This window comes from Nocardioides marmorisolisilvae (assembly GCF_003725775.1).
GTDB lineage: Bacteria > Actinomycetota > Actinomycetes > Propionibacteriales > Nocardioidaceae > Marmoricola > Marmoricola marmorisolisilvae.
The window spans coordinates 343,993-430,120 of record NZ_RJSG01000003.1 but is presented as its reverse complement, the minus strand read 5'-3'; the positions used below and the strand labels follow the sequence as shown (position 1 = coordinate 430,120).

Here is an 86,128-nt window from a genome sequence, read left to right as displayed (position 1 = left end):
TCGTCGGAGCTGGTACCGGCTGACGATGAAGCTCGTCGTCGCTCGCGAGAACCAACCGGGGGAGACCCGTGTCGCGATCGTGCCCGCCCTGGTCGGCAGATTGGCGGCGCTCGGCTGGGAGGTCCTCGTCGAGCCCGGCGCCGGTGACCGGGCCGGGTTCACGGATGCTGCCTACGAGGAGGCCGGGGCGCTGGTCGACCCGGCAGCCGTGAGCCAGGCAGACCTCGTCGTCGGCGTGCGGCCGCTGGACCTCGACGGCATCCGCGCGCTGCGCCGCGGCGCTGCCCAGATCTCGTTCCTGGACCCCAGCGCCGACCGCGGAGTCGTGGAGGCGCTCGCCGCGTCCGGCATCACCGCCTTCTCGATGGAGCAGGTGCCGCGGATCTCCCGGGCCCAGTCGATGGACGCGCTCACCTCGCAGGCGCTCGTCGCCGGGTACCGGGGCGCCGTGGTCGCCGCCGGACTGCTGCGTCGGTTCTTCCCGCTCAGCATGACCGCGGCAGGCACCGTGCAGCCGGCGCAGGTCCTCGTGCTCGGTGCCGGTGTCGCCGGTCTCCAGGCGATCGCGACCGTCCGTCGGCTCGGCGCGGTGGTGCGGGCCTACGACGTCCGTGCGTCGTCGGCCGAGGAGATCAGCTCGCTGGGCGCGACCTTCCTCGACCTCGGCCTGGAGCCGCTCGACGGTGCGGCCGGGTACGCCCGGACCATGACGCCGGAACGCGCGGAGCAGCAGCGCGAGCGTCTGGCCCCGTACGTCGCCGAGGCGGACGCACTGATCACCACCGCAGCAGTGCCGGGGCGGCAGGCGCCGATCTTGGTCAGCACCGAGATGGTCGCCGCGATGCGACCGGGGTCGGTGGTGGTGGACCTGGTCGCCGACGTGGGCGGCAACGTGGAGGGGTCGGTGCCCGGGAAGCTCGTCAGCGTCGCGGGAGTCCAGCTCTGGGGTGGCGAGAACGTGCCCGCGCAGATGCCTGGTCCGGCCTCCGAGCTGTACGCCCAGAACGTGCTCAGCCTGGTCGGCCTGATGACCCGGCACGGGCAGCTCGCACCCGACCTGGACGACGAGATCGTGGCCGGGGCGCTGGTCACCCACGGTGGCGCGGTCATCGCCAGATAAACACTGTTTACTTTTCCCCGGATCCGGGCGTACCGTGGAACTCGGAGGTACAGCCATGGCACGCATCGACGAGTTCAAGATGTCGCCCGACGACGGCATGCGGTACTCGATGCCCGAACGCGACCGCGACCGTCAGGACCGCGAGAGTGGCTACGTGATCCTCGCGCTGATCGTGGTGCTGGTGATGGTCGCGACCGCGACCGGTCACATCGAGATCTTCAACACCTACTGATCCGCTAGCGCGCGATCGACCAGCGCACCTTCACAGTGACGCTGACCTGCTGCTTGCCGGGCCGGATCGGGGTCGAGTAGGAGCCCCGGAACAGCGCATCGGCATTCAGCAGCTTGGCTGCCTGGGGATAGGCGTAGACGTCCTGGGGTGTCACCTCCTCGACGTACTCGAGCTCGCCCACGTCGCGGCCCGCCGCCTTGGCCAGGGCCTCCGCTGCCGCCTTCGACTTCTTCACCGCGTTGGTGCGGGCCTGGGCAACGAGGTCGTCGCGGTTGCTGATCGAGAACGAGATGCTGCCGACGCTGACCGCGTTGCCAGCGGCAGTGGTGACGGCGCCGATCACCGTGCCCGCCTTCCCGAGCTTGCGGACCTTGATGCTCACCCGCTCGGTCGCGGTGTAGCCAGTGATGCGCTGGGATCCGGCGGAGTAGTCGTAGTCCGGCTGCACGGACACGCTGCGCGTCTGGATGTCCCGGGTGGCGACCCCGTGCTTCTGGGCGGCGTCGATGATCGCGCGGACATCCTTGTTGGTCATCGTCAGTGCGGCTCCGTTGGAACCGGCCTTGTTGTGCACCGTGGCGCTGAAGGTCAGCTGGTCCGGCGTACCGCTGATGGTGGCCTCACCGCCCGTCACCACCCCGAAGGTCTCGGTGGTCGAGGCAGCGGGTGTGGCCTCGCTGTCGTCGGAGCCGTTGTCCTCGCCCAGGCTCCTGCCGACGAAGAAGACCGCCGCCAGCGCGATCACCAGGACGGCGATCGTGATCAGCTGGTTCGATCGGAGGGCGTTGTTCTCGGGCATGCCGGAGCTCCTTGCGTCTGGGAGTTGCTGCGAGGTCAGACGCGAGGACGTGCCCGGGGGTTCCCGCTTATGCGTTAGTGGGCGAGCCCGTACAGCCGGTCGCCGGCGTCGCCCAGGCCCGGGACGATGTAGCCCTTCTCGTTGAGCTTCTCGTCGAGCGCCGCGGTCACCACGGTGATCGGGATGTCCAGGTGCGCGACCCCGGCCTCGAGGTTGGCGATGCCTTCGGGGGCGGCCAGCAGGCAGATCGCGGTGATGTGGTCGGCGCCCCGGTCGACCAGGAAGTCCAGCGCCGCGGCCAGGGTTCCTCCGGTGGCCAGCATCGGGTCGAGCACGTAGCACTGGCGCCCGGACAGGTCGGCCGGCAGGCGCTCGGCGTACGTGGAGGCCTCCAGGGTCTCCTCGTTGCGGACCATCCCGAGGAAGCCGACCTCGGCGGTGGGCATCAGCCGCATCAGGCCCTCGAGCATGCCGAGGCCGGCGCGCAGGATCGGCACCACCAGCGGCTTGGGCCGCAGGGCGACGCCGTGCGCCTCCGCGACCGGGGTCTGCACGGTGACCGGGTCGACCCGGACCTCGCGGGTGGCCTCGTAGGCCAGCAGGGTGACCAGCTCCTCGGTCAGCCGGCGGAACTCGGGCGACGGCGTCCGCTCGTCGCGCAGGGTCGTCAGCTTGTGGGAGACCAGCGGGTGATCGACAACGAGCAGGCGCATGAAGGGAAGGTTACGCAGTCGTCGCCGTCCTCGCGTCCCGGGCGGTGTTCTGCCACCATCAGAAGGGAATTCGCACCGGTGAGCGGAGGTGAGCGGCATGTCGGACCTGTCCGACGCGGAGATCGACGCGATCGACGTCGCTGTCGCCGCCTACCGTGACGAGGGCACCTGGAACCTCGCCGAGCTGCCGACCCACGCCCTCGACGACGTCGACGCGATCGCGCACGAGCTGCGCCGCTACCCCGGCGACAACGGGGCGCTGGCGCTGATCGCCATCGACGAGGACTTCGTGATCCTGGTCCGCGCGCAGGGCACCCTGGTGCGGGTGCTGCTCTCCGACGCGACCGCCGCTCCCGAGTGGACGCTCGCACGCTCGGTCGTCGACCACCTCGGTGTGCACGTCGAGATCGACGAGGACGAGGAGGCCCCGGCCGGCGCGCTCGACATCCTCGCGGACCTGGGGCTGAGCGCCACCGACATGTCCGAGCTGCTCGACGACCTGGACCTCGACCCGGAAGAGGTGCTGGCCGAGATCGCCGACGCCGTCGGGTTCGGGGACGAGTTCGACGAGTACCTCGACGACTGACGTGGGTACCTGGGACGCCGCCATGCGGCAGGCGCTGGAGCACGCCGCGGGTGCCGCCGCGAGCGGGGACGTCCCGATCGGTGCGGTGGTGCTGGATGCCACGGGTGCGGTGATCGGCACCGGGGTCAACGTCCGCGAGCGCGACGCCGACCCGACCGGCCACGCCGAGGTCGTGGCCCTGCGGGAAGCGGCCCGGAACCGGGGCGAGTGGCGGCTCGAGGGCTGCACGCTGGTGGTCACCCTGGAGCCCTGCACGATGTGCGCGGGCGCAGCCGTGCTGGCCCGCGTCGGGCGGGTCGTCTTCGGCGCGTACGACGAGAAGGCCGGCGCCGTCGGCAGCCTCTGGGACGTCGTCCGCGACCGCCGGCTCAACCACCGGCCCGAGGTGGTCGGCGGGGTGCTCGCCACGGAGTCGACCGCCCTGCTGGACGCCTTCTTCGCCGAGCACCGCGGCTGACGGATTCCCTAGGCAGGACGTGAAACCGGCAGAACGACCCGATGCTTCGGGTCGGAACTGCGTGTTTCGGGTCGGCCGGTCGCGGGGGCGGACCGATTTCAGCCGCACGCCCTCGCTCCGGTAGCCTCTTCGGCGGTGACGTGTCCGAGCGGCCTAAGGAGAACGCCTCGAAAGCGTTTGTGGGTGCAAGCCCACCGAGGGTTCAAATCCCTCCGTCACCGCCGCAGTGAAACCCCGTCCGGGCCTCCCGGGCGGGGTTTTCTGCCGTGTTGTGCGCCACGTCCCCCGCGCGGTGCGGGATCGCTCACCCCTCGATACGCGACTGAACGGCTCCTGGCAGGCAATAGTCTTCGCAGCACCTGACCGCCGCTCACCTCTCGGCGTCGGGAACCAGCACCTAAGGAGACCTCCGTGCGAATCGGAATCCCCCGCGAGTCGAAGAGCGGCGAGACCCTCGTCGCCGCGACGGCCGCGACCGCAGGACAGCTGCAGAAGCTCGGGTACGACGTCGTCGTCGAGTCCGGCGCCGGCGAGGCGGCCGACCAGCCCGACTCCGCGTTCACCGACGCCGAGGTCACCGTCGGCACCGCCGAGGACGTGTGGTCCAGCGACATCGTCGTGAAGGTCAACGCGCCCACGGACGAGGAGCTCGCCCGCGTGCGGCCGGGCACCACCCTCATCTCGCTGATGGCGCCCATGCGCTCGCCCGAGCTCGTCGAGGCGCTCGTCGCGTCCGGCGTGACCGCGCTGGCGATGGACGCGGTGCCGCGCATCTCCCGGGCCCAGTCGATGGACGTGCTGTCCTCGATGGCCAACGTCGCCGGCTACCGGGCTGTGATCGAGGGCGCGCACGCCTTCGGCCGCCAGTTCACCGGTCAGGTCACCGCTGCGGGCAAGGTCCCGCCGGCCAAGGTCTTCGTGGTCGGTGCGGGTGTCGCCGGTCTGGCCGCCCTGGGCGCTGCGGGCTCGATGGGTGCGGTCGTCCGCGCCTTCGACGTGCGGCCCGAGGTCGCCGAGCAGGTCGAGTCGATGGGCGCGCAGTTCGTCACCGTGGACATGGAGTCCGAGGTGTCGTCCGACGGGTACGCCAAGGAGATGACCGCCGAGCAGGAGGCCGCCACCGCGGTGATGTACGACGAGGAGGCGCGCAACGCCGACATCGTCATCACCACCGCGCTGATCCCCGGACGCCCGGCACCCAAGCTGATCACCGCCGAGACGATCGCCGGGATGCGCACCGGTTCGGTGATCATCGACATGGCCGCGGCCAACGGCGGCAACACCGAGCTGACCCGCACCGACCAGGTGATCACCACGCAGAACGGCGTGACGATCATCGGTTACACCGACCTGGCCGGTCGCCTGCCCGCGCAGACCTCGCAGCTCTACGGCACCAACATCGTCAACCTGCTCAAGCTGATGACGCCGGAGAAGGACGGCCAGCTCGTCCTCGACCTGGACGACGTGATCGTCCGCGGCATCACCGTCGCCACGGGTGGTGAGTCGATGTGGCCGCCACCGGCGGTCCAGGTCTCGGCCGCTCCGAAGGTGGAGGCCGCTGCTGCGGTCGAGCCGAAGGAGCCGAAGCCGCAGCTGACCGCGCGGGCCAAGACCGCCCTCGTGCTGGGTGCGATCGCGCTGTTCGGGCTGATCAACGCGGCCGCCCCGACCGACGAGCTGCGGACGCACTTCACGGTGCTGATGCTCTCGATCGTGATCGGCTACTACGTGATCGGCAAGGTGGCGCACGCGCTGCACACGCCGCTGATGTCGGTGACCAACGCGATCTCCGGGGTCGTGGTCGTCGGCGCCCTGCTCCAGGTGAACAGCGACGAGACCAAGATCCAGGTCCTGGCGACCATCGCGATCCTGCTCGCGTCGATCAACATCTTCGGTGGCTTCGCGGTCACCCGTCGCATGCTCGGCATGTTCAACAAGGGGGCCTGAGCCATGACCGTCCTGAGCATCGACATCGCCTCGATCAGCACCGCGGCGTACATCGTCGCGTCGCTGCTGTTCATCCTCGCCCTGGCCGGCCTCTCCAAGCACGAGTCGGCCAAGAACGGCCTGACCTACGGCATGGTCGGCATGGGCGCGTCCCTGGTCGCGACCGTCGCGCTGATCATCGACCACGGCAAGACCTCCTCGGTCGTGCTGATGCTGATCGCCATCGCGATCGGTGCGGTGATCGGGCTGTGGCGGGCGAAGATCGTCGAGATGACCGGCATGCCCGAGCTCATCGCGGCCCTGCACTCGTTCGTCGGTCTGGCCGCGGTGCTGATCGGCTGGAACGGGAACCTGGAGGGCTCGCAGTACAGCCTCGCCAGCCTGAACAACATCCACGAGGCCGAGGTCGCGATCGGCATCTTCATCGGTGCGGTCACCTTCACCGGCTCGATCGTGGCGAACCTCAAGCTCTCGGCCCGGATGAAGTCCGACCCGCTGATGCTGCCGGGCAAGAACGTCATCAACCTCGGCTCGCTGGCGCTGTTCGCGATCCTCACCGTCGTCTACGTCTCCGGCGACGGCGGCACCGGCCAGGACGTCGTGCTGATGGTGCTGACCGTGCTTGCGCTGGCGCTCGGCTGGCACCTGGTCGCCTCCATCGGCGGCGGCGACATGCCGGTCGTGGTCTCGATGCTCAACAGCTACTCCGGCTGGGCCGCAGCGGCGTCGGGCTTCCTGCTGAACAACGACCTGCTCATCGTGACCGGCGCCCTCGTCGGCTCCTCCGGTGCGTACCTGTCCTACATCATGTGCAAGGCCATGAACCGCTCGTTCATCTCCGTGATCGCCGGTGGTTTCGGCATCGAGGCGCCCGCCGGCGATGCGAAGGACTACGGCGAGCACCGCGAGATCCAGGCCGATGCGGCCGCAGACCTGCTGGCCAACGCCAGCTCGGTGGTGATCACCCCCGGCTACGGCATGGCGACGGCCCAGGCCCAGCACGCGGTCGCCGACATGACCTCGAAGCTGCGCGCCAAGGGCGTCGACGTCCGCTTCGGCATCCACCCGGTCGCGGGTCGCCTGCCCGGCCACATGAACGTGCTGCTCGCCGAGGCGCGGGTGCCGTACGACATCGTCCTGGAGATGGACGAGATCAACGACGACTTCCCGGAGACCGACGTGGTCCTGGTGATCGGTGCCAACGACACCGTGAACCCGGCTGCGCTGGAGGAGCCGGGCAGCCCGATCGCGGGCATGCCGGTCCTCGAGGTCTGGAACGCCAAGGACGTCATCGTCTTCAAGCGCTCGATGGCCACCGGGTATGCCGGGGTGCAGAACCCGCTGTTCTTCAAGGAGAACAGCCAGATGCTGTTCGGCGACGCGAAGGACAAGGTCGAGGAGATCGTGCGGCACCTGCCGCAGTGACCTGGCCCTAACCTGGGGCGGTGTACGTACCCAGGTTCAACGCGGTCGAGGACGAGACCGAGCTCCGCGCGATGGTCGCGGAGCTCGGGGCCGGTGAGCTGATCACCACCGGCCCGGACGGTTACCCGTCGGCCACTCTGCTGCCCGTGGTCTGGGAGGGCGACCGGGTGATCGCGCACTTCGCGCGCGCCAACCCGCAGTGGACGACGATCGAGCCGGACGCGCCTGCCCTGCTGGTCTGCAGCGGCGCCCAGGCCTACGTCTCGCCCGCCTGGTACGCGACGAAGGCCGAGCACGGCCGGGTCGTGCCGACCTGGAACTACTCCTCGGTGCACCTGACCGGACGGCTCCGAATCCACGACGACGTCGCGTGGTTGCGCGGCGCCGTGACCACGCTGACCGACCACCACGAGACCGGACGCGACGAGCGCTGGCACGTCACCGACGCCCCCGCGGCGTACATCGACGGTCAGCTGCGGGGCATCGTGGGGGTGGAGCTGGTCGTCGAGAAGGTCGAGGGCAAGGCGAAGCTGAGCCAGAACCGCTCGGAGGAGGACCGCCGCGGCGTCGTCGCCGGGCTCGGCTCGACCGGGAGCCCCGAGGACGGCGTCGTGGCGGGGCAGATGCGGAGCGGGCTCACCTGATCGGCCTCCCTCTCCTGTGATAAAGTCTAGTGACTTACTACAGAATGAGAGGAGGTTGAGTCAGATGCCCCAGGAAGCACCCCAGGAGACCGCGCCGAAGCACGCAGCGATCGACATCCACCAGCACCTCTGGACGCCGGAGTTCGTCGACCGCCTGCGCGCACGCACGCAGTTCCCCTACCTCCGCGGCTGGACGCTGCACACCGCAGCCGAAGCGCCGTACGAGGTCGACCCGCAGGCACACGACGTCCAGCGGCGCATCGCCGCTGACCACGAAGCAGAGGTCGGGGCGTCCTGCCTCAGCCTCTCCGCCCCGCTGGGCATCGAGGACCTGCCGCGACCCCAGGCGAGCCTGCTGATCGACGCCTGGCACCGCGGCGTCGCCGAGCTCCCGGAGCACTTCCGGGCCTGGGCCTCGGTCCCGACCCAGGAGCCGGACCTCCCGGCCGTGCACGCGCTGCTCGCCCAGGACCGGTTCGTCGGCCTCCAGCTGCCGGCGACGAGCGTGCTGTCGCCGGCGTCGTGGGAGCGGGTCTCGGCCCTGCTGGTCGCCGCCGAGGTCGCCGGCAAGCCGGTCCTGGTCCACCCCGGGGCCGAGCGGGCGCGGCCGCTTCGCGGCGCGGTCCCGGGCTGGTGGCACCCGGTCGTCGGGTACGTCGCCCAGATGAGCGCGGCCTGGTGGGGCTGGCAGGCCTTCGGCGGCCGGGACCTCTTCCCGGACCTGCGCCTGGTCTTCGCAGCCGGTGCGGGCCTGGCCCCGGTGCACCAGGAACGGCACGTGCTCCGCGGCGGGACCGACCGTCCGGTCGATCCGAACGTCTACGTCGACACCTCCTGCTACGGACCGCGGGCCCTGGACGCCCTGGTCCGCGTGCTCGGGATCGACGCGCTGGTGCTCGGGAGCGACCGCCCGTACGGGGAGCCGATCGCGGACTTCCTGGGACTGGCGGCCACGCACGCCGTGCGGGTGCGCAATCCGAGGGCGCTGCTGGCCCCGACGCCGGCGTACGACCAGACCTGGGCAGTGGCGTCGTGACCGCCGTGCTGGAGCCGACCGGGCTGCAGCTGCCCGGTCGGGACCTCAACCTGGGCGAGCTCGCCGACCTGGTGCGCACGATCGCGGCGGACCCCGAGTCGTGGCAGCACCTGGTCGCGTTCGACTCCGAGGACCGGGTCTACGTCTCGCTGCACCGCGACTCGCACGTGGACATCTGGCTGCTGTGCTGGACGCCGGAGAACGACACCGGCTGGCACGACCACGACGTCTCCGCCGGCGCGGTCGTGGTCGTCGAGGGTGCCCTGGTCGAGAGCAACCTGACCCTGCAGGACGGTGCTCGCGAGGTCCGGTACGGCGCGGGTGAGGTGTTCTCGTTCGGTCCCGACCACATCCACCGTCTGAACGGAGCCGTGCAGGGGTCGGTCTCCGTGCACGCCTACTCGCCGCCCCTGTGGCGGATGGGTCAGTACGCCGTCAACGACGCCGGCGTCCTGCGTCGGGTCTCGCTCTCGTACGCCGACGAGCTGAGACCGCTCGACGCAGACTGACCGCACCCGTGGACCCCCGGACTCCCCCCACTCGTCCGGGGGTCCACGCACGTCCGGGCGCTGTTCGGGTGATTGACGTCCGAGGTCGTCTCGGCAACGCTGCCCTGCGTGACTGCCAAGGACGAGCTCACGAAAGCGCTGGGGGCCGCTCCGCCGGAGGCGGTCGCCACGCTGCCCGCCGCGACCCTGACCCGGCTGGCCGAGCAGATCGATGCGGCGAAGGCCCGCCAGGACGCGGACCTGGAGAAGTCGGTCAAGGTCGCGATCGACGGGGTCCCGTTCGCTGTCCGCGGCATCGTCCGCAAGGCGCTGCTCGGGTGAGCCCGACCCCGAAAGCGCCGGTCCCGAGCCACGCGGTCAGTCCGCAGATCGGCCGGATCGCGCGACTGCTGCACCTGGACCCTTCCGAGGTGACGGGACTCGACGGCGTCCCGGACGCAGACCTGCGGACCCTGCACGACCAGATCAGCAAACGGCTGTTCGGGGACGCGCAGCGGCAGTTCGCCCGGGTCGCCGCCCTGTCGAAGACCATCCCCGGACCGCTCGCAGGAGTTCTCGCCGAGAAGTTCCTCCCGCCGGTGATGGCGGCGCGTGTCTCGGAGATGCTCGATCCGGCCAAGGCGCGCGACCTGATCGGCCGCGTCTCGGTGACGTACCTCGCCGAGATCGCGCTCGCCCTGGACCCGGTGCGTTCGAAGCCGGTCGTGCAGAAGCTCCCGCCGGAACCGATCGGCAAGGTGGCCAAGGAGCTCTTCGGGCGCCAGGAGTACGCCGCCATGGCCGAGTTCGTGGGCACGGTCACCACCGATGCGCTGATGGCAGCGTTCGAGGTGGCCACCCCGCACGACCTGCTCGCGGTGGTGCCGCTGCTGGAGTGGAACGACAACCTCGACGTGGTGGTGGCGGACCTGCCGCACCACAAGGTCACCCAGATCGCGACGTCCCTGACCCCTGTCGAGCTCGCCGACCTCGCGATGGCGCTCGACCCCAGCCGGATGGGCCCGATCGTCGCAGCGGTCCCCGCCGAGGTGGTCGCCGGGATCGCGAAGGCGCTCTTCGAGCGCGGCGAGTACGCCGGGATGGCGCGGTTCGTCGGGGTGGTGACCCCCGAGATGCTGCACGCCGCGTTCGAGGTGGCAACCCCGCACGACCTGCTCGCGGTGGTGCCGTTGCTGGAGTGGAACGACAACCTCGACCACGTGATCGAGGAGCTGCCCGAGGGCCAGGTCGAGGCGATAGCCGCCGAGCTCGATCCCGGGGAGATGGCTGACCTCGCCGTCGGCCTGGACCCGTCGCGGATGGGCCCGATCCTGCGCGTGGTGCCGCCGGCCACGGTCGCCGAGGTCGCCCGGGTGCTCTTCGCCCGCAAGCAGGTCGCGGAGATGGTGAAGTTCGTCGACGTCATCGACGACATCCCGGACGAGGTCGTCGACGCGCTGCTCGGCGAGATCGCCGAGGGCGAGGACTGGGACTCCGCCCAGCAGGCCTTCGAGGAGGTCGGCCCCGAGGCCCAAGCGCGGCTCTTCAGCCGGTTCGACGGTCTGGCACCCGCGCACCAGGCCAGGATCCGAGCGGCTGCGGACGCCGGGGAGCTCGGCCCGGCGGCGACGGCACTGCTGACCGGCAAGCCGTAAGTATCCGTGACACGAAGTCACAAGAAACGCCGTCGAAACCATTGACCAATGGCACAGTCGGTGCTGTCATCGACCTGTGCAGACAACGATGTTCGTACCGCAGGCCCCGTCCGTGCAGGCCCGGATCGCCCACGCCGGTGCCCGGCTGTTCGTCAGCCCACTCGAGCACGTGATCCCGTCGGGGCCCCTCGGCGTCAGGATCACCCGCCGGGTCATCGCAGGCTTCATGGCCCTGGTCAGCGAGCGAGCCGCGGGGGTCGAGGTCCAGCCCGTCGACGTGCAGACGCGAGCACACGGCCGCATCAAGGGTGAGTGGGCGCTGCCGGAGGGATCCGCCGGAGACGGGGTCGTGCTCTACATCCACGGCAGCGGCTACAACCTGTGCTCGGTGGGCACCCACCGGGCGCTGGTCACCCAGATCGCGAAGAGGTCCGGGCTCACCGTCTTCTCGACCGAGTACCGCCTCGCCCCCGAGCACCCGTTCCCGGCCGCCCCGGACGACGTCGCTCGCGCCTACGACTGGCTGCTCGCCCAGGGATGGAGCCCGGACCAGGTCGTGATCGCCGGGGACTCCGCCGGCGGGCACATGACCCTCGGCCTGGGCGTCGAGCTGCTCCGCGACGGCCGCGAGCTCCCGGCCGGCCTGGTGATGCTCTCGCCGCTCGCCGATCCGTCCTGCGACCTGATGGAGCAACGCGAGCAGCTGGTCCGCGACCCGTTGATCTCGGCCGACGGGGTGCGCCGGCTCTTCGCGCACTACCTGCGCGACACCGACCCCAAGCACCCGCGGCTGACCCACGTGCTCGTCGAGGGCGAGGTGCTCCCGCCGACCCTGATCCAGGCCGGCGGTGCCGAGTTCCTGGCCGCCGATGCCCACCACATCCACGACATGCTCGCCGCGGTCGGCACCGACGTGACCCTGGAGGTCTGGCCCGGTCAGCTGCACGTCTTCCAGGCCCAGCCACGGATCGTTCCCGAGGCGCACCGGGCGCTGGACCGGGCCACCACGTTCATGACCGGAGCACTCGCCCGTCGACGGGCCGAGCGCAGCAGCGCGGAGGTGACCGCATGAAGCGCAGTCGGGACTCACGAGCCGTCGTCACCGGAGCCGGCAGCGGCATCGGCCAGGCCTTCGCGGTCGAGCTCGGTCGCCGCGGCGGCAGCGTCGTGGTCAGCGACGTCGACATGGTCGGCGCCCAGCGGACCGTCGACGCGATCACCGACCAGGGCGGCAAGGCCGTGGCGCTGCGCTGCGACGTCTCGGTGCTCGAGGAGGTCCGCCAGCTCGCCGACGACGCCCAGGACTTCTTCGGTGCCGAACCGACCCTGGTGGTCAACAACGCCGGCGTCGGTGCAGGCGGTCAGCTGGTCGGGGACGTGCCGATCGACGACTGGCGCTGGACGCTCGGCATCAACCTGTGGGGGCCGATCCACGGCTGCCACGTCTTCGCGCCGATCCTGCGCGAGCACGACTACGGAGGCATCATCAACGTCGCGTCGGCCGCCAGCTTCGGGGCGGCACCGCGGATGGCGGCGTACAACGTCAGCAAGGCCGGCGTCCTCTCGCTCTCGGAGACGCTGGCGGCCGAGATGGCCGGGACCGGGGTGCACGTCAGCGTGCTCTGCCCGACCTTCGTGAAGACCAACATCGTCAGCAACGGCCGGATCAACCCGAGCTCGACCGCCGCCGCCAACCGGCTGATGCGCCTGACCGGGATGTCACCGGCGAAGGTCGCCCGGGTCTGCCTGGACGCCAACGACCGCGGCACCCTGCACGTCCTCCCGCAGCTCGACGCCAAGGTCGGCTGGCAGATCAAGCGCACCGTGCCGGGCCTCTACACCCGCGCCGCCGGGCTCCTGGAGCGCTTCGGCCCGCTGCGCGACGAGGACGTCGACAATCCCGAGCTCACCGATCTCGACCTCACCCGAGTAGAAGGGCGTTGACCATGGCCGGCATGGACATGGAGCTGATACTCCAGAAGATCAAGGACAAGCAGTGGGCGCTCGCCGACATCGACTGGGACGCCCCGGGTGCTGAGACGATCACGGAAGAGTTCCGCCCCAAGCTGAAGGCCTTCATGGCCGACCTGTGCTGGATCGAGAACGTCGGTGCCCGCGGGTTCGCGGCGCTGGCGACCAAGGCGCCGAATCCGACCATCGCCGAGATCTACCGCTACTTCCACGCCGAGGAGCAGCGCCACGCGAACGCCGAGCTGGCGCTGATGCGGCGCTGGGGGATGCTCGAGGAGGACGAGATCCCCGAGCCCAGCGTGAACATCCGGATGGCCATCGAGTGGCTCGACACCTACGGCGACGAGATGCCGCTCTCGGTGCTCGGCACGGTGATCCCGATGCTCGAGGTGGCCCTCGACGGCGCCCTGCTGAAGTTCCTGCTCGAGGAGGTGCACGACCCGGTCTGCCACCAGGTCTTCGAGCGGATCAACAACGACGAGTCCCGGCACATCGCGGTCGACTTCGAGGTGCTCGACATGATCGGGCACGCCAAGGCCCGCAAGCTCGCGGTGGACTTCGTCGGCAACGTCGCCTCGCCCGGGCTGATCATCGGCGCTCTGATGTACGTGCCGCTGCTGAACCGCACCCGCAACAACCTGGTCGGCATGGGCATGGACCCGGAGCGGCTGTACACCGCGATGGCACGCTTCGAGAAGCTCGGGTCGCGTGGCGAGTTCACCCACCGCGTCCCGCTCTACCAGGTGATCCGGCAGCACGCCTCGATGGTGATCAATCCGAAACACCCGTACCACCTGCTCGCCAACGCGATGGTGACGATCTCCGAGCACTACCCGAAGGCGCTCTTCCGTCCGATCCCGACCTGGTTCAAGGAGCTCACCTACGAGCCCGTCACCAAGGGCGTGAAGAAGGGGATGAACGCGGCGTGACCATCACGGCGAACAAGCCCCGGAAGCGGGCAGCGAAGAAACCGCCGCACGTGCACACGACGGTCGTGATCGGCGCCGGCTTCACCGGGCTGGGCACCGCGATCAAGCTGCGCGAGGCCGGGATCGAGGATCTCGTGATCCTGGAGCGGGCCGACCGCGTCGGCGGGACCTGGCGCGACGCGACCTACCCGGGCGCTGCGTGCGACATCCCCTCGCTGCTCTACTCGTTCTCGTTCGCGAAGAACCCGAACTGGTCGCGCACCTACTCCCCGAGCGCGGAGATCTGCGCGCACATCGAGGAGCTCGCCGAGCGGTTCGACCTGACCAAGGACATCCGCTTCGGGGCCGAGGTGACCTCGATGGCCTTCGACAAGGCCGAGGGGCGCTGGACCGTCGAGACCGCCGGCGGGACGGCGTACCTGGCGCGCACCGTGGTCGTCGCCTCCGGTCCGCTCTCGGAGTCCAGCCTCCCGAAGATGCGCGGCATCGAGGACTACCAGGGCGCGAAGATCCACAGCGCGCGGTGGGACCACGACTTCGACTTCGCCGGCAAGGACGTCGCCGTCATCGGCACCGGTGCCAGCGCCATCCAGATCATCCCCGAGCTGGTGAAGACGGCCGGTTCGGTGAAGGTCTTCCAGCGCACTGCCGGCTGGGTGCTGCCGCGCGTCGACGTGGAGACACCGGACGTCGCCAAGGCGGTGTTCGCGAAGCTGCCGCTGGCCCAGCAGGCCGCCCGGACCGCGCTGTACCTCGGGCACGAGGCCGCCGCGACGGGCCTGGTCTGGGACACCCCGGTCACCACGCTGATCCAGAAGGCCGGTCTGCTGCACCTGCGGCTGGCGGTCAAGGACAAGTGGCTGCGCCGCCAGCTCACCCCGGACTTCCGGGCCGGCTGCAAGCGGATGCTGATGTCCAGCGACTACTACCCGGCGCTCCAGCAGGACAACTGCAAGCTGATCACCTGGCCGATCGCGACGCTGACGGAGAAGGGCCTGCGCACCAGCGACGGCCTCGAGCACCACCTCGACGCGATCGTCTTCGCCACCGGGTACGACGTCCAGCTCGGTGGCCCGCCGTACCCGATCACCGGCGCCGAGGGCGCGGTGCTCCAGGAGGAGTGGTCGGGCTACGCCCAGGCCTACAAGAGCGCGAGCGTGCACGGCTACCCGAACCTGTTCTTCAGCTGCGGTCCGAACTCGGGTCCGGGTCACAACTCGCTGCTCGTCTACGTGCAGGGCCAGATCGCCTACGCGGTGGCCGGGGTGCGTGCCGTCGTCGAGCGTGACCTGCGCTGGCTGGACGTGCGGCAGGACGTGCAGGACGAGTACAACGTGCAGATCCAGAAGCGGCTGCGCAGCACGACCTGGATGTCCGGCTGCACCAGCTGGTACCTCACGGCCGACGGCCGGAACTCCTCGATGTATCCGGGATTCGCCACCCAGTACCTTCGTCAGATGCAGGACTTCCGGATCGCCGACTACGAGGTGGCCTCGCACAGCGCGACGCGCCTGTGGAACGCCTCCCAGGCACCCCTGACGGCGGTCTGAGTTGGCCACTCCTCCGATCAACGTCCGCACCGTCGAGAACGTCCTCGAGACGCTCAAGCGCGGCCAGCGCGAGCTGGCCCGGAACCCGCGCGGTGCCGTCGAGGCGGCCGTGAAGCAGCTGCTCTCGCTCGGCCCGGCGCGGGCGCACCCGGAGGCGAAGACCTACCGGATCGACGACCTGGCCCGGGTCAGCGGCGTGACCGTGCGCAACATCCGCGCCTACCAGGAGCGCGACCTGCTGCACCCGCCGCGGCGCGAGGGACGGGTGGCCATCTTCGACGACAGCCACCTGTCCCGGTTGAAGATCATCACCTCGATGCTCGAGCGCGGGTACACGACCGCGCACATCACGGAGATGCTCCAGGCCTGGGAGGGCGGTCTCGACATCTCAGACGTGCTCGGCCTGGAGAACGCGCTGGTGCCGCCGCGGATCGAGGACCCGGCGACGATGATGACGCTGGCCGAGGTGCGCGACCTGGCCGGTGACAAGGAGGCGCTGCTCGCCTACGTCGACGCCGGCCTGGTCGAGATCAAGGGCGCCAACGTCCTGGTCAAGCGTCCCGACCTGCTGCGCGCCTTCGCGGAGATGCGTGGCTTCGGCATGCCCGTCGAGGCGCTGGTCCGGCTGCACACCGACGTCGCGACGCGCGTGGACGAGATCTCCCGCGACCTGGTCAACGAGGGCGTCAAACAGGTCGGTGCCCGCTTGTCGTCGCCGACCGAGCCGAGCAGTGCCGAGCTCGGTGAGGTGGTGGCCACGATGACCCGCTTCCGCGAGCTGGCGATGAGCACCGTCACCGCCACGCTCGCCGAGTCGATGGAGCGCACCATCGAGGGCTTGCTCGCGGACTACCTCGCCCAGACGGTCGCCACGGGCGCCGAGGACGTCGGCTGAGTGATCCGGACCACGCCCCGCGCCGCGGGTCCGCGCGGCAGGGCATGATGACCTGGTGACTTGGTTCGACTCCGCCGACGAGGCCGGCAAGCGTCTCGCCGAAGCCGGCTACCTGGCCGACCCCGCGACCGCGACCACCACCTACCTGGCCGGTGCGCTCGAGAAGCCGCTGCTCGTCGAGGGCCCCGCCGGTGTCGGCAAGACCGAGCTGGCGAAGGCGATCGCGCGGGCGACCGGCGCCGAGCTGATCCGGCTCCAGTGCTACGAGGGCCTGGACGAGGCCCGCGCGCTGTACGAGTGGAACTACAAGAAGCAGCTGCTCCGCATCCAGGCCTCCCAGGGCGACGACCGCAGCTGGTCGGAGACCCACGACGACATCTTCGCCGAGGAGTTCCTGCTCACCCGCCCGCTGCTGACCGCGATCCGTCGGGAAGGCCCGACCGTGCTCCTCATCGACGAGGTCGACAAGACCGACGTCGAGGTCGAGGGCCTGCTGCTCGAGGTGCTCTCCGACTTCCAGGTCACCATCCCCGAGCTCGGCACCGTCTCGGCCGTACGCCGACCGCTGGTGCTGCTCACCTCGAACGCGACCCGCGAGCTGTCCGAGGCGGTCCGCCGGCGCTGCCTCTACCTGCACATCGACTACCCGGACGCGGACCGCGAGCACGCGATCCTCATCGGCCAGGTGCCCGGCATCGAGGACAAGCTCGCGCGCCAGATCGTCGACACGGTCACCCGGTTGCGGGCGCTCGAGCTGCGCAAGTCGCCGTCGATCGCGGAGTCGGTCGACTGGGCCCGCACGCTGGTCGCGCTCGGCACCGGGACGCTCGACCAGGCGACCATCGACGCCACCCTCGGCGTGGTGCTCAAGCACAGCAGCGACGTGGACCGCGCGGTTCGCGAGCTGAAGCTGCGTCAGGCCTGAGCCGTGGCGCTCCTCGACCGGCACATCGCATTCGTCGAGGCCCTGCGCGCGGCGGGGCTCCCGGTCTCGCTGTCCGAGGGGCTCGACGCGGCTGACGCCGTGCTCGCCCTCGGTCTCTCCGAGCGCGAGCTGGTCCGCGCGGCGTACGCGACGACCCTGGTCAAGCGCCAGCCGCACCGCGCCGGCTTCGACCAGGTCTTCGACCTCTACTTCCCAGCGCTCGTCGGTGACCCGACCCGCGCTGAGGACGACCCGGACTCGCTGGTTGAGCCTGTCGAAACCCCGGAAGACGCGCAGGGTGGGCAGCTCGGCGACGGCCCGCAGGACCTGGCCGACTTCCGCGAGCAGCTGGTGATGGCGCTCGGGATGGGCGACCAGGACGCGCTGAACGTGATGGCCCGCGAGGCGGTGCAGCGGTTCGGCCTGATCCGGGGTCGGGGTCCGGGGGAGCAGCGCTGGTCCTCCTACAACGTGATGAACCGGGTCTCACCCGGGCAGCTCGTCGACAAGGTGCTCGAAGGCCTGCTCGCGGACCTCGACAACGACCCGACGATGCGCCGCCTTGTGCAGGCGCAGGTGCTCGCCTTCGAGCGGATGGTCGACGCCGAGGTACGTCGTCGTGCCGCGGAGGTGCGCGGACCCGAGCACGTCGCGAAGTACACCGTGCGCAAGAGCATCGACCAGATCGACTTCACCTCAGCCCGCAAGAGCGACCTCGAGGAGATGCGCAAGGAGATCGGCCCGCTCGCGCGCCGGCTCGCGACCAAGGTCAACCGGCACAAGGCTTCGCGCCAGCGCGGACCGCTCGACTTCCGGCGTACGGTGCGCGCCTCGGTCTCCTCGGGCGGGGTCCCGCTGGAGACGCACCACCGGCCGCGTCGGCCGAGCCGGAGCGACCTGGTCGTGCTCTGCGACGTCAGCGGATCCGTGGCGAACTTCGCCAACTTCACCCTGATGCTGGTCTTCGCGCTGCGCGAGCAGTTCAACCGGGTCCGGGCCTTCACCTTCGTCGACGAGATCCACGAGGTCACCGACCGGTTCCACCCCGGGGCCGACCCGGTGGACACGATGGCCTCGCTCGCGGCGAGCGCGCAGTACGCCAGTCTCTGGGGGCGTACGAACTACGGGCGCGCCTTCACCCGGTTCGCCGAGCTGCACGCGGACGCGCTCACACCGAAGACGAACCTGCTGATCCTCGGCGATGCCCGTTCCAACTACTCCGACCTAGCGCTGCCGGTGCTGCAGCAGATGGTGCAGGACTCGCGGCACGCCTGGTGGCTCAACCCCGAGTCGCCGCGGCACTGGAACACCGGCGACTCCGGAGCGCAGGACTACGCCCGCCTGATCCCGATGATCGAGTGCCGCAATCTGGTGCAGCTCGGCGATTTCGTGCACGACCTCGCGTGATTCCCGGCGTCCGTCTGTTACAGGGGCGGACGTCTTGCGGGAGTTCTCCCCAGCACTGCCCTGAAGGGGCGCGGTTCTTCCCGTAGATCGCCAGTCGGAAACCGTCACTCTCGAAAAATCCTCCTTGTGGACGCGTAATGGCGGCCCCGCGATCGGGTCATATCCGCTGGACACGTGTCGAGTCGCGCACCCGTACCCGGTGCACCACGAGCACGGTCCCCGGCACTGTCGCCGACGGTGCCGCGGCGCGCTCGAGAGGGGACGAGGGATGAGCAAGGCGAGGCACGTACGCAGCAGTGGGGCTCACATCCGACGGGGCAGCAGGGCGGGACGTCTGACCCTGGCAATCGCGATGGGCGGGATCGGGATGCTGGTCTTCCCGGGTGCCCAGCAGGCCGGCGCTGCCGGTGACGACGGGACGGTGAGCGTCCGCGTCGTCCGCGAGATCAACGCGAACGGCATCTGGGACCACACCGCTCCGATCCTCGAGCCGGGTCTGCCCGGAGCGGTCGTCACGGTGACCGACCCGCAGGGACACACCCAGAGCGGACCGACCGACGATCAGGGTCAGCTGACCCTGGACCCCTCGACCTCGAGCCTGACCGGCGGGAAGTACCGCGTCTCGGTCAGCAACCCCGACCCCGCGGTGTTCTCGCCCGCGTTCGCCGCCGCGTCGCCGACCGCCGGCCAGACCTCGCTCTCGCCGTCGGTGGACTTCGTCGACGTCTCCGGCGGGAAGCCGGCCAGCATCACCACCGGGTTCTGGAACCCGTCGGACTACACCCAGGACAACCCGCGGATCATCAGCGCCCACCAGCGCGACGCGGTCTACGGCGTCGGCGCCGGCAGCGTGTACACCGATATCTACGCCTTCAATCGGCAGCACGGCACGATCGCCAACAGCTATGCCAGCGGCAGTGCCGATTCCGGCTTCTACGTCGGCCAGTGCCTGCACTGCGACATCGTCGTCACCGACAACGTCGCGGAGTACAACGCCGTCGGCTACGAGAGCGCCAACTCCACCGGTGTCTCGGTCGTGCGCAACCGGTTCAGTCGCAACCGCGTGGGGCTGACGATGTCCAGCGACTACCAGGAGGCGTTCGCCCCGCAGCGCAAGGCGATCGTGGCCGGCAATGTCGTCAGCGACAACAACGAGGCGCAGACACCCGAGCAAGCCGACGGTGGGTTCGGCATCGGCATCGGGCTCGGTGGCAGCACCGGCGTCGAGGTGCTGAAGAACCGGATCGAGGGCAACCGGTCCGCGGGTCTGCTGGTGAGTCCGGCCGAGGACCTGGCGGCGAAGGACAACACGGCGAAGGGCAACGTCTACGCGGGCAACGGCACCGACCTGGCGTTCTGGTCCTCGGCACAGTCGGGCGGGACGCAGGCGAACTGCCTCGAGCGGCCGGCTGGCGCGACGACCTATCCGCGCCCGTGGAGGGCGGTTCTGGGGTGTGAGTCGGGCAGGGGCCCGCTCAACGATGCCGAGGACATCGCACCGTTCCGGACGGTTCCGGGGCCGGCGGGCATCGCGTTCCTCGACGTCGCCCCGCCCGGGCTGCTGCCGACGATGCCGGGTGACCCCGCATCCGTTCCGTACCGGCGGGCGCAGGCGCCGGACCCGATCGACATCGGATCCCTGACGGTGCCGCCGCGGACCTGGCTGGCCGAGGCCGCCCGACGATCCGCGCGATGACCGGCCCTTCTCGTCGCGCACTGCTGCAGGGCGCCGCCGGACTGGCCGCGCTGTCCGCCTGTTCGAGCGGCCCGGAGCAGGGGTCGCCCACGACGGCGTACGGGGTCCACCAGGCCGGGGTCACCACGGCCCAGCAGGGCTTCGGGAACCTGGTGGTGCTGGACCTCCACCACGCGCCGATCGTGCCGGTGCTCGAGGCGCTCGGCGAGGAGATCGAACGCCTGGTGTCGGGACGCGCGGCGGACGTCCCGGAGCCGGGCGACCTGACCGTGACGGTGGGGGTGGCAGACCCAGGTCTCGTGCTGCCGACCTTCGCTCGCGACACCTTCGGGCCCGAGCACTGCGGTGGCGACCTGGTGCTCCAGGTGTGCGGTAGCGACCCGGTCGCGGTGCTGGCCGCGTCCGACCGGCTGACTCGGGACCACGCCGTGCGCTGGTCGCAGCTCGGGTTCTCCGGCGCTGCCGGCAAGGACGGCTTCGGCCGCAACCTGCTCGGCTTCCACGACGGCATCGTGCAACCGCGGGGGAGGGAGGAGCTGTCGGCCGGCGTGTGGGGAGACGACGGTTCGACGGTGATGGTGGTGCGGCGGATCGTGCTCGACGTCGAGGGGTTCAACGACCTGGCCGTCGATCAGCAGGAGGCCGTGATCGGCCGCCGCAAGAGCACCGGTGCACCGCTCTCAGGAGGCCACCTCACGTCACCGCTCGACCTCGCTGCGAAGACTCCGGCCGGGGCTTACCTGATCCCTGTCGACGCGCACGTGCGGCGAGCCCATCCACTGGCGACCGGACGGCCGCTGATGCTGCGCCGGGGGTACTCGTTCGCGGGCGAGCAGGGCAGCGGACTGCTGTTCATCTCGTTCCAACGGGACCTGGCCGAGTTCATCCAGACGCAGTACCGCCTGGACGCGGGGGACGCGCTCAACCGCTACCTCCGGGTGACCGCGTCCGGGGTGTTCCGGGTGCTCCCCGGCTTCTCCGCGAGCCGTGGTCTAGGTGCTTCGATGAACGCCGATCGCTGATTCCGGGACTTCCGGGAAATCGCTCGACAGCCAGCGCTAGAGTTAACGGTTCCCGATTTCCGCTCGACAAGGACTGCGAAGTTGAACGATGACGTCGCCGCTCGCGAGATCGCTCGCGAGCAGGAGTTCGTCGACACGGTCTACCGCCAGCTCGAGGACTCAGCCCGTTCTGCGGAGGAGCTCGCTGCCGAGGGTCGTGCCCGTGGACAGCTCGGCCACGAGGGTGGACTCGTCGAGCGGGACGCGATGCTGTTCCAGGCCGCGAAGCGGATCGCGACCCTGGACGCCGCGCACGAGGGCCTCGTCTTCGGTCGCCTCGACATGCGCGAGGACGTCGACCCCGAGCCCCGCTACGTCGGCCGCATCGGCCTGCGCGACGGCAACCGCGACATCCTGCTGATCGACTGGCGCGCTCCTGCGGCCGCGGTCTTCTACCAAGCCACCCACGCCGACCCGAAGGGCGTGATCCGACGTCGCATCCTGCGCAGCCAGGGCGTCACCGTGATCGGCGTCGAGGACGACCTGCTCGACCCCGAGGCCGACGAGGCCTCCACCAAGGAGCTCCCGATCGTCGGCGAGGGCGCGCTGATGGCGCAGCTCTCCCGTGCCCGCGACCGCTCGATGCACTCGATCGTCGCGACCATCCAGGCCGAGCAGGACCAGGCGATCCGCGCGCCCGAGAAGGGCGTCGTCCTGATCACCGGTGGTCCGGGTACCGGCAAGACCGTGGTGGCGCTGCACCGCGCGGCCTTCCTGCTCTACGGCGACCGTCGTCGCTACGAGACCGGTGGCGTGCTCGTCGTCGGTCCCTCCGGCGTCTTCATGCGCTACATCGAGCGGGTGCTGCCCTCGCTCGGCGAGACCGCGGTCGCGCTGCGGTCTCTCGGTGACGTCGTCGACGGCATCGCCGCGACGCGTCGTGACGACCCGCGGGTGGCCGAGGTCAAGGGTGCGGCCGAGATGGCGGAGGTGCTGCGGCGCACGGCCCGGCAGTCGGTCCCCGGCGCCCCGCGCGAGTTCCGCACCTTCTACCGCGACGACGTGCTCCTGCTCGGCTCCCGCGAGCTCGGGCAGGTCCGCCGCCAGCTGCTCTCGATGGGTCCGCGGAACCGGTCGACCAACAAGGTCGCCAGCACGTTGATCGACCACCTGTGGCGCCAGGTGAAGTCCGAGCGGGCGCGCGAGCGCACCAAGGAGGACTTCGCCGACGAGATGCGCACCAGCGACGCGTTCCTCGACTTCGCCGCGAGCTGGTGGCCGGTGCTCGACGCCGCCACCGTGCTCGGCTGGCTGCGTGACCACGACGTGCTGCACCGGGTCACCGAGGGCGTGCTCGACGACGAGGCCGTGCGGCTGCTGGCCAAGTCCTGGGGCGAGGAGCTCTCGGTCGAGGACATCCCGCTCGTCGACGAGCTGCGCTACCTGCTCGGTGACCCGCCGCTGGTCGACGACGAGGAGGAGGACCCGCTGGGCCTGGCCGACTCCTCGCTGGCCGAGCTCACCACCGCCTCGGACCGCGAGTACGGCGGCCGCCGGTCATGGGCTCCGCCGACGAACCGCGTCGAGGATGACGGCTACGCGCACGTGCTCATCGACGAGGCGCAGGACCTCACCCCGATGCAGTGGCGGATGGTCGGCCGGCGTGGCCGCTCCGCGACCTGGACGATCGTCGGTGACCCGGCCCAGTCCTCCTGGCCGATCCCGGCCGAGGCGACCAAGGCGCGGGCCGAGGCGCTCGGCACCAAGGACCTGCACGAGTTCCACCTCTCCACCAACTACCGCAACTCCTCTGAGATCTACGCGTTCGCGGCGGCGTACGCGGAGCGGGTGGGCCTGCACGCCGACCTGCCGAACGCGGTGCGCTCGACCGGCAACGACCCGGAGGAGCGGACGGTCACCGACCTCGAGGAGGGCACCCGTACGGCGCTCGCCGACCTCGTCGGCTCGGTCGACGGCACTGTCGGCATCGTGGTCCCGGTCGCCCGGCACGCCGAGGTCTCTCGCTGGCTCGCCAGCTGGCCCGAGTACGCCGAGCAGAGCGCCGGCGACGACGCCCGGGTGGTCGTCCTGACCGGTCTGGAGACCAAGGGTCTGGAGTTCGACGGCATCGCGGTCGTCGAGCCCAACGAGATCGAGCGGGAGTCCAGCACCGGCCGGGCCACCCTGTACGTCGTGCTGACCCGCGCGACTCAGCGCCTGGTCACGCTCTCGCGCGGCTGATCCCGGCGCGTCCCTCTGCTGCCTTCCGCCCGGACCTCAGACTCCAGAATCGCGATTCGCACGTCCCTCTAGCGGTGCTCGGCCCATGGCAACTCTGGCACCTGAGCATCCTCACGATCATGAAGGAATCCGAAACCTTCGGGGTTATCCTGAGGACATCGCCCCCATCGTCCCGTTCGGGCCCGGCGGCGATGGAAAGGTGGTCGCAGTGCGCGACCCCTCCTTCAACCAGCCCCGGGTGGTCGGGCCAGTTGACCATCCGTTGGAACGCCTGTTCGCGGATATTGAGCGATCGCGGCAGGTGCTGCGTCATCTGCTCGACAGCCGCAAGCCCGGTAGCTCGATCCAGGTGCTCGAGGCTCGAGAGGAGTCGCGCGCTGCCCTCGAAAGGTTCGTGGCGACCTTGGTCGCGCACCAGCTTCCGGTCCCACGGAGGATCAACGACGAACTCGCCCTGGTGCGCCGACTGTGCGCCCACGCTCGTGCGCCCTACCGGAAGGTGCTGCCGCCTGAAAAGCGGTCGCAGTCTGATAGCCACCCCGACTGAGCCGGCGTGCAGACGCTGGAGAAGTATCAGGACTGCCGCGATGAACTGCGTCGTCGTTCCGCCGCAAACGATGGGGGTCCACCGGAATTCGAGGGCGGCTCCTATGGCTTGAGAACTCGGTCCCGGTACTCCTGCCAGCGAGCGAAGCTTTCCAATGCTCCGGGGACGGCGAAGAAGTCGCCTGCTGAGCAGTCGAAGGCGCGAACGTCTAAGGAGTGGAGAAGGCCTGCCACAAAGTCTGAGGCCCCGTCGCCGCCGCGCACGTGCAGCATGATCCCGCTGCACATCTCCTCTCGCCCCATGTTGAACTCGATGCTGAACTCTGGTGTCGCCAGTTGACCCCACGACGGATCGGTGAAGTCAACGCTGGGCGCGACCGAGCGAATTCGCTCTATCAGCTCGTTCCGCAGACCAAGTGGAGCCGGCTGGAAGTTGTCTGGGATCTCCGAGACAGAAGTGACGTCTTTGGGAAGGTCTTGGATCAAGATGTCCCAGCTCATGTGCCCATCCTCTCGACTACAGGTCCCACGCGCATCGGCGAGTCGCCGATGCCATCCTTGCAGGCTCCGCCGCGTCTCTGCCGCGTCGCGGCTACAAGTCGATCCAGTCAGTAGCGCCTTCAAACCGAAGCTTGGCTCCTTTGACGGCCAGAGCCCGCAAGACTGCACGCAGGCGACTGACGAGCTCACTCTGGTCTGCGGACCTGAACTCCAGATCAAGGTTGGCGCCGTAGACGCCAGATCCAGATCCCGTGACCTCGACTAGGTCTTGGAACTCCTCAGAGACACCGTCCTCGACGTCGTCCCTGTCAACCTCGAGGCCCACGGGCAACAGCAACTCCGCGAACAAGCTCATGCTCGATAGTTGCATCCGATGCGTGTTCGGTGCCGAACGAGGGCGTGTCCTTCCGCCGCGAGGATGCCTATCGGTCACGGGAGCTTCTGGTTTGTATTGTGCCGACGTGAGGTACAGCCCGAGCTTTGACCACCTTCAACCGCTGGTCGATGCCCTCATCGAATCGGGGAACCCGTCAACCAGCGACGGGTTCCGGACTAACCAAGGTGGCGCCGACTGCGTGATGCGCGATCTGGTGGATCTCCAGATCATCCAGCCACTGATCGAGGCAGACGAGCACGCGTCCAAGATCAAGGCCGATGCCGAGGGGGTGCATTGCTTGCACTGCTGGGCCAGCATCCGGAATCCCGCTGGCTGACTCCAACGGCGGCCTGGCCGCTGCGTCGTTCCGCCCCGTCAGTTAGTCCATGTCGCTGATGCGTTTTGGCCGCTCATCGGGATGTGCGTGCCACCACCGATGATTGAGCGACACCTTGGCGTTCTCGAACAGGTGGTGAACGACCCAGCTCTGAGCGGCCGCGTGGCTTTCGACCGTGGCCAGGTCGGAGCGTTCGCCTCGCTCGGTGTAGAAGATCGACCATCGATCACCGTCTTCCACCAAACAGATACTGTCGTGTGCCCAGCGTGCGGCCTCGCCTTCTGCAACAACGCTTGGGGGGAAACCAGATCGTCTGGCGTGGATAAGCACGTCTTCCTCGCTGATCGTGACCAACTCACGAAACCGGACGTCGTCGATCGTCTTTCCGGGGGGCAGATTCTCGACGGCCCACCGGAAAGCGTCGTAGCTCAGGATCGCTTGGATCTGCTCGTCGTTGCTCGGCACGCGACCATTGTCCCGAACGATCGAATTGTGACGTCAGAACCGGCGCCCTTCCCGGTGCGTCATTCCGCCGCGATGGAGATAGGCAAGAGGAGATCCAGTGGAGATCTCGCCCTCGCGATGCGTGACTACTTACGAGACTGCGGCGTAACGTGCCCGACGTGGGGTACCTGAAACGTGTTCTTGCTGTCCTGCTCACCGCGCTGCTCGCGTTCACCGTCCTGGACGCGGTGCCACGCGCGGACGCTTCCGGCTCCCTGGTGGCGCACGGCAGCGCCCATCAGGTGTGGGCGACCGGGTTGCCGGCCAACGCCGCGGTCCAGCTGGTCAACGCCGCCGGCCACACGGTCGCGAGCCAGCACGCCACCGCCGAGGGCGGGGTTCTGTTCCGCGACGTGACCCCGGCCAGCGGATACCGGATCCGCAAGATCTACAACCGCCAGCTCTCCAACAAGGTCACCGTGCACAGCGACGCCTCGACGCCGTGGACCACCTCGTTCTACAACCAGCCGATCTCGAGCAACGGCTACCAGTACCTGACCACGCGCGACGGCACCCAGTTGGCGATCTCGGTGCACCCGCCGACGAGTCCGGCCGACCTGCCGGGCCTGCCTGCCGGCACGCCGCTGCCGAATGCCGGCATCCCGTACACGCCGCCGTACCCGACGTTGATCGAGTACTCCGGCTACGGCACTGCGACCCCGAAGGGTCCGGAGAACGGCATCGCGACGCTGGCCAACCTGATGGGCTTCGCCGTCGTCGACGTGAGCATGCGCGGCACGGGCTGCTCCGGCGGAGCCTTCGACTTCTTCGAGCCGCTTCAGAACCTCGACGGGTACGACGTGATCGAGACGATCGCGCGCCAGCCGTGGGTCAAGGGGCACACCGTCGGGATGATGGGCATCTCCTACGGCGCGATCAGCCAACTCTTCACCGCGCAGACCCGCCCGCCGCACCTGTCCGCGATCGCGCCGCTTTCGACCATCGACTCGGTGGCGACGACGCTGTTCCCCGGCGGCATCCTGAACACCGGGTTCGCGCTGGCCTGGGCGAAGGACCGCGTCCACGACGCACTGCCGGCGAGTGCGACCGGTGGTCAGCCGTGGGCCCACAAGCAGATCCAGGACGGCGACCAGACCTGCAAGGCGAACCAGGCGCTGCACGGCCAGGCCGTCGACCTGCTCGCGAAGATCAAGGCCAACAGCCACTACATCCCGGCGACCGCCGACCCGCTGGACCCGATCACGTTCGTGCACAAGATCAACGTGCCGGTCTTCCTGGCCTGCCAGTTCGAGGACGAGCAGACCGGTGGGCACTGCCCGGCGCTGGTGCGGCACTTCACCGGGACGACGAAGAAGTGGTTCACCTTCACCAACGGCGCGCACGTCGACTCGCTCGATCCGGAGACGTTCAACCGCTGGTTCGACTTCCTGGAGATCTACGTCGCCCACGAGTCGCCCCTGGTCAGCGGTGCGGTGATCAAGGCGGCCGCGCCGTTGATCTACCAGACCGCGCTCGGCGTGCCGGGGACCGACCTGATGACGCTGCCGCCGGACCCGATCCAGCTCAAGGCGACCTACGCCTCGGCCAAGTCCGCCTTCGAGAAGCTGCCGCGGGTGCGGGTGCTCTTCGACAACGGTGCCGGACAGACCCCGGTCACCGGACTGCTCGACCCGCAACCGGGCAACCCCTACCCGGGCTACGAGCACTCGTTCTCGAACTTCCCGGTCGCGGGCACGACGGCCAAGTCGTGGTACCTGACCGGCGGCGGCAAGCTGATCACCGACGGGCCCGGGTGGGGCGCGACCATCGAGAAGTTCACTGCCGATCCGAAGGCGACTCCGCGCACCAACTACACCGGCGGCACCGGGACCGGCGGGCTGTGGGGCAACCAGTCGCAGTGGGCCTGGAACTGGACCCAGCGCACGTACGGGACCCAGGTCTCGTACCTGACGAGCCCGTTGAAGACCGACACGACCGTTCTCGGCGCGGGTGCGGTCTATGCCTGGGTGCGCTCGTCGAAGCCGAACGTCGACTTCATGGCGACGATCAGCGAGGTCAGCCCTGACGGCAAGGAAACGTACGTGCAGAGCGGCTACGTCCGGGGCAACGGGCGTGCGCTGTCGACGTCGACGAACAACGTGCTCAAGCAGGCGAGCACGTTGCTCGAGCCGGTGCTGAGCATGCGGCTCGCCGACGTCTCACCGCTGCCGAGCGATCACTTCACCAAGCTGCCGATCCCGCTGTATTTCCAGGGCCACGCCTACCGGGCGGGTTCGCGGATCCGGGTGACGATCTCCGCGGTCAACGGCGACCAGCCGATCTGGGCGTTCGCGAACGCGCAGCCGACCAGCCCGGCCACGGTCGCGATCGCGCACTCGGCGTCGATGCCGTCACGGCTCGTGCTGCCGATCGTCCCCGGCCTCTCGGTCCCGACGGCTCGCCCCGACTGCGGAGTGCTCCGGAACGAGCCGTGCCGGACCTACAAGGCGATGAGCAACCGGAGCTACCCGGCTGGCGGGTGAGTCAGGACGCCTGGCGCAGCGGCAGCACGGCTTCGAGCCGACTCCGTACGCCGGGCAGCCGGTCGACCAGCTCGAGGAACCGGTGTCGGGCGATCACGAGCACCAGCGCGTCCGAGGTCACCACGACGGTGGCAGACCGCGGGCGTCCGGTGAGCAGCGCGATCTCTCCGACGAAGTCGCCCGGTCCGAGCTCGGCCACCTTCTCGCCGTGCTTGTAGACGTCGGCTGAGCCCGATGCGAGGACGACGAACTCCTGGCCCTGCGCACCCTCGGTGGTCAGCTTCCGTCCGGGCTTCAGGCTGAGCTCGTCCGCGATCGCGGCGACGTCCTTGAGCTCGTCGGAGGAACAGGCTTCGAACAGAGGAAGGGTTCGGAGCAGCTCCTGCTTGGGGTCACGGTGGATTCCGATCATGACAACACCTCCATACTCACGGTATGTGACCGTTCAAGCATGCCCCGCGTAGATGACCGGGAGATGTCGGCGAGATCACGCGAGAACATCAGCTGGAGGAGTACAGGTCGGGCGCCAGCCGGCACCAGCTCGCCTCGGAGGCGGGGCGCACGTCGACTGCCGTGCCGTCGTCCAAGTCCGTGAAGAGAACCTCGAGGACCGCCACGCCGCCGCGGGTGCTGACCGACGCCGGGGCATCGGGCCTGCTCCACCGCAGCTGCCAGGTGCGGTCCTGATCGTCTTCGATCCGCAGTGTTCCCCTCGTGGGGTCACCCGCCCGAATGCTGAAGCTGACCTGCGCAGTGCTGCAGCGCAGGTGAACCTGGTCGCTGTCGCGTGTGCCGAGTGCGAGGAGTGGCCCGGGCTCGCGAACGGCGGTGATCACCGCGGCCGCCGCGCAGAGTCCCGCGATCAGCAGCGCGATCGCGACGGGTCGACGTTCAACATCCACGTGTTGAATCGTGTCCGCGTCGCGGAGCCCGACGCATCCACCTGAAGTACCGGTTCGGAGCGTCAGGGCTTCCAGTCGGCGAGGTAGTCGGGCAGCGGAGGGTCCCCGCGCAGGTCGGGCGCGGGGATCGGCTCGCCGTACGCCGTGGCGATCGGCAGCACGCCCGCCCAGACCGGCTCGTCGAGGTCCTCGGGCGGGTCGTCGGGATCGCCGGCGCTGATCTTGACCGACCACTCCTCCAGGGGCAGCTCGAGCACCAGCGTCGCGGCGAGCTCCTTGGCGGTGGGCGGTCGCAGGGTGTCCCAGCGGCCCGGCATCCAGGCCTCGCTCATCGCGCGCAACGCGGGTACCTGGTCAGCGACCGGCGCGGCCGAGCCGCAGATCACGGCCGAGCGGTAGTGCATCGAGGACTCGAAGGCGGAGCGAGCCAGCACCATGCCGTCGAGCAGGGTCAACGTGACGCAGACCGGCACCCCGGTCGCGAGCACGCGCATCATCCGGCTGCCGGTCGACCCGTGCAGGAGCAGGCGGTCGCCGTCGCGCGCGCAGGCGGTCGGGATGTTGACCGGCGCACCGTCGTGGACGAACGCCACGTGCGCGACCCTGGCTGCGTCGAGGACGGCGTCGAGGTCCGCGCGCGTCGTCGCTGCTTTCTCCGGGAGTCGCCGGATCCGGGTGCGGTCGTCAGTCACCCCTGGATTCTGTCCCACCGGGTTTCGACAGGCGCGCCGAACGAACCGGCCGACCCCGTCTCGCGCGCGGAAAACCCTTCCGGAGGGCCGTTCGGGCGTTGGTAGCGTCATGCCATGCACGCCAGCCAGCTCACTGCCGCCGATGCCCTTGCGCAGGTGACGGGCGAGCAGGCGTGGGCGGTCATCCGGTTGCGTGACAGCGACACGGTGACGCTCGTCGGAGGTCCGCTGGTCGCGACCGAGCGCCTGGCAGACATCCCGGTCGGGGACGGCCTTCCCGAGGCAGGCCGCCGGTTCGACACCCTGGTCGCGGTTCCGTTCCGCCAGGTCGCCGAGCGCGGGTTCGACGTGCACGACGACGGCACCCCGCTCACGGTCGTCGACATCCGCACCGAGATCGAGGTCCCGCTCGCCGAGCTGGTCGCCGCGCTCCCCGACGTGGAGGTCGCGTTCACCGACCGCGGCGGCTTCGAGACCTCCGACGAGGAGTACGCCGGCACGGTCCGGCGCATCATCGACGACGAGATCGGCAACGGCGAGGGCGCCAACCTCGTCATCGGCCGCCACTACCGCGCGCAGCTCGCGGACTGGGGCCAGGACAAGGCCCTGACGGTGCTGCGCCGACTGCTCGAGAACGAGCGCGGCGCCTACTGGACCTACTGCTTCTGGACCGGGGAGCGGTTCCTGATCGGCGCGTCACCCGAGCGGCACGTGAGCGTGCACGGCGGCGACGTCCGGATGAACCCGATCTCCGGCACCTTCCGGCTGCGCGGTCTCGAGCCGAGCGAGCGCAAGGCGAAGCTGCTCGACTTCCTCGCCGACGAGAAGGAGATCTACGAGCTCTTCATGGTCGTCGACGAAGAGCTGAAGATGATGTGCGACATCTGCCACGAGGGTGGCCAGGTGCTCGGCCCGTTCCTCAAGCCGATGACCCACCTCGTGCACACCGAGTACCTGCTGGCCGGTCGGACCCGCTCGGACGTCCGCGACGTGCTGCGCGACTCGATGTTCGCCGCGACCGTCACCGGTGCGCCGGTCGAGAACGCCTGCAAGCTCATCAAGCAGTACGAGGCCGAAGGACGCGGCTACTACGCCGGAGCGCTGGCGCTGATCGGGCGCGACGAGACCGGTGCGCAGACCGCCGACTCTCCGATCCTGATCCGTACCGCGGACGTGTCGGCCACCGGCGCGCTCAAGGTCACCGCTGGCGCGACGCTGGTCCGTGACTCCGACCCGCACTCCGAGGTCGCCGAGACCGCGGCCAAGGCCGGCGGCATCCTGTCCGCCTTCGGGCTCGTGCCGGCCGCGACCGGGGAGCCGTCGCAGATCGAGGACCTCGCGCACGACGAGGACGTGCTGATCGCGCTGAACTCGCGCAACCAGCGGCTCTCCAAGTTCTGGCTGACCGACCAGTCCGGCGCTGCGCCCGCTCCGGTGCTGACCGGCAAGACCGTCGGCATCCTGCACGGCGAGGACGACTTCGCGAACATGCTCTGCCACGTCTTCAGCGTGCTCGGCATGAAGCCGTCGGTGATCCGGCACGAGGACTTCGTCGCCGGTGGGTTCGACGCGTTCGACGTGGCGGTGGTCGGTCCCGGCCCGGGAGACCCGCGGGACACCAGCAGCGCGAAGATCCGCACCTTCCAGGGCGCGGTCGACGAGCTGCTCGCCTCCGGCAAGCCGTTCCTCTCGGTCTGCCTCGGCCACCAGGTGCTGTGCGGAAAGCTCGGCATCCCGTTGGCGTTCAAGGACATCGTCTTCCAGGGGACGCAGTCGACCGTGTCCATCGGCGGCCGGGACGAGGCCGTCGGTTTCTACAACACGTTCGTCGGTCGGCTCGGCCCGAACGACGTGCTGCCCGACGGTGTCAGCGTCGAGACCGACCCGGCCACCGGCGACATCCACCTCGTGGCCGGGCCGCACTTCCGGGGCGTGCAGTTCCACGCGGAGTCGATCCTCACCGAGAACGGCGTTGCGCTGCTGCAGCGACTCCTGCTGGACCTGGTCGGCTGAGGCGTGCGCGTGCTCGTGGTCGACCACCACGACTCCTACACCTGGAACCTGGTGCACCTGATCGCCGGCGTGACCGGCGAGCTGCCTGACGTCATCGAGCACGACGAGCCGCGCGTCCTGGACCGGGCGCACCGCTACACCCACCTGGTGCTCTCGCCCGGTCCCGGTCACCCGACCGATGCCCGCGACTTCTCGTTGCGCCGCGACGTCTTCGAGCTCGGGCGCCCCGTCCTCGGCGTCTGCCTCGGGATGCAGGCGTTGGTCGCGATGTTCGGAGGCTGGGTCGACCGGGTCGCGCCCGCGCACGGCGAGGTCGCCCAGGTCGCGCACGACGGCACCGGGGTCTTCGCCGGCCTTCCGCAGGGCTTCGAGGCGGTCCGCTACCACTCGCTCGCCGCGACCGTCGTGCCCGATGCGCTCCGGGTCACGGCCTCAGCGGACGGCGTGGTCATGGGCGTGACCCACCGGACCCTGCCGCTGCACGGGGTGCAGTTCCACCCCGAGTCGATCCTCACCGAGTACGGCGCACCGCTGGTTGCGAACTTCCTGGGGCTCGCATGAGCGCGCTCGAGGAGTTCGTCCGGATCGCCGGCACGCACGAGCGCTGCTTCTGGCTCGACGGCGGGGGCTCGCAGTCCTGGTCCGGCAGCCGCTCGATCGTGGGTCGGCTCGAGGACGACGACGTCTCCCTGGTCTACGACCGCACGGCGGGAACCGTCACCGAGCTTCCCAGCGGTCGCGTCGTCGGCACCGACGTCTTCGCCGCGCTCCAGGACCGGCTCGACGGCGACGCCGGCACGCACTGGGTCGGCTACTTCGGGTACGCGGCGCGCCCGGACCTGCCGGCCCGATCGATGCCGGGTGTGCCGGACGCGATCTGGATGCGGGCCCGCGACGTCCAGGTGCTCGAGGGTCCGACGACGGCAGTCGGGGTCCAGGTGGAGACCGACGAGGTCGACGTACCGGGCTGGTACGCCGAGGCGTTCGGCCAGGTGCAGGAGCAGCTGCGCGCCGGCCACTCCTACGAGGTGAACCTGACCTACCGCGACCAGCAGGCCTCCGGGCGCGACCCGCTCGACATCTACACCAGCCTGCGGTCCACCAACCCCGCCCCGTACGCCGGGGTGCTGCGCCACGGTGACACCTGGTTGCTCTCGGCCTCACCCGAGCGCTTCGCCACCGTCGACCGCCACCGCCAGCTCGAGGCGCGTCCGATCAAGGGCACCACCCGCCGCGGGGCGGACGCGGTCGAGGACGCGGAGCTGCGCGACCTGCTCGCCGAGGACCCGAAGTTCCGGGCCGAGAACCTGATGATCACCGACCTGCTGCGCAACGACCTGTCCCAGGTCTGCGAGCCCGGCAGCGTCGAGGTGCCGCAGCTGATGGAGGTCGAGTCCTACGCGAGCGTGCACCAGCTGGTGACCACGGTGACCGGACGGTTGCGTCCCGAGGTCGGCACGGTCGACGCGTTGCGCGCGCTGTTCCCGGCGGGCTCGATGACCGGCGCTCCCAAGCTGCGGACCATGCAGATCATCGACGCGGTCGAGGCCGAGCCGCGTGGTGTCTATGCCGGGGCGTTCGGCTGGATCTCCGGCGACGGTCGCGCCGATCTGGGCGTGGTGATCCGTTCGCTGTTCCGCTCGGGCGAGGGCCCGTGGTGGCTGGGGACCGGCGGCGGCATCACCGTCCGGTCCAAGGTCGGCGAGGAGTGGGCCGAGACGTTGTGGAAGGCGGCAAGGCTGCGCGCCGTGCTCTGACGAGCAGCCGCTAGGAGGACCGTCCGGAGCGATCCGCCCGCCCCATGCGCGGGGACGGGACGGACCGCCCAGACCTTTCCTCCCGGGTCAGGACTGTTGGGTGTTGGCGTCCGAGCCGAGCGTCGCCTTGACCGTCTCGGTCTTGCCGTCGCGGACGTAGGTCAGCGTGACCTCGTCGCCGGGGCGGTGACCGCGGACCGTTGCGATGAGCGACTCGGAGCCGTCGACGACGTCGTCGTCGACCTTGGTGATCACGTCACCGGACTTGAGCCCGGCCTGCGCGGCGGCGCCGTCGGCCTGGACCTCGCGGACCTCGGCGCCCTGGGTGAGCTTGTTCGCCGCGACGTCGGAGACGGTGATCGCGAGACGCGCGTGGGTCGGGTCCTCGCCCTTGATGATCTGCTGGACGATCGGCAGCACCTCGTCGATCGGGATCGCGAAGCCGAGGCCGATCGAGCCGCCGGAGCTGGTGGTGCCGTCGGCGGTGCGGATCGAGGAGTTCACGCCGACGACCTGGCCGGCCATGTTCACCAGTGGGCCGCCGGAGTTGCCCGGGTTGATGGCGGCGTCGGTCTGGATCGCCGGGTAGGTGGTGCTGTCGTTCTGGGTCTGCTGCTGTTGCTGGCCGAGGCCGAACGGGTTGAGCTGCTGCTGCTCGTCGGTCGCCACCGAGACCGGCCGGTTGAGCGCCGAGACGATGCCGGTGGTGACGGTGGAGTTCAGGCCGTACGGCGATCCGACGGCGACGACGGACTGGCCGACCTTGAGGGCCGAGGAGTGTCCGATGGTGGCCGGGGTCAGGTTCTTCGCGCCCGCGGCCTTGATGACTGCCATGTCGGTGACCGGGTCGGTGCCCACGACGCTGGCCTTCACGGTGGTTCCGTCGTTGAAGCTGACGGTGATGCTGCCCCCGCCCGAGGCGAGGGACACCACGTGGTTGTTGGTCAGGATGTCGCCGTCCTTGGACAGCACGATGCCCGATCCGGACCCGGAGCCCTGGCTACCCGAGACGTTGATCTTCACCACCGAGGGCAGCACCGTCGCCGCCACCTTCTCGACCGAGCCGCTCGAGGGTGCCGCCGCGTTGGAGGCGGTCACCGGTTCGTTGCCGCTCGCCGTCGGTGTCGAGTCGTCGCCCTTCCAGGCGTCGTACCACGCGGCGCCACCGACCCCGGCTGCTCCTCCGAGGAGCAGCGCCCCGGCCAGAACTGCCGCCGTGATGCCTCCGGTCCGACGCGCGGGTGCGGTCGCAAGCGTCGAGGAGGAGGCGGGCTGTTGGTACAGCGGCAGCGGCTGGGTGAACCCGATCGCGGTGTCCTCGTCGGAGGCAACCGGGGGCGGTGGTGTGACGGACCAGGGGAACTCGGAGGCAGCGGTCGCGCTCGGGTCGTTCTCGTTGCTCTCCGGGGTGTTCTGGTCGGTCATGGCTTCGATGGTGCCGAGCGTTCCTGAGAACTCTCTTTGAGGCGCCTACGAGCGTGCCAAGACCTGCTGGGACGCCTCCGGGGGAGCGGCCTGGCCGGGCAGGCTCAGCCAGAACCCGGCGCCCCCGCCCGGTCCGGTGCCGGCTCGGACGATGCCGCCGTGCCGCTCGGCCACCGAGCGGACGATCGAGAGCCCGAGGCCCGAGCCGGGCATGCTGCGCGACTCGGCGGAGCGGTAGAACCGCTCGAAGACGTGCGGCAGGTCCTTGGCCGAGATCCCCGGCCCGTGGTCGGCGACCATCAACGTGCCCTGGCTCAGGGTCACGATCACGGTCTCGCCCGCCGGGCTCCACTTGGCGGCGTTGTCCAGCAGGTTGGTGATCGCGCGCTCGAGCGAGTCGGCATCGCCGGTCACCCACCAGGGGGTGGTGCGCACGTCGAAGTCGATGTCGGCTCGCCGCCGGACGCGGGCGATGGCCTGCTCCAGGATCGCGGTCAGCTCGACCGGTTCGACGGTGGGCGAGACCGGCTCGTCACGGGCGAGCTCGACGAGGTCGCCGATGAGGGTGGTCATCTCGCCGATCTGGGCACGGACGTCGTCGAGGAGCTCGGCTCGGCTCTCGGGGGACAACCCCGTGCTGGCGTCGGCCTGGACGAGCAGGTCGAGGTTGGTGCGCAGCGAGGTCAGCGGGGTCCGCAGCTCGTGGCCGGCGTCCGCGACCAGCTGGCGCTGCCGGTGCTGGGAGGCGGACAGGGCGCGCAGCATCTCGTTGAACGACTGCGCCAACCGGGCGACCTCGTCGCTGCCCTCGATCGGGATCGGGTCGAGCCGCTGGGTCCGGGCGATGTCCTCCACCGCGGAGGTGAGCCGGCGCACCGGGCGCAGGCCGTTGCGGGCCACGCCCCACCCGGCGAGGCCGGCCGTGATCATCCCCGCGACGCCGAAGAGCAGCATCACCAGACCGAGCCGGTCCAGCAGCCGGTCGGTCGACTCCATCGACTGGGCCAGGACGACCGCCTGGCCGTCGCCGGCCTGGACGGCGACCATGCGCCAGCGCTGACCGTTCCAGTAGACGGTGCGGGCGGAGTCGGTCTTGGTACCCCGCGCGACCGCCACCTCGTGCTGGCCGACGTTGATGGCCGACTTCCCGCCCGGGCTGAAGGAGAGGTACGAGAGCGGCGAGGTGTTGGCGTTGATGAGGACGATGTTGACGTTCGCCGCACCGAGGGCCCAGGTGGGGACCTGCTGCTGCACCAGCGCGCTCAAGCTGTTGGTGCTGGCCACCTGGTTGGCGCGGGTCTTCAGCGACTCGTCGAGCGATCCGACGGCCTGGGTCCGGACCGTCGCGTACGCCGCGAAGGCGACCACGCTGACGGCGAAGCCGACCGCGATCGTGGTCAGCAGGGTGACCCGGCTGGCCAGGGAGCGGCGGTAGTGCAAGCCGCCCCACGGGCTGCTCACGTGGGCTCTTCCCGCAGCACGTAGCCGACGCCGCGCACGGTGTGCAGCAGGCGCGGCTCGCCCTCGGCCTCGGTCTTGCGACGCAGGTAGCCGACGTAGACCTCGAGGCTGTTCGCGGTGGTCGGGAAGTCGAAGCCCCACACCTCCTCGAGGATGAAGGAGCGCTCGAGCACCCGCCGCGGTCGGCGGATGAACAGCTCCAGCAGGCTGAACTCGGTGCGGGTCAGCGTCATCGCGCGATCACCGCGCTTCACCTCGCGCGAGGCCAGGTCCATGCTCAGGTCGGCGAACTCGAGGCGCTCGTCGTGCTCCTCGTCCGGACCCGGCCCGATCCGGCGCAGCAGCGCGCGCAGCCGGGCGAGCAGCTCGTCCAGGGCGAACGGCTTGGTCAGGTAGTCGTCGGCGCCGGCGTCCAGACCCTCGACCCGGTCACCGACGGCGTCGCGGGCGGTGAGCACCAGGATCGGGACGTGGTTGCCGACCGAGCGCAGCGCGCGGGTGGTCTCGATCCCGTCGAGCCGCGGCATCATCACGTCCATCACCACGGCGTCCGGATTGATGGTGCTGATCCCGGCGAGTGCCTCGGCACCGTCGCCGGCCAGCGACACCGCGTAGCCGTTGAACTCCAGGGAACGGCGCAGCGACTCACGCACGGCGCGGTCGTCGTCGACGACGAGGATGTGCTGCTTGGTCTCGGAGCTCACGGTCCAAGAGTGCCATCGGGGGCTGAATGCATGCTGAGACGCCCGCCTCAGAGCAGCTTGCGCGCGGCGTCGCCGGCGAGCGCTCCGTAGCGGCCGCCGAACATCGCGGCGTGCACCAGCAGCGGGAACAGCTGGTGCAGCGGCTGGCGCTGCTCCCAGCCCTCGGCCAGCGGGTGCTCCTCGGCGTACGCCGCCAGGACCCGGCCGAGCTGGGGAAGGCCGAACAGGGTGAGCATGGCCAGATCGGTCTCGCGGTGCCCGCCGTGCGCGGCGGGGTCGACCAGGACGGCGGACCGGTCGGCGTTCCACACCAGGTTGCCGGACCAGAGGTCGCCGTGGATCCGGGCAGGGGGTTCGGCGGGGCCGGCCAGGTCGACGATGCGCCGGACCACGTTCTCCACGGCCTCGGCGTCCTGCGCCTCGATGTGACCGCGGTCCACCCCGAGGCGCAGGTAGGGCAGCACCCGACGTACGGCGAAGAACTCGGGCCAGGTCTCCGTCGGCTTGTTGGGGAGCGGGAGGGCGCCGATGAAGCCGTCGTTCTCGGCACCGAAGCCGGGGGCGCCGCTGGCGTGCAGCCGGGCCAGCATCCGTCCGAGCTCGGCCGCGGCCTCCGGGTTCGGGCGGGACGGCTCGACCCAGGCGAGCACCAGGCAGTCGGCCTGGACGCCGAGCACCTCGACCACCTCGGCGACTCCGGGTTCGGCGAGCCAGCGCAGGGCCTGCGCCTCGGCCTCGAAGAACCCGTCCGGGGCGTGCGACCGGGTCTTGATCAGCGCGGAGCGTCCGTCGGACAGGCGCAGCCGCGTCGAGGTGCAGGTGTCACCCCCGGCGACCGGGGAGGTCGACACCACCGCGGAGCCGAGCAGGTGCTCGGCCCGCTCCGCAAGGGTGCGCATCCGGGCCATGCCCCATCCTGTTCCTCCGCACCTGATGCTGGAAAGGGTCAGGTGCGCCGGGCGTCCGGTCCGTCTGGACCGGTGAGGTGCGCGACGATGCCGTCGCAGGTGCGCTCGACGATCTCCAGGACGGTGTCGAAACCCTGCGGACCGCCGTACCAGGGATCCGGTACGTCGGGCACCGCAGCGCCCGCTCCGACCTCGGGGTCGAAGGTGCGGAACATCAGCACGCGGTCCTGCCGGTCGGTCGGGAGCTGCGCCAGCACCTCGCTGTGGTTGTGCCGGTCCATGGTCAGGATCAGGTCGTGGTCGAACCACGAGGCGTCGAAGTGCCGGGCGCGGTGCCGACTCGGGTCGTAGCCGGCAGCAGTCAGCACCGCAGCGCTGCGCGCGTCCATCTCCTCGCCGAGGTGCCAGGTCCCGGTCCCGCAGCTCTCGGCGACGACGTCGTCCAGGCCGGCATCGGCGAGCTTGGCGTTCAGAACCACGTCGGCCGTGGGCGATCGACAGATGTTGCCGAGGCAGACGAGCGCGACCCTCACTTCGGGTCGGGCAGGATCGCCGCTGCGATCATCGACGCGATCGAGATCACGATGCTGCCGAAGACGTAGGTCCAGAACCCGCCGGCGACGTGGAAGTGCAGGTTGAAGGTGTCGGCCACCTTGCTGGTCAGCAGCAGCATCAGCGCGTTGGTGACGAACAGCATCAGGCCGAGGCTGAGCACGATCAGCGGGAGCGAGAGCAGGTTCACCACCGGTCGGACCACCGAGTTGATGACGCCGAGGATGAGCCCGACGATCAGCAGCGTGACGACCTTGTCGGTGCGGGTGTCGGCACCGGCCAGGGAGATGTCGTCGAAGAACCACACGGCGGCACCGACGCCGAGAGCGTTGATGGCGAGCCAGATCACGAACCTCATGGCGCGAGCCTACGGGTCGACAGACTCGAGCAGCGATCGCTCCGCGCCGGCGAGGTGCTCGACCAGGCTCGCGCGGGCCTCGGTGAGCCGGCCGGCCTCGAGGAGCTCGAGCAGGTCGCTGTGCGCGTGCGCCTGCTCCCGGGTGTTGCCGCGGGCCCGGTCGAGGTGGGCGAGGGCCAGCCGGATCTCGGCGTACAGGGTTTCCGACATCGCGATCAGCCTCGGCGACCCGGTCAAGGCGGTGAGCGACCGGTGGATCTCGAGGTGCGCGGCCGTCAGCTCCTGCGCACTGGCCTTCGTGCGGACCAGGCGGCCGTAGGCGGCGTTCGCTGCCCGGACCACGTCGCGGGCCTCGTCGCTCGCGTCGGCCCAGCCGTCCACGCCGGCGGTCTCCAGCACCAGGCGGGCCCGGCAGATGTCGCGGATGCCGTCCGCGGTGAGGGCGTGCACCGAGGTGCCCTTGTTCGGGATCCGGTCGACGAGCCCGTCGGCGACCAGCATCCCTACCGCCTCGCGGACGGTCGAGCGGGAGACGCCGAGCGAGCCTGCGAGCGCGACCTCGCGCAGCGGAGTCCCGGGCTCCAGGTCGCCCTCGAACAGGGCGCGGCGCAGCTCCTCGACGACCCGGTCGACGGTGCTGACCGGTTCGACGCTGAGCGTCTCGAACGACGGGGAGTCAGGCATCCCGAAGATTGTCGGACAAAATTTTGCGAAATGCGCGTTCGTGACACACACTGAGATTGTCCGACAATCAGTCAATCTGGGGAGGGTGGCATGGGACAGACGCTCGACTGGGGGAAGCGGTACCTGATGGTCGCCCCCGACCACTTCCGGGTCGACTACGAGATCAACCCGTTCATGCACCTGGCCGACCAGCCGGACCCGGCTGCCACCCGCGCCGAGTGGGACGCGATCGCCGCCGCGATCACCGCCGCCGGCGGCGAGGTCGAGGTGCTGCCGCAGCGCGCGGACGCGCCGGACATGGTCTACGCGATGAACCTCGGCTTCGCGCTGGAGGGACCCGTTGGTCCGGAGGTCGTGCTGTCGCACATGCGCTTCCCGCAGCGCCGGATGGAGACCGAGACGGCCGAGGCCTGGTTCGGCGAGCACGGCGCCACGGTCCGCCGGATCGGCGCCCAGGGTGTCGGTGCGCACTTCGAGGCCGGCGACGCCTTCGCCTGGCGCGGCGACCTGGTCGTCGGCTACGGCCCGCGCACCGACCGGCTCGCGCTGAAGCACCTGGCGATCGACCTCGATGTGCGCGTGCACGGCCTGCACACGGTGCACCCCGGGATGTACCACCTGGACCTCGCCTTCTGCCCGCTCGACTCCGAGCGCGCACTGGTGTGCCCCTCGGCGCTCGACGAGAACTCGGCGTCGCGGTTGCTCGACCTCGTGCCGGAGCCGTTGGTGCTCAGCGAGGCCGAGGCGATGACGTTCTGCGCGAACTCGGTCGTCGTCGGCAGCACGGTGATCATGCCGGCCTGCCCGGACCGGGTCCGGGCACGCCTGGAGGCCTGGGGCTTCGAGGTCGTCGTGGTGCCGGTGCCGGAGTTCGTCAAGGGTGGCGGCGCGATCCGCTGCCTGACCAACCCGCTGGACGTCACCCTCGGTCGCGACCTGGTCACCGGTCGGGGCCAGGTTCTGGTCGGCTAGGTGATGAGGGGCGGTTCGTCGTGATCCAGACGTGCCGCCTGCGCGAGCAGGATGCCTGCCACCACGGCGACGCAGCCGATCACCGCGACCACTCCGAGCGACTCCCCGAACCACGCCCAGCCGAGGGCGGAGACGCCGATCGGCTCCATCATCGCGATCACCGTGACCGTGGTGGCGCGGACGAAGGACAGCGCGAACAGCTCGGCGAAGAACGGCACCACCGTGCCCAGCACCACCACCCAGGTGAGGACCAGCCAGAGGGGCACCCGGTGCTCGGAGAGGTGGCCGAGCAGCGAGACCCGGTCGTCGAGCAGGCCGGTGTCGAAGCCGGTCAGCGGGTTGACGGCGTTGAGGGCGACGGCGGCCACCAGGAACGACCACAGGATCATCCGCAGCGGGTCGTACTGGGAGACCCCCGCCTCGCCGATGAGGAAGTAGCCGGCGAAGCAGACCGCGGCCGCGAGTCCGGCGACCACGCCGAGGCCGTCGAACTTGGTGCCGTTCCAGACCTCGGTCGCGGCTGCCAGGCCGACCACGGCGAGCACCAGGCCGAACCACAGCCGCGAGCTCACCTGCTCCTTCTGGACGAACCGCGCCCACAGCGCGACCAGGATCGGGGCCTGGTACTCCAGCAGCAGCGCCATCCCGACCGGCAGCCGGTCGATCGCGACGAAGTAGGTCCACTGCAGGGCCGCGACGCCGATCAGTCCGTGCGCCACGACCAGGCCGAGCAACCGCCCCGACGGCGGACGCAGCGCGCTGCGCCGGAACAGCGCCGCGACGACCAGCAGCACCGCGAAGGTCATCGTCACCCGGATCGTGGTCAGCATCGACGGGTCGACGCCGTGGCGCAGCGCAACCCGCGAGACCCCCGCGTTCACGATGAAGCAGGACGCTCCGAGGACGACCAGGCCGACGCCGAGGGCCGAGGAGCGGGAACGCACCCGTGCACTCTACGTAAGGTGAACGGATGAGCACCTCGGAGCCGCAGTCCCTGCCCACCCCGCGAGCCGAGGTGACCGCGATGCCGGCGTACGTGCCGGGCCGGCCGCCGGTGCCGCGCGACGACGTGATCACCTACAAGCTGTCGTCGAACGAGAACCCCTACCCGCCGCTCCCCGGCGTGCTCGAGGCCGCCGCACGTGCCTGCGCGGTGATGAACCGCTACCCCGACATGGGCTCGGTCGAGCTGCGCACCGCACTGGCCACCAAGCTCGGGGTCGAGCTCGACCAGGTCGCTGTCGGCACCGGGAGCGTCGCGATCCTCTACCACCTGCTCCAGGCGTTCTGCGAGCCCGGCGACGAGGTGGTGCTCGCCTGGCGCTCGTTCGAGGCGTACCCGATCGCGATCACGGTGGCGGGGGCCACCGGCGTCGAGGTGCCGCTGACCGCCGACGGCCGGCACGATCTGCCGGCGATGGCGGCCGCGGTCACCGAGCGCACCCGGGTGGTGCTGCTCTGCACCCCGAACAACCCGACCGGTCCGGCGCTGACCCGGAGCGAGGTGGAGGCGTTCCTGGCGGCGGTCCGCAGCGACGTCGTGGTGGTCATCGACGAGGCGTACCTGGAGTTCGTGCGGAGCGCCGACCCGGTCGACGGTGTCGGCCTGGCCACGAGCCGGGGCAACGTGGTGGTGATGCGGACCTTCGCCAAGGCCTACGGTCTGGCCGGGCTGCGGGTCGGGTACCTCGTCGGTCCCGCGCCGATCGCCGAAGCGGTGCGGGCGTGCTCGCTGCCCTTCGGGGTCTCGTCGCTGGCGCAGGCAGCAGCCGTGGCGAGCCTGGACGCCGAGGTCGAGCTCTTCGAACGCGTCGCCTCGATCGTCGCGGAGCGTGACCGGGTGGTCGCCGGCCTCGCCGATGCGGGGTGGACCGTGCCCGAGGCCCAGGGCAACTTCGTCTGGTTCGAGCTCGGCGACCGGACCGCTGAATTCGTCGCCGCAGCCGAGGAGGCCGGCATCGTGGTGCGCCCGTTCGCCGGCGAGGGCGTGCGGGTCTCGATCGGCGAGCCGGACGCGAACGACGTGCTCCTCAAGGTGGCGGCGGCCCTGCACCCGTCAAGACACGGGTCGGGGGATTCGACCCCCTGATCCCGCTTCGACCGATTGGCCGATACCGGTGTTACCGATGGGACCGTGCGCGGACTAGCCCGCTGCTGGGCCTTCGGCCGCGTTGCTTGCCGGGGCCGGTCGCGCGGAGTCGAATTGATCCCACAACGCCGGAGCCAACCCCCAGAACGCTGGCGCGGGCGACCCGTACCAACCCCCCCTGGTGCGACGCCGACACCACCTGAGCCAGCGGCGGCTTCGGAAGGCGCGTGCCCGAGGAGCTCCCGAACCCCCGGGCACGCGCCGCCGTGCCTTCCCGGTGGCCGGTGGTCAGGAACGGGTGACGGCCGGCAGCGTCAGCGTGAACACCGACCCGCCGCCGGGCGCGTCGGCGTACGAGACCGAACCGCCCTGCGCCTCGGCGAGGGTCCGGACCACGTGCAGGCCGAGTCCGGTGCCGGCCGCGACCGTGCCGCTGGCCCGGCTGAACTCGCGGAACAGCTGCGCCCGGAACTGCTCGGGTACGCCGACCCCGTCGTCCTCGACGTCGATGCACAGCTGCTCGGGGTGGCTGTCGCACGGACGGGTCCGCAGCACGATCGGCGGACGTCCGTACTTGTGCGCGTTGCTGAGCAGGTTGCCGATCATCTGCTCGAGACGGAGCGGGTCGGCGATCACCTGGCGCGAGTCCGCGACGTCGACGGTCACGCTGCCGGGGTAGCGGTCCTGGACCAGGGTCTCCATCAGCGCCACCGGGTCGAGGTTGTGCGGCTCGACGCGGAGGGTGCCGCGCTGGATCTGCGCGGCGGTCAGCAGGTCCGCGGTGATCGAGTCGAGCATCCGCGACTGGCGGGCGACCGACGACATCAACCGGGCCTGCTGGGCGGCGTCCAGGTCGCCCTCCTCGGCATCGGTCAACGTCTCGGCGACGGCGCAGAGCACCGCGACCGGTCCGCGGATCTCGTGCGCCGTGGTCGCGATCGCGCTGCGCAGCTTGCCGACCTCGTCGGTGATCGCGCGCAGGTAGATGACGAGCGAGCTCCCGCTGTGCCGCAACGTCACCTGGACCGGCTCGGCGCCCGACGTCGCCTCGAACTCGATGTCGCCGCGCAACCGGTTCTCCGCGATCGTCGTGGCCAGCTCCGGCGCGACGTCCTGGAGCGGCGTGCCCGGGTAGAGCGGGTGCACCTCGACGAGCTTCTGCGCGGCCGGATTCAGCCGCACGATCCGGTACGGCCGCTCGGCGCTGACCTCGATGATCCCGAACGGCGCGAGGGCCAGGGCGTCCCACCGCGCCGGTTCCTCGGGCATCGGGTCGCGCTGTCCGGGGACGTGGTTGACCGCGCCGAAGCCGTGCTGCTGCTCGTCCCAGCCCTCGGGGCGGTTGCCGGTCCGGGGAGCCGGATTGATCGAGCGCCCCTCGACGATGTCACGGATGTGGTCGAGGATCCGGCCGAGCGAAGCGCCCTTCTGGAGGTAGCCGTCGGCGCCGACCTCGAGGGCGCGCTCGGCCATCTGGGTCGCCCCGAAGCCGGAGAGCACGATGATGCGGGCGTGCGGTGCGAGGGCCCGGATGTGCGGCAGCGCCTCCAGCCCGTCCATCACCGGCATCGAGAGGTCGAGCAGGATGACGTCCGGTCGGCCGATGCGGACCGCCTCGATCCCGGCGCGCCCGTCGCCGGCCTCGCCGACCACGCGCATGCCGCCCCGGACCAGGGCGAGCCGGAGCAGCTCGCGCAGGTCCGCGGTGTCGTCGACGATGACGACCCGGAGCGGCTTGGGCTCGGGTTCGGCGCTCACGTGACCTCGCTCTGGTCGTCCTGCGGCTCGCGCTCGATCTCGGCCGGCATGCTGCGGACCAGCTCGATGCCCTCCTGGCTGTTGCCGAGCAGGTCGGTGATGATCCGGCTCGCGGCCGAGATCGAGGAGGTCAGCGCCTCCTGCGAACGATCGGGCTGGTTGAGGTCGAGAGCCATCTTCGCGACGACCAGACCCTGCAGGACGGTGTCGTTGAGCTCGAGCGCCTGCTGCTCGCGGGCGCGCAGGTCCTCGAACAGCTGGGCGCCGTGCATCAGCGAGGAGTAGTTGCGCCGCAGGGTCCAGTAGTAGACCGCGACCAGAGCGCCGACCACGTCCCAGGTGGCCAGGGGCCAGCCCCACGCTTCCCGCATCGCCAGGCCCTGCGCGTCGGTGAACCCGAGCGAGGGCAACAGCATGTGCAGGGCGTGTGCGCCGTGGTGGACCGAGCAGGTGAAGAAGATCGCGCCGGTCGCGGCGCCGAGCGGGTTGGTGCGCAGCTGGTGGCTGCGTGCCAGCGGGACGACGATCGCGAGGGTGATCAGCAGGTACGCGAGCATGATCACCGCGTTGCCGATCAGACCGACTTGCCAGGACTCCATCGCGGGTCCACCTCACCTAGGTTCATGCGCCGGCCCCGCTCAGGGTCAACGCGAGCAGTGCCAGTACCGAGCCGATCGCCCAGAAGCGGGCGACCGGCTCCCAGTCGGCCCAGGCCGGAAGGCGCAGGTCGACGTGCGTGCGCAGCGCACGGGCGGAGGTGATCACCACGATCAACTCCCACGCGCCGCAGCAGAGGTCCCAGGGGCCGACGGCCTCCGGGTTGGGCAGGAGTCCGGGCAGCCCGACGGTGCGGGTCGTCAGCCAGAGCACCAGCACCGCGCTGTTGCCGATGACCGCGGCCACCAGCAGTGCGCGCGACGGCCGCAGCGCCATCAGCGCCGACCAGCAGATCTGCGCGAGCGCGGAGCCGGCGAAGAACAGTCCGAAGAGGACCTGCTCCCGGAAGTGCTCCGGGCCGACGGCGGCGTGCACCCCGGCCGCCGCTGCTGAGCTCACGACGGCCAGCGGCAGGTACCGGGCGCCGGCCAGATCGACGGGCTCGCGGGTCAGCGTCACGGAGGGGGCCGGGGTGATGCGCAGGCCGAGCGTGCCGTCGGAGATCTGCTCGGACAGTGCCCGGACCCGCAGCGAGTGCTCGTCGCGGAACGAGGTCCCGCGACGCCCCCCGACCAGCTGCGGACCGAGCAGGGCGAGCAGACCTGCCAGACCGACGCCGAGGACGGCGTAGTGAATGCCGTGCGCAACGGACGTCGCACCGATCGACAACGCGATCACGTGATCCCTCTTCCCCCCACCACATCCCCCCGGCGTGGTGGCCCAATCAGAGACTAAGCCCGAAAGGGGCGAAGAAGACGGATCACATCAAAGAATGTCCATTCGGACAGGGGAAACCGGTGCAAATGGGTCAGGAACCGACGGTTTCCGTATTTCTGGGGGTCGGTTTGCGGACGCGTTCGACCGAGATCACCACGGCGACGGCCACCACGATGATGGCGCCGCCGATGACGATCGCCGGCGTGACCGGCTCGTCGAGGATCAACGCTCCGAGGATCACCGCGACCACAGGGTTCACGTACGCGTAGGTCGCGACCAGCGAGATCGGCGCGTTCCCCAGCAGCCACACGTACGCCGTGAAGGCGACCATCGAGCCGAACACCACCAGGTAGCCCCAGGCCAGCCAGGCGTGCGCGGAGTACTCGGTCGGGTGGGGTCGCTCGCCGCGAGCCAGGCCGGCGACCACGAGGATCACCCCGCCGGTCCACATCTCGTGGACGGTCATCACGAACGCGTCCTTCGGCAACGTCAACCGTGGTTGGACCCAGGAGCCGAAGGCCCAGAAGCTGCTGGCCACCAGCACGATCAGCGCAGCGCCGAGCGGGACGTGCTCGCTGGCGGTGCCCGACCGGCCCGCGATCACCAGGTACCCGAGGCCGACCAGTCCGAGCAGAACGCCGAGCACGCCGACCGGTCGCGGCCGGTCACCGGAGGCGAACCGGAAGATCGTGATCATCAGCGGGGCCAGCGCGATCAGCAGCGCGGTCACTCCTGAGGGGGCGCCCTTGTCCTCGCCGACCGAGACCAGGCCGTTGCCCAGCACCGGGAGGAACAGGCCGACGATCGCACAGCCGAGCAGCTCGCGCCGGGTCACCCGCAACCGGGCGAAGCCGCCCCGGGTGGCCAGCAGCAGGCCGAGCAGCGCCGCAGCCACGATGTAACGCGCTCCGGAGGCGGTCAGCGGCGGCGCCTGCTTCACCACGACGCGGATCGCCAGGTAGGTCGAACCCCAGACCAGGTAGACGACGACGAGCGCGATCGCGACCAGCCCGGCGGCGGCGGCCGGACGGATCACCGGCGCCGGTTCGCGGGTCGTCGTCACCGCCCCACACTGTCTGAGAACCGGCCCTGCACGCATCCGGATTTGCGCTGCTCAGGAGCATCCGCAGGCGGCGCGGAAGGTTACTCACGGGTTGGTTGGCGAAGCGGTGGCCTGCCTGGGTACGGTGTCGAACGACAGTGGCTCGCGTCACAAATCCGCACAACCCGCGGAACCGCGCGGGCCGCGATCGACCAAGTACGGGGGCGGCGACCCCGACCACCCGTACCTTGATGGATCTGGAGATCACGCATGACCGAGTACCTGGTCCCACGAGCCGAGGGCGACGTCCAGTACGTCCAGCTGCTCACCCCCGAGGGCTATCGGGTCGAGCACCCGGACTACGCGTTCGACGGCGGTGAGGACGAGGCCGGCACGATCCGCGGGTTCTACCGCGACATGGTGCTCACCCGCCGCATCGACACCGAGTCGACCGCTCTCCAGCGGCACGGCGAGCTCGGGATCTGGGCCCAGCTGCTCGGCCAGGAAGCGGCGCAGATCGGCTCCGGACGCGCGCTGCGACCGCAGGACTACGTCTTCCCGACGTACCGCGAGCACGGCGTCGCCTACTGCCGTGGCCTGGACCCGCTGCGGTTGCTCGGCCTGTTCCGCGGTGTCGACCAGGGCGCCTGGGACCCGCACGTGAACAACTTCGCCAACTACACGATCGTGATCGGCGCGCAGACCCTGCACGCGACCGGCTACGCGATGGGCGTGCAGCGCGACGGTGCGGTCGGCACCGGCGACGCCGACCGCGACACCGCCGTCGTCGCCTACTTCGGCGACGGTGCGTCGTCGCAGGGAGACGTGAACGAGTCCTTCATCTTCGCGGCGTCCTACAACGCACCGGTGGTGTTCTTCTGCCAGAACAACCAGTGGGCGATCTCCGAGCCGATCGAGCGGCAGAGCCGGATCCCGCTCTACCAGCGCGCTCGCGGCTTCGGCTTCCCCGGCGTCCGCGTCGACGGCAACGACGTCCTGGCGGTGCACGCGGTCACCCAGGCGGCGCTCCAGTACGCCCGTGAGGGCAACGGTCCGACCCTGGTCGAGGCCTACACCTATCGGATGGGTGCGCACACGACCACCGACGACCCGACCCGCTACCGGCTCACCGACGAGGTCGAGTACTGGAAGCTGCGCGACCCGATCGCCCGGGTGAAGGTGTACCTGACCCGCAACGGGCTGGCGGACCACGACTTCTTCGAGGACGTCGAGCGTGAGGCCGAGGAGCTGGGAGCGAGGCTCCGCGACGGGTGCCGGGCGCTGCCCGACCCGAGTCCGCTGAGCATCTTCGACCAGGTGTACGCCGAGCAGACGCCGGAGCTCGAGGCGCAGCGCGACGAGTTCGCGGCGTACCTCGACTCGTTCGAGGGGGCTCACTGATGACCAAGGTGACGTTGGCCAAGGCCCTGAACATGGGTCTGCGCAAGGCGATGGAGACCGACCCCAAGGTCCTGATCATGGGTGAGGACGTCGGCAAGCTCGGCGGTGTCTTCCGGATCACCGACGGCCTGCAGAAGGACTTCGGCGAGGACCGGGTGATCGACTCGCCGCTCGCCGAGTCGGGCATCCTCGGCACCGCGGTCGGTCTGGCGATGCGCGGCTTCCGCCCCGTCTGCGAGATCCAGTTCGACGGCTTCGTCTACCCGGCGTACGACCAGATCGTCAGCCAGGTCGCCAAGCTGCACTTCCGCACCCAGGGCGCGATCAAGATGCCGATGGTCATCCGGATCCCGTTCGGCGGTGGCATCGGCGCGGTCGAGCACCACTCGGAGTCGCCCGAGGCGCAGTTCGCGCACACCCCGGGACTCAAGGTGGTCTCCTGCTCGAACCCGGTCGACGGCTACTGGATGATCCAGCAGGCCATCGCCCACGACGACCCGGTCGTGTTCCTCGAGCCGAAGCGGCAGTACCACGCGGACAAGGCCGATCTCGACGAGGAGGCCACCCCGCCGCCGCTGTTCAGCTCGAAGGTGCTGCGCACCGGTAGTGACGCGACGCTGCTCGGGTACGGGCCGATGGTGAAGACGCTGATGAAGGCCGCCGAGGCGGCTGCCGGTGAGGGCCGATCGCTCGAGGTGATCGACCTGCGCACGCTGTCGCCGCTGGACATGGGCCCGGTCTTCGAGTCGGTGCGCAAGACCGGCCGCGCGGTGGTCGCGCACGAGGCGCACACCAACCTCGGCATGGGAGCGGAGATCGCGGCCCGGATCACCGAGCAGTGCTTCTACTCCCTCCAGGCCCCGGTGCTGCGGGTGGGCGGGTTCGACACCCCGTACCCGCCGGCCCGGATCGAGGAGGAGTACCTGCCCGACCTGGACCGCGTGCTCGACGCGGTCGACCGGACGATGGGGTTCTGATCGATGTCTGAGTTCTTGCTGCCGGACGTCGGCGAAGGTCTCGTCGAGGCCGAGATCGTCACCTGGAAGGTGAAGGTCGGCGACGAGGTCAAGATCAACGACATCGTCGTGGAGATCGAGACGGCGAAGTCGCTCGTCGAGCTGCCCTCCCCGTACGCCGGCGTCGTCGAGGCGCTGCTGGTGCCCGAGGGCGAGACGGTCGCGGTCGGTACGCCGATCATCCGGATCGGCGACGGCGCCGCTGTGCCGACGCCGGCGGCCACCGCTCCGGACCTGTCCGACATGGACCTCTCCAACCCGGCTGCCAGTGGTGGTGGCGAGGGCGAGAGCCTCGTCGGTCGCAGCAAGGCCGAGCGCGGAGCCGTGCGTCGTGCCCGCCGCGCGGCGCCCGAGGCGATCGGCGTGCACTACGCGAAGGCCGACGTGCAGGACCTGTTCAACGCCGGCGCCCCGCAGCAGCACGAGGAGGTCGAGCGGCTCGTCCACTCGGTCACCAGCGGGGTGAAGCAGCAGCGCGGCGACGTCCCGCCGGCCGAGGTGCCGGCACCGGACCCCGGCTCGACGCACCCGATCGCGCTGGCCAAGCCGCCGGTGCGCAAGCTGGCCAAGGACCTCGGGGTCGACCTGACCACGTGTGCAGCCTCCGGTCCGGGTGGCGTGATCACCCGCGCCGACGTCGAGGCCGCTGCCGGCTCCTCGGGCACCGCGGTGACCACCCGTCCAGCTGCGGTGGGAACCCGGGAGGACCGGCGCGAGCCGATCAAGGGCGTCCGGAAGATGATGGGCCAGGCGATGGTGGCCTCGGCCTTCACCGCCCCGCACGTGACCGAGTGGGTCACCATCGACGTCACCCGCACCAGCGAGTTCGTCGAGCGCCTGCGCGGTCGTCGCGAGTTCGCCGACGTGAAGGTCTCACCGTTGCTGATCCTGGCGACCGCCTGCATGAAGGCGATCGGTCGGACCCCGGTGATCAACTCCTACTGGGACGACGCGGCCCAGGAGATCGTCTTCAAGGGCGGGGTCAACCTCGGCATCGCCGCCGCCACCCCGCGCGGTCTGGTCGTCCCGAACATCAAGGACGCCGACACGCTCTCGCTGCTCGAGCTGGCTGGCGCGCTCGGCGACCTGACGTCGGTGGCGCGGTCGGGCAAGACGCAGCCGGCCGACATGGCCGGAGGCTCGTTCACGATCACCAACGTCGGTGTCTTCGGCGTCGACGGTGGCACGCCGATCATCAATCCGGGAGAGTCCGCGATCCTCTGCTTCGGTGCGACGAAGCGCCAGCCGTGGGTCGTTGTCGAGGACGGCGACGAGCGCCTGGAGATCCGCGACGTGTGCACCCTCACGCTGTCCTTCGACCACCGCCATGTCGATGGTGAGTCAGGTTCACGTTTCCTCGCGGACGTGGCCTCGATGATGGAGGACCCGGCAGCAGCGCTGCTGTTCTAGCTCCCCGCTAGCAGGAGGAATCCCCTTGCTAGCAAAGAGATTCGGTCCCCCACGAACGGCGCCCTGTTCCCCCGAACCAGGTGCTGATCGTGGGGGACCGAACTCGTCACCCCCGTAGGTGGCTTCGAGTTCTCAACGAACGAGGTCCGGGGCAGGTCACGGCTTTTCGGGGAAATCCGAAAGTGACGATTTTCTCCGCGTTGTCACTGATCCTTGAAGCGGATCATGCCGGTCAGGGTCGGCATGTAGGCCGCTCCGTCGGGTCCGAGGTAGATAGCGGCGTAATGGTTGTTCCACTGGATCCCGTTGCCGGTGCGCTGCATCCACTTCGTGGCGCCGGTGCGCACGTCGACCGCCGCGAGGTACCAGCTGTCGTCCAGCGGGTTCGACTTCGGCTTGGCGTAGAGGTAGAGCAAGCCGTTGCCGAGCGAGACCTTCGGGACCGGGGTGGGCGAGACGATCGGGTTGGTCCAGTCGACCTGGCAGGTGTTGTCCGGGTTGATGGAGACCTTCGCGACGCCGCCGGACGTGGTCTTGCCCAGGATGGTGCTCTGGAAGCCGTCGTACCCGTAGTTGTTCTCCACGATCACCGAGCGCGGGCCGTCGGGGGTTCCGCCGGCGTAGATGAGGCTGTTCTCGGTGTCGGAGGCTCCGGCCCCGAAGACGGGGACCTGGCACAGGAGCCGGTCGCCGTTGGCGCCGTTGCGACGGTAGAACTGCACGTGCATCTGCGGGTCGGCGTTGTCGGTGATCGCGACCAGGTCGTCACCGATGAGGGTCGGGGTCGTCCCCGAGCCCTGCGAGAGCTGGCCGGACTTCTGCACCGAGCCGCGGTCGTAGACCTGCGACCAGCGGACCTGCGGCTGGCCGGAGGCGTCGGCCTCGACGGCGTACAGGGCGTGGTCGGTGACGATGTAGATCGCACCGGTCTCGTCGCCGGAGATCGAGTTGTAGATGCCCTCGCCGGCGGGGAACTGCATCGTCTTGATCGTGCCGGTGGTCGGGTTGATCACGCCGACCCGGCCCTGCTGGGTGACGAAGAAGATGTTGCCGGACCAGTCGGGCAGGGTTGCCACCAGGCAGTCGTCACCCGGCACGTAGGCGGAGACGTCGTACGAGCCGAGCTTGGTGAAGCCCGCTGCGTCGACGCGCACCCGCCAGACCTGCTTGGCGACGGTGACCACCGTGGCGACGTCGTGGGAGTCGAGGGAGAAGTAGGTGCCTCCGCAGATGCTGGTGAACGGGTTCTCGCCCGAGGCCAGGTTCCGCTTGGAGGTCAGCAGGTCGTTGCCGATGGTGCGCAGCGTCGTCGGGTCGATCAGCCGCATCTTGAAGCCCTGGAGATCGCCGCAGAGGCCGACCATGCGGTGCTGGGAGTCGAACGCGACGGTCGCGCACTCGGAGACGCCGTACCAGGCCGAGCGCACCTTCACGTTGTTGCCGAGCGGACCGCTGACCTCGTAGGCGTCCGAGGCGTAGGCGTCGTCGTGCATCGAGCTGGTGCCGTTGGGGGAGAGGAAGGGGTTCTGCTTGATCTCCTCGTGCGGCAGCGGGTTCGCGGTCGCCGGGGTCCCGCTGAACGGCTCGGTGAGGAAGTCGGTCGGCAGCGACGGGATCGGGAAGCCGCCGAGCGCTGAGCCGGTGCCGGCCGGGACGAGGACGGCGACCGAGGCCAGGAGGGCGGCGGCGGTGAGGCGAACGCGGTTCATGGAATCTCCAACGGGTGAGGTCGCTCGAAGATACGGGGTATTAACAGTGTTTGTCAGATCAGGAGGGGAAGGTGGTGGCTTCGTTGCTGCGTGGGGGCGCTGCGTTGAGGATCGCGTCGGTGCCGCCGTCGACGAGGATCATCGTCCCGACCAGCAGGCTGGACTCCGGTGAGAGCAGGAAGGCGATCAGCGCGGCGACCTCCTCGGGCCGGCCGGGTCGTTCGATGGCGTTGGGGTAGAGGTCCGCGAACGGACCGAAGACCGGGTCCTCGCGCAGCGCGTCGGTCATCGGGGTAGCGATCAGTCCGGGCGCGATGGCGTTGACCCGGATGCCGCTGCCGCCCCACTCCGGCTTGATGCCCTCGCGCCGTGCCCAGGTGGCGAGCGCGTACTTGGAGACCGGGTAGAGCATCACCGCCTCGTAGGCAGCGGCGGCCTTGCGGGCCTGCTCCTCGTCGTCCGCGAGTAGTGCGCCCAGGACGTCGTCGGCCTCCCACCCGGGTTGGCAGGTCACCGAGTTCGAGGCGAGCAGCACGACCGAGGCCGAGCCGCGCTTGGCGAGCAGCTCGTGGAGGCCCTCGACCAGCGCGATCGCACCGAAGTAGTTGACCGAGACCAGCAACGCCGGGTCGGTGCCCGTGTAACCGGCGATCCCGGCGCAGGGGACCAGGCCGTCGATGCCGTCGGGTGCCAGGGCGAGCACCGCGTCGACGGCGGAGGCGCGACCCGCAGCGGTGCTGAGGTCGGCTTCGATGTCGGCCCCGCGCAGGTCGATGCCGATGACCTGGTGGCCGTCGGCACGGAGACGGGACGCGGTCGCTGCTCCGATGCCGGAACCGGCGCCGGTGATGACGTAGGTGCTCACCGGGCTATTGGAACTGAAACACGTTCTATTTGTCGATAGTCCCTAGCGATCCGCACGGTTCTGTGGCCGGAAACCAACCGTTTCGCTCGGGACTATCTCGGTGGCGGGGTTGCGAACCGGAGGGCACGGGTCTGGACCAGGTCGGCCGGATCGGCATGGAACAGCCAGGACAGCTCGTGCTCGAGGACAGCACCGAGGCGGTGGCAGAACGCCTCGGCCTCGTCGGCTGCGTCGGGCAGCTCGGGCACGATCCGGTCGACCACGCCGGCTGCCATCAGGTCGAGGGCGCGCACCTTCTGCGCCCGTGCCATCTCGGGGGCGTGCTCGGTGTCGCGGTGCACGATCGCGCTCGCACCCTCCGGCGGAAGCGGGGAGAGCCAGGCGTGCTGGGCGGCGATCACGCGGTCGGCCGGCAGCAGGGCGAGGGCGCCGCCGCCGTTTCCCTGACCCAGCATCAGGCACAGGCTCGGAGCCTCGAGCGTGACCAGGTCGGCCAGGCTCCTGGCGATCTCGCCGGCCAGCCCGCCCTCCTCGGCCTCGGGGCTCAGCGCCGCGCCGGGGGTGTCGATCACGGTGAGAAGCGGGAGTCCGAGCTCGACGGCCAGCCGCATCCCGCGCCGTGCCTCGCGCAGCGCTCCCGGTCCCATCGGCCGGTCGCTGGTCTGCCCGCGTCGGTCCTGGCCGAGGAACACGCACGGCGCCGACCCGAACTTCGCCAGCGCGATCATCAAGCCGGGGTCGGCCTCGCCCTGGCCGGTGCCGTTCAACGGGATCACCTCGCTCGCGGCGTACCGGAGCAGGCGCCGTACGCCGGGCCGCTCGGGCCGCCGGGACCGGACGACGGCGTCCCAGGTGTCGACGTCGGGGATCTCCGGCTGCGGCAGCTCGCTGGTCGGTGCCTGCGGTCGCGCGAGCAGGATGTCGAGGGTGCGGTCGAGGATCGAGGCGAGCTCGTCGGACCCGACGACGCCGTCGATGATCCCGTGGGCGTAGAGGTTCTCCGAGGTCTGCACGTCCTCGGGGAACGGCTTGCCGTAGAGCGCCTCGAAGACGCGCGGTCCGAGGAAGCCGACCAGCGCGCCCGGCTCGGCGACGGTGACGTGCCCGAGCGAGCCCCACGACGCCATCACCCCGCCGGTGGTCGGGTTGCGCAGGTAGACCAGGTAGGGGAGACCCGCGGACTTGTGGGCCGCGATGGCAGCCGAGATCCGGATCATGTGCACGAAGGCCGGTGTGCCCTCCTGCATCCGGGTGCCGCCGCTGACCGGCGCGGCGACCAGGGGAAGGCCCTCAGCGGTCGCGCGTTCGACGGCAGCGACGAGCCGGGTCGCCGCGGCTTGTCCGATGGAGCCGGCCAGGAACGAGAACTCGCCCGCGACGACGGCGATCCGCCGACCGCGCGCCGTGCCCTCGCCGGTGATCACGGACTCGTCGACGCCCGACTTCTCGCGCGCACCGGCGAGGTCGGCCTCGTAGGAGTCGCTGATGTCGCCGTACGTCGGTGCGGTGTCCCAACCCGACCACGAGCCCTCGTCGAGGACGAGGTCGATGAGGTCGTGAGCGCTGAGCCGGTGCACCGCCGGATCGTATCGCTGGAGAGAATGTCGTCGTGCTGATCGATCTCGACGACCCGGCCCTGCCTGACGTGTCCGCACTGCTCGCCGAGCACCTCGCCGACATGCACGCGACCTCACCGTCGGAGAGCGTGCACGCGCTCGACGTGAGTGCCCTTAAGGTGCCGGGCCTGACGTTCTGGACGGCCCGGCGCGACGGCGTGCTGCTCGGCTGCGGCGCGATGAAGGAGCACGACCCGGAGCACGGTGAGCTCAAGTCGATGCGCACGACCGCCGCCGCGCGCGGGACCGGGGTGGGCCGGGCGATGCTGCTGCACCTGATCGACACCGGACGCACGCGCGGCTACGCCCGGCTGAGCCTGGAGACCGGGACCCAGGACTACTTCCTCCCTGCCCGCACCCTGTACGCCGCCCACGGCTTCATCGCCTGCGGACCGTTCGCCGACTACACCGAGGACCCGCACAGCGCGTACTTCACGATGCTGCTCTGACCACAAACCCGTGGACTCTCCGACAGGCGTGACGTTGGATCGAGTCATGGCGATCACCCTGGAGACCGCGACGCCCGGCTCGTTGGACGAGGTCGTCGAGGCGGTGGCGCTCTGGCAGCACGACGGCGGCGGGGTCCAGGTGCACCCCGGCGACCTCGGCTGGAACTGGAGCTTCGGCGCTGACCGCCTCGCCCAGGACGTCCGCTTCTGGCGGCGTGACGGCGAGATCGTCGCGGCGGGGATGGTCGACGACGAGTCGCGGCTCATCCGGATGTCGCTCTCCGAGGCCGTGGGCGAGGACGAGGAGTTCGCGCAGCGCCTGCACGACGACCTCGTCGCGGACGCCGGGGTGCTGCCGGGAGGCGTGAGCAGTGTCGAGGCCCGCTACGGTCCGGCGTTCCGTGACCTGCTGCGGCGTACCGGGTGGACCGACGACGAGCCGTGGGCACCGCTGGTGCTCGATCTCGGCGAACCGGTTCCCGAGCACGGACTCCGCATCGAGATCGCCGGCCCGGACGACGTCGAGGAACGTGCCGCGGTCCAGCGGGCGGCGTTCCCCACCTCCACGTTCTCGCCGGAGCGGTGGCACGCTATGGCCGCGGCGGCGCCCTATCGCCGCGCGCGCTGCCTGCTCGGGTACGACGAGCGCGGCAACGCGGTCGCGACGACGACGGTCTGGTCGGCCGGACCCGGTCGGCCCGGTCTGATCGAGCCGCTCGGCGTCCACCACGAGCACCGGGGTCACGGGCACGGTGTCTCGATCACGCGGGCTGCGGCGGTTGCCCTCCGGGAGCTAGGCTCGTCGATGGCAACCGTGTGCACCCCTGCGGCCAACACCGGCGGGGTCGCTGCCTACGCCGCGGCCGGTTTCGAGCGGTTGCCGGACGCGACCGACTTCCGCCGCCCTGACTGACCGACTCACGCTCAGCTCAGAAGTTTCCAGTTCCCTTCCGAGACGACCTCCACGTTGCCGTCGACCACGGTGATCGCCGTCTGGTCGTCGAGCGCGTAGGCGGGGCCGGAGATCGCGGTCACCCACTGCTCCGCCTCAGCCATCGAGTTGCCCGGCTGCCCGTCCGGGGCCAGGTGCGGAAAGATCGAGAAGTCCACGACGCCCAGCGCACGGTCGTCGCCGTTCGGCGGCCTCCACTGGATGAACTCGTCCCCGACCTCGGGCGTCATCACCATGCTCCCGGCGCTCAGTCCCACCCAGACGGTGTCCCCGAGGGTTGCGAGGAGGTCGGCAAGACCGGACTCCCGCATCCAGTGGCACAGGTAGAGGACGTCGCCGCCGGCCACGACCAGGGCATCTGCCTCCCTCACGAGCGGGACCCAGGCGGCCTCGTCGAGGCTGGGCAGCGCGGTGAGCTCGAGCACTCCCATCGACTTCCAGCCAAGGTCGACCATAGGGTTCTCCGAGTGCCCGCTGATGAAGCGCCACACCCGCTCGCCGGGACCGACCGACGGATGGCCGTACATCGCGGTCGGGATGCAGAGCGCGCTGGCCTCAGAGATCGGCTTGCCCAGCATGTCGACCAGCGCCTCGCGGATGCTCGGGTTGGTGACGCCGCCGGACGTGAGAAGCAGCTTCACGGGTCCTCCAGATCATCGGTTCGCACGCAGTCCTGCCTCGACACCAGGCTCTGCGTCTGGCTCATCCCCAGTCCATCGCCAGGGACGCCAGTTGTCCAACGAGAACGACGGCACCGAGCACCCGGCGGAACGGACTCGAACCCCGCACCAGCTCGTCGAGCGCCCAGACCACGAGGGCTCCGCGCCGCAGTCCCTCCACGGTGGCTGCGTGCGACGGTGCCAGCGGCAACAGACCGACCACGAGTGCGACGAACCAGACCGCGAGTGCCGGGTTCGGGAACTGCCAGACCGTCAGTCGGCCGTCCGCTGATCGAAACCACCAGGAAGCCGAGGTGGGATTGCTGCGCCGCGGAGCGCTCGTGGGTGTGGTCATTGCGTGACCGTACCCAGATGGCTCCTCCACCTCCCTCCGACTCGAACGGACGTCATAGCCGGGCTTGCGGGCCACTAGTGCGCCGGCTGTCACGGCGGAGTGACGCGCGCTGGAGTTGATTTGCTACACCAGGGCTCTCGCGAAGGCCTTGTGACAGCGCTGGTGTAGCAAATGGCGAGGAGCGTCAGTCTCGGCGGAAGGATGCGTCTCCGGTCGGTGTCGTATCGGGGTCAGCCTGTTCGTCGTGTGGGTAGAACAGCCCCTGAAGGCGCCACGAGTACAGGAGATCTCCCCATGCAGCAGCACGCGAGCCTCGCCCGCCGGATGTTCGAGCTGATCGAGCCGATCGGACTCGTCAACTTCACCGCCGACGAACCGAACGAGGCGATGGAGCAGCTCGGCTTCCGCGGCTACTGGGACGGGTACTTCGCGGGGCGTTCGGCGCCGCTGGGCCGGGTCCCGGCCGAGGTCGTGCACGCGGCGTTCTACAACTTCGCCGACGGCGAGGTCGCCCGGCACCTCCCGAAGGTGTGGGACACGACCACCCCCGAGGAGGCGCACGCCGCGCGCGAACGCGGATGCGTGGCGGCGCTGCGCCGGTTGCTCGGTGACCTCGTCGGCACTGCCGACCTGGCGCGGGCGGCCGACCTGCTCGCGCAGGCGTCGGTGAGCGCGCCGACCAACGGTCGCGTGATGTACGCCGGCCTGCGCGCCCTTCCGATGCCCGAGGAGCCGGTGGCCCGCCTCTGGTTCGCGGCCAACATGCTGCGCGAGTACCGCGGCGACGGCCACATCGTCGCGCTGGTCTCCGAGGAGATCAGCGGGCTCGAGTCCCACGTGCTCGCGTCGCTCGACGCGGAGATCTATCCCGCCGAGTCCTTCGGGCGGATCCACCACCTCCCGGCGTCCCAGCTGGCTGAGCTGATGGACGGGCTGCGCCGACGCGGCCTCGTCGACGACGCCGGACGGTTCACCGACGCAGGTCGGGCGACGAAGGACCGGGTCGAGGCACTCACCGACCAGCTGGCCGCAGCGCCCTACCTGGCGCTCGAGCCCGCGGAGCTCGACGCCCTGATGGTGCTGCTGGAACCGATCGCGTCGAGGCTCGTCGCCGCGGAGTGACGCGTCACCCGACCTCGGCGGGATGGGCCTGCGCCCAGGCCACGATCTCGTCCGGTCGGTTCATCGCGGTGCCGTCGTCGAGCACGACCACCGGGACGAAGAACGAGCCGGTGAGGGCGTGGACCTCGCGGCGAGTCTTGAACTGAAGGAACCTCGGCAGGTGCTCCTGGCCGCGCGCCTTCACGATCTCGGGGTCGTAACCGGCGTCGACCAGGGCCTGGTGCGCCTTGTGGCAGTCGTGGTGGTCACTACCGCCGGTGCCCCAGCAGATGTAGAGCCTCATGCGCGTGCCTCCCCGGGTGCCCCGGAGAAGACCAGGGTGACGATGGCGACCATGAGCAGGACGCCGACGGCTGCGAGGACCTTGACCGCGGCCGGGACGTCCAGGAAGAACGCGGGCAGGGCCGACAAGGTGATGACGATCAGGCTCGCAGCGGCCAGGCGAGCCGCCGAGCGACTTCCCTGGCGCCAGGCGACGACGCCGGCCGCGGTGGCGACCACGGCGAGGATCGTGCAGATCAGTCCGACAGCGAACGGCGGACCGTCGTCGTTGCCCGCCGGGATCAGGACGGTCGGGATGTTGGCCACGGCGTAGAGGACGGCGAGGGCGATGCCGATCCTGTTCTTCGTGGTCCAGGTCGTCGCCGCGGACGACGTGGTCAGGTTGGTCATGGCATCTCCTCGGGTGTTGGTCATGGATCCACCGTCGGCTACGAGACCGCCCCACGGCATCGGGGCGCCTTCCTCATTCTGCTCGGAGATTTCCCGGCTCGGATAGGTGCAGGATCCCGGGTCAAGAGCCCGCGGAGGGCCCACCATGGTGGTCATGGACCCGATTCGCGTCGTACTGGCCGACGACCACCCGGTCGTGCTGGGCGGGCTGCGCGCACTTCTGGAGTCCCTGGGTACCTACGACGTGGTCGGCGAGGCCACCGACGGGGAGCAGGCGGTCCGCGCCGTGGCCGAGCACGAGCCGGACGTCGTGCTCATGGACATCCGGATGCCCGGCATCGACGGGCTGGAGGCGACCGCCCGGGTTCGCGCGGCCAACCCGGGCACCGCGGTCCTGGTCCTGACGATGTTCGACGACGACGACACCGTGTTCGCGGCGATGCGTGCCGGCGCCCAGGGCTACCTGCTCAAGGGAGCGGCCCAGGACGAGATCGATCGCGCCATCCGTGCCGTGGTGGCCGGTGAGGCGATCTTCTCCCCGGGTGTGGCGCAGCGCGTGCTGGGCTACTTCGCGACGCCGCCGCCGGCGGCCGAGAAGTTCCCCGACCTGACGGCGCGCGAGCGCGAGGTGCTCGACCTGGTCGCCGCCGGGCACCGCAACCACGCGATCGCCGAGCAGCTGTTCCTCTCCCCGAAGACGGTCGCCAATCACATCTCCTCGATCTTCGTGAAGCTGGCCGTCGCCGACCGCTCGGCCGCCATCGTGCGAGCTCGGGAAAGCGGATTCGGCGGATCGTGAGCGCGACCCTGGCTTGCGCGCTGGTGCTCGGTGCGGTGGCGTCGATCTCCGGATGGTTCCTCGGTCACCACCGTCCGGCGAGGGTGGCCGGTGTCCTGCTCGTTGCCGGCGGCGCTCTCGTCCTGCTCGGTGCCGGCTCGGTGATCGTCGACGTGAGCCTGGCGGCGCCCGTGCTGTTCCGGCTCGCGGGGTGCCTCCTGCTTCCGCTCGCATTCGTCACCTTCCCCGTCCTGCGCTGGAGCGACCCGCTCTCGTTCGTGCTCCTCGCGACGACCGGGGCTGCGGGAGCGCTGGGAGCTCTGTGGTCCGGGTCCTTCGAGCCGATGGCGTACGTGACGGGTTGCTGCCTGCTGGTCCATGTCTGGTGGAGCTACGAGCGCGGCGACGCCGAGCAGCGGCGAGGCCTTGCCTGGTCCGCCCTGGCCTGGGGAGTCGCGGCGCTGGTGATGCTGTTCACGACGTTCACGGCCGAGGCGGCCGGCTCCTCGCACTGGACCGGCGGTGCTGTGGGTGTCGCGGCGGCGTGCGTGGGACCACCCGCGATGGTCGTCGGCGCACTGCGCCCCGAGGCGGTCGACGTCCGGGGTCTGGTCACCCGGGTCGTCGTGGCGGGGTCGGTCCTCGCGGTGTTCATCGCGATCGCCTCGGCGACGACCGCGGTCATCGAGGACGTCCGCGGCCGGGCCCTGGAGACCACCGCGACCGTGGTCCTGTGCGGGATCCTCGCCTTCGGTGTGCGACCGCTGCAGGTCATCTTGCGCGGGGTCGTCGACCAGCTCCTCTTCGGCAACCGGCCCGACCCGCTGGTGGCCGCCACCAGCCTCGCCGACGCGATCGGCGACGACCCCGCGCTGGCGCTCGACGCGATCCGCGAGGCTCTGCTGCTGCCCTACGCGTGCCTGAAGATCGGTGACACCCTGCTGGCGTCGTCCGGGACCGAGGTCACGCACACCCGAGCGCTCCCGCTCCGGCTCGGTGAGGACCAGGTCGGTGAGTTCGTCGTTGGGCTGCGACCCGGCGACCTGACCCTCGCCACCGCTGACGCCGACGTCCTGCGCATCGTCGCTCCGCTGCTGGCGCAGACCCTGCGTGCGCAAGCGATGTCCCGTGATCTCCAGCAGTCCCGCGAAGCCGTGGTCACCGCGGTCGAGGAGGAGCGTCGCCGGTTGCGGCGCGACCTGCACGACGGACTGGGCCCGACGCTGACCGGGGTCGCGTTCGCCGGCGATGCAGCGCGCAACGTCGTGCACTCCGACCCGGACCGGACGGCCGAGCTCCTGACCGCGATGCGCGCCGACACCACCGCCGCGATCCACGAGATCCGGCGGCTGGTCGAGGGGCTGCGGCCGCCCGCCCTGGACCAGGTCGGGCTGCTCGGGTCGGTGCGCCAGTACGCCGACACCCTGCACTCCGCGGACGGCTCACGGCTCGAGGTCTCGGTGCGGACGAACGGTGACCTGCCGGCTCTCTCCGCCGCGACCGAGGTGGCGGCCTACCGGATCCTGGTCGAGGCACTCACGAACGCAGCCCGGCACGCAGCCGCACGGCGCGCGCACGTCTCCGTGGAGGTCCACGACGGCACCCTCGTCCTCACCGTCCGTGACGACGGCAGGAACGAGGAGGACTGGACGCCGGGCGTCGGGCTCAGCTCGATGCGCGAACGATCGGAGCAGGTGGGCGGGACGTTCCGCGCCGTGGCGACGACCGAGGGCGGGCTGGTCGAAGCCGTGATCCCGGTAGGTCACCGCACGGACTCCTGATCGGGAGCGCGCACCTACGCGAGCAGGGTGATTTCCCGGCACGAGCGTGATCGCGCACGCTGCCGCGTCGACCACCGGCGGATCGATCCTGGCGGTGGCCCGGATCCTCCGGACCCGGAACCGGAGGTTCACCCCATGACGAAAAGCACCCTGGACATGAGCAGGGAACAAGCGCAGGCCGCGCCTGCCGACCTGCGTCGGGCAAGCCGGATCCTGGCGGCGGTCGTCCTGCCGCTCGGTCCGGCCGCCGTCGCGCTGCTGCGCTTCGTGCTCCCCTACAAGACCACGGACTCCAGCACCGAGATCGTGCACCGGATCGCCGCCCACCAGGACCGCGGCAGCGTCGTCGTGTGGCTCGGGCTGGTGGCGACGCTGACGCTCGTCCCCGCGGTGATCTGGGTCGGTCGGGTCACGGCTCGCCGTGCTCCCCGGCTCACCGCTGCAGCGCTGCTGCTGCTGGTGCCGGCGTACCTGTCGCTCCCGCTGGTGGTCAGCAGCGACGCCGCCGCGCTGTTCGGGGTCAAGCACGACCTGCCGACCCCGGTCGTCGCCGACATGTACACCAGCACCCATCCGGCGATGATCGTCGCGGGAGTGGTGTTCGTGATCGGCCACGTGCTGGGCACGATCCTGCTCGGCGTCGCACTCCTCCGGTCCGGAGCGATCCCGCCCTGGGCCGCGTGGGTCACGATCATCGCCCAGCCGCTGCACTTCGTCGCGGCTGTCATCGTCGGGAGCCACCTGCTCGACCTGGTCGCCTGGGGCCTGAACGCAGTCGGGTTCGCCGTGGTCTCCCTGGCGATCCTGCGGATGAGCGACGAGAGCTGGTCACCGCGATGAGGCTCTCGACAGCGTCGCGCGCGCTCCTCCTGCTGACCGTGCTCGCTGCGTTCGCGAGCACCGGTCCCGCAACCGCGGTCATCGGGGGCACGGCGGACGGCAACCGGCACCCGTACGTCGGCGCCGTCGATGGCCGGCCCCTGGGTGGACCGGTTCAGTTCGGCAGCGGTGTCCTGATCTCGCCCACGGTGTTCCTGACGGTGGGCCACGGGACGGCGCACTTCGATGCCGCCGGCGTCTCCCGGGCCCGGGTCACCTTCGACCCGGTCGTGACCGCGAGCTCGGTCTGGCACGAGGGCACCGTGCACACCAATCCCGGCTACGACCCGGGCGGCAAGGGGAACCGGGGCGACTTCGGCGACCTCGGCGTGATCGTGTTCGACGAGCCGGTCACCGGGATCCAACCGGCCAGGCTGCCCGGCGCTGACGACCTGACCTGGCTGCTGCGAGGCAACGGGCAGCCTCGGTTCGAGATCGCGGGTTACGGCGTCTCGCAGTACGTGGGAGGTCCGAACGGGGGTGGCAAGCGACGGCTCGACTTCGGCTCTGCCGGGACGCGCCGCCTCGCCACGGAGGCTTTCAGCTCGCTGTCACCAGGGTTCCTCCGCCTTCACGCGACCGGTTCTGCCGACATCTGCACCGGTGACTCGGGGTCGCCGAGCATCCTGGCCGGGACGGATCTCGTGCTCGGGCTCACGGCCGTGCAGTGGAGCCTGTCCGGAGGCGAGTGCGAGAGCGGGCCGTGGGAGCAGCGCGTCGACACACCCGGTGCGCGGGCGTTCCTCGCGCACTACGTGGACCTCCCGTGATGCACGTCGAGGTCGGTCAGCCGACCTGCTTCTCCATCATGGTCAGCAGGTGGTCGCTCCAGACCTGCTGGCCGACCTCGACGTAACCGCGGCTGCGGTGGAAGGCGAGAGACGGCTCGTTCGGCGGATCCAGGTTCACCTCGAGACACATCACCGGACCCACCTCGGCGGCACGCTGCTCGATCAGGTCGTAGACGCGGCCGCCGACGCCGGTGCGGCGTACCGAGGAGTCGACGACGACCCGGTCGAGGTAGAGGAAGGCCTCGTGGCGGGCGGAGAACCAGGCGTAGTTCGGCGAGCTGTACGGCGATCCGGCGAGGAAGGTGAACACGAAACCGACGGCGGTGCCGTCCTCCTCGATGATCATGCCCTCGCCCTGGTCGAGGAGCTCGATCAGGCGCTCGGCCGACAATGGCGCGAGCAGCTCGACGTTGGCCTCGTTCCAGGCCAGCACCGCCGCGTGGTCCGCCGGCGCGATCGGTCGCAGCGTGGTCACGGGTACTTGATCCCGGTCGCTTCCTCGCTGAGCTTCCACAGCCGCTCGCGGGCCTCGGCGTCGTGCACGAAGCGTCGCCGCGGCTTGACCATCGTCGGAAGCCCGGCCATCTGACCGAAACCGTCCGGTCCGATGTAGCTCGCACCCGGCAGTTCGGCGGTGGCGGCCATCAGGGTCGGCAGAGCGCCGAACTCGGCCTTCTGCCCGAGGACGACGGAGACGGAGTGCATGAAGCGCCCACCGAGCCCGCCGGTCTTGCCCATCAGCTCGGTCGCCGTGTAGCCGGGGTGCGCGGCGATCGAGGTGACCGGGAGGCCGGCGTGCGTGAGCCTCTGGTCGAGCTCGAAGGCGAACATCAGGTTGGCCAGCTTCGACTCGCCGTAGCTGCTCCACTTCGAGTAGCGCCGTTCCTGGGTCCGCGGGTCGTCCAGCGGTGCCCGGCGTGCGAACCGGGCTGCGTGCGAGCCGACCGAGACGATCCGGCCGTGGCCCGAGGCGATCACTTGCGGCAGCAGCAACCCGGTGAGCAGGAACGGCCCGAGGTGGTTGGTGCCGAACTGCATCTCGAAGCCGTCGACGGTCCGGGAGTACGGCAGTGCCATCACGCCGGCGTTGTTGATGAGGATGTCGATCGGTCCGAAGGTGGAGATCTCGCTGGCGGCACGGCGTACCGAGGACTGGTCGGCGAGGTCGGCGATCACCGGCCGGAACACCGCGGCCGGGAGCTCGGCCTGGAACTGGGCGATGGTGGCGTCCAGCTTGTCCTTGGACCGGGCCACGAGCACGACCTCTGCGCCGGCACGGGCCAGCTCCAGAGCGGTCGAGGTGCCCAGGCCGGCGGTCGGGCCGGTCACCAGGGCGCGTTTGCCGTTCAGGTCCGGCATGTCCGCCAGGGTCCAGGTGCCTCGGCTCACGGCGTCACCGAGAAGTTCGACAGCACCGCGCGCCCGAGCTCCGCGTCACCGGCGTACGACGGGGTGGTGGCGTCCACGCCGCGACGTCCACCGGAGAGCACCACGAAGTCCTCGGGGCTCAGCGTGATCGCCACCGTCGGCGCCTGGACCGCGTCGACGAAAGCAGCGCGGCCGTCCTCGCCGATCTGGGCCGTCCACGACTGACCTGCCTCGGGCACCTCGATCCGGACGCTGGTGCCGACCGGCGGGGCCACCCGCTTGCCGAGCACCATCGCCAGCGCGCCCCCGAACTTGGAGATCACGTGTGCGGCCGGGGTGCCGTCGTAACCGCCGGGACGGCCGATGGCGCGACGGATGTCCTGGGAGTGCATCCAGACGTCCAGCGGCCGGTTCGAGAGCAGGGTCACGGTGTTCCAGGGCACGCCACCGGGCGTGCGCGGCGGGGCCGCGGCGCCGTCGGTCGGCGGGTTCGCCTCGAGCTCGGCGATCCGGGCCGCAGCCGCCTGCTCGATCTCGTCGGCCAGCGACGCCATGTCGCGATCGCGACGGGCCAGCACGCCCTGCTCGGTGTAGAAGCCGGAGAGGTCGCGGATGTGCGGCGCCTCGGCGACCGGGATGGTTTCTTCGGGTCCGCCGGCGAGCACGCTCTCCAGGTGGGCGGTGTGCGCGACGTTGTCCTTCACGCTCCAGCCCTCGAGGTCGGTGGGCACGTCCCACTGGTCCTCGGGGATCTCGCGGGCGAGCGTCACGAAGTCGGCGACAGCGGTGCGCCAGACCTCGACGAGGCCGGCCAGCTGCGGGGCATCACTCATGCCGACACCCTAGGGCGTCCCGGTGACCGGCTCATCCGACCAGGGAAGGAACCCGCGTGCGCAGCGGGGTGCTCCGGGTTATTTTCGCTCCATGGCAGAGCAGTACCACCGCTTCGTCGCCCTCGGGGACTCCCAGACCGAGGGACTCAACGACGGCGACGAGATCAACGGCTTCGGCGGCTGGGCCGACCGGTTCGCGACCGAGCTCGCCCGCACGACCAGCCCGGACCTGGAGTACGCCAACCTCGCGCTGCGCGGCTGCCGCGCCCAGCACGTCCTGGACGTGCAGCTGCCGGCCGCGCTGGCGCTGCAGCCCGACCTGGCGGCGGTCTGCGTCGGGATGAACGACCTGCTGCGCCACGACTACGACCTGGACGCGGTCGTCGATGCTGTCGAGCAGACCTTCATCGCGTTGCGGGCGACCGGCTGCCGGGTGCTCACGACGAGCTTCCCGGACGTGGCGCTGATGCTCCCGGTGATGGGCTGGCTGCGGCCCCGCGAGGAGCTGCTCAACGCCCGGCTGGTCGAGGCTGCGGGTCGTCACGGCGTGGACGTGCTCGACCTCTTCTCCCTCGACCTCTCGGCCGATCCGGCGATGTGGAGCCACGACCGGATCCACGGCAGTCCGGTGGGGCACGAGCGCATCGCGGCCGGCATGGCGGAGCTGATGGGCCTGCCCGGCAGCAACCACGGCTGGGCCGTGGGCGAGGCACCGTCGCGCTCCCCGCTGCGGGTGGTCGCGCGCGAGGCGACCTGGCTGGCGACGTTCCTGGTGCCGTTCCTCTACCGGCAGCTGCGCGGCAAGGGTCCGGGAACGACCGCGGCCGCCAAGCGCCCGGAGCTGGTCCGGGTGCTGGCGGCCGACGACCGTGTCTCTAGCGACTGATCAGAACGCAGCCTCGTCGAGCTCCATGATCGACAGGTCGGTCGCCTCGGCGATCGCGACCTCGGCGGTGAGCTTCGGCAGCTGCTGGCGCGCGAAGAACTGCGCCGCCGCGACCTTGCCCTCGTAGAAGGCCTTGTCCGCAGCGGAGACCTCGCCACCGAGCTTCTGCAGCGCCACCTCGGCGCCGCGGAGCAGCAGCCAGGCGCAGACCACGTCACCGAGGACCATCAGCAGGCGGCTGGTGTTCAGGCCGACCTTGTAGATGTTCTTGATGTCGCCGCCCTCGGCGGACTCGTCCGCGCTCATGAGGGTGTTGATCATCTGGCCGACCAGTGCGCCGGCGTCCTCGAGGGCCTTGGCGAGCAGCTCGCGCTCGACCTTGAGGCGACCGTTGCCGGCCTCGCTCTTGATGAAGGCGTCGATCTCGTTGTTGATGTGGGTCAGCGCCTTGGCCTGGTCCTTGACGATCTTCCGGAAGAAGAAGTCCTGGCCCTGGATGGCCGTGGTGCCCTCGTACAGGGTGTCGATCTTCGCGTCGCGCACGTACTGCTCGATCGGGTACTCCTGCAGGAAGCCGGAACCACCGAGGGTCTGCAGCGACTCGGTACCGAGGAGCACCCAAGAGCGCTCGGAGCCGTAGCCCTTGACGATCGGCAGCAGCAGGTCGTTGACCTTCATCGCCAGCTCGTCGTGCTCGCCGTTGTGCTCGGCGATCTGGATCCGGTCCTGGTACGACGCGGTGTAGAGCACCAGCGCGCGCATCGCCTCGGCGAAGGCCTTCTGGGTCATCAGCGAACGACGCACGTCCGGGTGGTGGGTGATGGTGACCCGCGGGGCGTCCTTGGCCTGGTTGGTCAGATCGCCGCCCTGGACACGCGACTTCGCGTACTCCAGCGCGTTCAGGTAGCCGGTCGACAGCGTCGCGATGGCCTTGGTGCCGACCATCATGCGGGCGTTCTCGATGACGTCGAACATCTGCGCGATGCCGTTGTGGACCTCGCCCACGAGCCAACCCTGGGCCGGCTCGCCGCCACCGATCTGCGGGTCGCCGAAGGTGACCTCGCAGGTGTTGGAGACCTTGATGCCCATCTTGTGCTCGACGTTGGTGACGTAGGCGCCGTTGCGGGCACCGGTCAGCTCGCCGGTCTCGTGGTCGAAGTGCTTCTCCGGCACGATGAACATGCTCAGACCCTTGGTGCCCGGGCCGCCCACGCCGTCGATGCCGACCGGACGGGCCAGCACGAGGTGGATCACGTTCTCGGCCATGTCGTTGGTCGCGGAGGTGATGAACCGCTTCACGCCGGTGATGTTCCAGGAGCCGTCCTCGTTGAGGGTGGCCTTGGAGCGACCCGCGCCCACGTCGGAGCCGGCGTCCGGCTCGGTGAGGACCATGGTGGCGCCCCACTGCTTCTCGACCATGATGCGCGCGATCTGCTTGTCGCGGTCGGTGCCGTTGTTGTAGACGACGCCCGCGAAGGACGGGCCGGCGGCGTACATCCAGATCGGGGCGTTGGAGCCCAGCACGAGCTCACCCATCGCCCAGTTGATCGAGGACGGGGCGGGGGTGCCGCCGAGGTCCTCGTTGATCTGCAGGCGCCAGAACTCCGAGCCCATGTAGGCCTCGTAGCTCTTCTTGAAGGACTCGGGGAGCGGAGCCTGGTTCGTGGCCGGGTCGAAGACCGGCGGGTTGCGGTCGGAGTCCTCGTACGACGCGGCGAGGTCCTCGCGCGCCATCCGGTCCATCTCGCCCAGGATCGTGCGCGCCGTGTCGGAGTCGATCGCCTCGAAGGGGCCGGTGCCCAGGATCTCGTCCCGGTTCAGCACCTCGAAGAGGTTGAACTCGATGTCGCGCATGTTGCTCTTGTAGTGGCTCACAGCCCACCCTTTTCAACTCAGGGGATTGTTGTAACCGGAAGTGCTACCGGCCAGTAACAACAAGTATCACTCGCAGGGGACGGCGATGCAAGCGGATCGGGCGCAGGTGTGACCAAGGCCAAGTCCGGCCCGGTTCGTGACGGTTTGTCCGTCAGTCGATCGCGGTGAGCTCCGCGCGCAGCCGCTCGACCCGGCGCTTGTGCTTGAGGCGCTTGGAGTCGAGCCGCTCGTTCTCGGCGCGGAGCTCCTCGACCTCGGCGCGGAGGCGCTCGATCTCGGCGGTCGCCTCGGTCAGGACCTCGGCCAGCGCCTCGAGCTGCTCCTTCTTGCCGGCGCTCTCCGCGGCGGCCGCGGTGGTGCTCGCCGAGATGAGCGAGCCGCGCAGGTCGAAGCCGCGATCGGCGATCAGCTTCGCCCAGGCGGTGGTGATGTCGAGGACCCGCTCGGGGTCGAGCTCGGCCTTCAGCGCCGGCGGCGTGTAGACCTCGGGGCGCTCGATGTCGGTGATGCCGGCGACGTCGAGGAAGGCGTTCCAGACACCGTCGGCGTCCGCGTCGGTGGCGATCACGTGCACGCGGTCCGCGTGGAACGCGCGGGTGAAGGCCGGCAGGATCGTGGCGAGGTCGTGGCCCGCCCAGAAGTCCTCCGCCTGCCAGTGGTCACGGGCGGGGTCGAGCACCCGGGTGACGTACTTCTTCAGCGGGGTGCTGCTGCCGTGCTGGAGAGCGTCCTGCCAGGCGGCGTAGACCTGGGTGGGCAGGTCGCGGGCGAGGAGCACCAGGTGCACCTCGAGGTCGCGCAGACCCACCAGGCGCAGCGCGATCTTGTCGGCGTCCGCGCGGGCGATGTCCGGGGTGCTGAGGATCGAGACGCCCTTGTGGCGCCAGATCTTGTCCTCGACCTCGTGCCAGGCGCCGGTCGGAACGGCGATGCCGAGGCTGGCCAGCTCACTCGCGCGGGCGTCGAGCGCCTCGGCGAGGAAGGACGTCCCGGGGTCGGCGGGACCGATGTGCCAGATGACCTTGCGTCGTGCCACGACTCGAGCGTGAGCCGGTCAGGTGGACGGTTGGTTAACTCACGGGGGGTGTCCGGTGATCGCCAGACGTGAGGTGGCGCACTAGTGAGCGGCCAGGAAGTGACCCATCAGGGCGCTGATCCGGTCGGGGTCCTCCAGCGTGCTCACGTGGCCGACGCCGGTGAGCACGTCGAGCCGGGAGTCCTTGATCCCGGCGGCGATCGCCTCCGCCTTCGCGACCGGGGTGGCCACGTCCTCGGACCCGACGATCACCAGCGTCGGCGCGGTGACCGCCCCGAGCTCGTCGGCGATCGGGAGGCGGTCAACGACGCCGAGGATCGCCTTCTTGACGCCCTTGCGGTCGATCCCGAGGAGCTCGGTGACCCAGAGCTTCTCGGTCTCCTTGCCGGCCGGCGTCCTCAACCAGGCGGGGGTGAACATGATCGGAGCGACCTGGCTGCGCAGCGGCCGGAAGCCGAACAGTCCGTAGACCTTCGACATCAGGCCGTACTTCTTGACCTTGTCCGGGTCCTCGGGGCCGGCACTGGTGTCGATCAGGACCAGCGAGCGGACCAGGTCGGGCCGTCGCGCGGCCAGGCGCTGACCGACGAACCCGCCCATCGACAGGCCGGCGTAGTGCACCGGTCCGACGCCGAGGTGCTCGATGAGGGCCACCAGGTCGGCGTACAGGGTGTCCATGTCGTAGCCGGACTCGGTCGCCGGCGTCGCGCCCTGGCCGCGCCAGTCGACCGCGACGCAGCGGTAGTCCTCGCGCAGCGCCTCGATCTGGTGACGCCACATCGCGGTGCTGAACAGCAGGCCGTGCCCCATCACCACGACGGGCGCGTCCGGCTTCCCGGCAGGAGCGCCGGTGTCGAGGATGTTGAGCTGGATGCCGTTGACGGCGACGAGCGTCATGCTCGCGAACCTACTAGTCGCCGAGGCGCTCGGACACCCAGTCGACCAACGGTCGCAACGCCCGCCAGTCCTTGCGCACCGCGTCGACCAGCTTCGGGGAGTGGATCACCTTGTCGAACCCGTAGGGCCGGCCGACGGTGATCGACTTGTGCCGCAGCAGCTCGATCCGCGGGTGGTCCGCGTCGTAGCCGCGCGGTGAGGTCTTCAGCTTCTCGCCACCGATCTCGAACCCGGCCTTCTCCAGCTTGGTCAGGATCTGCTGGAGCTGCTTGCCCGTCGCCTCGACGTCGATCGACGTCCGGATCCGGGCGAGGTCGCTGCCGCTCGCCTCGTAGAAACCACCGCCGGTCCGTACGCCGCGGGCGGAGATCTCCACGTAGAACCCGCACGCCGGGCCGGCGGCGATGAACGCGCCCTGGTGGGTTTTGTACGGGGTCTTGTCCTTCGCGAAGCGGACGTCGCGGAACGGGCGGAACACCTTCGGGGTGCCGAACTCGGGCCCGAGCGCCTCGGTGAGTGCGGTCATCGGCGCCTTCACCGACTCGGTGTAGATCGCCTTGTGGGCTTCCCAGAACGACTTGGTGTTGTCCATCTCCAGGTCGTCGTAGAAGTCGAGGGCGGCCTCGGGGAAGCCTTGGAAGGTGCTCACTCGCGCAGGCTACAACCGCGCAGAACTGTCGGCGCCGGCTGGCAGGTTTCCCGCATGACGACCACCGGCACCCCACGACGCGCCCATCCAGTACCAGCGGCCAGCCGCCTGCTGGCCGGTCTGAACAGCCACGGGCTGGGCAGCCTGGTCGACGCGAGGACCGCCGCGGACATCGACGTGGCAGCCCGGTTCGTCATCCGTCAGTTCACCTGTGCGTGCGACCTCGAGCCCCAGACCCACATCGTCGGTGAGGACTGCCCGCCCCATCCAATGCACCCGTCCGTCGATCCGAACTAGCCTGGCGAGAGCGAGGAGGGCCGATGAGCGACCAGCGGAACGCGGCGCCGGCGGTGTCGTTGCGACCCGTCGAGGATGCGGACCTCGAGGTGTTCTTCGAGCACCAGGCCGATCCGCAGGGCGTCGCGATGGCGGCTTTCCCGGCCCGCGACCGGGAGCAGTTCGACGCGCACTGGGCGCGGCTGCGCGCTGACCCGACGTTGGTGACGCGCACGATCCTGGCCGACGGTCAGGTGGCGGGGAACATCGGCAGCTGGCCTGAGGACGGACAGCAGTTCCTCGGCTACTGGATCGGCCGCGAGTGGTGGGGGCTCGGGGTCGCGACCCAGGCACTCGCGCTCCTCGCGGGTGAGGTGCCGACCCGGCCGTTGTGCGCGCACGTCGCGGTGCACAACCTCGGCTCGATCCGGGTGCTCGAGAAGTGCGGCTTCCGTCGCGATCCCGGCCAGGAGGCCGCGCTGCCCGTGTCCGAGGACGGGGTCGAGGAGCTCGTCCTCGTCCTGGACGCGTGAGGGCTCAGCGCCCCCTCGTCAGGTGTGGCTCTTCCACAGCCCGCCGTACGGGCCGTAGCCGACGCTGTTGTGCGCGCGGATCTGGCAGTAGACGGTTCCGTACGGCAGCCCGGTCATCGTGATCGGGCTCTTGGTGCCGTTCTTGAAGTGCCAGCTACCGCCCGACTTCTTGCAGGCGAGTCGGTAGAAGTCGATCTTGGCGCCGCCGTTCGCGACCGGTGCGGAGAAGCTCGCCTTCGCGCCGCCGACGATCTTCTTCACGCCGGCCATCCGCGGCTTGCCGGGAACCATCTTGTGCGGCTTGATGCTGTACTTCGGCCGCGAGAACGAGATGTTCCGAAGCTTGATCCGAACGCCGCCGGGTTCGTGGACGACCGACATCGGGGCCACGGTGGTGGACCCGCTCGCGGTACGGGTGACGGTGAAGGAGTACTTGGTCACCGACGCCGGGTCGGGGACGTTCATCGTCCCGATCAAGAAGGCGTCCGGCAGGAAGGCGTCGTAACTGCCGTCGGTGACCGGCGTGACTCCGTCGGCTTCGAGGTGCGGGTTGGCGAGCCGGACCTCGAGGAGGTCGAAGTCGTTGTTGTAGAAGACGTAGCTGTTCTGGGCGTTGGTGAAGGTGGCCATCCCGTAGCGCTGCGAGATCTCGGCGGGCGAGAGCCCGCTCGTCGTCAAGGTCTGCACGTCGCCGGTGGCGAAGCCGGTCAGGTCGTCGGTGGCGGCGGTCGTCGATCCACCGCAGCCGCCGTCGTAGCTGCACGAGATCGCGTCGGTGCGGTGGGTCGGGGTCGGCTTGAACGTGACCGTGAACGTGTAGCCGGTGGTGACGCTCCGGCTGATCGAGTAGCTGCCGTCGCGGGCAACCGCGTTCATCTCTCGCGGGACGAACGTGCCGGTACGGACGACCAGCTGGTATTCGACACTCGGGTCGACGACGTTGGTCGTGGAGCCGTTGCCCAGGTCGTGCCAGACACCGAAGTCGATCAGGTTGGCGTCGATCTGCTTGACCCAGGGGTAGTCGCGCACGGTGTTGTTCTGGGTCGGCACGGTGTCGACCCCGTTCGCCGTCGCGGACACGATGCAGTTCGTGTCGCTGGCGTCCGAGCAGATCGCCCAGTCGGTGTCGAACGGCGGGCTGTCGGCGTGAGCGATGGGCACCACCACAAGGGCGGTGCCGGCACAGGCCGCGACGGCGGCGACGAGCGCCAGGATCCGAGTACGCACGGGAACTCCCCAGGGTATGAGCGTGACCCGCACAGCCACGCGGCCCCAGGCTAGAACGCCTGAGCGGGGTGCGTGAAGAGTTTCCTGGAGCGGATGACGAGATTCGAACTCGCGACATCGACCTTGGGAAGGTCGCGCTCTACCAACTGAGCTACATCCGCGCGCCACGCCGAAACGATGACGAGCAGTGATCGTAGCCGAACGCGCTCGCGGGGCCGAACCGTCCAGGATGCGGGGTTCCTGTGGGCCGGGTTGACCGGACTTGGCAGACTGTCCCGGACTCCGCACGCGAGTCCCCCGCAGCTATCCCCTCCGAAACGAGTCCACAGCATGTTGCGATCGCTCTCCTCGCGCCGGATGGCGCCTGTCGTCGTCCTGGTCTCCGCCGCCCTGCTGGTCTCCGGCTGCGGTGGCAAGTCCAAGGACAAGAAGAAGGACGACTCCCCGACGGCGAGCTCGACTCCCGCCGCCGGTAGCTGCGACTACAAGTCGGGCGACTCCAGCGACGCGGTCAAGGTCACCGGCGACTTCGGCAAGACGCTGAAGGGTGACTTCAAGACCCCGCTCAAGGCGACCAGCCTGCAGCGCACCATCATCACCAAGGGCGACGGCGCGACGACCGCCTCCGGTGACAACCTGAACGTCGAGGTCTCCGCGTTCCTCGGCTCGTCCGGGAAGGCGCTGACCACCGAGCCGGCCAAGTTCAAGGTCGGCGACACCGGCCTGCCGGCCGCGTTCGACGCCTCGATCTCCTGCGTCCCGATCGGCTCGCGCGTGGCGGTCACCGTTCCTGCCTCGGACATCTACGGCGAGGCTGGCAACCCGCAGCTCGGCATCAAGGGGACCGACACCCTGATCATCGTCGCCGACGTGATCAGCAAGGTGAAGCCGCTCAAGCCGGCGTCCTGGACCAACGCCCCGGCCGTCTCGTTCGGCAAGAACGGCACGCCGAAGGTCACCCTGTCCGGCAAGCCCGACCCGGAGCTGCGGCTCAAGGTCCTCAAGCAGGGCACCGGCGCGGTCGTCGCGAGCGGTGACTCGGTGACCGTGAACTACCAGGGCACCAGCTGGAACACGAAGAAGATCTTCGACCAGAGCTACGGCAAGGCCCCGGCCACCTTCACCACCGATGGCGTGGTGCAGGGCTTCGGTGCCGCGCTGGTCGGCCAGAAGGTCGGCACCCGCCTGATCGTCACCATCCCGCCGAAGTACGGGTACGGCGAGGGCAAGATCTCCAGCGCGAACCTGACCGGCCAGACCCTGGTCTTCGTGATCGAGATCCAGAACACCGCGGCGCCGAGCGCGACGCCGTCGGCCAACTGAGGTTTCGACAGGCTCAACCAGCGCGGAACGACAGGCTCCAGCGCGGAACGACAGGCTCAACCAGAAAATGGTTGGGCCTGTCGGCGTTTCTGCCTAGATCGGTCCGAGCGTCGGGCGCTTGACCTCGACGCTGTCACCCGAGGACCGGCCGGTCAGCCGGCGGTGCACCCAGGGCCCGAGGAAGTCGCGCGTCCAGATCGCGTTCGCCCGCAGCTGCTCGCTGCGTGTCAACGTCGGCAGCACCGGGCGGTCCAGCGGCGCGACGTCGTGCTCGACCCCGAGCGCGTCGAGCACCGCGAACGAGATCTTCTGGTGGCCGAAGCTGTTCAGGTGCATCCGGTCGGTGTCGAAGACCGTCGCGTGGTCGCCGTCGCGCATCCGCCACATGTCGACGAGCGTGGTGCCGTGCTTCTCGCTGATCTCGCGGACCCACTCGTTGAAGATCGCCATCCGGCCGCGCAGGGCGGCGTAGATGCCGGTGTTGCCCGGGTCGAAGATCGTGAACAGCACGACCTGCGCGCCGCTCGAGCTCAACCGCTCCACCGCGGCGTCGTAGGCCGAGGCGAGGTCGTCCAGGTCGACCTTGGGGCGGAGCACGTCGTTGGCGCCGGCGTGGATGGTGATCAGGTCGGGGGAGAGGGCGAGGGCGGGCTCGATCTGCTCGGCCACGATCGGCTTCAGCTTGCGCCCGCGGATGGCCAGATTGGCGTAGCCGAAGTCGTCGCTCTGGGTGGCGAGCACCTCGGCGACCCGGTCGGCCCAGCCGCGCAGGCCGTTGGGGCGGGCGGGGTCGGGATCGCCGAGGCCCTCGGTGAAGGAATCGCCCAGGGCGACGTAGCGGTGGAACGGCATGGTCCGAGACTAGGACGGCCTCCTGCTGGGCCGCAGCGCGGGATAGGTTGTCGCCGTGCTGCTCTCAGACCGCGACATCCGAGCCGAGATCGACGCCGAGCGGATCAAGATCGATCCGTACGACCCGGCGATGATCCAACCCTCCAGCATCGACTTCCGGCTGGACCGGTTCTTCCGCGTCTTCGAGAACCACAAGTACCCGCACATCGACCCGGCCGCCGACCAGTCGGACCTGACCCGCGAGGTCGAGCCGGAGGGCGACGAGCCGTTCATCCTGCACCCCGGGGAGTTCGTGCTGGGGTCGACGTACGAGGTCTGCACGTTGCCGGACGACATCGCCGCGCGGGTGGAGGGGAAGTCCTCCCTGGGGCGTCTCGGCCTGCTGACCCACGCGACCGCCGGGTTCGTCGACCCGGGCTTCAGCGGCCACGTCACCCTCGAGCTGGCGAACGTCGCGACCCTGCCGATCAAGCTCTACCCGGGGATGAAGATCGGGCAGCTGTGCTTCTTCCGGCTGACCTCGGCGGCCGAGCACCCGTACGGGTCGGAGAAGTACGGCTCGCGGTACCAGGGCCAGCGCGGCCCGACGCCGTCGCGCTCGTTCGCGAACTTCCACCGCACCCAGATCTAGAGCCGGGCGAACGGCCCCAGACGGGTGAGGTCTGCGTAGATCAGCGCCGGTTCTCGGGTACCCGTCCGGAGGTACGTCGTACCCGCGGGGTGATGGTCAGGTTCGCCGGCTCGTCCCGCTCGTTGCTGTGCCACATGGGTGCTCCTCCTCTCGCTCTCGCCGTGCATCGGTTCACACCTGCTTCAGCAGGACGTCTCCGCTGACGGTGCTGGCCCGCAGCTCGACGTAGTCCTGGTCCTTCGCGGGCTTGCCCACGCTGGTCAGGTTGTTCTTCACGTTGCCGGTCACGGTGTTGATGTCGGTCCACACCGGCGTACCGGTCGGGATGCCGACGCGCACGTCCCCGGAGACGTTCTTGGCGGTGACCTTGCCGCGCGGGGCGGCGCCGATGGTCAGGTCGCCCGACGCGGTGGTCAGGGAGACGTCGCCCTCGGAGCGGTTGACCTGGAGGTCGCCCGACCCGGTCTTGATGACGGTCGCGGCGTGCACGGTGCCGAGCACGACGTCGCCGGATCCGGTGGAGATGCCGGTCTTGCCGAACACCTCGCGCACGTCGATGTCCCCGGACCCGCTCTTGATCCGGACCTCGGCGCCGAACTGCTGGCCCTTGATGTCGCCCGAGCCGCTCTCGATCACCACCGGGCCTTCAGCGCGGTCGACCTCGATGTCGCCCGAGCCCGTCTTCAGCGCCAGCAGCCCGAGGGTGCCGGTCGTGGTGGTGTCTGCGGAGCCCATCTTCGTGACCAGCTCGCTCCCGGTGGGCACGTGCACCCGCACGTCGTGGGAGTCGCCGCGTCCGAAGAACCGGCCGTGCGGGGCGATCACGTCGATCCGCTTGCCGTTGAACTCGACGTGGAACTCCTCGGCGCGCGGACCGCGGACCTCGACGGAGGCCTCGGTGGTGTCGGCAGCGACGGTGGTGAGCTGGCCGGAGCCGAGCTCGACGAAGACCGAGATCGGTCCAGGGGTGTTGTACGTCTGCTTCATGGCAGTGCTCCTTCCGAGAGATTCAGACCCAGCCGGTCATCCGCTTGGCGCCCCGGCTCTTGCCGCCGGGGCCGAAACCGTCGAGCGGCAGGCTGGAGAGGTCGATGTCGATGTTGATGGCGCCCTCGCGGGTGGCCCCGCGCAGGACGTTGACGATCCAGGTGTTCAGGGAGCTGCCGTGCTTGGTGGCGAGCTCCTCGGCCTTGGCCTTGACGCTCTCCGGCAGCCGCAGCGTGATCCGGGCCGTGGCGGCGTCGTCCTCGTCCTCGACCGACGGGCCCGGGGCGGCGACGGCCTCCTCGGCCGGCATCGGGTGCGCGACCACGAACTCCAGCTCGCGTCCGGCGAGGCGGACGTCGACGGAGCCGCTGCGCATCTCGGTGGTGATCTCGGCGGCGGCCTGGGAGAGGGCCTCCATCAGCGCCAGCCGCATGCTCGGGTCCAGGGCCAGCGCGAGGCGCTCCGCGGCGTCGCGGATCTGCTCGTTGCCGGCGGCGGCGCTCTGGGCCAGGTCCTGGCGGAGGCGCTCGACGTACGGGGTGATGTCCATGTGCACCACGATGACATCATCATGGTGTCATGTCAACACCAATCTGACATCAGGGCGGCGTCAGGCGGTGTCATCGCTACGCTGCCGCCGTGCGCGCTCTCGGGATCCTGCTGCTGACGACCCTGCTCATCTCCGGCTGCGGAGGGACCTCGCCGTCGGCTCGCCCGACCCCGGGGAAGGCGTCCACGACGCCGGCGGACGACGGCCCGGCCCTCACCGTGACCGGGCGTGGCACCGGGGTGGATTGCCTGGAGAAGGTCCGCAAGGAGGACCTGGGGTTCTGGAGCGACACCCTCACGGCATCGACGCCGCTACGCATCACCACGGCGACGGCCGTCGGTCACGGCGTCCGGGTGCTCGGCGGACTGCTGCTGCCGGTCGTCGGCGGGAGCGTGAACTCCCTCGGGGTGACGGAATGGCCGCCCGTGGTCGACCGCGGTCTGCTCGAGGACGTCGACTGGCGGGCGCGAACGCCGATCTTCCGCACCGTGCTCCCGGTCCAGCGCGCGATGCTCCCGATGTTGCACGTCCACGCCGTCGGTGGTGGTCAGCTCGACGCGGTCGACCTCGGATACCGCACGGAGAGCGGAGCCACCGGCACCGTTCGGGTGACGATGGGCATCCGCTTCAGCCGCACGACCTGCTGATCAGTCAACCAGCGGCAGGGTGATCCGCGACGGGTACTGCGCCGAGTTGAAGATCTTGATGACCGTCAGCGTGGACAGGAGGTCCGGCAGGATCGGCGACAGGTGCGGGATGTCGAAGGCCTGGACGGCGATCCGCAGCCGGTGACCCGGCAGGATCTTCGCGCCCGTCGGGAAGATCTCGACGTCGACCGGGGCCACCGAGCCCTTGGGCAGCAGCTTCTTCGATGCCTTGGTGAACGGGTGGTACGGCTGGATCAGCTGGCCGTCGAGGTAGCGCGACTTCGCGGTGTTCAGCGCCCGCTGCGAGATGACCTGCCAGCCGCCGGACAGGCGGGAGACGGTGCCGTCCGGTGCCTCGTCCTCGACCGCGACCGAGAGCATGCCGTCGCCGGAGTTGCTGGAGACGTACAGCCGGGCGTTGATCGGCCCCTGAAGGGTCACTGCCTTGGTCACCGGCGCGGTGGAGAAGACGACCCCGGTCTTGTCGTTCCACTTGTTGTCGGTGTTGCAGGGGTTCGGGAACGGGAACTCGCTCATCAGGCCGGCCGTCCACTGGTCGGTCGAGCGGGTGCACAGACCCGAGACCGGGATCGGGTAGACCGAGGAGGACCCGGCCGTCACCGCTCCGGTGGTCAGGGACCCGGCCGCGCCGGCGGTCTTCGAGGTGCCGGAGAGCTTGTACGTCGCGGCGCTGCGGTCCTTCATCCAGCCCGCGCCCGACTTCCAGGCGCCGGTGCCCTGCTCGTAGTAGGTCATCGGCGGGATGTCGGAGTCCAGGGTCGGGTCCGCGATGCCCTTCACGTAGTGGTCGAACCAGCGCAGCTTGAGCTCGTCGAGCGAGCCCAGGCCGGCCTTCGCGACCTCACCGCCACCCGAGGCCTGGAGGTGGTTCCACGGGCCGATGATCAGCTTGGTCGGGATGCCGCGCTTCTGCAGGTTCTCGAAGAGCAGCGGGGTCCCGCGCTGGAACAGGTCGTACTCACCGCTGACGAAGAACGTCGGCACGTTGACCTTGTTCACCACGTTGATCGGCGAGCGCTGGGCGTAGAACGGCCCGTCGTACGCCGGCTCCTGGCCCGCGAACGCCTTGAGGATCAGCGGCAGCGTGAAGGTCCCGGCGCCGGCGAGGTGCTGGGCGAGCGCCATCAGCGGGCTCGCGTCCGACGGCGGGGCCGTCGGCGGGATCAGGCCGGTCACCGTGACCAGGCCGAGCCACAGCGGGATGAAGCCGATGTCGATCTGCCCGCCGGAGGCCACCACGTCGCGGTAGACGTCCGCGGCCGGCACCTGCGGGAAGATCGCCTTCAGGCCGTCGGGCTGGGCCGCGGCGGCGAACATCTGCGCGATGCCCATGTAGGACGGGCCGTCCATCGCGGTCAGCCCGTTGCTCCAGGACTGTTCGTGGGCCCACTGCATGACCTCGCCGAAGTCCTTGTCCTCGCGGCTGCAGAACGCGCACCACTGGCCGGCCGACGTACCGGTTCCGCGGGCGTCGACGGTCAGCTGGGCGTAGCCGCGCTGCACCAGGTACTTCGGGTCGCCGCCGGCCAGGCCGCCGGCGTACTGCTGGACGCCCTTGTTGTAGGCCGTGATGGTGGCGATCACCGGGAACTTCTTGTCGATCGCCTTGCCGTCGGCGTCGGCCGGGAGGGTGAGGTCACCGCGCAGCACGACGCCGTCGTCCATCGGGATCTTCAGGTCGTGCAGCGTGACGGTCTTGGGGTACTGCACGTCGCGCGCGGTCCACTTGGCGGCCTGGGCGGCGCTCGCGGTCCTGGCGCCGGCGGCGACCTTCTTCTCGCTCCCGGACGCCTCGTGGCGGGCCTGCTGCTGGGCGGCGGACTTCTCGGTGCCCGAGGCCTCGTGCCGGTAGCTGTTCGCCGCGCTGCCCGAGCCGGTGCTCGCGTGGTGCGCGGCTGCGAAGGCGGCAAAGCTGCCGGCGGTCAGGGTCAGGGTGGCGACCGAGGCGGCGGTCAGCCGGGTGAGCTTGCGCATACGAGTGATTCCTCCCGGTGTGTCGGGAGATCAACGAGACCTCGCGACGCAAAGTTACGGAACCGTAGCAATGGCCCGGCGCCCGGCGGGAGAGCGTCCAGTCCGCGATCCAGGGGGAACGGCAAGGGCCGTGCCCGTCGGTGACGGACACGGCCCTGGTGCTCGGCCTGACGTGGACAGGTCAGATGTCGAAGAGTGACCCACCCTCGGGGATCTTGGTGTCGGTCTTCGGCGTGTGCGCCTCGCCCGAGCTCGGCGCCGCCGGCTTCTCCTCGGGAGCGGTCTCGGCCGGGGCCTCCTCAGCTGCGGCCTCGGGCTCGGCCTCGGCTTCTGCGGGGGCTGCTTCAGCCTCGGGCTCGGCTTCCGGGGCAGCCTCGGCCTTCGGCTCCTCCTTCGGAGCCTCCTCCTTGGCGGCGGCGACGATGTCGAAGAGCGAGCCGCCGCTCCCGAGATCGGCCTTAGGAGCCTCTGCCTTCGGAGCCTCCGCCGGAGCGGCCTTGGGCTCCTCGGCCTTGGGCTCCTCGGCCTTCGGCTCGGCAGGCGCCGCCGGCGCGGCCTCGGTCGGGGCGACGTCGAACAGCGATCCCCCACTGCCCAGGTCGGCCTTCGGCGCGTCCGCCTTCGGGGCTTCGGCCGGAGCGGCCTCGGCCTTCGGCTCGGCGGGCTTCGCCGGCTCGGGCGCCGGGGTGTCGAACAGCGACCCGCTCGACTCGGCAGGCTTGGCGGCCTCCGGGGCCGGGGTGTCGAAGAGCGAACCACCGGACGCGGCCGGCTTGGCGGCCTCCGGGGCCGGGGTGTCGAACAACGACCCACCGGACTCGGCCGGCTTGGCAGGAGCAGCAGCCTCCAGCGCGGCGTCGAAGAGCGAGCCACCCGCGGCAGCCTTCGCCTTGGGCTCGGACGACTTCTCCTTCTTGCCCTCGCCCTTGACCGAGGCCAGCAGCAGCTGGGCGACGTCGAGGACCTCGACCTCCTCGCCGGCGCGGCCGGCGTCCTGCTCGCTGGTCAGGCCGTCCTCGAGCATCGTGCGGCAGAACGGGCAGCCGACGGCGATCTGGTCGGCGCCGGTCTCGACGGCCTCGACGGTGCGGTTCACGTTGATCCGCTCGCCGATCGTCTCCTCCATCCACATCCGGGCACCACCGGCACCGCAGCAGAAGGAGCGCTCCGCGCTGCGCGGCATCTCCTTGAACTCCGAACCCGGGATGATCTCCAGGAGCTCGCGCGGCGGCGAGTAGACCTGGTTGTGGCGACCGAGGAAGCACGGGTCGTGGTAGGTGATCTTGCGGGTCGGGCCAGGAGCGGCGACCGGGGTCAGCTTCTTCTCGCGCACCAGCCGGTTCAGCAGCTGGGTGTGGTGCACGACCTCGAGCTCGATGCCGAACTCCTTGTACTCGTTCTTCAACGTGTTGAAGCAGTGCGCACAGGTGGAGACGACCTTCTTGACCTTGTGCTCGTTGAAGGTCTCGATGTTCTGCTGGGCGAGCGCCTGGAAGACGAACTCGTTACCGGCACGGCGAGCGGAGTCACCGGTGCAGGTCTCGCCGTTGCCGAGGACGGCGAACGAGACGCCGGCCATGTCGAGCAGCTCGGCGACCGCGCGGGTGACCTTCTTGGCCCGGTCCTCGTAGGCGCCGGCGCAACCGACCCAGAACAGCCAGTCGACCTCGGTCAGGTCCTGGACGTCCTCGCCGACGACCTTGACCGGGAACTCCAGACCCTGCGCCCACTCCATCCGGGCGTTGGGGTTCATGTTCCAGGGGTTGCCCTTGTTCTCCAGGCCCTTGAACAGACCGTTGAGCTCGGCCGGGAAGTTCGCCTCGACGAGCACCTGGTACCGGCGCATGTCGACGATGTGGTCGACGTGCTCGATGTCGACCGGGCACTGGTTCACGCAGGCACCGCAGTTGGTGCAGGACCAGAGCACGTCGTTGTCGATGATCGCGCCGCCCTCGGGGTGCCAGGCGTACTCACCCTCGGAGACGCCGACCAGCGGGCGCTCGGCCTCGGCCAGGGTCTTCGCGTCGAGCTCCGCGCGCTTCTCCTCGCTGCCGGCCATGATGTACGGCGCCTTCGCGAACGCGTGGTCGCGCATGTTCATGATCAGCATCTTGGGAGACAGCGGCTTCTCGGTGTTCCAGGCCGGGCACTGGGACTGGCAGCGGCCGCACTCGGTGCAGCTGGCCATGTCGAGCAGGCCCTTCCACGAGAAGTCCTCGATGGACCCGATGCCGAGCACCGTCTCCTCGTCGAGCTCCTCGACGTCCTCGAGGGTGATCGCCTTGCCGTCCGAGATCATCGGCTTGACGGCACCCAGGGCGACCGGGCCGTCGGGGCGCTTGAACATGACGTTGATCGGCGCGATGAAGATGTGCAGGTGCTTGCTGTGCAGCACGTCGATGAGGAAGACCAGCATGATGCCGATGTGCAGCAGCAGGCCGATCCCGATCAGGGTCTGGCTGTCCGGGAGGATCTTGCCGAGCCCGTAGGACACGAACGCCCACTTGCCGTAGCCCTCGTGCGAGTTCTCGGCCATCACGTGGGCCTGAGCCGCGCCGCGGAACAGGAACATCGTCCAGATGACGTTGAAGATCATGATGAGGACGATGTAGGCGCCGCCGAGGTGCGAGCCGGAGAACCGGGACTTGCGACCCAGCTTCGCGGGCTGGTTGCGCATCCGGATGAAGTAGAAGGTGACCAGGCCGACCAGGCAGAGGACCGCGATCAGGTCCTGCAGGAGGCCGAGCGGGCCCCACTTGCCGATGAACAGGAAGTGCCAGTCGGGGTTGCGCGAGATCAGCGCGCCGTAAGCCTCGACGTAGACGGAGGCCAGGATCAGGAACGCGTACATCACGAACGAGTGCGCGATGCCGGGGATCGACCACTTGAGCAGCTTCTTCTGCCCGAGGACCTCGACCAGCTGGCTCTTGAGGGCCTGGCTGAGGCGACCGGTGACGCCGGCGATGCGGTCCGGGGCCGGCTTGCCGCTGGTGATCAGCCGGAACAGGAAGAGGACGCGCTTGAAGGCCAGCGGCAGGATCACGATGTTCAGGATCAGACCGAGGATCAGGGTCGTCGTCATACTCAAAGCGGTCACTCCAACCTGTAGGCCCAGAGGGCCGGCGTACCCGTGGTTTTCGGGGAGAAGACTACGGGTCGGCGCACTCGGCGGTCATGCCGAGACGATGTGATGAACGCTACCCACAGGTAACTTCGTTTACGCAGGTCAGGGCACCCTTACCGGATCCAGGCAGCTGGACAGGAAGTCCACGAGCGAGCAGAACTGCGGTGCCCGGGCCGGTGTGTAGCCGGCCGGGACGCCGTTCGCCGCCGTGATCGCCTGGTACGCCGCCACCGCGTCGGTGGGCACCCGGGTCAGCGTCGGGTCGTGCAGCACGTCGACGGTGTAGAGGCCGAAGCGCGGCTCGTAGCTGCCCCACTCGTAGTTGTCGGTCAGGCTCCAGTAGTTGTAGCCGATCACGTTCATGCCGTCGGCCTTCGCCCGCTCCAGCCAGTAGACGGTGTCGCGCAGCTGGTCGGCGCGATCCCAGCCGTCGGCGCGCGGCAGTCCGTTGTCGGTCGGCATCCCGTTCTCGACGACGTACAGCGGCTTGGTCGGGAACTGCCGCGCGTAGTGCTGCAGCACGTAGTAGATGCCCTCGGGTGCCAGGCTCGCCTTCCAGAACTGGCCGTTGAAGGCGTTCAGGCCGGAGGGGTCGGTCAGCGCAACGGGGTAGTAGTAGTCGACGCCGACGAAGTCCATCCGCGACTTCACCCGGTTGAGGAACAGCGTGTCGATCAACGTCTCGGCGGTCGGGATGTAGGCCACGTTCGAGGTGACCATCGCGCCGGGCTGGTGGGCGTGGATGTAGTCGTAGATCCCGTTGTGCGCCTGGACCAGGCGGTTCATGAAGACGGTGAGCAGCAGCGGGTTCAAGCCGCCGTTCTGCGACTCCTTGAGCCAGTAGGCGAACGGCTCGTTGATCGTCACCCACAGCGGGTCCGCCGACGCGTACCGGTCGACGACGCGCTTGGCCTCGGCCAACCAGTCGTCGACCATCCCGGCACGGGCCCAGCCGCCCTTGTCGGCCTCCCAGCCGGGGTAGACCCAGTGGTCGAGGGTGATCATCGGCCGCATGCCCGCGGCCTTGATCGCCGCAACGACGTTGTCGTAGAAGGCCCAGGCGGCCGGGTCCTGGTGCCCGAGGCTCGGCTCGACCCTGGCCCACTCGACGCTGAAGCGGAACACCTTCACGCCGAGGCCCTTGGCCAGGGCGATGTCCTCGGTGTAGCGGTGCAGGAAGTCCACCGAGGTCCCCACCGGGTCGTACTTCGCGTTGCCGGCGGCGTACCGCGACCAGTTGCTGTCGGGCGAGTAGCCCTCGGACTGGAAGCCCGCGCTCGCGGTACCCCACAGGAAGCTCGACGGCAGCGGCGGCGGGTCGTTCGAGGCCGACGCGCCCGCGGTCCCGGCCCCGGTGAAGGTGACCGCCGCTAGCAGTGCCAGTGCTGCCGAGGTGAGTGCCGTCCTGCGCATCGGTGTCCCCTAGCTGATCGAGGTGAGGTGGCCTGCCTTGTCGAAGTTCACGGCGAGCGAGCCGCTGGTGGTGCAGTAGGTGAAGCGCTGGTCGAGACGCCGGTGCGGCTGGCCGACCTTGTTGAGGACGGACCACCAGCTGTCGCCGTTGCGGAGGGTCGATCGGAACCAGGACGCGGAGCGCTTGTACGACGGGGTCGAGCACGCGTCCGACTGGATGCCGTAGGCGCGCTCCCACATCTGCAGGTACGCCTCCGGGCCACGGGTCATGTCGGTGACGATGTCCGGGCCCGCCTGCATCTTCAGGTCCTGGATCCAGTCCGGGTACAGGCCGTAGTGGGCGACGCCGTCCTTGTTGATGTCGTAGGTCTTCTGGCCGCTGGTCTGCTTGTAGATCTTCACGCCGCCCAGACCGGTGAACGGGTAGGTGACCGGGTTCTTGGCAGCGTCCGGGCGCGGGTTGCCCTGCGCGCCGAGGCCGTTGATGTCGGCACCGAAGCCGATGCCCCAGTAGATCGCCGGGTTGGCCCAGGTCAGGTGTCGCTTCCACTTCTCCACGAAGCCGTTGCTGTCGCCGGCGTACGGGGTGATGAAGCCCTTCTCCTGGTAGATCCGCGGGTAGGCGTCCGGGGTGGACCACGAGTGGCTCGAGACCACGCCCGGGTAGCCGAGCTTGTCGATCAGGTCCAGCGACTGCTTGCGGGCCTTGACGCTCATGTGGTCCGGGTCGAACAGCATGTGCCGCTTCACCATGCCCTTGATGGTGTCCGCACCGAGCGGGGTCAGGCCGAGGGTGTTGCAGTGGTGCTTGGCCGGGTAGAGCGGGATCGCCGGAATCAGGTCGAGGATGTTCTTCACGCCCGGGGCCGCCTTGAGGATCGCGCCGAACAGCGCGTCCTGCGAGGGGATCGGAGCGGAGTTGCTCTGGTCCTTGTCGTGCACCTCGGGGTCGTTCGGGTCGCAGGTGGTCATGTGCCACGGCGACCCGGTCTCGAGGGTGTTGGCTGCGTTGACCAGGTAGCCGGTCGTGCCCTCGTCACCGGCGACCCCGGCGAGCGCGTTGTCGAACTTGTTGACCAGCTCCATCTGGGTGACGCCCATCTTGCGCACCGCGGTGAGCTGCTTCTCGATCGAGGCGGCGGTGCAGGTCGGGCGGCCGAAGTGGGTGTGGCAGCCGAAGAGCACCGAGGTCTCGATGCCCATGACCACGGCCATCTTCCCGGAGTTGATGACGGTGCGGGCCTGCTCGGGGTTGGTGACGATCCGGTACCAGCCCTTGCCCGGACCGCCGTGCTGGGCGTCGATGTACTGCTCCATCAGGTGCATGTCGTGCGCCTGGAGCCGGATCGAGGTCATGTCGTCGCAGGAGTTGCGCTTGCGCGGGTAGATCATGCAGAGCTGGTTGTTCTCGACCAG

At 69.8% G+C, this 86,128-nt stretch carries 87 protein-coding genes and 2 tRNA genes (1 of these 89 cut by a window edge); 46 read left to right on the top strand and 43 right to left on the bottom strand.

The features are described 5' to 3' along the window. Both EFL95_RS17525 and EFL95_RS19655 read left to right on the top strand, forming a co-directional pair. On the top strand, positions 1-1,120 hold a 1,120-nt coding region (locus EFL95_RS17525), incomplete at its 5' end, for an NAD(P) transhydrogenase subunit alpha (RefSeq protein WP_246005021.1). A gap of 55 nt (positions 1,121-1,175) precedes the next feature. Further along, positions 1,176-1,352 carry a hypothetical protein gene (locus EFL95_RS19655; RefSeq protein WP_183407242.1) on the top strand — a complete coding sequence of 59 codons (177 nt, stop codon included), beginning with the start codon at positions 1,176-1,178 and terminating at the stop codon, positions 1,350-1,352. 4 nt (positions 1,353-1,356) lie between these two features. Here the strand turns inward: EFL95_RS19655 and EFL95_RS17520 are convergent, their stop codons facing one another. Next, a complete protein-coding gene (locus tag EFL95_RS17520; RefSeq protein ID WP_123235374.1) occupies positions 1,357-2,151 on the bottom strand; it encodes an SIMPL domain-containing protein in 795 nt (264 codons plus the stop codon). Between the two features lie 74 nt (positions 2,152-2,225). After that, positions 2,226-2,864, bottom strand: coding sequence for a uracil phosphoribosyltransferase (gene upp, locus EFL95_RS17515; protein WP_123235373.1), 639 nt, complete (start codon positions 2,862-2,864; stop codon positions 2,226-2,228). Between the two features lie 97 nt (positions 2,865-2,961). Between upp and EFL95_RS17510 the strand changes: the two genes are divergently transcribed. The 21 genes from EFL95_RS17510 (at position 2,962) to EFL95_RS17410 (ending at position 24,264) form a co-directional block, all read left to right on the top strand. Then, on the top strand, positions 2,962-3,450 hold the full coding sequence (locus tag EFL95_RS17510; protein ID WP_123235372.1) for a tRNA adenosine deaminase-associated protein: 489 nt from the start codon (positions 2,962-2,964) through the stop codon (positions 3,448-3,450). 22 nt (positions 3,451-3,472) lie between these two features. Continuing rightward, positions 3,473-3,907: a nucleoside deaminase gene (locus tag EFL95_RS17505; RefSeq protein ID WP_123235414.1), complete on the top strand. Its 435-nt coding sequence runs from the start codon at positions 3,473-3,475 to the stop codon at positions 3,905-3,907. 134 nt (positions 3,908-4,041) lie between these two features. Next, positions 4,042-4,128, top strand: a tRNA-Ser gene (locus tag EFL95_RS17500). A 190-nt stretch (positions 4,129-4,318) separates the two neighbouring features. Continuing rightward, complete coding sequence (locus tag EFL95_RS17495) at positions 4,319-5,854, top strand: Re/Si-specific NAD(P)(+) transhydrogenase subunit alpha (RefSeq protein WP_123235371.1); 1,536 nt, start codon at positions 4,319-4,321, stop codon at positions 5,852-5,854. A gap of 3 nt (positions 5,855-5,857) precedes the next feature. Further along, positions 5,858-7,279, top strand: a complete 1,422-nt coding sequence (gene pntB / locus EFL95_RS17490) for a Re/Si-specific NAD(P)(+) transhydrogenase subunit beta (protein WP_123235370.1) — start codon at positions 5,858-5,860, stop codon at positions 7,277-7,279. Positions 7,280-7,299: 20 nt separating this feature from the next. Further along, the gene (locus EFL95_RS17485; RefSeq protein WP_123235369.1) at positions 7,300-7,923 is read left to right on the top strand and encodes an FMN-binding negative transcriptional regulator; all 624 of its coding nucleotides are present in this window, start codon (positions 7,300-7,302) and stop codon (positions 7,921-7,923) included. Between the two features lie 64 nt (positions 7,924-7,987). Continuing rightward, the gene (locus tag EFL95_RS17480; RefSeq protein WP_123235368.1) at positions 7,988-8,959 is read left to right on the top strand and encodes an amidohydrolase family protein; all 972 of its coding nucleotides are present in this window, start codon (positions 7,988-7,990) and stop codon (positions 8,957-8,959) included. Beyond that, positions 8,956-9,468, top strand: coding sequence for a cysteine dioxygenase (locus tag EFL95_RS17475; protein ID WP_246005020.1), 513 nt, complete (start codon positions 8,956-8,958; stop codon positions 9,466-9,468). The genes EFL95_RS17480 and EFL95_RS17475 overlap by 4 nt, the downstream gene beginning before the upstream one ends. A 108-nt stretch (positions 9,469-9,576) precedes the next feature. Then, positions 9,577-9,789 (top strand): hypothetical protein, encoded by a 213-nt coding sequence (locus EFL95_RS17470; RefSeq protein WP_123235367.1) that lies wholly within the window; start codon positions 9,577-9,579, stop codon positions 9,787-9,789. Beyond that, positions 9,786-11,102: a magnesium transporter gene (locus tag EFL95_RS17465; protein WP_123235366.1), complete on the top strand. Its 1,317-nt coding sequence runs from the start codon at positions 9,786-9,788 to the stop codon at positions 11,100-11,102. The genes EFL95_RS17470 and EFL95_RS17465 overlap by 4 nt, the downstream gene beginning before the upstream one ends. A gap of 88 nt (positions 11,103-11,190) precedes the next feature. Further along, a complete protein-coding gene (locus EFL95_RS17460; RefSeq protein ID WP_123235365.1) occupies positions 11,191-12,174 on the top strand; it encodes an alpha/beta hydrolase in 984 nt (327 codons plus the stop codon). Further along, the gene (locus tag EFL95_RS17455) at positions 12,171-13,046 is read left to right on the top strand and encodes an SDR family NAD(P)-dependent oxidoreductase (RefSeq protein ID WP_123235364.1); all 876 of its coding nucleotides are present in this window, start codon (positions 12,171-12,173) and stop codon (positions 13,044-13,046) included. The genes EFL95_RS17460 and EFL95_RS17455 overlap by 4 nt, the downstream gene beginning before the upstream one ends. Positions 13,047-13,048: 2 nt before the next feature. Next, the gene (locus tag EFL95_RS17450) at positions 13,049-14,002 is read left to right on the top strand and encodes a ferritin-like domain-containing protein (RefSeq protein ID WP_246005019.1); all 954 of its coding nucleotides are present in this window, start codon (positions 13,049-13,051) and stop codon (positions 14,000-14,002) included. Beyond that, positions 13,999-15,552 (top strand): flavin-containing monooxygenase, encoded by a 1,554-nt coding sequence (locus tag EFL95_RS17445; RefSeq protein WP_246005018.1) that lies wholly within the window; start codon positions 13,999-14,001, stop codon positions 15,550-15,552. Before EFL95_RS17450 ends, EFL95_RS17445 begins: the two co-directional genes overlap by 4 nt. A gap of 1 nt (position 15,553) precedes the next feature. After that, positions 15,554-16,447, top strand: a complete 894-nt coding sequence (locus EFL95_RS17440; protein WP_123235363.1) for a MerR family transcriptional regulator — start codon at positions 15,554-15,556, stop codon at positions 16,445-16,447. Between the two features lie 55 nt (positions 16,448-16,502). Continuing rightward, positions 16,503-17,372: an AAA family ATPase gene (locus EFL95_RS17435; RefSeq protein WP_221176484.1), complete on the top strand. Its 870-nt coding sequence runs from the start codon at positions 16,503-16,505 to the stop codon at positions 17,370-17,372. Positions 17,373-17,375: 3 nt separating this feature from the next. After that, a complete protein-coding gene (locus EFL95_RS17430; protein WP_123235361.1) occupies positions 17,376-18,779 on the top strand; it encodes a vWA domain-containing protein in 1,404 nt (467 codons plus the stop codon). A 268-nt stretch (positions 18,780-19,047) separates the two neighbouring features. Then, positions 19,048-20,475: a right-handed parallel beta-helix repeat-containing protein gene (locus EFL95_RS17425; RefSeq protein ID WP_148045097.1), complete on the top strand. Its 1,428-nt coding sequence runs from the start codon at positions 19,048-19,050 to the stop codon at positions 20,473-20,475. Next, positions 20,472-21,497 (top strand): Dyp-type peroxidase, encoded by a 1,026-nt coding sequence (locus EFL95_RS17420; protein ID WP_123235359.1) that lies wholly within the window; start codon positions 20,472-20,474, stop codon positions 21,495-21,497. The genes EFL95_RS17425 and EFL95_RS17420 overlap by 4 nt, the downstream gene beginning before the upstream one ends. 81 nt (positions 21,498-21,578) lie before the next feature. Beyond that, positions 21,579-23,717 carry a HelD family protein gene (locus EFL95_RS17415; RefSeq protein WP_123235358.1) on the top strand — a complete coding sequence of 713 codons (2,139 nt, stop codon included), beginning with the start codon at positions 21,579-21,581 and terminating at the stop codon, positions 23,715-23,717. A 208-nt stretch (positions 23,718-23,925) separates the two neighbouring features. Beyond that, positions 23,926-24,264, top strand: a complete 339-nt coding sequence (locus EFL95_RS17410) for a hypothetical protein (protein ID WP_123235357.1) — start codon at positions 23,926-23,928, stop codon at positions 24,262-24,264. Between the two features lie 101 nt (positions 24,265-24,365). On the opposite strand, the gene EFL95_RS17405 is transcribed toward EFL95_RS17410, so the two are convergent. Together EFL95_RS17405 and EFL95_RS17400 are read right to left on the bottom strand one after the other, a co-directional pair. Beyond that, positions 24,366-24,764, bottom strand: a complete 399-nt coding sequence (locus EFL95_RS17405; protein ID WP_123235356.1) for a hypothetical protein — start codon at positions 24,762-24,764, stop codon at positions 24,366-24,368. A 91-nt stretch (positions 24,765-24,855) separates the two neighbouring features. After that, entirely contained in the window at positions 24,856-25,119 is a 264-nt protein-coding gene (locus EFL95_RS17400; protein WP_148045096.1) for a hypothetical protein, read from the bottom strand. Between the two features lie 106 nt (positions 25,120-25,225). Here EFL95_RS17400 and EFL95_RS17395 point away from each other — a divergent pair, with 106 nt between their 5' ends. Beyond that, positions 25,226-25,477 (top strand): hypothetical protein, encoded by a 252-nt coding sequence (locus tag EFL95_RS17395; protein WP_123235354.1) that lies wholly within the window; start codon positions 25,226-25,228, stop codon positions 25,475-25,477. Between the two features lie 42 nt (positions 25,478-25,519). On the opposite strand, the gene EFL95_RS17390 is transcribed toward EFL95_RS17395, so the two are convergent. Further along, the gene (locus EFL95_RS17390) at positions 25,520-25,942 is read right to left on the bottom strand and encodes a hypothetical protein (protein WP_123235353.1); all 423 of its coding nucleotides are present in this window, start codon (positions 25,940-25,942) and stop codon (positions 25,520-25,522) included. A gap of 158 nt (positions 25,943-26,100) precedes the next feature. Between EFL95_RS17390 and EFL95_RS17385 the strand changes: the two genes are divergently transcribed. Beyond that, positions 26,101-28,464, top strand: a complete 2,364-nt coding sequence (locus EFL95_RS17385; protein ID WP_148045095.1) for a CocE/NonD family hydrolase — start codon at positions 26,101-26,103, stop codon at positions 28,462-28,464. A gap of 1 nt (position 28,465) precedes the next feature. Here the strand turns inward: EFL95_RS17385 and EFL95_RS17380 are convergent, their stop codons facing one another. The 3 genes from EFL95_RS17380 to EFL95_RS17370 form a co-directional block, all read right to left on the bottom strand. Continuing rightward, positions 28,466-28,876, bottom strand: coding sequence for a cyclic nucleotide-binding domain-containing protein (locus EFL95_RS17380; protein ID WP_123235351.1), 411 nt, complete (start codon positions 28,874-28,876; stop codon positions 28,466-28,468). A gap of 88 nt (positions 28,877-28,964) precedes the next feature. Beyond that, positions 28,965-29,366: a hypothetical protein gene (locus EFL95_RS17375; protein WP_123235350.1), complete on the bottom strand. Its 402-nt coding sequence runs from the start codon at positions 29,364-29,366 to the stop codon at positions 28,965-28,967. 62 nt (positions 29,367-29,428) lie between these two features. Beyond that, positions 29,429-30,058: a pyridoxamine 5'-phosphate oxidase family protein gene (locus EFL95_RS17370; RefSeq protein WP_221176483.1), complete on the bottom strand. Its 630-nt coding sequence runs from the start codon at positions 30,056-30,058 to the stop codon at positions 29,429-29,431. 114 nt (positions 30,059-30,172) lie between these two features. Between EFL95_RS17370 and EFL95_RS17365 the strand changes: the two genes are divergently transcribed. Genes EFL95_RS17365 through EFL95_RS17355 form a run of 3 tightly spaced genes read left to right on the top strand, consistent with a single transcriptional unit; the run spans position 30,173 to position 33,828 of the window. Next, the gene (locus EFL95_RS17365; protein ID WP_123235348.1) at positions 30,173-32,071 is read left to right on the top strand and encodes a chorismate-binding protein; all 1,899 of its coding nucleotides are present in this window, start codon (positions 30,173-30,175) and stop codon (positions 32,069-32,071) included. 3 nt (positions 32,072-32,074) lie between these two features. Further along, complete coding sequence (locus EFL95_RS17360; protein ID WP_123235347.1) at positions 32,075-32,632, top strand: anthranilate synthase component II; 558 nt, start codon at positions 32,075-32,077, stop codon at positions 32,630-32,632. Next, complete coding sequence (locus EFL95_RS17355) at positions 32,629-33,828, top strand: anthranilate synthase component I family protein (protein ID WP_123235346.1); 1,200 nt, start codon at positions 32,629-32,631, stop codon at positions 33,826-33,828. The genes EFL95_RS17360 and EFL95_RS17355 overlap by 4 nt, the downstream gene beginning before the upstream one ends. An 87-nt stretch (positions 33,829-33,915) precedes the next feature. Here the strand turns inward: EFL95_RS17355 and EFL95_RS17350 are convergent, their stop codons facing one another. The 7 genes from EFL95_RS17350 to EFL95_RS17320 are packed head-to-tail and all read right to left on the bottom strand — an operon-like array spanning position 33,916 to position 39,920. Beyond that, positions 33,916-35,253 carry a S1C family serine protease gene (locus EFL95_RS17350; RefSeq protein ID WP_123235345.1) on the bottom strand — a complete coding sequence of 446 codons (1,338 nt, stop codon included), beginning with the start codon at positions 35,251-35,253 and terminating at the stop codon, positions 33,916-33,918. A 45-nt stretch (positions 35,254-35,298) separates the two neighbouring features. Then, the gene (locus tag EFL95_RS17345; protein ID WP_123235344.1) at positions 35,299-36,714 is read right to left on the bottom strand and encodes a sensor histidine kinase; all 1,416 of its coding nucleotides are present in this window, start codon (positions 36,712-36,714) and stop codon (positions 35,299-35,301) included. Beyond that, on the bottom strand, positions 36,711-37,418 hold the full coding sequence (locus EFL95_RS17340; RefSeq protein ID WP_281272236.1) for a response regulator transcription factor: 708 nt from the start codon (positions 37,416-37,418) through the stop codon (positions 36,711-36,713). The genes EFL95_RS17345 and EFL95_RS17340 overlap by 4 nt, the downstream gene beginning before the upstream one ends. A 47-nt stretch (positions 37,419-37,465) precedes the next feature. Beyond that, entirely contained in the window at positions 37,466-38,326 is an 861-nt protein-coding gene (locus EFL95_RS17335; protein ID WP_123235343.1) for a fructosamine kinase family protein, read from the bottom strand. Positions 38,327-38,364: 38 nt separating this feature from the next. Then, entirely contained in the window at positions 38,365-38,859 is a 495-nt protein-coding gene (locus tag EFL95_RS17330) for a low molecular weight protein-tyrosine-phosphatase (protein ID WP_123235342.1), read from the bottom strand. Beyond that, a complete protein-coding gene (locus EFL95_RS17325; RefSeq protein WP_123235341.1) occupies positions 38,856-39,236 on the bottom strand; it encodes a phage holin family protein in 381 nt (126 codons plus the stop codon). Before EFL95_RS17325 ends, EFL95_RS17330 begins: the two co-directional genes overlap by 4 nt. Before the next feature lie 9 nt (positions 39,237-39,245). Beyond that, positions 39,246-39,920: a GntR family transcriptional regulator gene (locus tag EFL95_RS17320; RefSeq protein WP_123235340.1), complete on the bottom strand. Its 675-nt coding sequence runs from the start codon at positions 39,918-39,920 to the stop codon at positions 39,246-39,248. Positions 39,921-40,010: 90 nt separating this feature from the next. On the opposite strand from EFL95_RS17320, the gene EFL95_RS17315 reads away from it, so the two are divergent. Beyond that, positions 40,011-40,892: a dimethylarginine dimethylaminohydrolase family protein gene (locus EFL95_RS17315; RefSeq protein ID WP_123235339.1), complete on the top strand. Its 882-nt coding sequence runs from the start codon at positions 40,011-40,013 to the stop codon at positions 40,890-40,892. Here EFL95_RS17315 and EFL95_RS17310 read toward each other — a convergent pair. Further along, positions 40,889-41,836: an EamA family transporter gene (locus tag EFL95_RS17310; protein ID WP_123235338.1), complete on the bottom strand. Its 948-nt coding sequence runs from the start codon at positions 41,834-41,836 to the stop codon at positions 40,889-40,891. The two genes, EFL95_RS17315 and EFL95_RS17310, sit on opposite strands and share 4 nt — an antisense overlap. A 26-nt stretch (positions 41,837-41,862) precedes the next feature. Between EFL95_RS17310 and hisC the strand changes: the two genes are divergently transcribed. Continuing rightward, a complete protein-coding gene (gene hisC / locus EFL95_RS17305) occupies positions 41,863-42,981 on the top strand; it encodes a histidinol-phosphate transaminase (RefSeq protein WP_123235337.1) in 1,119 nt (372 codons plus the stop codon). A 288-nt stretch (positions 42,982-43,269) separates the two neighbouring features. Here hisC and EFL95_RS17300 read toward each other — a convergent pair whose 3' ends face one another. The 4 genes from EFL95_RS17300 to EFL95_RS17290 form a co-directional block, all read right to left on the bottom strand. Beyond that, complete coding sequence (locus EFL95_RS17300) at positions 43,270-44,739, bottom strand: ATP-binding response regulator (RefSeq protein ID WP_183407241.1); 1,470 nt, start codon at positions 44,737-44,739, stop codon at positions 43,270-43,272. After that, on the bottom strand, positions 44,736-45,338 hold the full coding sequence (locus EFL95_RS19650; RefSeq protein WP_183407240.1) for a hypothetical protein: 603 nt from the start codon (positions 45,336-45,338) through the stop codon (positions 44,736-44,738). The genes EFL95_RS17300 and EFL95_RS19650 overlap by 4 nt, the downstream gene beginning before the upstream one ends. Before the next feature lie 22 nt (positions 45,339-45,360). Further along, the gene (locus EFL95_RS17295) at positions 45,361-46,074 is read right to left on the bottom strand and encodes a hypothetical protein (RefSeq protein WP_123235335.1); all 714 of its coding nucleotides are present in this window, start codon (positions 46,072-46,074) and stop codon (positions 45,361-45,363) included. A gap of 130 nt (positions 46,075-46,204) precedes the next feature. After that, the gene (locus EFL95_RS17290; protein WP_246005017.1) at positions 46,205-47,176 is read right to left on the bottom strand and encodes an EamA family transporter; all 972 of its coding nucleotides are present in this window, start codon (positions 47,174-47,176) and stop codon (positions 46,205-46,207) included. Positions 47,177-47,425: 249 nt separating this feature from the next. Here EFL95_RS17290 and pdhA point away from each other — a divergent pair, with 249 nt between their 5' ends. The 3 genes from pdhA to EFL95_RS17275 are packed head-to-tail and all read left to right on the top strand — an operon-like array spanning position 47,426 to position 50,982. Beyond that, complete coding sequence (gene pdhA, locus EFL95_RS17285) at positions 47,426-48,556, top strand: pyruvate dehydrogenase (acetyl-transferring) E1 component subunit alpha (RefSeq protein ID WP_123235333.1); 1,131 nt, start codon at positions 47,426-47,428, stop codon at positions 48,554-48,556. Further along, positions 48,556-49,533, top strand: coding sequence for an alpha-ketoacid dehydrogenase subunit beta (locus tag EFL95_RS17280; protein WP_183407239.1), 978 nt, complete (start codon positions 48,556-48,558; stop codon positions 49,531-49,533). The genes pdhA and EFL95_RS17280 overlap by 1 nt, the downstream gene beginning before the upstream one ends. A gap of 3 nt (positions 49,534-49,536) precedes the next feature. Continuing rightward, a complete protein-coding gene (locus EFL95_RS17275) occupies positions 49,537-50,982 on the top strand; it encodes a dihydrolipoamide acetyltransferase family protein (RefSeq protein ID WP_123235332.1) in 1,446 nt (481 codons plus the stop codon). 203 nt (positions 50,983-51,185) lie between these two features. Here the strand turns inward: EFL95_RS17275 and EFL95_RS17270 are convergent, their stop codons facing one another. The 3 genes from EFL95_RS17270 to EFL95_RS17260 all read right to left on the bottom strand — a co-directional run bounded on the left by EFL95_RS17270 (position 51,186) and on the right by EFL95_RS17260 (position 55,133). Beyond that, positions 51,186-52,691: a hypothetical protein gene (locus tag EFL95_RS17270; RefSeq protein ID WP_123235331.1), complete on the bottom strand. Its 1,506-nt coding sequence runs from the start codon at positions 52,689-52,691 to the stop codon at positions 51,186-51,188. Positions 52,692-52,749: 58 nt separating this feature from the next. Then, the gene (locus tag EFL95_RS17265; protein ID WP_123235330.1) at positions 52,750-53,556 is read right to left on the bottom strand and encodes an SDR family oxidoreductase; all 807 of its coding nucleotides are present in this window, start codon (positions 53,554-53,556) and stop codon (positions 52,750-52,752) included. Between the two features lie 92 nt (positions 53,557-53,648). Beyond that, positions 53,649-55,133, bottom strand: coding sequence for a carboxyl transferase domain-containing protein (locus EFL95_RS17260; RefSeq protein ID WP_123235329.1), 1,485 nt, complete (start codon positions 55,131-55,133; stop codon positions 53,649-53,651). A 32-nt stretch (positions 55,134-55,165) separates the two neighbouring features. Here EFL95_RS17260 and EFL95_RS17255 point away from each other — a divergent pair, with 32 nt between their 5' ends. Together EFL95_RS17255 and EFL95_RS17250 are read left to right on the top strand one after the other, a co-directional pair. Then, positions 55,166-55,621 carry a GNAT family N-acetyltransferase gene (locus EFL95_RS17255; protein WP_246005016.1) on the top strand — a complete coding sequence of 152 codons (456 nt, stop codon included), beginning with the start codon at positions 55,166-55,168 and terminating at the stop codon, positions 55,619-55,621. Positions 55,622-55,667: 46 nt separating this feature from the next. Next, positions 55,668-56,534 carry a GNAT family N-acetyltransferase gene (locus EFL95_RS17250; protein WP_123235328.1) on the top strand — a complete coding sequence of 289 codons (867 nt, stop codon included), beginning with the start codon at positions 55,668-55,670 and terminating at the stop codon, positions 56,532-56,534. An 11-nt stretch (positions 56,535-56,545) separates the two neighbouring features. On the opposite strand, the gene EFL95_RS17245 is transcribed toward EFL95_RS17250, so the two are convergent. Then, on the bottom strand, positions 56,546-57,214 hold the full coding sequence (locus EFL95_RS17245) for a Type 1 glutamine amidotransferase-like domain-containing protein (protein WP_123235327.1): 669 nt from the start codon (positions 57,212-57,214) through the stop codon (positions 56,546-56,548). 61 nt (positions 57,215-57,275) lie between these two features. Continuing rightward, positions 57,276-57,587 carry a hypothetical protein gene (locus EFL95_RS17240; protein WP_123235326.1) on the bottom strand — a complete coding sequence of 104 codons (312 nt, stop codon included), beginning with the start codon at positions 57,585-57,587 and terminating at the stop codon, positions 57,276-57,278. A 294-nt stretch (positions 57,588-57,881) separates the two neighbouring features. Between EFL95_RS17240 and EFL95_RS17235 the strand changes: the two genes are divergently transcribed. After that, entirely contained in the window at positions 57,882-58,709 is an 828-nt protein-coding gene (locus EFL95_RS17235; protein WP_221176482.1) for an SCO6745 family protein, read from the top strand. 4 nt (positions 58,710-58,713) lie between these two features. Here EFL95_RS17235 and EFL95_RS17230 read toward each other — a convergent pair whose 3' ends face one another. Beyond that, positions 58,714-58,992 (bottom strand): hypothetical protein, encoded by a 279-nt coding sequence (locus EFL95_RS17230; protein ID WP_123235325.1) that lies wholly within the window; start codon positions 58,990-58,992, stop codon positions 58,714-58,716. Continuing rightward, positions 58,989-59,381, bottom strand: a complete 393-nt coding sequence (locus EFL95_RS17225) for a hypothetical protein (RefSeq protein WP_123235324.1) — start codon at positions 59,379-59,381, stop codon at positions 58,989-58,991. The genes EFL95_RS17230 and EFL95_RS17225 overlap by 4 nt, the downstream gene beginning before the upstream one ends. Positions 59,382-59,535: 154 nt before the next feature. Between EFL95_RS17225 and EFL95_RS17220 the strand changes: the two genes are divergently transcribed. From EFL95_RS17220 to EFL95_RS17205, 4 genes are all read left to right on the top strand, one after another. Continuing rightward, positions 59,536-60,180 carry a response regulator gene (locus EFL95_RS17220; protein WP_123235406.1) on the top strand — a complete coding sequence of 215 codons (645 nt, stop codon included), beginning with the start codon at positions 59,536-59,538 and terminating at the stop codon, positions 60,178-60,180. Then, complete coding sequence (locus tag EFL95_RS17215; protein ID WP_123235323.1) at positions 60,177-61,940, top strand: sensor histidine kinase; 1,764 nt, start codon at positions 60,177-60,179, stop codon at positions 61,938-61,940. The genes EFL95_RS17220 and EFL95_RS17215 overlap by 4 nt, the downstream gene beginning before the upstream one ends. A 135-nt stretch (positions 61,941-62,075) precedes the next feature. Beyond that, positions 62,076-62,780, top strand: coding sequence for a hypothetical protein (locus EFL95_RS17210; protein WP_123235322.1), 705 nt, complete (start codon positions 62,076-62,078; stop codon positions 62,778-62,780). Then, positions 62,777-63,589, top strand: a complete 813-nt coding sequence (locus EFL95_RS17205) for a trypsin-like serine protease (RefSeq protein ID WP_123235321.1) — start codon at positions 62,777-62,779, stop codon at positions 63,587-63,589. Before EFL95_RS17210 ends, EFL95_RS17205 begins: the two co-directional genes overlap by 4 nt. A gap of 16 nt (positions 63,590-63,605) precedes the next feature. Here the strand turns inward: EFL95_RS17205 and EFL95_RS17200 are convergent, their stop codons facing one another. From EFL95_RS17200 to EFL95_RS17190, 3 genes are read right to left on the bottom strand one after another with little or no spacing between them, the layout of a single operon-like run. Next, complete coding sequence (locus EFL95_RS17200; protein WP_123235320.1) at positions 63,606-64,085, bottom strand: GNAT family N-acetyltransferase; 480 nt, start codon at positions 64,083-64,085, stop codon at positions 63,606-63,608. Continuing rightward, positions 64,082-64,999, bottom strand: coding sequence for an oxidoreductase (locus EFL95_RS17195; protein WP_246005015.1), 918 nt, complete (start codon positions 64,997-64,999; stop codon positions 64,082-64,084). Before EFL95_RS17195 ends, EFL95_RS17200 begins: the two co-directional genes overlap by 4 nt. Beyond that, positions 64,996-65,811, bottom strand: coding sequence for a maleylpyruvate isomerase family mycothiol-dependent enzyme (locus tag EFL95_RS17190; RefSeq protein ID WP_123235319.1), 816 nt, complete (start codon positions 65,809-65,811; stop codon positions 64,996-64,998). Before EFL95_RS17190 ends, EFL95_RS17195 begins: the two co-directional genes overlap by 4 nt. Positions 65,812-65,902: 91 nt before the next feature. Between EFL95_RS17190 and EFL95_RS17185 the strand changes: the two genes are divergently transcribed. Further along, positions 65,903-66,697 (top strand): SGNH/GDSL hydrolase family protein, encoded by a 795-nt coding sequence (locus tag EFL95_RS17185; protein ID WP_123235318.1) that lies wholly within the window; start codon positions 65,903-65,905, stop codon positions 66,695-66,697. Here the strand turns inward: EFL95_RS17185 and EFL95_RS17180 are convergent, their stop codons facing one another. The 4 genes from EFL95_RS17180 to EFL95_RS17165 form a co-directional block, all read right to left on the bottom strand. Beyond that, on the bottom strand, positions 66,698-68,572 hold the full coding sequence (locus tag EFL95_RS17180) for an acyl-CoA dehydrogenase (protein ID WP_123235317.1): 1,875 nt from the start codon (positions 68,570-68,572) through the stop codon (positions 66,698-66,700). A 151-nt stretch (positions 68,573-68,723) separates the two neighbouring features. After that, positions 68,724-69,608, bottom strand: a complete 885-nt coding sequence (locus tag EFL95_RS17175) for a cell division protein ZapB (protein WP_123235316.1) — start codon at positions 69,606-69,608, stop codon at positions 68,724-68,726. An 81-nt stretch (positions 69,609-69,689) separates the two neighbouring features. After that, positions 69,690-70,505, bottom strand: a complete 816-nt coding sequence (locus EFL95_RS17170; RefSeq protein WP_123235315.1) for an alpha/beta fold hydrolase — start codon at positions 70,503-70,505, stop codon at positions 69,690-69,692. 13 nt (positions 70,506-70,518) lie between these two features. Then, a complete protein-coding gene (locus EFL95_RS17165; RefSeq protein WP_123235404.1) occupies positions 70,519-71,097 on the bottom strand; it encodes a DUF2461 domain-containing protein in 579 nt (192 codons plus the stop codon). A gap of 111 nt (positions 71,098-71,208) precedes the next feature. Between EFL95_RS17165 and EFL95_RS17160 the strand changes: the two genes are divergently transcribed. Continuing rightward, positions 71,209-71,451, top strand: coding sequence for a hypothetical protein (locus EFL95_RS17160; protein WP_123235314.1), 243 nt, complete (start codon positions 71,209-71,211; stop codon positions 71,449-71,451). Between the two features lie 23 nt (positions 71,452-71,474). Beyond that, a complete protein-coding gene (locus tag EFL95_RS17155; RefSeq protein WP_123235313.1) occupies positions 71,475-71,963 on the top strand; it encodes a GNAT family N-acetyltransferase in 489 nt (162 codons plus the stop codon). 18 nt (positions 71,964-71,981) lie between these two features. On the opposite strand, the gene EFL95_RS17150 is transcribed toward EFL95_RS17155, so the two are convergent. Both EFL95_RS17150 and EFL95_RS17145 read right to left on the bottom strand, forming a co-directional pair. After that, positions 71,982-73,190 (bottom strand): hypothetical protein, encoded by a 1,209-nt coding sequence (locus EFL95_RS17150; protein WP_123235312.1) that lies wholly within the window; start codon positions 73,188-73,190, stop codon positions 71,982-71,984. Between the two features lie 85 nt (positions 73,191-73,275). Then, a tRNA-Gly gene (locus tag EFL95_RS17145) sits at positions 73,276-73,351 on the bottom strand. A gap of 169 nt (positions 73,352-73,520) precedes the next feature. Here EFL95_RS17145 and EFL95_RS17140 point away from each other — a divergent pair. Then, positions 73,521-74,513 (top strand): FKBP-type peptidyl-prolyl cis-trans isomerase, encoded by a 993-nt coding sequence (locus EFL95_RS17140; protein ID WP_183407238.1) that lies wholly within the window; start codon positions 73,521-73,523, stop codon positions 74,511-74,513. Between the two features lie 93 nt (positions 74,514-74,606). Here EFL95_RS17140 and EFL95_RS17135 read toward each other — a convergent pair whose 3' ends face one another. Continuing rightward, positions 74,607-75,365 carry an SGNH/GDSL hydrolase family protein gene (locus EFL95_RS17135; protein ID WP_123235310.1) on the bottom strand — a complete coding sequence of 253 codons (759 nt, stop codon included), beginning with the start codon at positions 75,363-75,365 and terminating at the stop codon, positions 74,607-74,609. A gap of 55 nt (positions 75,366-75,420) precedes the next feature. Here EFL95_RS17135 and dcd point away from each other — a divergent pair, with 55 nt between their 5' ends. Next, positions 75,421-75,996, top strand: a complete 576-nt coding sequence (gene dcd, locus EFL95_RS17130) for a dCTP deaminase (protein ID WP_123235309.1) — start codon at positions 75,421-75,423, stop codon at positions 75,994-75,996. Positions 75,997-76,167: 171 nt separating this feature from the next. On the opposite strand, the gene EFL95_RS17125 is transcribed toward dcd, so the two are convergent. Both EFL95_RS17125 and EFL95_RS17120 read right to left on the bottom strand, forming a co-directional pair. Continuing rightward, entirely contained in the window at positions 76,168-76,983 is an 816-nt protein-coding gene (locus EFL95_RS17125; protein WP_123235308.1) for a DUF4097 family beta strand repeat-containing protein, read from the bottom strand. Positions 76,984-77,005: 22 nt separating this feature from the next. After that, positions 77,006-77,533, bottom strand: a complete 528-nt coding sequence (locus EFL95_RS17120) for a toxin-antitoxin system HicB family antitoxin (RefSeq protein WP_246005014.1) — start codon at positions 77,531-77,533, stop codon at positions 77,006-77,008. An 89-nt stretch (positions 77,534-77,622) separates the two neighbouring features. On the opposite strand from EFL95_RS17120, the gene EFL95_RS17115 reads away from it, so the two are divergent. Next, a complete protein-coding gene (locus EFL95_RS17115; RefSeq protein WP_123235307.1) occupies positions 77,623-78,180 on the top strand; it encodes a hypothetical protein in 558 nt (185 codons plus the stop codon). Here EFL95_RS17115 and EFL95_RS17110 read toward each other — a convergent pair whose 3' ends face one another. The 4 genes from EFL95_RS17110 to EFL95_RS17095 form a co-directional block, all read right to left on the bottom strand. Then, on the bottom strand, positions 78,181-80,175 hold the full coding sequence (locus EFL95_RS17110; RefSeq protein WP_123235306.1) for a CocE/NonD family hydrolase: 1,995 nt from the start codon (positions 80,173-80,175) through the stop codon (positions 78,181-78,183). It lies immediately after the preceding gene. Between the two features lie 181 nt (positions 80,176-80,356). Further along, entirely contained in the window at positions 80,357-83,257 is a 2,901-nt protein-coding gene (locus EFL95_RS17105) for a (Fe-S)-binding protein (protein ID WP_123235305.1), read from the bottom strand. 144 nt (positions 83,258-83,401) lie between these two features. Next, positions 83,402-84,712, bottom strand: a complete 1,311-nt coding sequence (locus tag EFL95_RS17100) for a family 1 glycosylhydrolase (RefSeq protein WP_123235304.1) — start codon at positions 84,710-84,712, stop codon at positions 83,402-83,404. A 9-nt stretch (positions 84,713-84,721) separates the two neighbouring features. Continuing rightward, positions 84,722-86,128, bottom strand: the 3' portion of a protein-coding gene (locus tag EFL95_RS17095; protein WP_123235303.1) for an amidohydrolase family protein. It continues 1,146 nt past the right edge of the window; only the last 1,407 of its 2,553 coding nucleotides appear in the window; its start codon lies beyond the right edge, outside the window — the gene reads right to left on this strand; it ends in the stop codon at positions 84,722-84,724.

Bases quoted from the DNA above. Each gene is read 5' to 3' on its own strand.
- EFL95_RS17160 (WP_123235314.1), top strand. From the start codon at position 71,209: ATGACGACCACCGGCACCCCACGACGCGCCCATCCAGTACCAGCGGCC.
- EFL95_RS17505 (WP_123235414.1), top strand. From the start codon at position 3,473: ATGCGGCAGGCGCTGGAGCACGCCGCGGGTGCCGCCGCGAGCGGGGAC.
- EFL95_RS17230 (WP_123235325.1), bottom strand. From the start codon at position 58,992: ATGAGGCTCTACATCTGCTGGGGCACCGGCGGTAGTGACCACCACGAC.
- EFL95_RS17110 (WP_123235306.1), bottom strand. From the start codon at position 80,175: ATGCGCAAGCTCACCCGGCTGACCGCCGCCTCGGTCGCCACCCTGACC.
- EFL95_RS17205 (WP_123235321.1), top strand. From the start codon at position 62,777: ATGAGGCTCTCGACAGCGTCGCGCGCGCTCCTCCTGCTGACCGTGCTC.
- EFL95_RS17140 (WP_183407238.1), top strand. From the start codon at position 73,521: ATGTTGCGATCGCTCTCCTCGCGCCGGATGGCGCCTGTCGTCGTCCTG.
- EFL95_RS17185 (WP_123235318.1), top strand. From the start codon at position 65,903: ATGGCAGAGCAGTACCACCGCTTCGTCGCCCTCGGGGACTCCCAGACC.
- EFL95_RS17520 (WP_123235374.1), bottom strand. From the start codon at position 2,151: ATGCCCGAGAACAACGCCCTCCGATCGAACCAGCTGATCACGATCGCC.
- hisC (WP_123235337.1), top strand. From the start codon at position 41,863: ATGAGCACCTCGGAGCCGCAGTCCCTGCCCACCCCGCGAGCCGAGGTG.
- EFL95_RS17480 (WP_123235368.1), top strand. From the start codon at position 7,988: ATGCCCCAGGAAGCACCCCAGGAGACCGCGCCGAAGCACGCAGCGATC.
- EFL95_RS17190 (WP_123235319.1), bottom strand. From the start codon at position 65,811: ATGAGTGATGCCCCGCAGCTGGCCGGCCTCGTCGAGGTCTGGCGCACC.
- EFL95_RS17315 (WP_123235339.1), top strand. From the start codon at position 40,011: ATGGGACAGACGCTCGACTGGGGGAAGCGGTACCTGATGGTCGCCCCC.
- EFL95_RS17125 (WP_123235308.1), bottom strand. From the start codon at position 76,983: ATGAAGCAGACGTACAACACCCCTGGACCGATCTCGGTCTTCGTCGAG.
- EFL95_RS17400 (WP_148045096.1), bottom strand. From the start codon at position 25,119: ATGAGCTTGTTCGCGGAGTTGCTGTTGCCCGTGGGCCTCGAGGTTGAC.
- EFL95_RS17275 (WP_123235332.1), top strand. From the start codon at position 49,537: ATGTCTGAGTTCTTGCTGCCGGACGTCGGCGAAGGTCTCGTCGAGGCC.
- EFL95_RS17250 (WP_123235328.1), top strand. From the start codon at position 55,668: ATGGCGATCACCCTGGAGACCGCGACGCCCGGCTCGTTGGACGAGGTC.
- EFL95_RS17100 (WP_123235304.1), bottom strand. From the start codon at position 84,712: ATGCGCAGGACGGCACTCACCTCGGCAGCACTGGCACTGCTAGCGGCG.
- EFL95_RS17425 (WP_148045097.1), top strand. From the start codon at position 19,048: ATGAGCAAGGCGAGGCACGTACGCAGCAGTGGGGCTCACATCCGACGG.
- EFL95_RS17165 (WP_123235404.1), bottom strand. From the start codon at position 71,097: ATGGACAACACCAAGTCGTTCTGGGAAGCCCACAAGGCGATCTACACC.
- pntB (WP_123235370.1), top strand. From the start codon at position 5,858: ATGACCGTCCTGAGCATCGACATCGCCTCGATCAGCACCGCGGCGTAC.
- EFL95_RS17170 (WP_123235315.1), bottom strand. From the start codon at position 70,505: ATGACGCTCGTCGCCGTCAACGGCATCCAGCTCAACATCCTCGACACC.
- EFL95_RS17420 (WP_123235359.1), top strand. From the start codon at position 20,472: ATGACCGGCCCTTCTCGTCGCGCACTGCTGCAGGGCGCCGCCGGACTG.
- EFL95_RS17155 (WP_123235313.1), top strand. From the start codon at position 71,475: ATGAGCGACCAGCGGAACGCGGCGCCGGCGGTGTCGTTGCGACCCGTC.
- EFL95_RS17225 (WP_123235324.1), bottom strand. From the start codon at position 59,381: ATGACCAACCTGACCACGTCGTCCGCGGCGACGACCTGGACCACGAAG.
- EFL95_RS17105 (WP_123235305.1), bottom strand. From the start codon at position 83,257: ATGACGACGACCCTGATCCTCGGTCTGATCCTGAACATCGTGATCCTG.
- EFL95_RS17280 (WP_183407239.1), top strand. From the start codon at position 48,556: ATGACCAAGGTGACGTTGGCCAAGGCCCTGAACATGGGTCTGCGCAAG.
- EFL95_RS19655 (WP_183407242.1), top strand. From the start codon at position 1,176: ATGGCACGCATCGACGAGTTCAAGATGTCGCCCGACGACGGCATGCGG.
- EFL95_RS19650 (WP_183407240.1), bottom strand. From the start codon at position 45,338: ATGGAGTCCTGGCAAGTCGGTCTGATCGGCAACGCGGTGATCATGCTC.
- EFL95_RS17210 (WP_123235322.1), top strand. From the start codon at position 62,076: ATGACGAAAAGCACCCTGGACATGAGCAGGGAACAAGCGCAGGCCGCG.
- EFL95_RS17405 (WP_123235356.1), bottom strand. From the start codon at position 24,764: ATGAGCTGGGACATCTTGATCCAAGACCTTCCCAAAGACGTCACTTCT.
- EFL95_RS17235 (WP_221176482.1), top strand. From the start codon at position 57,882: ATGCAGCAGCACGCGAGCCTCGCCCGCCGGATGTTCGAGCTGATCGAG.
- EFL95_RS17240 (WP_123235326.1), bottom strand. From the start codon at position 57,587: ATGACCACACCCACGAGCGCTCCGCGGCGCAGCAATCCCACCTCGGCT.
- upp (WP_123235373.1), bottom strand. From the start codon at position 2,864: ATGCGCCTGCTCGTTGTCGATCACCCGCTGGTCTCCCACAAGCTGACG.
- EFL95_RS17450 (WP_246005019.1), top strand. From the start codon at position 13,049: ATGGCCGGCATGGACATGGAGCTGATACTCCAGAAGATCAAGGACAAG.
- EFL95_RS17380 (WP_123235351.1), bottom strand. From the start codon at position 28,876: ATGATCGGAATCCACCGTGACCCCAAGCAGGAGCTGCTCCGAACCCTT.
- EFL95_RS17120 (WP_246005014.1), bottom strand. From the start codon at position 77,533: ATGGACATCACCCCGTACGTCGAGCGCCTCCGCCAGGACCTGGCCCAG.
- EFL95_RS17350 (WP_123235345.1), bottom strand. From the start codon at position 35,253: ATGACCGACCAGAACACCCCGGAGAGCAACGAGAACGACCCGAGCGCG.
- EFL95_RS17320 (WP_123235340.1), bottom strand. From the start codon at position 39,920: ATGCCTGACTCCCCGTCGTTCGAGACGCTCAGCGTCGAACCGGTCAGC.
- EFL95_RS17455 (WP_123235364.1), top strand. From the start codon at position 12,171: ATGAAGCGCAGTCGGGACTCACGAGCCGTCGTCACCGGAGCCGGCAGC.
- EFL95_RS17270 (WP_123235331.1), bottom strand. From the start codon at position 52,691: ATGAACCGCGTTCGCCTCACCGCCGCCGCCCTCCTGGCCTCGGTCGCC.
- EFL95_RS17510 (WP_123235372.1), top strand. From the start codon at position 2,962: ATGTCGGACCTGTCCGACGCGGAGATCGACGCGATCGACGTCGCTGTC.
- EFL95_RS17355 (WP_123235346.1), top strand. From the start codon at position 32,629: ATGAGCGCGCTCGAGGAGTTCGTCCGGATCGCCGGCACGCACGAGCGC.
- EFL95_RS17220 (WP_123235406.1), top strand. From the start codon at position 59,536: ATGGACCCGATTCGCGTCGTACTGGCCGACGACCACCCGGTCGTGCTG.
- EFL95_RS17135 (WP_123235310.1), bottom strand. From the start codon at position 75,365: ATGCCGTTCCACCGCTACGTCGCCCTGGGCGATTCCTTCACCGAGGGC.
- EFL95_RS17460 (WP_123235365.1), top strand. From the start codon at position 11,191: ATGTTCGTACCGCAGGCCCCGTCCGTGCAGGCCCGGATCGCCCACGCC.
- pdhA (WP_123235333.1), top strand. From the start codon at position 47,426: ATGACCGAGTACCTGGTCCCACGAGCCGAGGGCGACGTCCAGTACGTC.
- EFL95_RS17365 (WP_123235348.1), top strand. From the start codon at position 30,173: ATGCACGCCAGCCAGCTCACTGCCGCCGATGCCCTTGCGCAGGTGACG.
- EFL95_RS17325 (WP_123235341.1), bottom strand. From the start codon at position 39,236: ATGAGGTTCGTGATCTGGCTCGCCATCAACGCTCTCGGCGTCGGTGCC.
- EFL95_RS17335 (WP_123235343.1), bottom strand. From the start codon at position 38,326: ATGGCCCGGATGCGCACCCTTGCGGAGCGGGCCGAGCACCTGCTCGGC.